The sequence below is a fragment of the Pseudomonas sp. Y5-11 genome (genome assembly GCF_022368695.1).
GTDB lineage: Bacteria > Pseudomonadota > Gammaproteobacteria > Pseudomonadales > Pseudomonadaceae > Aquipseudomonas > Aquipseudomonas parakoreensis.
Window position 1 is genome coordinate 3676421 of record NZ_CP058974.1, and the last position, 113759, is coordinate 3790179.

Genomic DNA, 113759 nt, shown 5'->3' on the forward strand with positions numbered 1-113759 from the left:
CTTGTCTTCGCTGGAAACCAGGATGTGGCGGGCAGTGGCTTTAGCCATGGGGAAAATCTCCAATCTATTTCAGTAAAGTGTGGAGCCTACCGGAATCAGTAAGCGATTTCTCGGCAAAGTTCCGCTCGGTGCGTTGGCGCACGCTTACAGCTGCGCAGCCCGCAGGCGAGCAGCATGCTCGACGTAGAGGGCGATCGGATCCTGGCCGGTTTTTTTCCCTCCGTCGGTGCGACGCAGACTGCCAAGGTGGCTGAAAGGATAGTCGGAGCGGATGACCCGGCCCAGATGGGAACTGTAGCGTCCCACGAAGCCATCGTTCTGTCCGGCCTCAGCGACAAAATGCTCTGATAATCTCCGGCAGACGATATGCACCGGATCAAGTGCCTGCAATAAGTTGTCCTGCAGCGTGCCGCTCCAGGAATAGTAGTGAACGTCATTGACCCGCTCCGCACCCTGGCCGCCCCAGCTGGAAGGCAGACCTTGCGGATACTTTCTGTTGAATTGCCCAACACCTGCGGTCGTCAGGGCATTGAGTGCGGCGACAGCGTTCTGCGGCAGGCCCGGTTGCCCGCTGAGCAGCGAGAGGAAGCGGGCAAACTGTGTTGCAGCGTGCTCCGCCACCTGCTCCGGCAGGCCACCCGGTATCAGGGCCTGGCGTAAGGCGTCAGCCAGTTCCGAACCGTGATTGGGGCCACTTACCGACGTGACCGAGGCGACTTTCTCCGGTGCCAGCGCAGCGGCGTAACGGCACGTCAGCGCGCCCTGGCTATGCCCGATCAGGTTGACCTTGCCGGCTCCTGTTCCTCGCAGAACGCTTTCGATCTGGAACATCAATTGCTGGCCGCGTACTTCGTTGTCATGGGTCGCAGACAGCTGCGGCACAAACACTTGGCCGCCTGCTTCCCTCAGCGCTTGCTTGACATCATGAAAAAGCTCGAAATGGCCGATACGGTCAAACCCGAACAGGCCATGGACCAAAAGGATGGGGTAGCGGGTTGTCGCATTCCGTTGCATGTTTCTGCCTCTTTCTGCAGATGCTTGTCAGTGGTTGGTGCGTGCCACTGTAAAGCAGGCCTGCGGGTCGGCGATGTCTGAAAGCTCCTCGGTACTGAAAGGAAACTGGACTAAAAGCGGTACGAATATTCGCTTCTGCTTGAGGGGGTAGTCGGAACATTTGGCAATCTTTTGAGCGGTATCGCTTGATTCTGCTTCGTATGCCTACGTCATGCGGTGCATTTACCCTGCTGATGGGAGGCATTGTGCTGACTTCTGGCGATTGCTGGATGGTGTTCAATGGCGTTCGTTCGACGCTGCCTTCATGGCGGCGTTTTATCCAAGGAATGGAGCTACGAATGTCTATATACGAAGTCAACGGCGACGCCTCTGTGGCGACCGCGTCAAATACCTCTCCCGTAGCGGATGACTCCGGTGGACGCGGTCTTCTGAGTTTGAAGGTGGACGGCGAGAACTTCGAGTTCTGCTATCGACCTGCGTCTGCACCGGCACCCGCTCCAGTCTCGTGGCTGCCTGCACCGATGCTTGAGGTTATGGAGGGCGGAATGCTTGATCCCTCACTGAACCAGGCATTCGTCAGGGTTGCGCCTTACCCGAACATGGTGTGCGGCGACAAACTTGTGCTGCACTGGCAAGGGCTGGATGACGAAGGCTTGTCCTACATCCACGAAATCACTCGCACGGTCAGTGAAGGCCAGGTGGGGCAGGAACTTGTCTTTGTCGTGAAGGGATTGCACATAGCAGCGCTGGAGCGTGGCTCACTGGAGGTTTTCTGGACGCTGTACAGCGTCGCGCTGCCGGAGCCGCTGTCATCCAGGCGCTTGCAGCTGGATGTGGGCGATCCGGAACCCGATCTGCTGGCGCCGATCCTTGAAGAGACGGTGGGTGGGACGCTTGATCCGGACCGTGTTCCGCAAGGGACTGGCGTGATCGTGCGACCTTACGCCCGGATGGCTGTCGGGGACCGAGTCATCCTGTCCTGGCAAGGTGTCGAAGGACTGCCGGTGATCAATGATGCATTGCTCGTAGAACAGTTTGCAGTGGGCGAAGCGCTGTCTTTCTGGATACCCGCGCATTGCATCGCCCCACATCGCATGCACGAGGTGAGCGTCAGCTACCGGGTGGAGTCAGGCTCGGCTCAGGTAAGGCAGTCTGCAAACCTGCGCGTTCTGATCGCACCCTTGATGCGAGGTGATCTTGCAGCTCCGCAGGTACTGGAGGCGCAAGACGGCGAGCTGGAGGTAGTGGATGCCGAGGATGGCATTACCGTGGTGATCGACAATGCCCAGGCTGAGGAGGGGGAGCTGGTTTACTTGAAATGTGATAGTGAGTATTTCAGTCATCGCGATGATCGGGATATCACCCGGGAAACCGCAGGCCAGCCCGTGGTATTCATCGTGCCTTACCGTTTCTGGCGAGAGCATCGGGAAACTGTGGTGCAGGTGTCGTATTCGGTGGAACGGCTGGATGATGTCAGCCAGGCCTCCGAGGTAACCCGTATTCGGGTGCGGGCATAACCTGTGGTGAAAGCTGAACGATGATTCAGCCTTTGCGGAATTTTGACAAAACCGCAAAGGCTGATCCGATCAACAAGCTCGAAGACGTTCGGCTGCGCTCGACAGCAACAGCTCTGTCGCATTGAACCCAAGGCAACCATCGGTCACCGACACGCCGTAACGCAGGGCGGGGCCTAGAGGCTGGCAGCCTTCGAACAGGTGGGACTCAATCATCATCCCGATCAAGGAACGATCCCCCTGCAGACGCTGTTCGAGCACCGCATTGAACACCTCGGGCTGGCGCAGAGGATCCTTGCCGCTGTTGGCGTGACTGCAGTCAACCATGATCCGCGCCGGAATCTTCAGGCGTTTCAAGTCGGCACGGACCTGGGTAATGCTTTCGTGACCGTAGTTCGGGCCGTGATGGCCACCACGCAGCACCATATGCGTGTCAGGGTTGCCCGGGGTCTGAATGATCGCCGGGTGCCCCTGGCTGTCGACACCAAAGTGTCGATGCGGGTGGGCTGCTGAGCGCATGGCATCGACGGCTACAGCGACGCCGCCGTCAGTGCCGTTCTTGAAGCCGACGGGCATGTTCAGACCACTGGCCATTTCCCGGTGGATCTGCGATTCGGTGGTGCGTGCACCGATGGCAACCCAACTGAGCAGGTCGTCGAAGTAGCCGGCAGCCATGGGCTGCAGGAGTTCGGTAGCGACAGGCAAGCCCAGGCGGATCATCTCGATCATCAATTCGCGCGACAGGGTCAGGCCGGCAGCCATGTCGTCGCTGCCATCCAGATGCGGGTCGTAGGCCAGACCTTTCCAGCCGACGGTGGTGCGTGGTTTTTCGACGTAAGCGCGCATCACCAGCAGCATCTCGTCGCTGACTTGATGTGCGAGGCGGGAAAGCTTTTCGGCGTATTCGAGTGCGGAGCGCGGGTCATGAATCGAGCAAGGGCCGACGACGACCAGCAGGCGATGGTCTTCGCCATTGAGAATCGCGCGGACCGCCTGGCGGTGGGCTGCGACTTGCTGGGCAAGGGCATTGCTCAGGGGCAATTGCTGTTTGAGTTGCAACGCGCTGGGCAGACGCAGGGTCAGCGCTTCGTTGGCAGAATCGAGGGTGGACAGTGGCAGAGCAGAAACAGACGAGTTCATATTCAGGATTCCTGGGCTGGTGGCGGGTGCTTCCCGCTCACTCGGCCCTACTGGGGTGTTCGACAATTGGCCGTATTGGCTGCGTGTGTGTGCTTGCCACCTGTGGGTGACCGATCGGAGGCGGCAGGCTGTCCCGAGCGGAGGCTGCTAAATCGCCAGGCGCTAAAAGTGTCGTAACGGTAATAAGTGGCGTAGTTCATGTCGTAATTCCTCAAAGTGTCTGGTGTGTTGCTGAAAAAGTTGGGGCCTGAAAAAACAAAACCCCCGGTCGGGAGGCCGACCGGGGGTGAGAATTCTCTGGTAGGCGACCCGTTTTCATGGGCGCCGTTTGGGTATCAGGCGCGCCAGTGGCTAAACCAATACCCAAAATAAAAGCTGGCAGGAGCACAAGCGTCATTCACCCGCGCAGCCGCAACCGAGCGCAAGGCGCTGGCGGAACGAAGCTGTGAGAGGGCATTGAGCATGGTTTGTCTCCAATGGATGCGCCGAGCTTACTCGAGGCCCATGCGCCTGAGCAATCAGAAATTGCTATCGCGCCTACATGACATTTCCTATTGCTTGAGTGCCGCAGGCGTTGTGACACACTGCGTATTTGGCACAATCCCAAGGATGAATAATGTCAACGTTCACCATCGCTGCAGCTCAATCGTTCTCCGTTGCCGGTGATCTGGCGGCGAACATCGCCCGTCATTTGCGCTTCATGGCCGTGGCAGCGGAGCAGGGCGTCGAGTTGCTGGTGTTTCCGGAGCTGTCGCTGACAGGTTACGAAGGCCAGATGGCTGCAGACATGGCAATTGATCCGCAGGATTCGGTGCTGCAACCCTTGCGCGATTGCGCGCGCGAGCTGGGTCTCATAGCGGTGGTCGGGATGCCGATTCGCCTGAAGGGTAGCTCCAAGGTATGGATCGGCGCGCTGACGTTAGGCAGGGATGGTTCTCTCGAGGTGTACAGCAAACAACATCTGCACAGTGGCGAAGAGCTGTTCTATGCCACAGGTGCTGGTGGTTCGTCCTTGCGCATAGGCGGCGATACCGTCGCGCTGGCGGTCTGCGCTGATTTTTCCCACGCCAGCCACGCGGCAGCGGCTGCCGTTGCTGGCGCCGACCTGTACGCAGCAGGCGTGCTGATTGGCGAGAAAGGCTATGATCTGGATAGCGCGATATTGCAGGGCTACGCCCATAAGCACTCGATGGCGGTTCTGATGGCCAATCACGCCGGGCTCACGGGTGGATGGCAATCGGCGGGTCGCAGTGCCGTCTGGTCTGAAGACGGCACGCTGGTTGCCGCCGCGCCAGGGTCTGGTGAGCTGTTGGTCGTTGCGCGACGTGATGCCGGCGCATGGCAAGGGCGGGTAGTTCCGGTGGTGGCGGGGCAATGACCTGGCATTTGCGTCGCGCCGAACTGGCTGATCGGGTATTTGCCCGAGAGCTGACGTGCCAGAACATGCTGCGCTATTACATTGGCCACGATCTGCTGTGGCAGGACCAAGCGTTCGAGGTTGCCTGGGATGGACGGGACAATTGGCTGATCATTCTTGGCCAGATTCCTGTGGGATTTTTCAGCCTCAGTCGCGATCGCCGGGCGTTGTATATCCGCGAGCTACAAATAGGCGAGGCATTTCGCAGGCAGGGTGCTGGATCCTGGGCGATTGATCAGGTTATCGCCATGGCCCGCGCTGAAGGACTGCCGGCGCTGCGTCTGACCGTATTCAAAAATAATCCTGCGCAAAGCCTGTATAAGAGAAAAGGCTTGAATGTGTGTGGCGAGGACGAGTGTTTCCTGAGGATGCAGCTTGATTTCGGTACACCTGTGCTCTGAAACCCACGGCTGGCAAGCCTTCAATGATGAATTGAAACTTTTTAAATGACGCTTGCCGCTAGGTCTGTCTGGCACTTTTTGCTAAGGTGTCCGGCATCCCAATAAGACCATATCGCGAGGTGTCTGCTTGATTAGGGTGCTAGTGGTCGACGACCATGATCTCGTTCGTACAGGCATTACACGGATGCTGGCCGATATCGATGGCTTGCAGGTGGTTGGACAGGCCGAGTCCGGGGAAGAGTCCCTGATCAAGGCCCGTGAGTTGAAACCCGATGTGGTCCTGATGGACGTAAAAATGCCCGGTATCGGTGGTTTCGAGGCCACGCGCAAGCTGTTGCGCAGCCATCCGGACATCAAGGTTGTCGCTGTCACGGTGTGTGAGGAGGATCCATTCCCTACACGTCTGTTGCAGGCAGGTGCCGCCGGCTACCTGACCAAGGGCGCGGGTCTGCCGGAAATGGTTCAGGCCATCCGCTTGGTATTTGCCGGCCAGCGTTACATCAGCCCGCAGATTGCCCAGCAACTGGCGATCAAATCGTTCCAGCCGACCAATGACTCACCGTTCGATGCCTTGTCCGAACGGGAAATCCAGATTGCGCTGATGATTGTCGGCTGCCAGAAGGTGCAGATCATCTCCGACAAACTCTGTCTGTCGCCGAAAACCGTGAATACCTATCGCTACCGGATCTTCGAAAAACTGTCGATCAGCAGCGATGTCGAGTTGACGTTGCTGGCTGTGCGCCACGGCATGGTTGACGCCAGCGCCTGATCATGACTGAAATATTCGATTCCGGCGCCTTCCTGGCGACTGTCAGTGGGCGTCCCGGCGTCTATCGCATGTTCGACAACGAGGCACGCCTGCTGTATGTCGGCAAGGCCAAGAACCTCAAGAAGCGACTGGCCAGCTATTTCCGCAAGACCGGACTGGCGCCGAAGACCGCTGCGCTGGTCGGGCGTATCGCACAGGTCGAAACGACCATTACCGCCAATGAAACCGAGGCATTGCTGCTTGAGCAGACGCTGATCAAGGAGTGGCGGCCGCCGTACAACATTCTGTTGCGCGACGATAAGTCCTATCCCTATGTATTTCTGTCTGACGGCCAGTTCCCACGGCTGAGCATCCATCGTGGCGCGAAGAAGGCGAAGGGCAAGTATTTCGGCCCATATCCGAGCGCCGGGGCCATTCGCGAAAGCCTCAGCCTGCTGCAAAAGACCTTTTTCGTCCGGCAGTGTGAGGACAGTTACTACAAGAACCGTACGCGCCCTTGTCTTCAGTATCAGATCAAACGCTGCAAGGCACCTTGTGTCGGTCTGGTTGAGCCGGAAGTTTATGCCGAGGATGTGCGCCACTCGGTGATGTTTCTTGAAGGACGCAGTCACGCGCTGACCAATGAGCTGTCAACGGCGATGGAAGAGGCGGCGATCAATCTCGAGTTCGAACGCGCCGCCGAGTTGCGTGACCAGATTGCCTTGCTGCGTCGGGTCCAGGATCAGCAAAGCATGGAAGGCGGTACGGGCGACATCGATGTCATCGCAGCCTTCGTCAACCCGGGCGGTGCGTGCGTTCATTTGATCAGCGTGCGTGGCGGGCGAGTGCTGGGCAGCAAAAACTTCTTTCCACAGGTGGGTATTGAAGAGGAGGTTGCCGAAGTCATGGCGGCGTTCCTCGGCCAGTACTATATCAGCAGCCCGGAACGCGACTTGCCGAGCGAACTGATCGTCAACGTCGTGCCCGAAGACGCCACGGCCCTGATCGACGCCATCCACGAGTTGCGCGGTCGCGAGCTGAGCATCAGCCACCGGGTGCGTGGCACGCGGGCGCGCTGGCAGCAGTTGGCGGTCACCAATGCCGAGCAAGCGCTGGGTGCGCGCCTGGCCAACCGTCAACACACGGCTGCGCGCTTCGACGCGCTGGCAGAAGTACTGAACCTGGATGAACCACCGCAGCGCCTCGAATGCTATGACATCAGCCACTCCAGTGGCGAGGCGACTGTCGCCTCTTGCGTCGTGTTTGGTCCGGAAGGTGCGATCAAATCCGACTATCGTCGTTACAACATCGAGGGCGTCACAGCGGGCGATGACTATGCGGCCATGCATCAGGCCCTGACCCGGCGCTTCAGCAAGCTGAAGGACGGGGAGGGCAAACTGCCGGATATTCTGCTGGTGGACGGCGGCAAGGGACAATTGTCGATGGCCCGCGACGTGCTCAACGAATTGGCGGTGCCGGACCTGATCCTGCTGGGTGTGGCCAAGGGCGCAACCCGCAAGGCAGGGTTCGAAACTTTGTATCTTAATGATGCCGCCCATGAGTTCACTTTGCGTGGCGACTCACCCGCGTTGCACCTGATCCAGCAGATTCGCGACGAGGCACACCGGTTCGCGATCACTGGCCACCGTGCGCGGCGCGGCAAAACCCGCCGTACGTCGACGCTGGAAGGTGTTGCAGGTGTAGGGCCGACCCGGCGTCGGGACTTGTTGAAACATTTTGGTGGATTGCAGGAGCTGTCTCGTGCAAGCATCGAAGAGATCGCCAAAGCACCGGGGATCAGTAAAAAGCTCGCAGAGTCGATTTATGCAAACCTGCATAGCGAGTAGAATGCCAACTCACCTCGTAGCCAGTTGTGCCGATGAATATCCCGAATCTGATTACCGTTCTACGCGTCCTGCTCATCCCGATCTTCATTTTGCTGTTTTATCTGCCTTATCAGTGGAGTTACATGGCCTCCGCCTCGGTGTTCGCCTTTGCGGCGGCCACTGACTGGCTCGACGGCTATCTGGCTCGTCGCCTGGAACAAAGCACGCCGTTCGGAGCCTTTCTCGATCCGGTTGCCGACAAGCTGATGGTGGCTGTCGCTTTGGTACTGCTGGTTCAGGAACACGGCAATTTGTGGCTGACACTTCCCGCAGCCGTCATCATTGGCCGTGAGATTGTCGTATCGGCCTTGCGTGAATGGATGGCCGAACTGGGTGCCCGCGCGCATGTAGCAGTGTCCAATCTCGGCAAGTGGAAAACCGCAGCGCAGATGCTGGCGCTGGTGATCCTGCTGGCCAATCCAAGAGACTTCAGTTTCTGGGTCTTGCTGGGTTATGCCTTGTTGATGATCTCGGCAGGCCTGACGTTGTGGTCGATGGTTCAATACTTGCGGGCCGCCTGGCCGCATCTGAAAACCGACGTTGAAAAGAAATAAAACTTTTTTGAATCAAAGGGTTGACGGGGCATCTGAAATCTATAGAATGCGCCACACCAAGCGGGAATAGCTCAGTTGGTAGAGCACGACCTTGCCAAGGTCGGGGTCGCGAGTTCGAGTCTCGTTTCCCGCTCCAAGTTTGTACGCGGTTGTTGTGGTGCTACTAAGCAGCGATCGTTTGAGGCCGAGTAGCAAAATGGTTATGCAGCGGATTGCAAATCCGCCTACGCCGGTTCGATTCCGACCTCGGCCTCCACTCTAAACAAGCTCCGTAGATCCATGATTTACGGAGCTTTTTTATTTTCAGTGCGCTGCAAGATTTAGTCTTGAAATCAGCTACTGTGAACTTGCTTCACCGGGACGTCATGTATATATTTCCCGCTCTGCTTTACAAGGCTTAATGCTGTCAGGTTTGCTGATCGACTGCTTTGAGCACTACACCGCGCTACCGCCCGAATGGCGAAACTGGTAGACGCATGGGACTTAAAATCCCCCGCTCGTAAGGGCGTGCCGGTTCGATTCCGGCTTCGGGCACCATCTAAAATCAAGGGTTTGCGGGCGAAAGCTGATGCAAGCCCTTGTTTGTTTTCAGATCGCCATTTTTAAATGGCTTCTCGCCAATTCTTCCGTTTCACTTTTCCTCCTGTGTGCAAAGACCGTTGGTCACTTCTTGATGCAATCAATCCTGCGAGCGTCTACGGTTTTGGCTTGGTCGAAGATATCAACAGTCATTGAGTGAACATTTGAGCTTGACCCGATGGCGTTGATATCAGGATGGATCTTGATCAAGGCGCGGTGCATCGCTCAGGCGATGGGCATTCGGACGGCCTGTCTGTCACGCCAGACCCGCCATTTTTAACGTGTTAAGGAGAACACCGATGGCAATCAATCAAGTGCACGCAGCAACCGATAAAACCGCTCTCGTCGAAGCCGAGGTGTACCGTTGGTACAATCTCTTCTTTCCGTGGTCGCGCGGTATGTCTTCCCGGTCGGAAGGCGCCATCAAACCCCTGTACGACGCGTTGGCGAATGACTTTCGTGTGGTACTCACCGATGGACAGATCATGAGTCGAGCGGATTATTGGGAGCGACTTTGGGGGTTGTACGGCGAGCGTGCTGGAAGCCCTGAATCGCACATCACCAACCTCTCGATCACAGCGCTTCCAGGGGACTGCTTCCTGGCCGTCTTCGATCTAGTCAAAGACGGCATCACCAAAAAGAAAGTCGATTCGGCGCTTATGCGCCTCGACCAGACCTCGCCATCCGGAATTTCATGGGTTTACGTGCATGAAAGCGAGCACGAAAGGGCTCTTGCGTAAGTCACTTGAGTTCTACTCTTGTGGCTGAAAAGCCTGGATGTTTTTAATGTTGGCAAAAAATCAGGCCCAGCCCCGTGCTGGGCTTTTTTGTATCTGCTGTTTGGTCAGAAAACAACAAGCCCAGGCATGCCCGGGCCGGTTTAGGGAATACATTCAGCGCGAATCAACCTCTTTTGCCGCCTGGGCGTTTAATCGTTCCTTGCGCCTGCGCAGCCAACTGAAGAATGCATGAGCCGGGTGTAAAAACGCCGCACCTGCGCACAGCAGCATGATGGTGAAAATGGCAATCAGCGGGAGGCTTTCGTGCGAGAACATGGTGGGGTACTCCTGTAGGCACTATGTTGGAACCCGCAGGCTAGACGCTTCTAGCCATGCTTGCGATGAACGTATGTTCATCCTCGGGCGCTTGAACTGTGCTACGGAGGGCCCACCAAAATGATCAAGTCCAGAGGTGCGCAGGCACCGGCCTCAGCTGAGGCCAGCGCCGTGCGTGGAGTGATTACGCAGATGTGTTTTCAGCTGCGTTTCGGCAGTTTCCAGTTCGGGCGGATGAAATGGCAGGTGTAACCATTCGGTATCCGCTCCAGATAGTCCTGGTGCTCGGGTTCCGCTTCCCAGAAGGGGCCCGCCGGTTCGATTTCAGTGACCACTCGCCCCGGCCACAGCCCGGATGCATCGACGTCGGCAGCGGTGTCTTCAGCAATGTCGCGTTGCTGTTCGTTAAGGTAGTAAATCGCCGAGCGATAACTGGGGCCGAGATCGTTGCCTTGTCGGTTGGGTGTGCTGGGATCATGGATCTGGAAGAAGAACTCAAGGATTTGCCGGTAGCTGATCACCGCCGGGTCGAAAACGATCTCGATGGCCTCGGCGTGGTTGCCGTGGTTGCGATAGGTGGCGTTCGGTACATCGCCGCCGCTGTATCCGACTCGCGTCTGCAGCACCCCGGGATAGCGTCGCAGCAGGTCCTGCATGCCCCAGAAGCAGCCCCCGGCGAGAATCGCGGTTTCGGTTTTTCCGGTCATGATCGTTTTTTCCTCTCGGTGACGGTGGATACGGGTTCTGGTTATGAGGGCGCGTTGGCTATTTGCAAGCTTGACTCAGGGTGAAGGGCTGCTCGAAACGGTGTTTTCAATAAAATGCCCTGACGATAAGGTCAGGGCATTGATGGTTTCGAGCGGTGAACTCGTGGCAATTCGCGCTGAGTGATGGACGAAAACCAAGACATCAAGCGATTACACAAACGCTTGCCCGAAAAAGCCCCGTGGCAGGCGTTGCGGACCCGCCAGAGCGGTCAAGCGTGCGATCCATTCCGAGCGCCAGTTCGATGCACCATGATTAGCCTGTGTGTGGCGCGCTGCGCGCCGAGCAGCATTGCGCTGGGTTTTGCGCGCATTTTTGTAGGCATCGGTATTTCGGCAGCTGCGGCATTTGACGCGATTGAGTTCCTGGCTCGAGGCAAGGTTATTGCCTTTGTGACCACAAGCCAGGTGTCCGTCTACTTTGAAATGGATAACCATGGATCAGTCTCCTGGTGACGTGTACAGGTTATGACCTGCCACGACTGCAGGTGTTCGCCGGATCGGCCAGGCGGTACGCGTTGAGACTGTCGTTATTGCCATCCGGTCATCTGAAACGAGGCAGAGGCCGCTCGACGGGTTGCAACGAAGACAGCGTACTGCGAATCAGCGGCGTGTCTTTTTCGATGTCGTTCAGGCGATCGCGTATGCGCAGGGCGGTCGGATGGCCGCCTTGATGATCGACCCAGTCGGCAATTTCCTTGCAGGCCGCAGCCAGGCGCGCCTGACGGGAGTCGAGCAGGGTGAGGAGGGTGGTGATGGACTCTTTTTCGGACATGGAGCACCTCCGTTCAGACAAACCGTTGAGAGGCAGCAAAAAGCCCGCGGGCTGCGAGCTCTCTGCCGTTGGGGCGCTGGTCCGTCAGCTGCTTTGAGTATAGACCCCGCCTGTCAATTGCATCAGCCGGCCGATTGTCGCGCCGGTCGCGGCGAGCTGGCCGCATTGAGCCTTTGGCATTCGCGCCGGGCATCTTCCTCAAGATCATAGCCGTCACCGATGAAGCCTCCGGTTCGGGTGTCATTGATCCGAAACCAGCTGCTGGATTCGGCAGGTTCATGCTGACTTTCCCCGGCGCGGCGGCCGTGAATGATGATCTTGTTGCAGCGCTTCACGACAAAGATGTCTTCCATGGCGTCACCACAGCAAATAGGTGTCAGATCAACTATAGAAGCCTTGGCCAATCGTGCAAAAAATAGCCAGTCAGTTCGTCGGTTGCAGCCACTCGGTGGCGCGCCAATCCAGGCGATGCGTCGGCTTCAAAGCCTGTAGAAACTCTGGAACCTGGGAAACCGCGATTGATTGCTCGGCTACCAGCGCGATCAAGACGCGTCGATCATTTGCTCGAGAAACATCGCCAGCGCCACTTCCTCAGCGCGCAGGCCTTTGCGCACCCTCGGGCGTGGCAGTTCGGCCAGCGCACCGAGCAGGAAGCGCTCGACCACGGCGGGATGGATGTAGCATTTGCGGCACACCGCCGGGGTGTTGCCCAGCTGTTTGGACACGCTCTTGACCATCTCCACCACGTGCCGTTTCGCCTCGGCTTCCGACTCCCATTGCAGTTCGCGCAATACCGCCAGGGCCAGCGCGCTGCCGGCCCAGGTGCGGTAATCCTTGGCGGTGAAGTCGGCACCGGTGAGGGTTTGCAGGTAGCTGTTGACGTCGTGGGAGCTGACGGTGTGCCGCTCGCCATTTTCATCCAGATACTGAAACAGATTCTGTCCCGGGATTTCCAGGCAGCGCTTGATGATGCGCGCCAGGCGACGATCCTTGACGGTGATCTGGTGTTCAATGCCGCTTTTACCGCGAAACTGGAACAGGATCGCGCTGCCGTTGATCTCGACATGCCGGCTGCGCAGGGTGGTCAGGCCATAGGAGCGGTTGTCCCGCGCGTACTGGGTGTTGCCGACGCGGATCAGTGTGGCGTCGAGCAACGTGATGACCGTGGCCATGACCTTGTCGCGGCTGAAGCCGGGTGCGTCGAGCAGGGTTTCGAGCTGTTTGCGCAACTTCGGCAGCGCCAGGCCGAACTCACGCAAGCGCGAGTACTTGTCGGCGTCGCGCACCTCGCGCCAGCGCGGGTGATAGCGATACTGCTTGCGGCCCCGGGCATCGCGACCAGTGGCCTGCAAATGGCCACGCGGATCGGCGCAGATCCACACGTCGGTGTAGGCCGGCGGCACTGCCAGCGCGTTGATCCGCTTGATCTCATCGGGGTCGTTGATGCGTTGTCCGGCCGGATCGAAGTAGGCGAATTTGCCACGCAGTTTTTTACGGCGGATGCCGGGTTGGGTATCGTCGACGTAATGCAGGTCGGGCGGTAAGACGTCGGCTAGTGCGGTGTCGGGCATGGCGGTGTCCTTGGCGAATCGCTCTGTTACAGCGATTGACCGCAGGCTGTGGCCGTCGTGCCAACCAATTCAGGCCAGCACGGCGACGGCCTTGATCTGCGCCCACAAATGCTGGCCCGGGTGGATGCCGAGCTGATCCCGGGAAAACCGCGTGATCCGTGCCAGCAGCGGTGTGCCGCCGGCATCCAGACGAATCAGCACGTGCGCGGCGTTGTCCGCCGCCAGCTCGCTGACCACGGTCACCGGCAAGCGATTGAGGATGCTGCTGGCTTCGCTGTTGTGCAGGGCCAGACTGATGTCACGGGCGTGCACCTTGCAGCGCAAGGCCTGACCGACCGCCATCGGCGCGTGCGTCACGCGGATGTTCATGGCCGTGGCCGGCAATTGCAGACTCAGCAGCTGGTACTCGGCATCGTAGGCGCTGACCTGGCCTTCGATGATCACCCCGGCGTCATCGCCCAGCGCCATTGGCAGGTCCAGCCGGGCGAGGGTCTCGCCAATCGGGCCGCTGGCCAGGGCCTTGCCGTCGCTGAGCAACACCAGATGATCGGCCAGCCGCGCCACCTCATCCTGTGCGTGGCTGACATAGAGTACCGGGATGTCCAGTTCATCATGCAGGCGTTGCAGGTATGGCAGGATTTCGTTTTTGCGCTGGCTGTCGAGGGCCGCCAACGGCTCATCCATCAGCAGCAGTTTCGGGCTGGTCAACAGCGCGCGGGCGATACCGACACGCTGGCGTTCGCCGCCGGACAGATGCTGCGGATGGCGTTCCAGCAGATGGCCGATGCCCAGTAGCTCGGTGGCTTGTGCCATGTCGACCCGGCGCTGGGCCTTGGCAATGCGTTTGAGGCCAAACTGCAGATTGGCCAGCACCGACAGATGCGGGAACAGACTGGCTTCCTGGAACACGTAACCCAGCGCACGTTTGTGCGGCGGGACAAAAATCCGGCGCTCGCTGTCCTGCCAGACTTCGTCGTTGATCTGTATGAAACCTTGCTCGGCGCGCTCAAGCCCGGCGATACAGCGCAGGCAGGTGGTTTTGCCCGAACCGGAATGACCGTACAGCGCAGTCACGCCACGCCCCGGCAAATGCAGATCAATATCCAGGCTGAAACCCGAATAAGCGATTTTCAGACGTGCATCAATCATCGATCAGCTCCAGCCCGCGCGGGTCTTGCGGCTGGAGTAGAGCGCCAGCAACACCAGAAACGAAAACACCAGCATCGCCCCGGCCAGCCAATGGGCCTGAGCATATTCCATCGCCTCGACATGGTCGTAGATCTGCACCGAGACCACGCGGGTCTTGTCGGGAATGTTGCCGCCGATCATCAGCACCACACCGAATTCACCGACGGTATGCGCGAACCCGAGGATCGCCGCGGTTACGAAACCGGGACGGGCCAAAGGCAGGATCACGCTGAAAAAAGTGTCCCAGGGATTGGCGCGCAAGGTCGCGGCCACTTCCAGTGGGCGGGTGCCGATGGCCGCGAACGCGTTCTGCAACGGTTGCACCACAAACGGCATGGAATAGATCACCGAACCGATCACCAGCCCGGTAAAGCTGAAGGTCAGCGTGCCCAGGCCCAGCCATTGCGTGAAGTGGCCGAGAAAGCCATTGGGCCCCATTGCCAGCAGCAGATAGAAGCCGATCACAGTCGGCGGCAGCACGAGGGGCAGGGCGACGATTGCGCCGATGGGGCCGCGCAGCCAGGAACGACTGCGCGCCAGCCACAGGGCAATCGGAGTGCCGACGACCAGCAGGATCGCGGTGGTCAGGGACGCCAGTTTCAGGGTCAGCCAGATCGCCGCGAAGTCGGCACTCGAGAGCGACATTTAGAGCTGGTAACCGTAAGACTTGATCACCGCAGCGGCTTTCGGGCCTTTGAGGTAGTCAACCAGCGCTTTGGCGGCGGCGCTGTCTTTGCCTTTGTTGAGGATTACCGCGTCCTGTTTGATCGGGTCGTGCATGTTCGCTGGAACGACCCACGCCGAACCGCTGGTGACCTTGCCGTCCTTGTAGATTTGCGACAGTGCTACGAAGCCCAGTTCCGCATTACCGGTGGACACGAACTGGTAAGCCTGGGTGATGTTCTGGCCTTCGACGATTTTGGCTTTGGTCGCTTCCGTCAGCTTGAGTTTTTCCAGCACCTGAGTGGCGGCCAGCCCGTACGGTGCGGCTTTCGGATTGGCGATGGACAGATGCTGGTATTCATTTTTCTTCAGCACTTCGCCTTTGCCATCAACGTAACCTTCTTTCGCCGACCACAGCGCCAGAGTGCCGATGGCGTAGGTGAAGCGCGAGCCCTTGACGGTATCGCCTTCTTTTTCCAGTTTTTCCGGAGTGGTGTCGTCCGCCGAGAGGAACACTTCGAACGGCGCGCCGTTCTTGATCTGGGTGTAGAACTGGCCGGTGGCCCCGTAGGCGGCGACCAGTTTGTGCCCGGTGTCTTTTTCGAAGTCGGCAGCAATGGCCTGGATCGGCGCGGTGAAGTTGGCGGCAACCGCCACCTGCACTTCATCGGCGTGAGCGGCGCCCAAGGCAAAAACCGACAGCAAAGAAGCCAGGCAAGCGGGGGCAAAACGTGAGGCACGAATGGTCATAACAGCTCCGTTATTGGCGAATGCAGAGGGCAGTTATTGTTGGAGGTGGACTGCACCGATGCGAAGGGTGAAACGCTATATAGCGAAATATATAGCGAAATGCCGCTAAACAGGAAGTGCTGTTGTATACAGGATGAGGCTGTGTCGCGCCTCATCCTGGATCGGATCAGTGTCGGACCAGTTTTGTCAGTGCGCCTTGCGCCAGTTCCCGGGTCAGTTCGGCGCTGCTCAGCTCCTTGCCCAACGGAAAAGCCTGCCCGGCCCAGAGGTTGCTGAACTGCGCTTCGCTTTTTGCCCGCAAGGGCATCAGCGCTCCGCCGGCCAGCGGGAAGGCCGGGGCTTTCGCTGACATCGGGCCGATTTCGCGCATCACTCGATTGAGAATGCCGCGAGCCGGGCGGCCGGTGAACAGGTTGGTAATCGCGGTTTCGCTTTCCTTGGCGGTGCGCAGCGCCTGATGATGGGAAGCGCTGACTTTCGCTTCCGGGGTAAACAGATACGCGGTGCCGACCTGCGCTGCCGATGCACCGAGTATCAATGCCGCGGCCACCCCGCGCGCATCGGCAATGGCGCCGGCAGCGATCACCGGTACTTTCACCGCATCGACAATCTGCGGCACCAGGGCAAAGGTACCGACCTGACTGCTCAGGTCATCGCTGAGAAACATCCCGCGATGACCACCTGCCTCGTAGCCCATGGCGATGATCGCGTCGCAACCGTTTTGTTCAAGCCACACTGCTTCATCGACAGTCGTGGCAGACGAGAGGATTTTCGCACCCGTGGCCTTGACCCGATCCAGCAGGGATTTCTCCGGCAGGCCAAAGTGAAAACTCACGACTTCAGGACGAAACTCTTCCAGCACGGCGCACGCTGCCGCATCGAAGGGGGCCCGGTTGGACACCGGCGTCGGTGCATCGAAATCGACACCCAGTTCGCGGTAGTACGGCTCCAGCAGGTTTTTCCAGTCCCGCGCGCGCTGTTCATCGGCAGCCGGTGGCTGATGGCAGAAGAAATTGACGTTGAACGGCTTGCGAGTGTGCTCGCGAATGGTCTGCAGTTCTTCGCGCAGTTGCTCGATACTCAGCATTGCGGCGGGCATCGAACCCAGGCCACCGGCGTTGCACACGGCGATCACCATGGCCGAATTCGTGGCACCGGCCATGGGGCCCTGGATGATCGGCAGCTCGATGCCGAGCAGGTCAAGAATGCGAGTGTCAGGCCATTGGCTCATGGAAGCGGTTCTCCGAACGATGAAACGGGGCAGGGACGGCAGAGCCGGTTTTTTAACAGCAAAAGCGGACTCAGGGCCAGCGCGAATTTTCCGCGCACGGACAGCCATGCGCCGTCAGCGTCGATGAAAACCGCCGCCACCGCCACCAAATGAACGGTTCATGACTTGCGAGGAGTTGTGAAAGTTGTTGGTGCGCTGGTTGCCGAAGTTACGCGCTGCAGATTCACGATTGAGGTTTTGCAGTTGAGCAGTGTTGTTGACCGGTGCCGTGCGGGTCGGGCTGCCCTTGACCATTGATTGCCAACCGTTGTCGGTTTTCTTGTAGATGTTACCGTCGTGCCCGGCATAGACGTTGTCGCCGACCCTTGCAGCGCCGCCGTTGCGTCCCTTGACGCCAGCATATTGCGTGGTCTTGTCGGTGTTGGGGTTGTAGACCGCGCCACGGTTGGCGGTGACTTGCGTGCCGTTGCGTGCGTTGCCCGCCGTCACTCGGCCGCCGGCAATGGCGCCACCGTTCGGCCCGACCACCTCACCGCTGCGTCCGGCCGCGTAGTTGCCGTTGTAGGCATTGTGTACGGCACCGCGCTGGCCCGCCGCGGCAATCCCGGTGCGCGAGTTATAGGACGAGCCGACCTGACCGGCCCAGCGATTGCCGGTCCAGGCGTTGTAGCCGGCGCCGTAACGGCTGACGGTCGCGCGGTCGCCCCACTGACGATAAATGTTGCCGGTGGTGCCGGCCCAGCCACCGGGCCCCCAGGCCACGGCACCGCCGCGATAGCCGTAAGCGGCGCCGCCCCAGGCCAGCGGCGCAGGATACAAGCGCGGCCCCCAGGCATAACCCCAGCCGTAATTGCCCCACCACGGATAAGCACCCCAGCCCCAACCCATTGCCACGGTGTTGCCGCCCCAGCTCCAGCCGAAGCCGAAACCGAAGGTCCAGCCGGTCCAGGGTGTATAGCGAATCGCGACACCGAAACCGTAGGTCACGGGCGGCCCATACCAGACACTGCCAACCCACGGCGTGTACGGATATCCGGTGCCGTAAACCACCACACCCGTGGCCGGATCCAGGTTCGACCCTTGATACCCCGGGGTGTAGCCAACCACCACCGTGTCGCCGCTGGACTCATAGACTTTGACGTAAGTGAGGTAATGCATCGGTGAACTCGGCGGGATGGAATAGATCACCGACGGTACCGAACTGGCGACGACCCACGGTCCGCTGACTGTCGTTGCGGTGAACCAGATGCCGTTCTCCACGGCATACCAGCTGTTGTCGTCGACACGAATGATCGGCGTCGCGCTGTTGACCACATATTGCAGCGACGTGGTGTTGATCGGTTTGAGTTGCGGCTCGCCGTCGAACTGCGGCGCGGTCATTTTCACTGCACTTTTCTTGATCGCCGAGGTTTGCGGGATGGTGGCGGCAATCGCGGCTTCCTTGGCCTGCGGCGTACCGGCGACGGAGGCCTTGACGTTCTCTTTCGGGCTGTCGTCGGGGATGTTGGCGAAGTCGGTAGGCAATTTGTCCGCCGGGGTAAACGTCCACGGCCCGTTCATGTCGGCGGCCCGGAACCAGCGTCCGGAAATCAGCACGTAGCTGTTCTGGTCGCCGATTTCCTTGAAGATGTGTCCGGTGGTGTTGCTCACGTAGAGCAGGCTGGTGCCCTGGATCGGCGACCACTGCGCAGCCCCGTCGGTAACGATCAGCTCGGTGGGGGTGGTGGCGATGAAAATTTTCGGCTGCGGCGGCTTGGCCAGATTTGGCACCTTGTCTTTCGGATCACTCTGCCCGGTCAGTAGATCGACCTGGCGGCTCTGGATCGCCGCCTGTTTGGCCTTCTCCAGATCGGCTGGCGGCGAGGTCAGACGAGTGTATTCGCCGCTGAGGCTGTCAGCGACCATCCAGCCATCGAACACATGCAAGTAGTGTCTGCCCTCGGCGTCCTTGAGCAATAACGGGCGGGTGTTGATCACCCGCTGCAACCCGGTGCCCTCGACCGCGCGATACGCCGCGTCGCCATCAATATAGACAAGCAGGGCGGGGACGTCGGAACTGATGATCGCCGGCGGGGTATTTTCCAGCGGTGCGCTGTCGGCTTTCTGCTCTGCCGACAACACACCGACGGCGGCCTCGAGTTGATCGAGGGAAATGGTCTTCTTGCGGCTCTGGGCATCCTTTTGCAGTGCCGCGAGCCAGACATCCGCCTGACTGGCATCGGCGGGGAAGTCGGCCTTGATGATCTTGTATTGATCCAGTGCGACCCAGCGCGTGGCCTTGTCGACCAGCGTGTGCGCACTGAACTGGACAATGCCGTAAGTGGGTTTGCCGTCGGCGCCGGTGGCTTCGACCGCCGCCCGGGCATTGAGTGTGTAGCCATCCCAGCTGTCGAGTTGCGGCTGGTACACGGTCAGCCTGGCCTTGCCGCTGGTGATCACTTGCGGCCACGTCGGCGCGCTGGGGGCGGCGTCGGCAGCGGCGGGTTTGCTGGCAGTGGCCGGGGCGGCCCACGGGTTGCCGGCGGTCAGCAGGCACAGCATCAGGATTGCAAGCCATGAGCGCGGGTAAGGCATTGTCAGCTCCATCGACAGGGGCCGCTTTCAGCAGGAGGGCAACGAAAGCACGACCGTCGAAAAAGCATAGTCGCCCGCTATGGAATCACTGGGCGGATTTGCGAATTGGCGCAAAGTCGGGTGGGGCAATGTGTTGCTTTGTGTTATTTCAAGGCGCGAGGATTTGAATCCACTGAGTGAGAGGCAGCCATGTTCAACGGCATTTTGATCGACAAAGACGACAGCGGTTACCGCGCCAGCCTGCAGCAGATCGATGAAGCGCAGTTGCCCGAAGGCGACGTAACGGTGCGGGTGGCGTACAGCACGCTGAACTTCAAGGATGGTCTGGCGATTACCGGCAGCAGCCCGGTGGTACGCCAGTTTCCGATGGTGCCTGGGATCGACCTGGCGGGCACGGTCGAGGTCAGCTCGCATCCTGACTACAAGGTTGGTGATCAGGTGCTGCTCAATGGCTGGGGCGTGGGCGAAAGTCACTGGGGTGGCCTGGCACAGAAGGCGCGGCTCCGTGGCGACTGGCTGATTCCCTTGCCCGAGGCCTTCAGCGCCGCGCAAGCGATGGCCATCGGTACCGCCGGCTACACGGCGATGCTGTGCATTCTGGCGCTGGAGCGCAACGGCGTGACGCCGGATCAGGGCGAAGTGCTGGTGACCGGCGCCAACGGAGGGGTGGGCAGTTTCGCCATCGCCTTGCTCAGCAAACTCGGGTATCGCGTGGTGGCATCCACCGGCCGGGTGTCCGAGCACGAGTACCTGAAGCAACTGGGCGCCAGCGAGATCATCGACCGCGCAACCTTGTCGGAACCGGGCAAACCGCTGGCCAGGGAACGCTGGGCCGGCGTGATCGACTCGGTCGGCAGCCACACCTTGGCCAACGCCTGTGCCAGCACCCGCGCCGAAGGCACGGTGGCGGCCTGCGGTCTGGCCCAGGGTATGGATTTTCCTGCGTCGGTGGCGCCGTTCATTCTGCGCGGCGTGACCCTGGCGGGCATCAACAGCGTGACCCAACCCAAGGCCCGTCGGATCGAGGCCTGGAAACGTCTGGCCAAGGATCTGGACTTCGCCTTGTTGCCTTTGATCAGCCACGAAATCGCCCTGAGCGAAGCCATCGACGCGGCACCCAAATTGCTCGCCGGACAGCTGCGCGGCAGGGTTGTGGTCGACGTCAATCGCTGACAGAGTAAGCGCCATTGCGGCCCTGTGTGGCCGCACTTCTATGACAGGGAGCGGCATTTTCGATGGATTTGAAACGACAGCAAATCGACGCCTTCACCGTGGCCGGCCTGCGTGTGCGCACGACCAACGCCGCAGAGCACCAGCCCCAGAGCGCAAAGATCGGCCCGATGTGGGGCCGGTTTTTCAGTGAAGAACAGGCCGAGAGTATTCCCGGCAAGATCCCGGGCTCTGCAATTTATGGTGTGTATTCGGCCTATGAATCCGATGCCTCGGGTGCATTCGATGTCACCGCGGGGGTCGCGGTCAATGCACAACCCAAAGGCTATGAGACCGTACAGATCGAAACCGGCGAATATCTGGTGTTCGAGGCGCAGGGGCCGTTGCCTGACGCGGTCATTGCGACTTGGGGACGGATCTGGACCTTCTTTGGGGAGAACCCTCAGATTCAGCGTCGCTATGCCACCGACTACGAGGCCTATACCGGCCCCGAGTCCGTGGCGGTCTGCATCGGGATTCGCTAAGGCTGGGTTTCGCGATCCAGCAACTGGCGCTTGCGCTCCACACCCCAACGATACCCCGAGAGATTGCCATCGCTGCGCACTACGCGGTGGCAAGGAATTGCCACGGCCAGACGGTTGGCGCCGCAGGCTTGCGCCACCGCGCGCATGGAAGTCGGCGCGCCAATGCGTTGGGCGATTTCGGCGTAACTGGCGGTGCGACCCACCGGGATTTCCCGCAACGCCTGCCAGACGCGCTCCTGAAACGCGGTGCCGCGCACATCCAGTGGCAAGTCGAGGCCCAGTGCCGGGGCTTCGATGAAGCCCACCACTTTGGCAATCAACTGTTCGAACCCGGCGTCGGCGCCAATCAGGTTGGCCTGACGGAACTGATCCTGCAGATCACACACCAGTTGGTGCGGATCGTCGCCCAACAGGATCGCGCACACCCCGCGTTCGCTTTGCGCCACCAGAATCGCCCCGAGCGAACATTGGCCAACGGCAAAGCGTATGTCGTTATTGCGCCCGGCAGCGCGATAGTCACCGGGCTTCATGCCCAGCAGCTTGTCGGCCGATTCGTAAAAGCGGCTGTTGGAATTGAAGCCGGCGTCGTACAGCGCATCGGTCACCGAACCGCCATTCGCGAGCCGTTCCCGCACCCGGCGCGAGCGATGCGCCGCCGCGTAACCCTTTGGCGTCAGACCGGTAGCGGCCTTGAATACGCGATGAAAATGGAAGGGGCTGAGGCCGGCGGTCGCGGCGAGCTGGTTAAGCGCCGGCGCAGTTTCGCAGGTTTCGATCTGCCGGCAAGCCAGCGCCACCGTCGCGGCATGTTGGGCGGCGACGTCGGTCTGATCCTTGCGAGTGCGTTTGCTCGGACGATAACCCGCCGCCTCGGCTGCTTCGGCACTGTCGAAAAACTCGACGTTGTGCGGCTTGGGCAATCGCGAAAGGCTGCTCGGGCGGCAATAGATGCCGGTGGTTTTCACCGCGTAGACAAACTGCCCGTCGGCTCGCGGATCCCGCGCGATCACGGCGGCCCAGCGTGGATCGGTTTCAACATTGATGATCGGCGAAAGCTTTTTCATGACGAGTAGTCCGTTGACCTGTTTGATTCAGGTTAACCAGCAGCAATGTGCGTAGCACTCCGGGCCTTGCGGTCAAACTTTTCAGATCACCCGGCGACCCGGAAGGTCAGATTGATCCGCCGCTCGCCCAGACGCGGATGCTGGCCGGGCTTGATCGGCAGCACACCGTGAAAACGCAGGCGATCGACCCCGCCCCAGACCACCATGTCGCCGTGCAGCAGAGGAATGCGCTGGCTCTTGTCGCTGCGGACAAAACCACCGAACAGGAACATTGCCGGCAACCCCAAGGACAACGAAACGATCGGCGCCGCGTAGGCATGTTCGTCCTTGTCCTGGTGCAAAGACATCTTGGCGCCGGGGACGTATTGGTTGATCAGGCACGAATCGGCGTGAAATCCGGTAAATCCTGCGCGCAGTGCCGCTCTCTGTGCCAGTTCGAACAACACTTGGGGCATTGCCGGCCACGGTCTGCCGCTCAGCGGATCCATGGTGCTGTAGCGATAACCGCTGCGATCGGTGATCCAGCCCAGCGCTCCGCAGCTGCTGGTGCCCACCGACATGCTGAAACCGCCCGGGGTCATCATGTGACGCAATGGCGCTGCGGTGAGAACGCCGTCCAGCGCTGGCAACAGTTGATCGATCATCGGCAGGGCGAAACCGCGCAAAACCCACGATTGTTCACCGATTTGCTCGGCGCGGGGTTGTTGCTCGGGTTCGTGGTCGGCGAACAGGTCGAAGTGGCTCGGTTGCATGCTGCTCATACTGCGTCGTGGAAGATGATGCCCAGAGTATGCCGGTTTCCGCTGTGCAGGCGACTGACGCCATGACGCATGGTCACTCGATAATCGCCACGTGTGCCGCTGACCGGGCGCTGGTTGACCGCGAATATAACCGCGTCACCCTTTTGCAGATCCACGACGTGTGGTCGGGACTGCAGGCGTGGACGCTGCTCGGTCAGGACGAACTCTCCACCGGTAAAATCCTCTCCGGGCTCCGACAGAAGAATCGCCACTTGCAGTGGGAAAACCAGTTCTCCGTACAGATCCTGATGCAGGCAGTTGTAGTCCTGCGGGCCGTATTGCAACAGCAAGGGTGTGGGCCGCAGTTGGCCGGCATCGTGACAGCGCTGCACAAACCCGGCATGGGTTGCGGGAAAGCGTACAGGCACATTCATGCGTTCGTACCAGCGGTTGGCCAGCGGCACCAGGCGCGAGTAAAGCGCAGTGCGCAGACGTTCGATGGTTGTCGGCAGGGGATAGCTGAAGTACTTGTATTCCCCGCGACCGAAACCGTGGCGAACCATGATGACCTGGGAACGAAACGGTTCGGTCTGCGAATACAGGGCGCTCAAGCGCTCACAGGTTTGCGCCGACAGCAGTGAGCGGACGATGGCATAGCCATATTGATCCAGATGCTGTTCGAGGCTCGCCCAATCGAGCGCATCCAGCCGAGACGGGGACATTGACATTCTGACTCCTGAACCCTTTGGTCGAGGCTGTCAGTCTGGGCAAATCCCGGCGGCAGAACACTCTGCCGCTTGCGGTCGAATCCGGGGTGTTGCGTTACAGGGCTTTGCTGACGGCGATATCGCTGATCACATCTTCGGTCTGGCCGTGGATGGCATCCAGTGCAGCCCTGGCTTCTTCCACGGTGCCGTCTTGCAGTTGCGCGAACTCGAAGCGGCGCTCGCCGTTGAGCTTGTATTTGATGACGTATTTGGTCGTTTGGGCCACGGTCATGCTTACCTTGCGTTGGGGCGACTCAGCTCAGTTTGGAGCTGGAGCGGCGGATGATCTTGATCGAGTGGGTCAGGGTCGGTTTGCGCGTGACGCTGATGGCGCGCCGGCTGACGGTGTCGATGGTGATGTTCCAGAAACCGGTGCTCGGCGCGGTGATGCGCGCCGGAAACGTGTCGAAAGCGCCGCCGTGGTAGGTGTGGCGGCCGCCGTTCTTGAACGCGCGGAAGTTGGCGTCGTTCATCAAGCGGATGTTGCAGGTTTGCGAGCATTGGATGACGACAATGTCGTCTTCGTTGAGGTGCTCGCGCTGGTGAATGAATTTCATGGGCGCCTCCAGAAGGGCTTTTTCTACTAAATCAAAACGATAGCATGTGCGATTGGCGCAGTTTATCAGCCCGAACGGGTTATTATCCCGCCGTCGAGCGCTGCTTTGACAATTAAAAACGGTTATTCGCGATTCGCTGCGGGTTTAATGGAGTAAGCCTCGGAGAAAAATGGCATTACTGCTGTCCGAGGGTCTTTATGGGAGGTATTTGTATGAAGTGGGGTGTGGTGTGTCTGCCGTTGATGTTGGTCATGGGTGGTTGCGCGAGTGTTTCCGAAATCAATGAAACCTTGCCCACCATGAGCGTGATTTCCGGCAAGAAACCCCATGAGTATGCGCAGTGCCTGGCGGACAAGCTGGCTAACAGTCGCGGCGCACTGCAGATGCAGCCGCACAAGGATGGCGTGCGGGTGATTGTTCCCGGGAAATTTTCCACTGGCGCGGCAGCGGTGTTTGATATCGACGACCGTTCCGGCGGCAGCAGCATCAAGTTGCATGAACGCATGTCCAATGTGCCGATTCGTCCTCGTGACGTGCAAAACGCCGCCAATGCCTGCATTTCCGGCTGATAGAATAGCGGCCATCAGCACCAGTGCCGCCACAGTCATGCTGTGGCGGCATTTTCATTTCTGGAGTCGCGCATGAAGCGAGAGCAAGTACGGGAACGGCATGCAGAGGGCCTTATCTCTGCCACGCATGTGATTCAGAATCCGGCGAACTCGGGTGAGTGGATCGTGTTTTTCAAGAAGAGCGCCGGTCGCAGCTATTTTCTGGTCGACGATAACGACGAAGTCGAATCCTTCGCCCGGCTCGACGATCTGATTGAGATCGTGCGCGGGCTCGGGATCAAGTTCGCCGAGATCCACATGTAGGGTCTATTTGCAGACCACCACCACGCTGCGGTTTTTATAGTTGCCGACATCGACCCCCAGGGTCTTGTCGCTCTCCTTGGGTGCCGGTGTGCCGTCCGTACCGACAATGCGATAACCGGTGCCCGCGCAGGAAGCATCGGCTTTTTCGTAGCAGGTTGCCCAGGAGTTGGCTTCCCCGGAGCAGTCGATACTCAAACCCTGTTCGCCGTTGTTCAGGTAGGTGGTTTGCGAGGTGGCACAGCCACCCAGGGCCAATACCGCGATCAGCGGCAGCATTTTGTTCATGTTCATAAGTGTGTCGTCTTCAGCGAGGGAGGGCTAAACGCTCTGACAGCGCCGGAGTGAAAAGGTTATAGCGATTGGCCACTTGTTTTCATCGGGTTTGCGAGCGGCCACAAAAAAGCCCTGCGCAAGGGCAGGGCTCGGCGCGTGCCGCAACCGGTCAGTCCTGATCTTTGCCACGGCGTTTGGACGACGCAGGGGTGTCAGTGAACACCGACGCCACATCAGTCGCCAGCTGCTCGCTGTCGAAAGGCCCGGCGATGTGTTCGCCATTGGTCGTGGTCAGGTTCCACTTGCCGTCTTTCTTGTCGATCACATACCCGTTGATGATTTTTACCGCGGCCATCTATCTGTCTCGTTCGCTGGTTCAAAGGCGCCATGATACCGACAAATCCTCACATTGGGGGATGATGAGCGTAGAGTGATGCAGCGCATTTGCGTGTTTGAGCTACTCTGTTTTCGCGGGTCGAAGTTGCCAACGGAACTATCGGCGAGAATATTTCTCTATGTTGGCATCGGTTAGCCAGTGCGGGGCATTGTAAGGTGCACGCCGCCTGATTAGACTGCGCCGAAACTCGTACACACAGCCCTTTCAAGGACTTATATGATCAAGAAATGCTTGTTCCCAGCAGCCGGTTACGGTACTCGCTTCCTGCCAGCGACTAAAGCCATGCCCAAAGAAATGCTGCCGGTGGTAAACAAGCCACTGATCCAGTACGGCGTTGAAGAAGCTCTGGACGCTGGCCTGACTGAAATCTCGATCGTGACCGGTCGTGGCAAGCGCGCTCTGGAAGACCACTTCGACATCAGCTATGAGCTGGAAAACCAGATCAAGGGCACCGACAAGGAAAAATACCTGGTCGGCATCCGCAAGCTGCTCGATGAGTGCTCGTTCTCCTATACCCGTCAGACCGAAATGAAAGGTCTGGGCCACGCGATCCTCACCGGTCGCCCGCTGATCGGTGACGAACCCTTCGCTGTGGTACTGGCGGACGACCTGTGCGTCAACCTCGAAGGCGACGGCGTACTGACCCAGATGGTCAAGCTGTACAAGCAGTTCCGCTGTTCGATCATCGCCATTCAGGAAGTCGACCCGCAGGAAACCAGCAAGTACGGCGTGATCGCCGGCGAGATGATCCGCGACGACATCTACCGCGTACACAGCATGGTCGAGAAGCCAAAGCCGGAAGACGCACCGTCGAACCTGGCGATCATTGGTCGTTACATCCTGACGCCGGACATCTTCGACCTGATCGAGCAGACCGAGCCAGGCAAGGGCGGTGAAATCCAGATCACCGACGCCCTGATGAAGCAAGCCCAGAATGGCTGCGTCATGGCCTACAAGTTCAAGGGCAAGCGTTTTGACTGCGGTGGCGCTGAAGGCTACATCGAAGCGACCAACTTCTGCTTCGAGAACTTCTACAAGACCGGCAAGGCTTACTGATCGCGCCGGATCTGCAACGCGAAGGGTGTGAAAGCACCCAGGCGAATGCACCCACAAACGCCCCGACTTGTTCGGGGCGTTTGTTTTTGTGCTGGAAAAAACCTTGGGCCTGGCGGCGCGATTGGCTGACGCCTTCTGAGCGTGCTGGCTGCTTTTTAACGGGGGAGGGTGCGGGCATGCTTGCTCGCTGCCCCGATTCCCTTCAGGCGGCACTGCAGGGCCCCGGGCAAACGGGCAACCGGTCCGCCCAGAACGAAAAAAGCTCCGTATCTTGCGATACGGAGCTTTTTCTTTATGCGTTACTCCGATTGCGATCTCTCGAAACCGGCGCCTTCCAGGCGGTTACTGCTGCACGACATTCGCTGCGGTGGGTTCGACCTTCTTCGGCTTCATCAGGCTGAAGTCGATCAGGGCGCGCTGCTCGCGTTCGTACGGGTTGCCGATCATCAGCGGACGCGGTTTGAAGCTGTCGCTGACCAGGCTCTTGCTGCGGTCCAGTTCATCGAAACTCAAACCGGCCATGTCTGCCCAAGTGTGGATCAGATGCGAGCTGCTGTACGGCCGGCTCAGGTCGGCGGCAAAGTTCCAGTCATGGTTCTCGCGCCATTTCGGCGATGCCCAGGCCATGAACGGGATGGTGTACATCGGTGCCGTCGGTTTGTTCTCGTTACGGCCGAGGGTGTTGTGGCCGACCGAGTCAAACACATCTTCACCGTGGTCGGAGAGGTACAGCAGGAAACCATTCGGATCGGACTTGGCGTAGTCCTTGATCAGGCTCGATACCACGAAATCGTTGTACAGCACGGCGTTGTCGTAGCTGTTGTAGGTCGGCACCTGATCGTCACGCACACCGGCCGGCACGCCGGTACGGTCCTGGAACTTGTCGAAGGTCGGCGGATAGCGGTACTGATAGCTCATGTGCGTGCCGAGCAGATGCACGACGATCAACTTGCGCTGCGCCGGGTCGCTCAGCGCCTTGTTGAACGGCTCAATCACGTCACCGTCGTACTGCGCGGCGTTCTGGTTGCGGTTGTTGTTCAGGTACACCTGCTCGTCGGCCTGTTCGGAGAAGGTCGTGAGCATGGTGTTGCGCTTGGTCATGGTCTGCTGGTTGGTGATCCAGAAGGTCTTGTAGCCGGCCTGTTTCATCATGCTGACCAGTGACGGCGTGGACAGGTACAAGTCCGGATTTTCTTCGTCGGCGAAGGTCAGCACCTGCTGCAACGCCTCAATGGTATACGGGCGCGGAGTGATGACGTTGTCGAACACCGCGAGCTGATCCTTGAGTTTGTCCAGTTCCGGCGTGGTCTTGCGGCCATAGCCATACAGGCTCATACGCTGGCGGTTGGTCGATTCGCCGATCACCAGCACCAGCGTCGACGGTTTATCCGCGTCGGCAGCCTTGAGGTTATGCAGCGGCGGAACCTTGCTTGCACTGTGCAGCATGTCCTGCATGCCGGCCAGAGTGTCGAGGTATCGGTGGTAAGCCACGGCCATTTGCCAAGGCACCGCCGGCTCGATGCGGTCTTCGAACTTCTCGAAGCCGCCGGCGAAACTGCCGGTGCGCTGGGTCTGCTTGATCAGCGGATAGCCGACCACGGCAATCAGGATTGCCAGCGCCGCAACGTAGGCGCGGCCACGGGGCATGTACACCGGGCGCAGGCGTGTCCAGAGAAAGTAGGCGAAAGCGGTATGCGCGAGGAACGCCGGGATCATCCACCAGGCAAAGTACTGGGTCATGTACTCGCCGGCTTCCGACACGTTCGACTCGAACATGATGAAGATGACGCTTTGCGAGAACTCCTGCTGATAGATGAAGAAGTAGCCCAGACTGGCCATGGAACAGGCCCACAGGACGATACCGATCAGCGCAGCCAGCAGTTTGGTGCGTTTGGGAAACGCCAGCATCGGGGCGAGCCACAGCGCACTCATCACGAAGGCCTGACGGAAACCGCTGAAACCGGAGGTGCCGGTCAGTTGGATCAACAGTTGGGTGATGCCCGAGAAGTACCAGAAAAAAGCAAAGAGCCAGAGAACCCCGGCCCAGTCGAAACCTGTCGCAGTCGTTTTGCTGCGTTTGAACAATGCCATTCAGCACTCCAGCTCATCGTCACTAACCACCGCCGGAACACTACATCAAACCGACGAACGGAAGCCGCGCGCAAACGCACGGCCAGAATGGGCGCGAGTATCACGAACGCAATGTGAAAACTTCGTTAGTTGCTGATTGCTGGCGGGAGCGGATCATGACGGGAACGACAGGCGCCGTTCCCGATGCTGGCGGGGCAGGTCAGGCGTGCGGTTGACGCTGGACAACCGGCAGAGGTTTGGGCTGAGCGCCCTGGGTCAGCGAGCGCAATTGCGCCAGCTCCTGCTTCAACTGGTCGCGCTCGTCCTTCAACTGGCGCAATTCATCGCGACGGATCGTGACATACAGGGTTTGTGGCGGCATTGCTGTGTGTACTGTGCCCATTGCTCACCTCGCAAATGGCGTGTCTCAACTGCAGATTGTCCCGGTGCCGGGCTACAGATCTGCTATCGGCGCCAATTTTGATTTCTTTTGCCCGTGAATGGAACTTTTTTATTTTTCATGGTCGGTGTGTCTTCGGCATGATTCGGGGCGTTATCAGTCTGGATCGGGCACAATGCCCGGAAACTTCGGCCCGACGCTCTGGACTAACCTCCATTAGTCGCGTTGGGCTATAACCAATGACACACATTTTATTTGTAGTAAGGAGCATCAGCACATGCAACTCGGGATTATTGGACTGGGCCGCATGGGCGGCAATATTGCGCGGCGTCTGATGCTCAACGGTCACACCACCGTTGTTTACGACCGCAATACCGCCTTTGTCGACACCCTGGCCGCCGAGGGCGCCACGGGCGTTGCCGATCTGCCTGCGCTGGTCGCTGGCCTGGCCAAGCCACGTGCCGTGTGGGTCATGCTGCCGGCCGGTGCGCCGACCGAAGACACCATCAACACCCTGAGCGATTTGCTGGAAGCCGGCGACACCATCATCGATGGCGGCAACACCAACTATAAGGATGACATTCGCCGGGCCAAGACCCTCGCCGAAAAAGGTCTGCACTACATCGACGTTGGCACCTCCGGCGGCGTCTGGGGCCTGGAGCGCGGTTACTGCATGATGATCGGCGGTGATGCCGAGACCGTGAACCGTCTCGACCCGCTGTTCGCCGCTCTGGCGCCGGGCATGGGCGAGATTCCGCGCACCAAGGACCGCAAGTCCGAGGATCACCGCGCCGAGCACGGCTACATCCACGCCGGTCCCGCCGGTGCCGGGCACTTCGTGAAGATGATTCACAACGGCATCGAGTACGGCATGATGGCTGCCTTCGCCGAGGGCTTCGACATCCTCAAGACCAAATCCAGCGAGCGCCTGCCGGAAGATCAGCGTTTCGACCTGAACGTGGCCGACATCGCTGAAGTCTGGCGTCGTGGCAGCGTCGTATCCTCTTGGCTGCTCGACCTGACCGCCGACGCGCTGGCCAGCGATCCGAAGCTCGACGGATTTTCCGGTTCGGTGGCGGACAGCGGCGAAGGTCAATGGACCATCGAAGCGGCCATGGAGCAAGCGGTGCCGGTTCCGGTGCTGTCGAACTCGCTGTTCTCGCGCTACCGCTCGCGTGGCCAGGGCACCTTTGGCGACAAGATCCTCTCGGCCCAGCGCTTCGGCTTCGGCGGCCACGTGGAGACACCGAAGAAATGACCCAAACGATCCGCAGAAAATCCAAGGCAGAACCCGCACCACCGACCACGCTATTTTTGTTCGGTGCCCACGGCGACCTGGTCAAGCGCTTGCTGATGCCGGCGCTGTACAACCTCAGTCGCGACGGCTTGCTTGACGAGAATCTGCGGATCGTCGGCGTTGACCACAACGCCATTACCGATGAGGCCTTCGCGCAAAAACTCGAAGACTTCATCCGTACCGAAGTGGCGGCGAAGGTCGGCAAGGGCGATCAGATGCTTGATCCGGCCTTGTGGGCCAAGCTCGCCAAAGGTATCAGCTACGTCCAGGGCGATTTCCTGGATGACAGCACCTATTCCGCGCTGGCGGCAAAAATCGCCGACAGTGGCACGGGCAACGCGGTGTTCTACCTGGCCACCGCGCCACGTTTTTTCAGTGAAGTGGTACGCCGCCTCGGCGCCGCCAAACTGCTGGAAGAAACCCCCGAAGCGTTCAGAAGGGTGGTGATCGAGAAACCGTTCGGTTCCGACCTGCACACTGCCGAAGCCTTGAACGCCTGCCTGCTCAAGGTCATGTCCGAGAAACAGATCTATCGGATCGACCATTATCTGGGCAAGGAAACCGTGCAGAACATTCTGGTCAGCCGGTTCTCCAACAGCTTGTTCGAAGCGTTCTGGAACAACCATTACATCGACCACGTGCAAATCACCGCCGCGGAAACCGTCGGCGTTGAAACCCGTGGCAGTTTTTACGAACACACCGGTGCGCTGCGCGACATGGTGCCCAACCATCTGTTCCAGTTGTTGGCGATGGTTGCCATGGAGCCGCCGGCTGCGTTTGGCGCTGACGCCGTGCGCGGTGAAAAGGCCAAAGTGGTCGGCGCGATCCGCCCGTGGAGCGTCGAAGAGGCACGGGCCAATTCGGTACGCGGTCAATACAGCGCCGGCGAAGTCGATGGCAAAGCGTTGAATGGCTATCGCCAGGAAGCCAACGTGTCGCCTGACAGCAACACCGAAACCTACGTCGCGTTGAAAGTCATGATCGACAACTGGCGCTGGGTTGGCGTGCCGTTCTACCTGCGCACCGGCAAACGCATGAGCGTGCGCGACACCGAAATCGTCATCTGCTTCAAACCGGCGCCGTATGCGCAGTTCCGCGACACCGAAGTCGATGAACTGCAGCCGACGTATCTGCGTATCCAGATCCAGCCCAACGAAGGCATGTGGTTCGACCTGCTGGCCAAACGGCCGGGGCCGGCGTTGAACATGGCCAACATCGAGCTGGGGTTCGCGTACAAGGATTTCTTCGAAATGCAGCCATCCACCGGTTACGAAACGCTGATCTACGACTGCCTGACCGGCGACCAGACGCTGTTCCAGCGCGCCGACAACATCGAGAACGGCTGGCGCGCAGTGCAACCGTTCCTTGATGCCTGGCAGCAGGACGCGAGCGTCCAGACATACGCCGCCGGGGAAGACGGTCCACAAGCTGCCAACGATCTGCTGACTCGCGATGGTCGCGTCTGGCATGGCCTGGGATGAGGGAGTCGATCCGTTTTTTATTGAGTGACATGGACGGCACGCTGTTGCTGCCCGATCACAGCCTGAGTCAGCGCACCATTGATGCAGTGCGTTCGCTGCGCGAGGCGGGTGTGTTGTTCAGCCTGGCCACCGGACGCCCACCCAAGGCCATGTTGCAGCAGATCGAAGCCTTGGGGGTCGACCTGCCGACCGCCGCGTTCAATGGCGGCACCATCGTCAATCCGGACGGCAGCGTGTTGGTGGCGCATTACCTGCCGGTGCCGACGGCGTTGATTGCTTTGGCGTTGTTCGCCGACCAGCCGGAAGTGGAAATCTGGGTGTTCAGCGGTGGCGACTGGCTGCTCAAGGATCCGCACGGGCCGATGGTGCCGCGCGAACAGCACGGCCTCGGTTATCCGCCGGTGGTGGTCGAGAGTTTCGAGCCGTATCTGGAGCGCATCGACAAGATCGTCGCGACCAGCAACAACACGGATTTGCTGATTGAACTTGAGGCGCGCCTGCTGCCCAAGGTCAACGGCATGGCTCAGGTCTCGCGTTCGCAACCGGTTTATCTGGACGTGACGGCGCTGGAGGCCAACAAGGGCACCGCGCTGTCGACGATTGCTGCGCATCTGGGCATCCCGCTGGAGCAGACGGCGGCGATTGGCGATGGCGGTAACGACCCGGCGATGTTCCATTGCGCGGGATTGTCGATAGCCATGGGGCAGGCGGAAGAGGCAGTGAAGCGTCAGGCTGATGTGGTGACTGCGCCAAACACCCAAGATGGCGTAGCCCTGGCGATCGAGAAGTACATCCTCAAGTAACATTTGTAGGAGCTGCCGCAGGCAGCGATCTTTTGATCTTGTTTTTTTATGCAGCAAGATCGACAGATCGCAGCCTTCGGCAGCTCCTGCATGAGGTTGTTGTCAGAGCCAGTAGCTGACAGCGTACCAGCCCAGCAAGCCCATCACCACGGTGTATGGCAATGCCATCCACACCATCCGCCCGTACGACAGGCGTACCAGCGGGGCAATCGCCGAGGTCAGCAGGAACAGGAACGCAGCCTGACCGTTTGGCGTCGCCACGCTCGGCAGGTTGGTGCCGGTGTTGATCGCGATGGCCAGCGTCTCGAAATGCTCGCGGCTCATGTGCCCGGACAGGAAAGCCTGTTTCACTTCGGTGATGTAGATCGTGGCGACGAACACGTTATCGCTGATCGCCGAGAGCAGACCGTTGGCAATGAACAGCATGCCCGGCTGTTGCTCCGCCGGCAGTGCCAGCACCCACTGGATCAGCGGCGCGAACAGTTGTTGATCGTGAATCACTGCCACCACGGCAAAAAACACCACCAGCAACGCGGTGAACGGCATGGCGTCCTTGAATGCGTTGCCCAGACGGTGTTCGTCGGTGATGCCGGTAAACGCGGTGATCAACACGATCACCATCAGGCCGATCAAGCCAACCTCGGCAACGTGAAACGCCAGGCAGCCAATCAGAATCAACGCAGCAGTGCCTTGCACCAGCAGCGCGGCACGCTGACGTGGAGTGCGTTCGGCGTCATCTTCGGCGGCGTAATTGGCCAGCACGGCGCGGACGTTGTCCGGCAGCAGGGTGCCATAGCCAAACCAGCGCAGTTTTTCCAGCAGTACGCAGGTCGCCAGCCCGGCCACCAGCACCGGCAACGAGACCGGCGCGACTTTCTGGAAAAATGCCGCGAAGTGCCAACCCATCTCATGGCCGATCAACAGGTTCTGCGGTTCGCCCACCAAGGTGCAGACGCCACCGAGTGCGGTGCCCACAGCGCCATGCATTAGCAGGCTGCGCAGAAACGCCCGAAACTGTTCCAGGTCGTCATGGTGCAGCACCGGCAAGTGTCGGTCGTCGCTGAACTCGCTTTCCTGACGCGGATCGTTGCCCGAGGCCACACGGTGGTAAACCGAATAGAAGCCGACGGCGGCGCTGATGATCACCGCCGTCACAGTCAGGGCATCGAGAAACGCCGACAGAAACGCCGAGAGGAAGCAGAACATCAGCGCCAGAATCGCCTTGGAGCGTACGCCCAGCAGCAGCCGCGAGAACAGAAACAGCAGCAGATCCTTCATGAAGTAAATGCCGGCGACCATGAACATCAGCAACAGGATCACCGGGAAGTTGTGCACCAACTCATCGTATAGCGCCTGCGGCGTGGTCATCTTCAGCAGCAGGGCTTCAATCAACAACAAGCCGCCGGGCATCAACGGATAGCACTTGAGGGCCATGGCCAGTGTGAAAATGAATTCGATCACCAGCAGCCAGCCAGCGGCGACCGGGCCGACGGTAAATAGCACCACGGCATTGAGGATCAGGAAGCCGACGATGCTCGCCTTGTACCAGCGGGGCGAGTGCCCGAGGAAATTATGCGCGAAGGCCTGGGCCAGTGAACCGGACATCGGTTGCTCCTTGTATTAAGAAGCGCGCAAAGTGCCGCAAGTGACTGGCAAGTTCAAGTCTCGGGGGATTATTGATTCAGATAGCGGGCAATCATGGCCCGGTAGTTGCCGTCCAGAGAATAGCCGCCGACCAGGATGTGTCCATCGGCCTGCACCGCCAGTGAGTTGGCGATATCCAGGCTGCGTCCCAGTCGCGTGCGCAACCAGCCGTGGCCGTTACCGAACTCGCAGTCGAGTTGGCCGTCGGGCAGGTAGCGCGCGACGATGAAATCGGCCTCGATACCGCCAATCGTCGCGCCCACCGCAATGATGCGGCCATCGGTCATGCACTGCGCCGCGCTCCACTGGCAGCCACTGGGGCCGATCTCCAGCAGATGCGGGTGGCCGGCATGGTTGCGCAACTCCGGGCGACCGTTGGGGTGCAGGCTCAGCGCCATGCAGCGGATCGGGTCGCGGCTGCTGCCAAAGCAATGCAGATGCTCCATCGAATGCAGCACCTGACTGACCATCGCGCTTTGTCCGTGGGCCTTGAAGGCGAGGAAACCGTCCACCGCAAAGCGCTCATCCAGACGTCCGTCGGGCAGATAACGTGCCACCAGACCTTCCTGAGGAAAGTCGATGGCGCCGGCAACGATGATGCGCCCATCCTCTTGCAGCAGCAGGCAGTTGAGCCAGGTGTTGAGCAGCAGGTGGCGGATCATCACGAATCCACGGCCATTGAAGCCGGGATCGAGGGTGCCGTCTGGAGTCAGACGAATCAGCATGCCGGCATGGTCGGCCAATTCGAAGTGGTGATTGGCAATCAGCAGAATGTGCCCGTCGTCCTGCACCGCGAAGTCGCACGCTTCGGCCCCCGGCACTCCGGGCGGAAGCCAGCTATCCCGAGACCCGACGGACAGGTCGCCCGGCAGGCGCACGACTTGTCGACCATTGTCGCCAAACGATGGGTCAGGCAAGCCGTCAGCCGTGAATCGGGCGCAGGCGGGCAGGGTACGGTGAGCGTTCTCATAATGCAGGCCGGCCAGCAGAATGCGTCCGTCTGGCAACACTTGCACCTTGGCACCCATGGCTTCGAATCCGGGGGCGAATTCGCCGATCACGCTGCCTTGAGCGCCGAAGCCGAGATCGGCAGAACCGTCGGGAAGCATTCGCGCCAACCCGAAACGGCTGCCTGCGGCAGTGCCAATCTTGGCAGCCACCAACACCCGGCCTTGTGGATCGAGGGCCAGGCCTTGAGTCATGCTCGACACGCTGCCGGCGAAATACACTTGGGCAATGCCGGAGTGGGCAAAATCTCTGTCGAGTTGCCCGGCGTGAGTCTTTGACGGCGGGAGCGCAACGGCGTTCTCGGGGGACATGCATGCTTCTCCTTGCAAGTGACCAGGCCCGAATCGGGCGGGTAACTGCATGAGCGAAACATTCAATCCCTGAATACGCCGAAGTACAACTGACATAACTAACAGGTGGAGGGTCGCACTGTGCCAGAACAGTGTCTTTTTGAACCAAATGAAAGCCTGCCAAGCAGTGTCGCCTGACGCTTTAAAGAAAGTTGTACAAACGTACTGGAGATAAACAGCAACAGATAAATAAAAAGAGCAGGGCGGACGACTGGATGTCGTCCGCATTACCTTCTGATCAGTGCGGCATCGACCACGATTGCAACAGGTAACCTTCTTCGCTCAGTTCGGCGCGTGCCTGCTGCAGCAGTTGTTCCAGTTGCGCCGGGTCGGAGTAAGCGCTGCTTGGAATCTGCTTGCGGCCGATATGCGAGTTGGTACGGTCGATGACGGTCAGGTTCAGTTCGCCGTTGCCGTCTTGTGGGGCCCAGGCCACGCACTGGAAAGGTTTAAATGCGTGGTTGGCAATCAAAAGAGCTTCGTTGATACGGAGCGGGGCGGTCATGGGGTCTTCTCTCTGTCGTGCCCAATCAAGTGATGTGCCGTCGGTTGGGCTTACCGTTCGGCTGGTTACTTGTACTGATGCACGCAACCCCGAAGCAGGTCACACACGAAACGGAGAAATTTCAACTTTATTGCTAATGCTCAGGATTTCGACAGTTTTTAAAAGCCTGGCGAAAGAGCGCAACTCGATAGCTAACTAATAACCCGGCTTCTTATAACTCTTTAGCTTGTACGCCTATAAGCAATCGATACAAGCCCCTGTCAATTTCTTGCTAATGTTACAGTCGGGTCTGCCAAATGACTGTTTTTACAATAATTTCCTCAAATTTGGCGCCAAGGAACAGTCATGATCGAAGCGCCAGCGTTACGACGTTTATTGGTAGTCGACCCCTGTGACGACTGTCACCGCCTGTTACCCGGATTGCGCGCGGTGGGCTGGGATGTCGACAGCTGTACCCTGGAAAATGCCGCCGATCGGCCATGCGACGTCGGCCTGCTCAGATTGCAACCCTTTCACCTCGAGCGCCCGGAAGCCGTCAAGGAACTGATCAGCCGCAGCGGCACCGAGTGGATCGCGGTGCTGAATCAGGAGGTCCTGCGGTTGCAGAACGTTGGCGACTTCGTCTGCGAATGGTTTTTCGATTTCCATACATTGCCGTTCGATGTCTCGCGGGTCCAGGTGACCCTTGGGCGCGCGTTCGGCATGGCGCGTTTGCGTGGACAAGGCGCGATTCACGTCGATCAGCCGGAACACGAGTTGCTCGGCGACAGCAAGCCGATCCGCGAGCTGCGAAAACTGTTGAGCAAACTGGCGCCGACCGAGTCCCCGGTATTGATCCGCGGTGAAAGCGGTACCGGCAAAGAACTGGTCGCGCGCACGCTGCACCGCCAGTCCCAGCGCCACAGCAAGCCGTTTGTGGCGATCAATTGCGGGGCGATTCCCGAACACTTGATTCAGTCCGAACTGTTTGGCCACGAAAAAGGTGCCTTTACCGGTGCCCATCAGCGCAAGGTCGGGCGCATCGAAGCGGCCAACGGTGGCACGCTGTTTCTCGATGAAATCGGCGATTTGCCGCTGGAATTGCAGGCCAATCTGCTGCGTTTCCTGCAGGAGAAACACATTGAGCGTGTCGGTGGCAGCCAGCCGATTCCGGTGGATGTGCGCGTCCTCGCGGCCACCCACGTCGACCTGGAAGCCGCCATCGAGAAAAAACGCTTTCGCGAAGACCTGTATTACCGCCTCAATGTGCTGCAAGTGGTAACCGCGCCATTACGCGAGCGACACGGTGATCTGTCGATGCTGGCCAACCACTTTTCTCATTTCTACAGCCATGAAACCGGCCGCCGTCCACGCAGCTTCAGCGAGGATGCGTTGATCGCCATGGGCAAGCACGACTGGCCGGGTAATGTGCGCGAGCTGGCCAACCGCGTGCGACGGGGTCTGGTGCTGGCGGAGGGGCGGCAAATTGAAGCCCGGGATCTGGGGTTGATCAGTCAGCACTCAGTCTCCACGCCGATGGGCACGCTTGAAGACTACAAGACCCGGGCCGAACGCCAGGCCTTGTGCGATGTATTGAACCGGCACAGCGACAACCTCAGCGTCGCAGCGAAAGTGCTTGGGGTCTCCCGGCCAACGTTTTATCGCCTGCTGCACAAACATCAGATTCGCTAGAAACCAAAGATCAAAAGATCGCAGCCTGCGACCACTCCTACAGTTGTAATCCCTGTAGGAGCTGCCGCAGGCTGCGATCTTTCGCTTTAGAAGTAGTACGGGAATTTCAGGCTGAAGGAGAAGTCCGGGGCATCCGGGGTCATGCCGATCGACAGGTTGGGTACGATGGTGAGGTTATCCGTGGCGGCAATGGTCATACCGACGTTGAAGTAACCCGCGTTGGCGTCACTGGACACCACCGATTGCCAATCCCCGCCATCGGGTTTGAGTTTGCTGCGGCGTTGCACCAGATCAGACATCGAAAACGACATACTCATCTTTTCGTTGAGTGCAAACGCGATACCGGCGCCGATCTGGAAGCTGTCGCCAATGCTGACCTTGCCTGGCGTTTTCTGATTGACGGTGGCACTGATGTCGTCAAACGACTCCTCCAGGTTGTGGGTGTAGGACAGGCTGCCGAACAACACCGCCGGGTCGAACGTCTTGACCAGCGAAACCCCGGGAGTGATCGACCAGACGCCGTTACCGGTGGGCAAGGTATCAGGCACGAACAGGTTGGAGTTGGCATCGGTCTGGCGCAATTTGATCCCGAACGGATCCTTGCCGGTTGGCGCCTTGACTCGCAGGGTGACCACGGCGTCCGGGGTGTTGACCGACTCGTCGAGGAACTTGTAGGCGATACCGAAGTTGACGTCGCCGATGGTTGGATCACGCGAAACATCCTGTTCCGTCGTGACGTTCGATGCACCACCGTTGCCGCCGCCGGACTGGTAGGTCGACTCGCGGTAGACCACCGGTACGTTGACGTCGAACTGCCAGCGGTTGTCGAAGTTGTAGCGGCCGGTCAGGTCCAGCGTCCAGGTGTCGGCCTTGATCCGGTCGAGGTTGATGTTGCCCAGGAAGATCGAGTCCAGTGCGAGGAAGCCGTTGAGGATCAGCTGCCGGGTGTCGTAACGCGAGTAGGTCACACCGGTTTCAAAGCTGAATTTGCCGCCGCCGAAGAAGCCGCTGGCCTCGTCGTAGAGGTTGGACACACTCTGTGCCGGTTGCGAATCGTCGGCCAGCGACTGGCCATAAGAAGCCCCACTGCCCCCCGCTGCGCCCCCCGACGCTGCTGCCGCCCCAGTCCCGGGCGCGCCGGTGCTGGTGGCCACTCTTGGATTGCCTTTCATGTCAGACGGCGACTTGGCCAGCCGTTTGGGTTGCGGCGCTGCCGGTTGATCTTCAACCTGACGAACCCGTTGTTCGAGCACCGCCAGGGCCTTTTGTTGTACTTCGTATCGTTGCTTCAGCTCCAGAAGTTCCTGTTTCAGGGTCTCCACATCTGCGTCGGGTGCTGCTTGCAGCATCGCCGCAGGTAGAAGAGTACTCAAACATACAGCGGCACGCAGTGATACTGATCGATACATGAATAAGCCGTCCCTTTAAGCCCAATGATCGAGACTCAGCGTAGTTCAATATCCGATATTGCGTAGTGCCCTGAGTTGAGTCAGGTTGCAGTCCAGTGCGCCGGGGCTGATGCCGTTATTGTTAAGTACAACATTGAGTTGGGTCATGTTGTTGACCACGTTGGCGCTGCCCAGCAGGCGCGTGTTCTGTAGCAGGCCGCCCTGGGCGATCTGTTGCAGGGCGGTGCCCTGATTTCCCGAGGCCTGGATCGCCATTTGCACGCCACTGCTGCTGGCCGAAACGGCAACGTTGCCAGCGGCATTGCTGGCACCGATGGTTTGCCCGGCAATCAGGGCCTGACCTTGTGCGGGGGCCAGTGGAGGAGGGGTGTTGGCCTCTTTTACGTTGATCGCCACATTGTTGTTGGCGGTGTTGCCGTCGCCAGCGGCGCGTACGCTCTGGGTCACGCCCTGGCTGCTGTTGAGTGCCGCACCACCAATGACATTGCCAGTACCCGGCGTCGGGGTGCTGCCGTTGCCCTGTTCCTTGATGGTCGAGACATAAAATTCCGGTTTGATCGTGGCGGCCTGGATTTGCATCGACGTCGCAGCGCCGATCAGATCACCGCTGGCGTTGCGCCAGGTACTGCTCATGACAATGCCGAAGCTGATGATCCGCCCCGGCATGACGTAACGACCCCGAAGCTGTGACAGCTCCTGATCCTGGATTTCGATAGGTTTGAACCCTGCATTGGCGTAGCCTGACGCGCTCGCTGCCAGGCAGGCGGCGGCCAGCCAGTATGAGGTTTTCATCTGCTGCTCCCGGGACATCCAGCCCCATTCTTTATAATCGGCGATTAAAAGAAGTCGCTCTGTATGAACCCGAAGTCCATCAATTCAGCATCTTTGACAGGGTTGAAGTTATCCAGCTTGTTCTTGGCCGTCAGCGGAGTCGGTGGTGTGCGCAATGCATTGGTTTTGTCATAACCGGGGCCGACGATGGCGAAGACGATGCCGTTCCAACCTTTGACAAAGTCATCATGGGCGTAGCGTTTGTGGCCTAAGACGGGATCTCCGATGTAAACCCAATCCTTGTCCGAACGCTGCAGTACCACGAAATGCTTGTAGCCGCGAATTTCCAACAGTACCACCACCGGGATTGTGACTGCGTCGAGCTTCTCCGGTGGAATCTTGTAACCCCTGGCGCGCATGCCGATGCTTTCTACGTAGCGCTTCATGTCCAGCATGGAAAAACCCTGAGTGCGAACAAGGTCCTGGTCGGCATTGACCAGCATGCCTTTGATGATGTGCTCCTCATCGACGTCGAGCCAATAGGCCTGGCGCAATACCGTGGCCAGTGCGGCGGCGCCGCAGCTGAAATCGGTTTTCTGTTCGACAATGTCGGCAAACTTGCGCTCACGGATGCTTTGCACGTTTTTGTAGACGAGTACGCCGCCGGGCAGGGCAGCGACGGGCATCTGGGCAGCCTGGGTCAGGCCGGACAGGCAAAGCAGGGCGATAAAGGCAGTCTTACGCATGATCGATACGCCTTTGCGGACTGAGGAAAAGCCCCGTTTCCGGGGCTTTCGTTTCGATCGCGATTACATGCAGGCTTTGCAACCTGCAGCGATGGACAGCGAGTTGCTTTGTTGGTTGCCCACACCGGCAGCGTTGTTGAAGCCACCGTTACCCGACCAGTTGTTGCCTACGTTGGTCATGCTGGCGTTGTTGGTAACAGGGTTTTTCCAGCCGTCTGGGGTCAGCACTTGTTGAGTGGTCACACCTGCCAGGCCGAAGGCACCCACAGCCTGGAAGGTAGCTTTTTGATCTTTGCTACCGCCATTGCCGCCATGACCTCTGTCGTCATTGCCATAACCGCCACCGCTGTGACCGTGATCGTCATCTTTGATGGTGGCTGTGCCCACTGCGCCGAATACGCCGACGGCGGCGACGGTGCCAGTGAGGGTATCTTTCTTGTAGGTCTGAGTGCCGTTGTTGCCGACTTGCAGACCGGTAGTGCTTTGGTTGGCGGCGGCAGCGGCTTGCGCTACACGACCACCGGACACTGCGATTGCCAGGTTGTTTTTCTGTTGGTTGAAGTTGCCGGCAGCGTTGTTCACGCCGATGTTACCCGAGCCACTGTTGCCGACGTTGTTCATGCCGGCGTTGTTAGTGGTGGAGTAGTTGCCAACGGTGTTGTTGCTGTTGACTTGAGTGGCGCTGGAAGCGGACACCGCAGAGCCGAAGATGAAGCTCTCGTCGGCGGTTGCCAGTGCAGCGGCGTTGTCTTGCTGGTTGCCGTCACCGGCCACGTTGTTTGCGCCGACGTTACCGTTGGCGCCGTTCAGCGAGCCGCTGATGCCGGCGTTGTTTTGAGTGCCCTGGTTCAGGACGGTGTTGTCGGCGTTGTTCTGCACGTCGAGTACTGCAGCACCGGCACCTGCGCCGATTTGCAGCAGTTCTTCCAGGGTAGGGCCTTTTGGTGGAGGAGGGTTGTGACCGTGACCACCATTGTTACCATGATCATTACCGCCTGCTTGAGCCGCCATTGCCATTACTGCTGCAAGAGCGAAAACCAGTGGTTTGAGAGCCATTGTAGTTTTCATGGTGTTTCTCCATCGTGCTTATTAGTTGGTTAAGTGTTGGTACTTTCTAATTGCACTGCTTTTGTTGTTTGGGTCAGTCAGCGACCCGGATGCTCAGGGTGTTAGCCATACGGTTCCCCACCCCGGCACTCTGGTTCACCTGGATTACCCCTCGGCTGCCGGTGAAGGCCTGATCACTTGTCGTGACCTGGCGACTGCCGGGTGAGGTACCAGTTGCTCCTGAGCTCGGTAAAAGCGCCACGTTCTGTTGCGACAGGGCGCTGTCGTCAACGCTTTGCGGGGCAGCACTGATGCTGACGCGCGTCACGTTGGCCATCTGGTTGTTGGCCCCGGCCCCCTGGTTCACGCCCAGGATTCCGTTGCCATTGCTGAAAGAGGTGCCGCCAATGGTGGCGCTGGCGTTCATCGACGGGTTGGCCGGGGTATCCAGCTTTTGCCTGACGATGGTTGTGGCGCTGGCGTTGGTGCCGATGGCGATCGCTTTAGTATTGGTCTGTTGCATCTGGTCGCCAGCGGCCTGGTTGACGTTGAAGTTGCCGCGGTACTGCACACCGGTGTCCTGAATGTCGGCGTTGTTGACTGAACCGGGCTCGGCGGCCATGACGCTGGCGCAGCCGAAGAGAGCAAGCAGCAGCAGGGAACGATTCATCTCATTGACCTCCAGCCATGCGGGTCAGCGGGGCCAGACCGGTACTCAACGAGCGATTGATCGTGTTGGAGATCGCGCCGCCACCACCGCCACCATGGCCGGCACTCATGCCCGGCAGGCCGTTGGGGTTGGTGAGCACGTTCATGCCGGGCATGTCCGAATTCGGCGTGATCATGTTGCTGCGGATCGAAGCGCCACTGGCGACACTGGCGAACTCACCGTCACTGAGTTCGGTGCTGGTCATTGCTTGATGGATTCGATCGGAAGGGTTGGCATTGACCGTGGTTGGATACGGGTCTTTGCCACCGCTGCGTCCGATTGGAATGGGCTGGACATCGCGGTTGAGAACGATCACGCCATTGCCTTCGGCCTGAACGTTGAAACTGATGAATGTGCTGGCGGCTGATCCAATCAGCAGAAGGCAGGTCAGGCCTTTATTGATATTCCCCACGGCGGCAATTCCTTCTTCAGTGGGCTGGCTCTTGTCAGCGTTGGGAAGGAGAGAGCGAAAGCTGTGCCGCTTTTGAGTTGTTGTTGATTTTCAACGGGTTGGCGCTGGGCCGCACAGGGTTGATACAAAAGCTGTTTCAACGCTGAAACAGTCGTGCAGACGCCCACCGGTTCCATGGCGGCGCAAAGCTCTGGGACAAGGGTTTGCCGGGGACTGTTTCACTGGCGAAACAGATGTCCTGACAAAATGATGAAGGCCGTTGAATTGGCCGCTTTGCGCTCAGAGAGGTGTTTCAGGAATGGACACTTTCGCCCTGAACGGAGCTATTCAATGGATCAATCAGCCAATAACCGGGCGACGGCTTCAAAAGCCTGAACGCGACGTTCATCCCAATCGCCCTGGATGATCTGCAACGGCTGCTTGTGCTGTTCCAGCCAGTCATGGGTGGCCTGAAAGAACGCCAGGCGTGCGCTCAGTTGTGGCTGGCAACGTTGGCCGTCATCCGTCCAGTCGATCTGCTCCGGGGACAGCAGCAGGTGCAGGTCGTAATGCCGTGCCAGCAGCTCGGGTTCCAGCCATGTCGGGCAGTCGCCAAACAGGGTCTGGCTCCACAGGATATTACTCAGTAAATGGGTGTCGAGAATCAGCAATCGCGGTTGCTGCGCCCGCGCGTGATCTTCCCATTGCAACTGTCCACGGGCGATGTCGGGAATGTCGTTCAGGCAGGTATCGCGAGGATTCTGCTCCATGAACCAGCGCACGTATTCGTCCACCCGCAGGCCGCCGAAGCGCTCCTGAAGGCCTGCGGCCAGCCAGCTCTTGCCGGTGGATTCCGGGCCGGTGAGGACAACCACCTTCATCGCTGCAACGCCGGATCGGCGCGCCATTCCCGCCAGCCTTGCACCGCAATCAGGGTGAACAGGGCATACAGCGCGGCGGTAAGGTACAAGCCCTTATACAGAAACAGACCGACGAAAATCACATCCAGCACGAACCACAGTGCCCAGCATTGCAGGCGTTTCTGTGCCATCCAGAGTTGTGCGACAAGGCTGAAAGCAGTCAGTGCGGCATCAAGCCACGGTTGTGCGGCGTCGGTCCAGTGCGCCATGGCCGCGCCCAGCAGCAGGCTACCGAATGCGCCCACACTCAGGCCGAGCAGAATAGCGCGCCGATCCAGACGTGTGACGTCGCGTCCGTCATGCATTGTCCCGGCGCGGGTCCATTGCCACCAGCCGTAGACTTGCAGCGCGGCGTAGATCACTTGCAGCAACATGTCCGAGTACAGCTTCACGTCATAGAAAATCCAGCTGTACAGCAACACCATGACCAGCCCGATCGGCCAGCACCATGGATTCTGTTTGACCGTCAGCCACACGGCAATCACACCGAGGGCGGCGGCAAACAGTTCAAGCCCGGACATGGGGGTTCCTTGGGAAAATTGAGGAGGGAGCGGATTGTACCCAAAAACCTGTGGGAGCGAGCCTGCTCGCGAACGCGGTATGTCACCAATGCAGATGTTGATTGACATTACGCCTTCGCGAGCAGGCTCGCTCCCACAAGGGTGAGGGGTCAGACGCGGAACTGGCGCAGAAGCTGATTCAACTGCTCGCTTAGTTGCCCCAGCTTCACGCTCGCCGCACTTGACTGCTCCGCGGCCAGCGCAGTGCTGTGAGACAGGCCGGCCGCCTGCGTGACGTTCTGGTTGATGTCCTCGACCACATGCGCCTGTTGCAGCGTGGCGCTGGCAATCGACGCGTTCAGGCCGTTGAGGTTGCGCAGTGCCTGGCCGATGGCGTTGAGACTGGCGCCGGCAAGGCCAGCCTGTTCAATGGTCAGCTGCGAGGCTTTGCTGCTGTCACCGATGACTTTAACGGCCGCTTCGGAATGGTTCTGCAGGCGCTCGATCATGGTCTGGATTTCCGCCGTCGACTTTTGCGTGCGCTGCGCCAGCAGCCGCACTTCATCGGCCACCACCGCAAAGCCCCGGCCCTGTTCACCGGCACGGGCCGCTTCGATGGCCGCGTTGAGGGCCAGCAAGTTGGTCTGCTCGGCAATCGAGCGGATCACCTCCAGCACACTGCCGATCTGCGTGCTTTCGGCGGCGAGGGTGCGGATCACTTCGACCGCTTGGTCAATGGTGCCGGACAGTCTGTCGATCTGTTGCAGGCTGCCGTCGATGTTGATCTGGCCCTGCTGCGCCTGGGCTTCGGCATCGCGCATTTCAGCGGCAGCATGCTCGGCATTCTTCGCCACATCCTGCACGCCGTAGGTGACTTCGTTGATCGCGGTCGCCACCAGCTCCATCTGCTGCGATTGCTGCTGGCTGCGCTGCTGGGCCTGGGTCGCATCGTTGCCCAGTTCGCTGGACGACTGGCCCAGCGCGCTGGCCGAGATCTGCAGGTCACCGATGACCCGGCGCAACTTGGCGGTGAAGGCGTTGAAGTGATGCGCCAGTTGTGTGACTTCGTCTTGGCCATGGGTATCGAGGCTGCGCGTCAGGTCACTTTCGCCGCTGGCGATATTGGCCATGGCGTTCACGGTTTCCTGCAACGGACGCACGATGCTGCGGGCAATCAAGATCACCAGCAGGGCCATGATCAGTGCAATCGCCAGGCCGATTACCGAAGCCTTGATCACTTGGCCCTGGAACTCGCTCTGCACATCATCGACGTAAACGCCGGAACCAAGGATCCAGCCCCACGGTTCGAACAGTTTTACATAGGATGTTTTCGCGACCGGGTCGCTGGCGCCGGGCTTCGGCCAGCGGTAATCGACCATGCCCGCGCCTTTGCTTTTGGCGATCGCGACCATCTCGTTGAATACCGCAAAACCGTCCGGATCGCGGATCGCCGAGAGGTTCTGGCCTTCGAGTTTGGGGTTGGTCGGGTGCATGACCATCATGGGGGTGAGGTCGTTGATCCAGAAGTAGTCGCTTTGGTCATAGCGCAGGCCGCGAATGGCGGTCAGTGCCTGCTTCTGTGCGGCGTCGCGGGTGAGGGTGCCGGCGGTTTCCTGGTCGTGGTAGTAGCTCAGCAAGCCGCTGGCGGTCTGCACCACGTGCTGGGTTTTCTGCGCCTTGGCGTGGTAGAGGTCATCGTGGATCTGCTTGAGCATCAACACACCCAAGGTCAACAACATGACCACGGCCACAATCAAAATGAGCCACAAGCGTCGGCTGATCGACACACTGCGCAAGCTGTTCATAACGCTGCCACTCCGATTTCTTTTTCTTGTAATAAATCAACGCCAGCATCCAACCACGTTTGAGTGGTCGGGCATACGCGACCCAAGTCGTATAACGCCACGGCACTATTAAGGCTTGTCTGTTAGGATTTCGGCCCCGCGCGCAAAAACCTGAATCCAAGTTGATATTTCACGGAATTTTGACCGTTTCGTGTGGATGCTGTGCGCGCGGAATCGGTACAGCAACAAACAGCTACGCTGATCGCAGTGAACGTAAAAATATTATCGGGGCATGCCGGCGTGCATCGCTCTTTGGGGGACTGATGGATCTTTGGATCGCTTTGCAGGCACTGATTCTTGGAGTTGTAGAGGGGCTGACGGAGTTTTTGCCCATTTCCAGTACCGGACACCAGATCATTGTTGCCGACTTGCTCGACTTCGGCGGCGAACGGGCCATGGCGTTCAACATCATTATTCAGCTCGGCGCGATCCTTGCGGTGGTCTGGGAGTTTCGTCGCAAGATTCTCGATGTGGTAATTGGCTTGCCGACCCAGCCGAGTGCGCGACGTTTTACTGCCAACCTGCTGATCGCATTCCTGCCGGCGGTGGTGTTGGGGGTGATTTTTGCCGACCTGATTCACCAGTACCTGTTCAACCCGATCACCGTCGCGACCGCATTGGTGGTGGGCGGCGTGATCATGTTGTGGGCAGAGCGCCGCCAGCATGAAGTGCACGCCGAAACCGTGGACGAAATCACCTGGAAAGACGCGCTGAAGGTCGGGTTCGCCCAGTGCCTGGCGATGATTCCCGGCACTTCGCGTTCCGGTTCGACGATCATCGGTGGTCTGTTGTTCGGTCTGTCGCGCAAGACCGCGACCGAATTCTCGTTCTTCCTGGCGATGCCGACCATGGTCGGTGCGGCGGTGTACTCCGGTTACAAGTATCGCCACCTGTTCGTGCCGGCGGATTTCCCGGTATTCGCCATCGGCTTCATCACGGCGTTTATCTTCGCCATGATTGCCGTGCGCGGTCTGCTCAAGTTCATCGCCAGCCACAGCTACGCGGCGTTCGCCTGGTACCGGATCGTTTTCGGTCTGGTGATTCTGGCGACCTGGCAGTTCGGCTGGGTGGACTGGTCGGCGGCCAAACCATGAGTGATTCCCGCGCACGCCGCCCGGATGGACGCCCGTCCGGTGGCGGCATTCAGCATCTGAAACTGAAACTGGCGGTGCTGCTGATCGTCTGCGCGTTGCCGCTGTTCGGCTCGCTGTCGATGTGGCTGCGCGGCATCTCGTTGGTGCCGTTGACTGCTTATGGAGTCGTCAGTGTGCTGGCGTTTTTCATGTACTGGGCAGACAAACGCAAGGCCCGCGCCGATGCCTGGCGCACGCCGGAGAACATCCTGCATGCGCTGGAACTGGCCGGCGGCTGGCCCGGGGCGCTGATTGCCCAGCAGGTGTTCCGGCACAAGACGCGCAAGGTGTCGTTTCAGATTCTGTTCTGGGTGATTGTGGCGCTGCATCAGGTGTTCTGGATCGACCAGCTGTTTCTGGGCTCGAACCTGCTGTCACTCTTCTGAATCACCACAAATCCCCCTGTAGGAGCTGCCGCAGGCTGCGATCTTTTGATCTTGCTTTTTCAAAGATCAAAGTCAAAAGATCGCAGCCTGCGGCAGCTCCTACAAGGATCGGGTTTAGAGCAGTAATCCGATTTGAGTTTTTTTGGGCAATTTGCCCACCACCAACTGATGCGAACGCGTCAGCAATCCCTGCAGTTCCTCGGCGCCCAGCGGGTAGGGCGGGTGCATGATGATCCACTGTGCCCGCGCCAGATACGGCGCCGGGTGAATACCCGGGCGGTCGCAATGGCCGAGAAACAGATCCTTGTCGACCTTGAATGCCAGTGAATCCCCGCGCAACCCCTGCAAGGCAAACATCTTGTTGCCGGCAATCGAGAACACCCGCACGCCGCCCCATTTGTAATCCTCCCGCGCGCCCGGCAAGGCCAGGCAGAAGGCGGCGACATCCGCTTCGTTCATCTTTCCCTTGCTCATAACAGCCGCTCCCCACACGCATTGAACGATTCGACCAGATGGTCGATCCACGCCCGCACCGCCGGCATCACCCCGCGTCGATGCGGATACACCGCCTGCAACCAGCCGCCGGGCAACGACCACTCGGGCAACAGTTGCACCAGCGCGCCGCTTTCAAGGTCGGCTTCGCAATACATCATCGGCAACAGGGTAAAGCCCTGGCCGGCGAGTACGCAGGCTTTGCGCACGATAAAGTCATCGATGCCCAGGCGCGCTTCCATATTCAGCTCGACGCTATTGCCTTGCTGATCAAGCAAACGCACGTGAACCATGCGGTCGGCTTCCAGCGCGCCAAGTACCGGCAGGTTTTTCAGATCCTGCGGGTGGGCAATGGTTTTGCCTTCGACAAAGGCCGGGCTGGCCACCACCACCATTTGCGCCTGACGCAGACGGCGGGTGACCAGCAATGGATCTTCATCGCCCAGTTCACGTACGCGCAGCGCCACGTCGAAGCCTTCGGCGACCAGATCCACGCGGCGGTTGAGCAGCACCACCTCCAGTTGCACCTGGGGGAATTTGCCCAGAAATTCGCTGATTACCCATGGCAACATTTCTCGCGCCAGCCCGGTGGGGCACGATACCCGCAAGCGCCCGCGCGGTTCACTGGACATGCTGGCAACGGCTTCGTCGGCCATCTCCGCTTCCAGCAACATCGCCTGACAGTGGCGCAGATAGCGTTCGCCGACAGCGGTCAGATTCAACTGGCGCGTGGTGCGCTGCAGCAGGCGTGCGCCCAGGCGTTCTTCGAGCTCGGCAATGCGCCGCGACAACCGCGACTTGGGAATGCCCAGTAAGCGGCCGGCTGCCGCAAAGCCACCGGCCTCGACCACCTTGGCGAAATAGTACAGATCGTTGAGATCCTGCATGAAAAATCCACCGTTCTATCAGTGGGACGAACTATCGCATTGTCGGCGGCTAATCAGCTATTGGTTTCTTCCGTAGGATTGTCTCCATTCCGTCGCCGCCGGCGATTCTTTCCAGGAGATTCCACATGAAACTGCTGCACATCGATTCGAGCATTCTGGGCGACAACTCCGCTTCCCGTCAGCTGAGCAGCCAGGTCGTCAAAGCCTGGCAAGCCGCAGAACCTGCGGCCGTGGTGACCTACCGCGATCTGGCCGCCGACGCCATCAGCCACTTCTCGTCGACCACTCTGGTGGCTGCCGGTACCACCGCTGAACTGCGCGACGCCGCGCAACAGCACGAAGCCGAATTGAGCGCTTCGACCCTGGCCGAATTCATCGCTGCCGACGCCATCGTCATCGCCGCGCCGATGTACAACTTCACCGTGCCGACCCAGCTCAAGGCCTGGATCGACCGCGTCGCCGTTGCCGGCCAGACGTTCCGTTACACCGAAGCGGGTCCGGAAGGCCTGTGCGGTGGCAAGAAAGTGGTGATCGTCTCCACCGCCGGTGGCATCCATGCCGGCCAGGCGAGCGGCATCGCCCACGAAGAATATCTGAAGCTGGTACTGGGTTTCCTCGGCATCACCGACATTGAAATCGTCCGTGCCGAAGGTCTGGCCTACGGTGATGAAGTGCGCAACAACGCGATGAGCGCCGCTCAGGCGAAGATCAGCGAGCAACTGTTCGCCGCCGCGTAAGCATTGCGTAAAGACCAGCTGCCGTTCAGGTAGCGCCTCAAAAAACTCTGTATTCTGGTTCTGCAAGGGCCAGGTGCGGAGTTTTTTGTTTCAGACTGTTGCATAATCTGGCCCGGGTTATGCAGTCAAACGATCAACGTCTGAGTGCAACGCCACGCCGGATCACCGAACCTCAGGGTTACGGGCGTGTCGGAACACAAAGGATCTTTCGATTGAGTAACACAGGGTGGGCCATCCGATGATGCGTCTTTGTGCAACGTTACTGATTTGCCTGCTTGGCAGCCTCGGTTCAGTGCATGCCGCGCCCGGGCGACACCCTGTCTGGAGTGTCGGTTACCACGAGATGACATTCCTCGATCCGCTGGATCTGCAACCGATGCGCGCCATCGCCTTCTATCCCTCCAGCGACCGCGAGCACAGCAGCCTGCTTGAGGGCTACACCGTCGAGGCGGGCGCCGACACCAAGGTTGCCATCGGTCGTTTCCCGATGTTGATGCTGTCCCACGGCAACACTGGCACGCCGCTGGCGCTGCATGACCTCGCCACCTCGCTGGCACGCAAGGGCTTTGTGGTGGTCGCGGTGATTCATCCCGGCGACAACTCCAAAGACCACAGTCGCCTCGGTACCCTGAGCAATCTGTATGGGCGGCCAATCCAGATTTCCGAAGCGATCACCGCCACCCTTGGCGACCCGATGCTCTCGCCGTTCGTCAACGCCGATCAGGTTGGGGTGATCGGCTATTCGGCCGGTGGCGAAACCGCGTTGATTCTCTCTGGCGCGCAGCCGGATCTGGATCGCCTGCGCCGGTACTGTCAGGAGCGCCCGGACGACCGTGACGCCTGCAACACTCAGGGCGAACTGATCGTCGATCGTGATGACTTGCAACCGGTGGCCGATCCGCGCGTGCATGCGCTGTTGCTGATGGCGCCGCTGAGCCTCAAATTTGGCCGTCACACCCTTGCGGACGTGCATGTGCCGGTGCTGCTGTACAGCGGCGATGGCGACAAACTGGTGGCGTTCGACAAAAACGCCGCGGCGCTGGCGCGCAAACTGCCAACGGCGCCGGACTTCAAATTGCTGGCCGGGGCAGGGCATTTTGTGTTCATGGCGCCGTGCAACGAAGAGCAGATCCGCGCCATGCCGGCGCTGTGCACCGACGCTGACGGCGTGGATCGCGAAGACATCCACCGCAACCTGATTTCCGAAGCCGGACAGTTTTTCTCGCGCACGCTGGGCAGGCCGAGCCGGGCGGGGATGCAGACCGCGGATCAATAAAGATCAAAAGATCGCAGCCTTCGGCAGCTCCTACCGTGGATTTTTGTAGGCGCTGCCGAAGGCTCGGGCCGCGATCGGACGATCTTTTGATTTCGTTTTTCAGCTCATCGCCCGGCGCTTGAGCAACAAGGTCAACCCCAGCCCGAGCACCGACAACAGCGCCGCACTGAAGAAAATCCACGCATACCCCAGGTTCAACGCCACCGCGCCCATCAACGGCCCGGCAATCGCCAGCGCCAGATCAAAGAACACTGCATAAGCCCCCAGCCCCGAGCCACGGCTGGAACTGGGCACCTGCTTGATCGCCTCGACCCCCAGCGCCGGATACACCAGCGATAAGCCAAACCCGGCCAGCCCCGCGCCGATCAAAGCGAACGTGGTCGACGGTGCCAGCCACAGCAGCACCAGGCCGACGGTTTCGATGCTCATGCAGGCAATGGCCGAATTGAACCCGCCAAAACGGCTGATCGCCGAAATGAACAGCAGCCGCGACAGGATGAAGCACACGCCGAATACCGTCAGGCAATACGCGGCACCGCTCCAGCCACGGTTGAGGTAATAAAGGGTGATGAAGGTGGTCAGCGTGCCGTAACCGATCGACGCCAGACTCAAACTGGCCCCATACGGTGCGATGCGCCCGAATACTGCCCAAAAAGACAGCCGTTCGCCGCGCACCACCGGTACCGAGGGTTTATTACGGATGATCACCAGAGCGGCCGCCGCCAGTACCGACAGGGCAATGCCCAGGCTGGTAAAGCCGTAGTCGGCAACCATCACCACGCCCAGCGGCGCGCCAATCGCAATCGCGCCGTAGGAGGCAATGCCGTTCCAGCCGATCGACCTTGCCGTGTGCTCCACGCCGACCTGGCCCATGCACCAGCTGATGGTGCCGACGCCGATCAAACCCTGTGCAACGCCAAGCAGCAGCCGACCGATGATCAGGATAATCAGGCTCGGCACCGGGAAATCTTGCAGCAGCGTCGAAATCAGCGTCAGCAGCCCGCTGAGCACAATCCCCGACAAGCCATACACAATCGCCCGTTTGGTGCCCAGCGTGTCCGACATGCGCCCGGCCATCGGTCGACTGAGCAACGTGGCCAGATATTGCGAGCCGATGACCAGTCCGGCAACGATCGCGCTGAACCCCAGTTGCTCGTGAACATAGCCGGGTAACACTGCAATCGGCAGACCGATGCACAGGAAGGCGACAAAGGTATAGAAAACGATGGAGACGATCTGCAGGGTGATCGCCAGTGAGCTTTGCGAAGGCTGTTGCTGCGCAGACATGTGGACTCGTTCGCGGGCGGCGGTGGGAGAATCGGCATCATGGCTGGGTGCTGAAATAAAAGGAAGCAGGCTAACTAATTTACTTGGAGTCGGTGGTGTTTTTGAGGGCCTCTTCGCGAGCAGGCTCGCTCCCACATTTGGAACGCGATTCCCGTGGGAGCGAGCCTGCTCGCGAAGGGCTTCGCAGCACAAAATCACGATCCCTTGAAATGCAAAAAGCCCTGTCACACCGACAGGGCTTTCGCTTGAAGCTTGGAGCAAGAAGCTCGCAGCTATCTTTAGAACACCACACCCTGACTACGCAGGTAGTCATCGTAAGTGCCGCTGAAGTCAGTCACGCCGTTCGGGCTCAGCTCGATGATGCGCGTGGCCAGAGACGATACGAACTCACGGTCGTGGCTGACGAAGATCAGCGTACCCGGGTAGTTTTCCAGCGCCAGGTTCAGCGCCTCGATCGATTCCATGTCCAGGTGGTTGGTCGGTTCGTCCATCACCAGCACGTTCGGCTTTTGCAGGATCAACTTGCCGAACAGCATACGACCTTGCTCACCGCCGGAGATGACCTTGACCGACTTGAGGATCTCGTCGTTGGAGAACAGCATGCGACCCAGGGTGCCACGAATCACTTGCTCGCCCTGCGTCCATTGACCCATCCAGTCGAACAGGCTGACATCGTCTTCGAAGTCGTGGGCGTGATCCTGAGCGTAGTAGCCCAGCTCCGCGCTCTCGGTCCATTTCACAGATCCGGCGTCGGGCGTCAGCTCGCCCATCAGGGTGCGCAACAGCGTGGTCTTGCCGATACCGTTCGGGCCGATGATCGCCACGCGCTCGCCGGCTTCAACGGTGAAGCTGAAGTTCTTGAACAGGGTCTTGCCGTCGAAGCCCTTGGACATCTGCTCGATGGTCACGGCCTGGCGGTGCAGCTTTTTGGTCTGTTCGAAACGGATGAACGGGCTGACACGGCTCGATGGCTTGACCTCGGCCAGCTGGATCTTGTCGATCTGCTTGGCGCGGGAAGTGGCCTGTTTGGCTTTCGAGGCGTTGGCCGAGAAGCGGCTGACGAACGTCTGCAGTTCGGCAATCTGGGCTTTCTTCTTGGCGTTGTCCGACAGCAGTTGCTCGCGGGACTGGGTCGCGGCCGTCATGTACTCGTCATAGTTGCCCGGGAACAGACGCAGTTCGCCGTAGTCCAGGTCAGCCATGTGCGTGCACACGCTGTTAAGGAAGTGACGGTCGTGGGAAATGATGATCATGGTGCTGTTACGCACGGTGAGAATCGATTCCAGCCAGCGAATGGTGTTGATGTCCAGGTGGTTGGTCGGTTCGTCGAGCAACAGCACTTCCGGATCGGAGAACAGGGCCTGAGCCAGCAAGACCCGCAGCTTCCAGCCTGGCGCCACTTCAGACATCGGGCCGAAATGCTGTTCCAGTGGAATGCCCAGACCCAGCAGCAGTTCACCGGCACGGGATTCGGCGGTGTAGCCGTCCATTTCGGCGAACTCGGTTTCCAGCTCGGCCACGGCCATGCCGTCTTCTTCGCTCATTTCCGGCAGCGAGTAGATACGATCGCGCTCGGCCTTGACCTTCCACAACTCTTCGTGACCCATGATCACGGTGTCGATCACGGTGAATTCTTCGTAGGCAAACTGATCCTGACGCAATTTACCCAGGCGCACGTTCGGCTCGAGCATGACCTGACCGCCGGACGGTTCGAGATCGCCACCGAGGATTTTCATGAAGGTCGACTTGCCGCAACCGTTGGCGCCGATCAGACCGTAGCGGTTGCCGCCGTTGAATTTGACCGAAACGTTTTCGAAGAGCGGCTTGGCGCCGAACTGCATCGTGATGTTAGCTGTGGAGATCAATTGCTTTACCTATCAATGGGTTGCGAGCCGCACATTTGGCGCTTGGGCCATTTCTGGGGCATTTTGGAGCGTTTTCTTCCCTACCCGGTCAGTGTTGGCGGTAGCCAGCAGGCGAGGGGTGAGAGCAGCAACCGGACACGGCGTCCAGGCTGTTGGGCATTAAAGGCGGGATTCATGCCAGACATTGCGCGCATTGTCGCATAAGTCATGCGGCAGTTGTATGGCGGACGCTGTCGAACCGGCAGGCTGCCTGCTTCGGGGAGCGTGAAATGCGCGTTCACGCAGCGGTCTATCGAATTCATGAGTGTCGATGCGGGCTTCCAACAATCATGGGAGGAACTACAACGCCTGATGTCGTCTACATTTCATCAAGGAATTTCCGATGAGAGGACGGTCATGTTTAAAAAACGCTTACTGGTTGCGTCTGTTACTTGTCTGGCCTTGGCGGTGAGTTCTGTAACGGCTTTGGCCGATCCCGGAAATGGCAACGGCAAAGGGAACGGCAAGGGCGGCCCGCAGAACAGTCAGGGACATGGCAACCAAGGGGGCAAAAACAAAGGATCCAGTTCGGGCAACTGGGACCATGCACCCGTGGTCGATCGAAGCGGTGTGCTGAGCGTACTCAACGGTTACAGAGACTACTGGAGCCCGGGTCCGGCGCTGCCTCCCGGTATTCAAAAGAATCTGGCACGCGGCAAACCGCTGCCGCCGGGCATCGCCAAGAAACTGGATGGACGATTGGCTGGGCGACTGCCTCATTACGACGGATATGAGTGGCAGCAGGTGGGCACCGATTTGATTCTGGTGGCGATTGCGAGCGGGCTTATCTACGAAGTGCTGAATGGCGCCTTCGATTAGTCTGATGGCAGGTCAATGAACCTGATTTTTTGAATCTGTTTACCTAAGGTAAAAGCAATACATTCTCACCCACTTTATATATATGGCGATTGGCTTCCGCTGGTCGCTTGTGGGTGAACCAGATCTAATTGAATGCATCTCAGATGACAGTAAAACCAACCCCTGTGGATGCCGTCATGCGTTTTAAAAAGAAAAATCTGGTTGCCGTCATGTCCTGCATAATGATGTTTGCGGCTGCGCCATTACTGCCTGCTCAACTGTCCATCATGGCCTCTGCCCACGCCAAGGATGGTGGTGGTGGTGGTGGTGGTGGTGGTGGTGGTCACGGTGGTCACGGTGGTGGCGCCGGTGGTGCTGGCGGTGGAGGCAGTCACGGCGGCGGTGCCGGCAGCGCTGGCCACAGCGGCGACAGTGCCGGGCATTCGGGCAGCGTCTCCAGCAATGGCCGCGCTGAAGGCCAGGAAACGGATCATGACGGCAGGGCCGTACGGGATCATGGCGTCAGCGGTCAACATATTGGACGCGACCACAATAACGACCGTGGGCACGGCGTGGCCACTTCAGGTGTAGCGCATTCGAAGGACACCAAGGGGTTGTCGAAAGCCACGGCGATCTCCGCCACGACGCCAGGCGATCACAATACCAAGGGATTGAGCAAGGCGAGCCTTTCCACCGATAAATAAGCCCTTACTCGTAACCCGCCAGGCCGCATGCTCGGTTGAGCTCCAAACCTGGCGGGTTTGGCTTCACCCTTTCAAACTCATTTCTCATGGCCCGCGGACCCTTTTCAAGTCAGGTGCGAATTGCATCGTGCTCGGTACGCAGCGGCTGAAGCGTACACGTCAAAGCTCAGCGCAACCGCTGCGGCGCTTCCCGGAATAACCTCTGTTTTGCTCTGCGTCAGCACTCATGCGCCTGCACGAGCGTACTGTCGCGCCTGCCGTTTGGCAGATTCAGCCGACAGTTTTTCACAGATCAGGTTCACCCTTGGTTACAAAGTATGGCTAAAATGCCATCCGATTACCCAATAGCCGCTCACGGCACGGGCTCAAGGAAGTGCCACCGGGACAGTATTTGTATTCATGCCACTGCATCAGACCCTGGGCCTTTGGCCGGCAGGCGCGCAGTTTGTTCACTTTTGACGTGTGACGATTTCCGTGAAACTCATCATTGCCGCTATTTATGTCATTTCCATTGCATACGTTCACCTTCGTGGTCGTGTGCGTCACAAACTGGGCCGTCAGTTGAGCGACCACTCAACGTTTCTGGCGCCGATCAACTGCTTTCTGTACCTGTTTTCAAAGAAACCAAACAAGCCCTATCTCGATCCGTCCGAGTTTCCGGACCTGAGCCCGTTGCAGGCGCATTGGGAAGAAATTCGCCAGGAAGGGCAGGATTTGCTGCGCGCCGGTGAGATCAAGCGCTCGAATCAGTACGACGATGTGGGTTTCAACTCGTTCTTCAAAAGCGGCTGGAAGCGTTTCTACCTCAAGTGGTACGGCGAGAGTCATCCGTCGGCGATGAAGCTGTGCCCGCGCACCACAGAACTGGTGCAGAGCATCGGTTCGATCAAGGCCGCGATGTTTGCCGAACTGCCACCGGGTTCGAAACTGGTTCGTCACCGTGACCCGTATGCGGGCTCCTATCGCTACCACTTGGGCCTGGATACGCCGAACGATGCGGGTTGCTACATCAACGTCGACGGTGAAAGCTACCACTGGCGCGACGGTGAAGCGGTGATGTTCGATGAGACTTACATCCACTACGCCGAAAACACCACCGACAAAAACCGCATCATCCTGTTCTGCGACATCGAGCGTCCGATGAAATATCGCTGGGCGGCCGCGTTCAACAGATGGTTCAGTCGCACCGTGATGTCCGCTGCTGGTGCGCCGAACGATGCCGGCGACCGCACTGGCGGGATCAACCGTCTGTTTACCAAGATCTACAAAGTGCGACTGCGTGGCAAAGAGCTGAAAAAGCGCAATCGCGCGCGTTACTACATGGAAAAATGGGCGATCTTTGGCGGTTTGCTGGCGATCTTCATTCTGATCTGACTGGTGTGTCGCACCTGTTTGTCATTGCCGAAGACTGGTGTCCACAGGGGCATTGCAAACCGTGGGCGCCAGCCTGCTGGCAATGACTGTCTCAAAAGCAACCTGTCAGTTACCTGACAGGCGTTGAATATTCATTCCCCAGAGGCTTTTTTGGTTTTCCTTGCCGGCGTGGATTTCGTGGGTTTCTCCGGTTTAGCCTTGGACTTGGCCGGCGCTTTCCCACCCAGACTGCGTTTAAGCAGTTCGGTCAAGTCGATCACATCCGCAGACTTGCGCTCCTCTTCGCCACCTACGGTCTCGACATCCTCGATCTTGCCTTCGTGGGCCTTTTTCTCGACCAGGGCCATGATCTTGTCCTCAAACTCGTCCTTGTAGTCCTCCGGGCTCCAGTCGCCGCTCATGTCCTGCACCAGACGTTTAGCCATGTCCAGTTCGCCCTTGGCCAGTTGCGGCTTGGTCACCTCGCTGCCCAGTTCCAGTTCGTCGAGGCCGCGCACCTCCTGCGGCCAGCGCAGTTTCACCAGCACCAGCGCCGATTCCAGCGGCATCAGCGCCGCCAGATATTGGCGAGTGTGCAGGACGACGCGGGCGAGGGCGACCTTGTTGGTTTTGCTCAATGTTTCGCGCAGCAGGGCGTAGACCTTGCCGCCGCGTTTGTCTGGGGCCAGGTAATAAGGCGTGTCGATGTTCTGCAGTGGAATCTGCTCGGCATCGACGAAGGAGAAAATGTCGATGGTCTGCGTGGACACCGGGTGCGCCGAGCGGATTTCTTCCTCGCTGAGCACCACATAGCGGCCCTTCTCATAGGCCACACCTTTGACGATGTGCTCTTTGGTGACTTCCTTGCCGGTGACTTTGTTTACCCGTTTATAACCCACCGGATCCATGCTGCGGCTGTCGAGCCAGTCAAAGTCGACGCCGTGAGAAGACGTTGCCGACACCAGCGCAACGGGGATATGCACCAGTCCGAAACTGATTGCGCCTTTCCAGATTGCCCGAGCCATGGTGAGTCCTCCGCGAATGATGTTCAGGTGACCTGCAGCCGGCGGCGAAAGTTTCCAGCGTTTGCCGGAGACAGCAGTGCTGTCGGTCAAGCCGTGTTACATCTTGTTTAAGGGCGATGGGTTAACAAATCCGAACCCGGGGCGTAGCGTGGACTCGAAGGCTCTATCACCTGTACATCGAGAGGCCATCCCATGAACCGAATATTGCCCGGCATCATCGTTCTGCTCCTTGGGGCAGGTCTTGCACATGCCGAGGTCACGGCACCGTCCGCGCCGCTGTTGCTGGCACAAAGTCCCACCGGCAACAGCAACAATCCCTACAACAGCCCGATTCGCCGCGCCAATCCCAACAGCATGCAGGGCACCCAGCCCAGTACGCCGGTGATTCGCGGGCCGAATACAGTGCCGGTGCCCAGTACGCCCACCGTTGGCAATGGCGGCATCGGCAATGGTCAGCAGCAACGCTCGGTACCGGGTACGCCACCCAGATTCATTCCCAACCCACCGCCGCGTGATGGAGACAGCAACCGTTGAACATCAGGCCTGAGCGCCTGTCAGCCTTCGAAACGAACAAAAGGAATCGTGCATGTTGCGTAAAACCTTTCTAGCCACGCTGTGCGCCGGCGCGCTGATCAGCGCTTCAGCTTTCGCCGCTGCCCCCCAAGAGCTGCAAAGCGAGCAGGGCACCCTTGAAGTCACCACGATTACTCAAGGCCTGGAGCATCCGTGGGCGCTGGCGTTTCTGCCGGATCGTCAGGGCATGCTGGTGACCGAGCGTCCGGGCAACCTGCGGGTGATTACCGCTGATGGCAAGCGTTCCGAGCCCGTCAGCGGCGTGCCCAAGGTCTGGGCAAAGGGCCAAGGCGGTTTGCTCGACGTGGTGCTGTCGCCGGACTTCCGGCAGGATCGACTGGTCTACCTGTCCTACGCCGAGGGCGGTGGCGCCGGGGATAAGGCCGGGACGGCGGTGGGGCGAGGCCGGCTGTCGGACGATTTGAAGACGATCAGCGATTTCAAGGTGGTTTTCCGTCAGGAACCGAAGCTCTCGACCGGTAACCATTTCGGTTCACGTCTGGTGTTCGACCGCGATGGCTATCTGTTCATCACCCTCGGCGAAAACAATGATCGGCCGACCGCGCAGGATCTCGACAAACTGCAGGGCAAGGTCGTGCGGATTTTCCCCGATGGCAAGGTGCCGGACGACAATCCGTTCGTGGGCCAGTCCGGCGTGCGTCCGGAAATCTGGTCCTACGGCCACCGCAACCCGCAGGGCGCGGCGCTCAATCCGTGGAACGGCACACTCTGGGAGAACGAACACGGACCCCGAGGCGGCGATGAGGTGAACATCATCGAGCGCGGCAAAAACTACGGCTGGCCGCTGGCGACCCACGGTATCAACTATTCTCTGCAACCGATTCCCGAAGCCAAGGGCAAAAGTGTCGAAGGTGCGGTTGACCCACACCATGTCTGGGAGAAATCACCGGGTGTTTCCGGCATGGCGTTCTATGACGCTGATCGTTTCAAGCCGTGGCAGCAGAATTTGTTCATCGGCGCGCTGGTCAGTCAGGAGCTGATCCGCTTGCAGTTCGATGGGGACAAGGTGGTGCACGAGGAACGGCTATTGGGCGAGCTTAAACAGCGGATTCGTGATGTGCGGCAGGGGCCGGATGGCTATCTGTACGTGCTGACGGATGAGCAGGACGGTGCGCTGTACAAGATTGGCCTGAAGTGACCTCACTTCAATTTTTCACGGATGTCCTGTGGCGAGGGCGCTTGCTCCCGCTGGGTTGCGCAGCAGCCCCAAGACCTTGTGAGCGCTACGCACTCATGCGGGAGCAAGCTCCCTCGCCACAAAAAAAACCTCTAGGGCCTGACAATAGTTGGCACAGCGCGGGCATACACAACCACCGCCGCCCGTAATTTCCCACGCCCAAAGCGACTCATCTTCTCAAACTCGCCATGGCTGACCGGCACATGCTGGCAGTCCATCGGTTGACGATGCTGGCTGTGGTCGACATCCGGATCGTGCAGGTACACAAAGTCTTCATCGCAATCGGTGACCACCACCCAATGTGGGGACTTGGAACGGGTCAGGCGATAGCTGCTGATCAGCACCAGAGGCTGTCCGCCAGCCTGCAGCAGGCGCGGCAAATCCAGATGGGGTTCGATCTTGTGTTCAATGTCGGTGTCTTGCATTTGCGTGGTGAATTCATGGTGCACCAGGCGCATGACGTCTTTTTTATGCTCATCGCGCACACCATCGAGAAACAATGGCCCGGCCATGCTGAGCTGCAAACGCACTTGGAAACCTCGACGCCAAGCGGCCAGTGCCAGGCCTTGAGGACTGCAGCCACCATGGCCGGAGGTCATGAACACCGTGGTCGCCTCACGCCAGATCTGCAATTCTTCGCGCCGCTCCAGTGAGCGCGCCGACTGCAATGCGCCCATGGCCATCAATAGACAGGCCGGGCCACAAGTGAAATCGGTGGTTTGCGGGTAATAGGGCACCTTGATGTTGCGCGAATCACGGTGCTGAACAATGCGCTTTTCCAGGCGCAGCGCATCGGCATGGTCTTCGTAGTAATCGTGAATCAGCGCAAAGCGCCGATAGCCGTTGCGCTCGTAAAGCGCGATGGCGCCGGGGTTGTCGATTCGCACCTCAAGACGCAGGTACGCGCAGTCATGCTCGACGGCACAGGCCTCGATACGTTGCAGCAATTGTTTTCCCAGCCCAGTACCGCGCGCTTCGCCGGCAATGGCGATGGAATACAGGCGCGCCAGTGATGTGCCGCGATGAAACAGCACCAGGGCGTAGCCGAGCAATTGACCGTCAAGTTCGGCGACCAGCAGTTGCGCATGGGCGCGGGTGATCATCCATTGAAAGCTGCGGCTGGTGAGCCGGTCGCTGGTGAAACATTGCATTTCCAGAGCCAGCAGCGCTGGCAGATCTTCAACTACCGCCAAACGGAAAACAGCATTCATATGACCACCGTAAAAGTTGCGTAACGAAACGGGACTTTCGAAAAACTTCGTGCTTAATAGAAATGGTCTTGTTCTCCAACGGATCAATCTCTATGTCAGCGGTACAGGGTCATTGGCGCGAAGTATCCGAGCAAAGTTTGCCGGCGGCAACTTTTTTAAATCCAGTCATCAGAACTTCCAGTCAAGTGTTGATCATCGTCGAACGCAAGGAAGATTGGGCCTCGTACTTCCCCAGCGAGGACATCGTCACCGCTCAGGAATACCTCGAGCAAACCCGTGACAACGAGCCGGGCAAGCGGGTGCAGGTGATCAATCTGTGCCGCAGCTACAAGTACCTGGGCCACGGTTACTACTGCTCACTGCTGGCAGAAGCCCGCGGCCACAAGGTGATTCCATCGGTGCGCACCATCAGTGAACTGACGAAAAAGTCGCTTTACGGTCTGGCACTGGACGACCTCGACAAAACTCTGGAAAAAGCCCTTAGTCATCATCTGTACAGCGATACCGAAGGTTTCACCCTGACGCTTTACTTCGGCAAAACGCATATCGAGCCGCTGCAGGATCTGGCTCAACAATTGTTTGAAGTGTTTCCGTGCCCGATTCTGTTAGTTGAGTTTCGGCGAACTAACGGTTGGCACATCGAAGGCATTAAGTCCGGTGCCCTGCACAAGTTGCGCGACGATCAGGAAGATCAGTTCGCCAATGCGCTGGACGGTTTCAGTCGTAAAGTCTGGCGGGCGCCACGCTCGCCGCAAGTGGCGCGTTACGACCTGGCGATCCTCCACGATCCGCAGGAGGCCTTGCCGCCATCCAACGCCAAGGCACTGGAGAATTTCGTCCGGGTCGGCAAGCGCATGGGCATCGACGTCGAGCTGATCGAGCGCAAGGACTATGCGCGGATCGCTGAGTACGACGGCTTGTTGATTCGCGAGACCACCAGCGTCGACAACCACACCTATCGCTTTGCCAAGAAGGCTGAAAGCGAAGGCCTGGTGGTGATGGACGACCCCACGTCGATCCTGCGCTGTACCAACAAGGTCTACCTGACCGACCTGCTCAACAGCCATCAATTGGGCATGCCCGCCACGGAAATTCTCTACAAGGAACGACCGGAAGATTTCGAACGGGTCGGTGAACGCCTCGGTTTTCCGCTGGTGTTGAAGATCCCCGACGGCTGTTTTTCTCGCGGAGTGATCAAGGTCGAAAGCCAGCAGGCGCTGCTGGAGGCCACCGCCGAACTGTTCGAACACTCGGTATTGCTGCTGGCTCAGGAGTTTTTCTACACCGAGTACGACTGGCGCATCGGCGTGCTCAACCGCAAACCGATCTTCGCCTGCCAGTACTTCATGTCCAAGGGCCACTGGCAAATCTACAACCACAAAGCCAAGGGCCAGGACGTCAACGGCGAGTGTCGCACCCTGGCCGTTCACGAGGCGCCGCGAGCGGTGGTGGAACTGGCGGTGAAGACCGCCAACCTGATCGGCGATGGCCTCTACGGCGTGGACCTGAAACAGGCCGGCGACAAAGTGGTGGTGATCGAGGTCAACGACAACCCGAACCTCGACGCCGGTATCGAAGACGCTTACTTGCAGGACGATCTGTATTCACTGGTGCTGGAGGAGTTTGTGCGACGGCTGGAACTCAAACGTCGCGGCCAGGCCTGGTGACGCGCCGATGATCAGCAGCTTCGCACTGACTCATGGCGCGTTGCAGCGGGTCGAGCGGCTGGACGCCGAGGTGATGCTGTTCAGCAATCCCGATGCGGCCGAGCGTGACTTGCTCCACAGCCACTACAAGGTCGACGAACACGCGTTGGCCTCGGCGCTGGACCCGGACGAAGTCTCGCGAATCGAGTTTCACCCCGACCACTTGTTCCTGATCTGGAAACGCCCGGAAAACTATTCCGGCGGTGGCAGCCTGGCGTTTGAGGTGTCGTCCTGCGGCCTGCTTTTTGCGCCCGGTCAGTTGCTGGTGATCGCCACCGATGACACGCCGCTGCACGGCATCGGCACGCGCCAGCCGCTCAATGCGCCGCTGGATGTGTTGCTCGATCTGCTGTTCAACAACATCCACCATTACCTCGGCCATCTGAAGGTAATCAAACTGGTCGCCCGCGAGCTGCAGCAGAAGTTCAACGCCTCGATGCAGAACCAGCATCTGGTGCAGATGTTCAACCTCAGCGAAAGCCTGATCTATTACATCAACGCCCTGCACAGCAACGGCGCGGTGTTGACGCGGCTGCGCAATCATGCGGAAAAACAGCACTTTGGCAGCGAGGCGATCGGATTAATCGACGACCTGATCATCGAAAACAACCAATGCTACAAACAGGCGGAAATCTACTCCACGGTGTTCTCCGGGTTGATCGATGCGCGTGGCAACCTGATGAACAACAGCATGAACAATCTGCTGCGCAAACTGACGTTGATCAACGTGGTGTTTCTGCCGTTGAACCTGATTGCGAGCATTGGCGGGATGTCGGAATTCAGCATGATGACGGCGGGCACGCCGTGGTGGATTTCCTACCCGGCGTTTCTGCTGGTGATGTTGTTGGGGGCCGGGGGGATGTTGTTCGGGTTGCGGCGGTTGGCCAAGTGATCCGTGGTGACTTGGCCGACGCCAGCCTATAGCGTCAGCGTCAAATAAACCATTGACTCGCCGGTCGCCGCCGGGCTAATTTCAGGCCCATGACTTCCACCGTATTGCGCTGCCAGCCAAGCATTATTACCGCCATTCCTCATTTGGCGGGCTAGCTCACGACTGCAGCACCCAACCCGCCCTAGAGGCGGGTTTTCATTTTCTGTCTCCGGGGTTTTACCAACGAAGGCTCCCTGTAGGAGCTGCCGAAGGCTGCGATCTTTTGATCTTGCTTTTGATTTGAGAAAAACAAAGTCAAAAGATCGCAGCCTCCGGCAGCTCCTGCACACAGCGCCCGGAGATGACGATGAAATACAGCCCCGACCAGCAAACCCTGCTTGAGCAGTACGTGAAAAAGATCCTCGCCGCGCCGGTCTACGACATCGCCGTGCGTACGCCATTGCAGGCGGCACCGGCGCTGTCCGAGGCGCTGGGCAACCGGATCCTGCTCAAGCGCGAGGACCTGCAACCAACGTTCTCCTTCAAGATCCGTGGCGCTTACAACAAGCTGGTGCATTTGAGCGATGCGCAGAAAGCACGCGGGGTGATCACCGCTTCGGCGGGCAACCATGCGCAGGGCGTAGCGCTGGCGGCGCGGGAACTGGGAATCGCGGCGACCATCGTAATGCCCTCGACCACGCCTGAACTCAAGGTGCTCGGCGTGCGAAGTCGTGGCGCCGAGGCGCTGCTGCATGGCGAGAGTTTTCCGTTTGCCCTGGCCCATGCGCTGCAACTGGCCGAGCAGACCGGGCGCACCTTCGTCTCGCCGTTTGACGACCCGGAGGTGATCGCCGGCCAGGGCACGGTGGCCATGGAAATCCTCCGTCAGCATCAGGGGCCGCTGGATGCGATCTTCGTCCCTGTGGGCGGTGGCGGCCTGATCGCCGGCATCGCGGCGTACGTCAAATACCTGCGGCCGGAGGTACGGATCATCGGTGTCGAATCGGAGCATTCGGCCTGCCTGAAGGCGGCGCTGCAAGCGGATGCGCGCGTTGTGTTGCCCAGTGTCGGAACGTTCGCCGATGGCGTGGCGGTGGCGCAGATCGGCGCTTATGGTTTTGAGGTGTGCCGGTTTTGCGTGGACGAGGTGGTCACCGTCAGCAATGACGAGCTGTGCGCAGCGATCAAGAATATCTACGACGATACCCGCTCGATCACCGAGCCTTCCGGAGCATTGGCGGTGGCCGGCATCAAGCAATACGTGGCGCGCAGCGGTGTTCGCGAGCAGACCTTCGTCGCGGTCGACTCCGGCGCCAACATCAACTTCGACAGCCTGCGCCACGTCGCCGAGCGCGCCGCGATGTGCGGCGTCCCGGCGTGATTACACTCAGGGCAGCAACGGGCGCAGGAAACTGCGCTCGTAGCTGACGATGAATTTCTTCTGCACCAGCGATTCCACCAGCGCCGTGCTTTCCGGGTCGGTCAGCGCGATGTGCCGGTAGCTTTCGTAATCGGCCAGCGAAGGAAAGCTGAACAGGCAATAAGCTATATTGCTCGCGCCCTCGGAGGGCAGGAAATAACCGTGATGAGTGCCGCCCAAGCGCTCGACGATGCCCAGCCAGGCCTTGGCATAGGCTTCGAACTCGGTCAGTTGGTACGGATCGATCACGTATCGCACATGGCAAGTAATCAAGGTTGGTGCTCCCTGTTCAGGTCATTCCGCAATGGCGGTGCCGACCTTGTCCGAAGCCGACCAGATGCGATAGCGCACCTCGACATCTTTCGGGGCGTAGATCACCAGTGGCAGCTTGCTGTTGTAGCGCAGCATGAAGCCGTCACCGACAACCGGGACAAACGCGCGTTTCTTCGCGGTGCCGGGTGGGCAGGCCATCATGGTACTCATCGGGCCGATGACTTTTTCCAGCCGGTAGAACGGGTAGCCCCAACCTTCGAGGTTTTTCTCGTCCAGTACACCACCCAGACGTTGACGATTGCAGTCGACTTCCAGGGTTTTGCCGGCGAGCACTTCAACCTGGAAATTCTCTTCCTGATCCTGTTTGGGCAGGTAGATGACTTGGCGGGTGAAGCCGTTTTCCGCCTTGGGATAGGGTGCAACGTCTTCGAGCTTGGCCGCGTGGGCGAGGGTGGACAGGCCGGCAACGAGCAGACCGATTGTCGCGCGAGCGCGTAAAGAACCCATGAAAGCCTCCTGGCGGGTGTAGGGTGGATGTCGGGCATTCTCACTGTCATCAGCGATGAATGCAAACCGGCGGCGACTTGCAAATTGCAGTGCCCAGGAGGATCGATCTTGCATTTTGCAACTGGCCAACTGCTGGCCACCGCGCCAAGTGCTTGATTTCATGAGGGTCGAAATGACCCGATGAAAGGCACGTTTTATGCGTCGCTTTGGTGCAGCGCACCGGCTTCGGGCGCCTACACTCCAATGGGCATTTCGCCGTACAACCGTTTGCCGCACCAGGGAATCAGCGGGGACACACCCGTGCAGGGGCAGCAAAAGCGGTCAACGTGAAGAGTTGATTGGCAGTTTCATCAATAAGGAGAGGTACACCATGTTTCTGTCTGCCTTGGAACTACGCAATATCATTGAAAGCAGTTTTCTGCCTAAACGCTGCCAGTGCACGCTGTCGCCCGACCTGTCGATGACCGTCAAGGTCTTCGGCGACCACCAGACTGACCAGGTTGATCTGCACGTCACGGGTATCGATGCCAGCCATCTGAATGGCTGCCGCGAGATCAACGACCTGATCGCCGGCCTGCGTTCGGATCTGGCGCAACAGACCACGCAGTCGCATTACAGCCCACGATCCAGAGCCGTTTAACTCACGGTTTCACCCAGTTCGACCGTCACGCGCCGGGCCTGCACAAAGCCGAGGCCCAGCGCGAACTCGACCAGCACCGCGAGCAAAATCCCGGGGCCGGCATGGCCGTTCAGCCATTCGCCAAACCCTAGCACCGCCAGACCAAAACAACCGACGATAAACCCGTTGCTCAGGGCATTGCGACCCAGCGACGGCGGCGCGCTGCGCACCAGATAAAACATCACCCCCAACGCCGCAAACAGCACCGCACTGCGCCGCGCGACAAAACCTACCGAGCTCGAATACTCAATGCTCCAGATCGCCAGCAACACCTCCGGGAAAAAGCCCCAGGCCAGCGCCAGTACAGAACACAACGAAGCGGTGATGATCGACAATGTGCGAAACGACAACTGCATGGCGAGTCCTTGCGGCAGTAAGAAGGGATCCCGAGCATAACCCGCGATGCCTTCATCGCCTACCGCAAAGCCGCAAATCAGAGCCTTCTGTCAGTTCTGGAAGTTGCAAGCGTCAGACATTTTCCGATAGGTGATTTCCGCCGGCTTGCCGGCATTGTCGATGTACTTCATGTCAGCGGTGATGACCTTGCACTGCTGAGTCTGTGGCTCGGTCAGCGAGATCACTTTGTTCACATGCAACGGCATGCCGTACTGGTAGGGAACGGGCTTGGTCGTAGCGGTGGTGTCATTGGCCTGAGCCAGCCCGGCGAACGCGCTGCAGGCGAGGGCGGAGGTGAGCAATAGCGTGCGAATGTTCATGAATCAGACTCCCGTGCGACGGAATAAACGTTCGGCGCCATACGGCCGAACCTGCCGCACTTGGCGCCAGCCAGGGGCTGAGGTGTGCGGTTCAGTAAAGTCTTGGACTGCGGCGTTAAGCGATGGTTAACCGGGCTGAACGCCGGCTGTCTGGCAGAGGGATGATTTCTCGGGGATGCGGTGCCGATTCCTACAAGGGGTGATGCCTTGTCTGCTTTCGGCGGCGGGAGCGGGGCGGTTATGGTTTGGCGTCGCTGCAAAATCAGCGATTCGGGTTTGGTCACCTGAGAATAATCGATTGCATATGTGCCATTATTTGCACCGCGGAGTTCTTTGACCGTGTAGTGCATTGCTGTGGTGGCCGTGTGCAGGACGCCTTCGGGCGAGCTGAGTTGATTGTTCTCGGTTGACCAAGCCTGTACACGGTCCGCCTCCCATCGTTTGGTCACGGTGCTGGCGGGTTACTTTCGAAACAATCGAGTAATCAATATGCTTACACCAAATCCGCTCCCAAGCCGTTATCACCCGCTCAACAGCGGCGTCACCGACAGCGCGCCAATGGTCATCGACACCCAAGCCAACCCCCAAGACATCCTCGAGTCCGCCGTCCAGCGCATCCGCGCCTGCAGCGACCTGCTCGAAACCCTGCACTGCATGTGCTTCCGGCATGGCGATGTTCAGGACATTCCACACATTACCCATGCACTGTACCTGCTGGCGCAGGACGGCAATGATTTGCTGCAGGTGGCGCAGCAGCAGATGCTGGATTGGAAGGCGCCGGTTTGATGAGGTAAATATAGACACGGGTAGGGAGTGAGACTCGGCCCGTGTGTTAACGCATCAAAGCTTCCGTTCGGAGAGGTAGCGTATCCAGCATTTTGGCTGCCCACACCAACTCAATCCGATTGTTCGGCAGGAAGTAGACATGCAACGTGTCATCTCCCGGGCTTCGTTCAGGCAAAGCCACTTGAGTTTCGTGCCTTTCAATTTTCATTCCCTGATTTTCTTGAGCTTGAGACATGCTCAGAATCCAGACAACTTTTGCAGATTCACCGCTTATGCTCCAGCAGCAAGTTACACCTCCGTTACCACCCCATTGGTCGTTAACCCAATAACTCCCGATAGGTCGTTCCGTGTAGTTGTGAGAGGTGAGGGCTGCACCTGGCGTACGGACTCGATCATGAATAAGGGGGATCGAAAAGGCCGCCAGCAGCATCCCCACGCTGACCAATATTTTTGTACGACGCCACTGTCTGGGGCTCGCTAAGTCACGAACTCTCATTGCGCCCCTATGCTTCCAGCATTTTTATTGGATGGTCGCGTTTCAAATGGGCTAAAAAGATCCGGACTCCAGCCCAGACGTACCTTATTGCCAGGATCGAACCGAACGTGCAGATACTGGTCTTCTGACTGACGTTTTGGTAACGGAAGCTCAATTTCATGACGCTCTTCTATGGCACCTTGTAATTGCTGTTGCCGAGTCATGTCCAAGATCCAGATGATTTTGGCTGTCTCACCTCCGAAGCGAGTGCAGCACATGATTCCTCCGCCACTCATGGCGTATAAATTCCCACCCCAAAAATCGTTGACCCAGAAGCTAAATATCGGGCGCTCCATATAGTTTTCCGAGGTCATCATTGCACCTGGAGTTCGAAGCAGGCCGAGTATTTTCGGGGCGGCGTAGCAAAGCAGTAAGGCCAACACAGCTAGAGCTATTCGTCTCCGTCGGTATGTTCGTTTTCGGCGTGCGTCCGTAGCAATATCAATCAATTGCAAAAATCCAAAGGCTAAAATTATATTCCTGCGTCTGCAACGCATTTCTCCATCAATTATGAACACTAATGAATCAATGGCCCGTTTCATCTAAAGCAGCATCAAATGGGTTGTCCAGATTTGGACTCCATTTCAACTCAACAACATTGCCGGGTATAAAACGCACATGCAGATACCGATCGGTGCGTTTTTGTTGAGGTAGAGGCAATATCGCCTCATGCTCTTCTTGCCTCAGTCCCTGCTCGAACTGTTCGCCCGTAATGCTAAGGATCCATTTGACCCGAACCGTTTTTCCCTCAATTCTTTGGCAGCACGTAATTCCACCGCCGCCCATTGCGGACAAATTGCCACCCCAAAAATCATTGACCCAAAAACTGAAAATCGGTCGATCCGTGTAGTTCTCCGATGTCAGCATGGCGCCGGGTGTCCGAAGTAACCCCAGAATTTTCGGGGCGGCGTAGATGAATATCAAAGCCACCAAAGCCAGGACTATCTGTCTTCGTCGCCAGGCTCTGCGCCGGCGTGCGTCCGCAGCAATATCTATCAAGCGAATGAAGTCCCAACCAAGAGAGCGATGCCCAGACTTTGAGCCCGCGATGAGTTTTGCCTTGCTTTAGGTCGATGCACCTGAAGACTCCGCTGAAGGTTTGCGCATCATCTGCTCCAGATAGTCAGGGGCCATCCCCTTGGTTTTATTCAGGCTCGGCATGTCGAATTCCCGAACGCGGAAATACTTCGGTATTGGAGCACCCGTGCCTTTAGGTATCTGTTGGATCATGTATTGATCGTTTACGTAAAATTCGAGCAGATCTTCCACGTCGAAGCTGAGACCTTTTGGGACGGGAGCGAACCACTCGTCCAACAGCGCTTTTACTGGGGCGGAAGGGAAGCTGGTTTTCAATCTCCAGGCTTCCCGATCTACGTCTTCAAGCCAGCTGAGTTCGGCACGAAGGGCGGCCTTACCTTGTTGCGTTTGCTTGAGCGCTTGATCGCGTTTTGCTGCTTGCGCCTCGCTTTCGCTGCTCATCCCGAACGCACGGGCGATTGATCCTTGCTTGCCCAGAATGGGGCGTTGAAGGCGCTCTTCCTCGTCGTCGTAAGCTTTGTGCTGGCCCCGATACAATTCCCACAGGCCCCGCAACCTTTGAATGTATAAACGTCGGTGAGCCAAAAAGCTTTCAGCGGAGACTTTCTTGTTACCTGCATTGCTCATGTAATTTTTGCTTGCACCAATAGCGCTGGTGCCATTGATATGATCATTGAGAACAAAATATTCTGCCGCGTCCGCATCAGCTTCATGCAGTTCATTTAGAGAAAGAAATGGCACTCCGGCGCGATAAGCAGCTTGGTACATCTCGTGTAGGCTCACCAATTGAAGCTCGGTGCTATGAGGGACTTCTCGTTTTTTTAACCCGCCTCCAACGTCATAACTTGTGCCTGGTACCAACCGTTCTTCCCATTTCGGGGTCGAAGTGCCGGTTCCGATCAGTCTAGAGCGTCGGGAGTCTTGACATTCGTGTGCAGCCACGAGGTGGAGGGCAGACTTAACTGGGCCTGCCAGACATTCTCCATCATCGACAGTATTTACGAATGGGACCAAGTATTCCAGGACGATGGAGCTTTCGCCGCTTCGATCCACAGAGTCGAACAAGCCGGCAAAAATAACTTCAAGTTTGACACCTTTAAGAGTGGTCGTGCCAGGATCGCACTCTTCAAACAGCTTATGAATAAATGCACGGGACAAGCTTGCGCCGAAATCAAACCCAAAAACTGAAATTGCCACACGCTTAACAGGGACGCCCGTCTTGGCTTTTGTTGACTCGAGGGTATCTTCAACAACTTTAAATGCAGCTTCAAGCCGTGTGTCAACACCTGTTTTCAGGTAAGTCGCTGTTATTTCGTTATCGCGCGTAATTGCGAAAATATCAAACGCTGCTGGTGCGGCAGCTTTGATCGCGCCTGTAATGATGTTGCCGACCTTGAGGTTGTTAAGTAAGGCTTCCCACCATTTTTTACCTGTCAGAACATCTTTGACAGCATCTAATGGGCTGTTCTTTGCTGTGTCTTCAGGCGATTTGACTGCGCTATCCATAGCTTTGCTCAAAGCGCCATCCAGCCCTGCGCCGCTCAATTCGGCACCACCGCCAAGCGTGGAGTCAAACTCCGTGGCCAAGCCGGATATGTAAAACCTTCTAATTACTTCAGCCGTTTCGGTTTTTTTCTTCTTGTCATCGGGATGAGCGATGAATAAGCGGGCTACGTTGCTCAGGCAGTTTTCCTTGAGGTCACTAATTAAATTTCGACCGAACCCATCAAAGAAAAAGCTTAAATGTAATGTTGTTTCGCAAGGCAAAACTGATTTTTTTTGACCCGCTTCGCAGGCACTTGCCTTTGTACTTATTGACTGCGCGCGATCCAGGTTATCGGTGCCACTCATTTTCTGCCTCCTTGCGCTGTATTGCTTTCCAAATCAGGGACTTCGTCGAATGGACTGATAAGGTTGGGGCTCCACTTTAGTTCCACGATGTTGCCAGGAAGAAAGCGGACATGAAGATAGACGTCATTTCGCTTGCGCTCAGGAAGAGGTAATGTTCGCTGATGCTCTTCTTTTTTTACTCCCTGACGGAGTTGCTCTCCGGTACGGCTGAGAATCCAGGTGACTTTAACAGTAGGACCCTCGATCCTCTGACAGCACATTACTCCGCCGCCACCCATTGCAAATAAATTGCCTCCCCAGAAGTCGTTTATCCAAAAGCTGAGAATGGGGCGATCCATATAGTTTTCAGACGTCAACATCGCGCCCGGTGTACGAAACTGGTTATAAAGATACGAACCTATAAAAGGCATCAGTAATACGAATATCCCGATGGCAAGATTGCGGCGTCGCCAGATTTTTTGCCGCTTGGTATTCATGGCCATGGTCATTTACGAAAATCCTTCATCCAGCAATGCATCTTGAATATTCAAAAAGTGTGGGACAAACAGAATGACTGATTTGCAGGTTCATCACCCAACTCACTCCGACAACTCTCTCAACACCACCCCAAGCGGCAGCTTCTCTCCAACCGCTCGCGCTTTGGCCTTTTCCCACATCGGCCAGTTTCCTGGGAATTCGCGATCCATCAGTTGCAGGCTGGCAAACAGGCTGACGTCTTCGGGGTCGGTCAAACCTTCTCCGCGGCCCGCGTCCAACGCTTCTTTGACCTGTTTCAGCCGTGCACCGTGGCAGGTGCTGCTGAATACTTCCGGCGCTTCTTTTTCCAGTTCGGTGGTGAGGCTGTAGGGCAGGGGATCAATCTCCATGTCCGTCCACAGCTTGCCATCCAGAAAGATCGGGTCGTATTTGCCGGGTTGTTCGAGGTTGAGTCCTTTCAGACACTCCCATTGATCCTCTTCTGCGGGCACCCACCATTCTTGAAGTGGGCCAAAGAGCCACGCATGCCACGAAAGATCGTCACGGGCGTACAGCATCGGCAGCACTTCCGGTGCGTAACTGCGGATCATCAGCACTTCGCCCGCCTCATTTTTTGCCAATAACGCATCACTCAGATGAGCGGCGAGCTTGTCGGCGGAACACTCGGTGCGAATCCAACTGGCCATGGCGGTACAGCCAGTAAAGTATTCGTGAGCGAGAAAAGCCTCGAATTCCATATGACTGACGTCGACCAGCCACGGGCCGTAGTTGCGCAGTTCGGCGAACTCCGGTTGCACCATCAAGGGTCGGCGTGACGGGTCAGCATTGAGAAACTGCAACCGGGCGGGTTCTGCCAGCAGACCGATTTCAACGATGGCGAATAGCGACTGAGCGTTCTTTTGCGCTTCGCTCCAAGCGTTCGCGGCATCACTCTTCGTCATCAATTGGCCCCCGACTGCAGCGCCAGTTTTTCTCGCATGGCTTTCTTCAAGCATTCAATGCAGATGCCTTTAGGTGCCTGGAGCTTAGGCGTTGTCGCCAACGATTCAGCCTGCATCATTTGATTGATGCGGGTTTGCATCAGACGTCCGGCGTTATCGATGGCCGCGAGGCCAGGAATGAACGGTGCGAGGATCTGGATGCCGGTCCCCGTGCCAGGCGCACCACCGGTATTCACCTTCACCTCAGCCCCGCTGATGGTCACTCCACCGGCATCGACCTTCACAAAGCTCCCGCCCGCCTTGGCCGTGAGTTCCATACCTCCCTCAACCACCACCTTGTCACCCGCGTGATAGTGAATCTCGGTCCCAGCCTCGACAAACTGCGCCGTACCGACTTTCACATGCTGCGTCACGCCCACCGTCAGGTGATCGTCCGCGCGCATTTCACTGATGCGATCCAGATGGGTAATCCGGTGTTCCTCAACCTTGAATTCGCTCAGGGTGTTGGCCTCAACCGTGTCATGCCGCTCATTGCCCACACGAATCTTCTGGTCGTGCTCGATGTTCTCATCCCAATCGCGCTGGGCATGGATGTAGATCTGCTCCACCCCCTTTTTGTCTTCAATCCGAAACTCGTTGTAGCCCTTGCCGCCCGGGGAGCTGAGGGTTTTGAAGGTGCTGCGGGTCTTGTTTGCCGGCAGGTCGTAGGGGACGACGTTTTCCTTGTGGTACAGGCAGCCGGTGACGAGTGGCTGGTCGGGGTCGCCTTCGAGGAAGGTGACGAGGACTTCCATGCCGATGCGCGGGATGGCGATGCCACCGTAGGCCGCGCCGGCCCAGCCGCTGGCGACGCGTAGCCAGCAGGTGGTTTTGTCGTCGGACTGGCCGTCGCGGTCCCAGTGGAACTGGACTTTGATGCGGCCGTACGGGTCGCAGTGGATCTCTTCGCCGGCCGGGCCGGTGACCACCGCGGTCTGGCTGCCGAGGACTTTGGGTTTCGGGTGTTCGAGGGCTGGGCGGTAGTGCGCGTCCCACGGGGTGGCGAGGAAGCTGTTGCGGTAGCCCTGGTGAAAATCGCTTTTGTTGTCGGTGACATCGCTGGTGACGTTTTCACCGAGCACTTGCGGTTGTTTGCCTTCGTGGAAGACTTCCAGCAGCAGCCACAAGTCGTTCCATTCAGCGCGCGGGTGTTCGGCCAGGGTCAGGAAGTGGCCGCTGGTCAGGGTCGGTTCGTCACCCTTGCCTTCGGCGAGTTTGTAGTCGCTGCGATGGCGTTCCAGGGCGCGGGTCGAGAGGAATTTGCCGCGCTCGCGGGTGGTGAAGCGCCCGGGGTAATCGTAGTCCTCAAGGTCCGGGGCGAACTCGGATTTGACCGCGCCTTCGGGCAGGATCTTCGGTTTTTCGAAGTCGTAGTCGCGGCGGCTGACGCGGGTGGTGCGGGTTTCCAGGCGCAGGTTGAAGCGTTTGATCACCGGTTTGTCGGCGCTCATGCCGGAGTCTTGCTGGTAGCTCACGGCCTTGAGTTTGCGGAACACCGTCTGGTCGTCGCCGAACACCAGTTTGTGCCCGCTGCTGCTGTGCTGGAAGTGGAAGTGAATGCCTTCCTCTTCGCACAGGCGCTGGATGAAATGCAGGTCGGACTCGTCGTACTGCACGCAGTAATCGCGCGGCGGGTACTCGGCGTTGAGCTGGAAGCTGTAGGCGTCGGCCAGGATGCCGCGATCTTCGAGGACCTGGGCAATGATCTTCGGCACCGTGAGGTTCTGGAAAATCTGCTGGTCATGGTTGTGCCGCAGATAGGCCAGTTGCGGCACCAGGCTGATGCTGTAGCGGGTCAGGGTCTTGCCGGAATCGCCTTGTTCGATGCGATACACCAGGCCGTGGATCTTGCCTTCGCCGGTGGCGCCGAAGGTCAGGACGCCGGGCTTGTGCAGCAGCTCTTCGAGTTTCAGGTCGGGGCGGGCGCTGACCAGTTCGAGGTCGAAACGGAAAGGCTCGTTGAGGGCTTCGCGACCGGTGAAGCTGAGCACTTGCAGGTCGGCGGAGGCGCCTTCGAGGGTAAGGGTAATGTGGGTAGCGTTGGCGTCCAGCATGCCTTGAATTCCGTCCATTGAATAAGCAGGTGACGGATGATGGAGGATTAGACCGCCTCGTTCAAGGCGCAAATGCCGTAGGCGCCGGAGCTGCGACGTATAGGGAGAACCCTTAGATCGGTGTTTCGAGCCAATGAAAACGCGGGTTGCGCCGTTCTGAAGGAGCCGGCAATGCGTGGTTCAGAGCGGTCTAGTGCTTGAGAATCGCCAGTCAGTTTCAGACTAAAGTCGCCTTCAGGCCGTCAAAGCCATCTGCCATCATTGTCGCTCACCCCTGCGTGTCCACTTCTTCCCGGCGGTTTCTGACCCGGGACGGGAGCTATTTTTCTGGCTGACTGCGCCCTGGCGCAAACGCTGTACTGTTGGAGTTTTTCATGCGTCCCCCATTCCCTCTCATCACCCCGCGCCAGTCGTTTGGCTTCGGCGCCGCTGTGCTGTGCGCCGGTTTTGCCGCGCAGGTTCAGGCCAGCGGTTTTCTCGAAGACACCAAGGCGAAAATCGAATCGCGCACGGTGTATTTCAACCGCGATTTCCGTGATGGGCACACTTCCAGCGACCAGGGCGCTTCCAAGCGTGAAGAGTCGGCGCAAGGCTTTATTCTCAATCTGCAATCGGGTTACACCGAGGGCACGGTCGGCTTCGGTATTGATGCGTTGGGCATGCTCGGTTTTCAGCTCGATTCCAGCCCTGATCGCAGCAACAGCGGCTTGCTGCCGTCCAGCGGCGAGAACCCGCGCGGCTCGAAGGGCCAGTACGCGAAGATGGGCCTGACCGCCAAGGTCAAGGTCTCGGACACGGTGTTGAAGTACGGCGCGCTGCTGCCGGATCTGCCGCTGCTCAAGTACAACGACGGTCGTCTGCTGCCGACCATGTTCAACGGCGCCATGCTGACCTCTAAGGAAGTGAAGGATCTGACCTTCATGGCCGCGCGTCTGGACAAGTACACCGCGCGCGATTCCACTGATTCGCAAGACATCCGCGTGCACTGCAAGAACAAGCGCTACGCCTGTAACACCACCGCCGACCATTTCGACATGTACGGCATCGATTACAAGATCAACGATCGCCTGACCGCGCAGTATCACTACGCGGAACTGGAAGACATCTATCGCCAGCACTTTGTGGGGATGTTGGCTAACCAGCCGCTGGGTGACGGTGTGCTGAAGGCCGATGTGCGTTTGCTGAAAAGCGCCGACAGCGGTGATGCCAAGGCCGGCTCCATCGACAACCGCGCGTTGAGCGGCATGCTCTCGTACGGCATCAGCGGCCACACGTTCAGCGCCGGCTGGCAGCGCATGAACGGCGACAACTCGATGCCGTACCTCGATGGCAGCAATCCGTATCTGGTCAACTACGTGCAGGTCAACGACTTCGCCGCGGCGCAGGAACGCTCCTGGCAGCTGCGTTATGACTATGACTTCAAAGCCATCGGCATCAACGGCCTGAGTTTCCTGACCCGTTATGTCAACGGTGACCACATCAAAGTCCCGAGCAGCGATCAGGAAGGCAAAGAGTGGGAACGCGACAGCGAGCTGAAGTACGTGGTCCAGACGGGCACGTTCAAGGATGTCAGCCTGCGTCTGCGCAATGCGACTTACCGCACCAACTATGAGAAATTTGCGCGGGATGTGGATGAGACCCGGTTGATTGTGAGCTACAACTTCTCCGTCCTGTAAACCTCGCCCCCTGTAGGAGCTGCCGAAGGCTGCGATCTTTTGATTTTGTTTTTTACAATCAAAATCAAAAGATCGCAGCCTGCGGCAGCTCCTACAGGGATCTTCGGCGGCCTACAGCCAATGCCAGAACCGGCTCCAGAAGCCGCGATTCAGATCTTCCTTGCACCCGGCATACTGCCGCGCATACACGTCGGAACGCGCCTGCACCTTGCGCGCAGTCGGCATCAGCCAGGCCTTGCTGGCGTAGGTCTTGTTGCGGAAACCGCCCCAGCCTTCGTGGTAATTCAGGTACTGGTTGTAGGCGTCGTATTTGTACACGCCGTTGATTGAGGTGGTCTTGTCCATGTACCAGCCGACGAAGTCGATGGCGTCGTCGAAGTCTTCGCGGTCGGCCCAGTTGCGTCCGGTACTCTTCTGGTAGTCGGCCCAGACTTCATCCTTGGCCTGGGCATAGCCGGCGGCCGTCGACACCCGGCCCCACGGAATCACCCACAACAGGTATTTGCGCGGCGTCTTGGCGTCGTAGCGGTAGCCGGACTCCTGATACATGATCGCGAAGGGCACCTGGATCGGCACGCCCCAGCGCTTTTGCGTGACTTGCGCGGCGTCGTACCAGTCGCTTTTTTCGCGGAAGATTTCGCAGATGTCTTCCGGCGAACGCGGTGGCGAGGTGCCGCAGCCGCTGAGTAATCCCGCCAGTATCAAAAGTCCCGCCGTCCGCCCCGACATCAAACCGTCATCCCCATGCGCGCAAAAGGGCGACAGTCTACGCGCTCAGCTCAACTGGTGACGATAGGGCAAATCCGGACCGGTCTTGCTGCACGTCAGGGCGGCCGCCTGTACGGCGAACCTGAGCATCGCGTCGATCTGCTCGCGATCGAGTTCCCGAACCCCTTCGACCGAGTCCAGCCCCTGCTCGGTCAGCCATGTGATCAGCGCCGCCTGGAAGGTATCGCCGGCGCCAACGGTATCGGCGATCTTCACCGAGCACGCCCGTACTGACCACGAACCATGAACGCGGCTGAACACCGTTGCGCCTTCGCCGCCACGGGTCAGGAACACCAACTGGCAGCGATGCTGCAGCCAGCCTTCGATCACGCGTTGTGGATCCTTTTCGGGATACAACAGGCTCAGGTCTTCGTCGCTGACCTTGATCATGTCGGCCAGTTGCACCAGCGTCGCCACGCGCTCGCGCCACAGGTCGATGTTCGGTTCCGGGTTGAGGCGCACGTTGGGGTCGAGGGTGATTAACCGCTTGCCGCTTTCACGCTGCACCAGCGTCAGCAAAGTGTCGGCGATCGGCTGCACCACCAGCGAGAACGAGCCGATGTGCAGGCCGCGTACTTCGGTGCTCAACTGCGGCAGATGGGCGAGGCTCAACTGGCGATCAGCACAGCCCTCGCCACGAAAACTGTAGTGCGGCGACCCGTTGGCACCGACCGCGACCATCGCCAGCGTGGTTGGCGCAGCGAAGTCGACCAGGTAGTCCGCCCGCACACCTTCATCCCGCAGCACTTGCTGCAAACGTCGACCGAGGTAGTCGGTGGACAGCCCGGCAAACAACGCCGAGTCCACCCCCAAACGGCGCAAGCCGACCGCGACGTTGAACGGCGAGCCGCCGGCAATCGCCTTGAAATTCACTTTCGAGGCCAGACCGCTGGCATCGTCTTCGCTGAAAAAATCGAACAGGGCTTCGCCACACACCAAATACATGATTGTTTGCTCTTTATAGGGTTGCGACATGCTGTTGATAGCGTTCATAGGCCTGCTGGAACGCCGCGACATGGGCGGCAACCGGCAGGGTTTCACTGTGCAGATCGAGCTTTACGCAGCGCTGGCACAGATCGGCCAGCGTGTCTTCGTGGCCGTTCAACCAGGACTTGCACCACGCCGCCTGAATCGCCGCGCCGAGGGCTGCGGCTTCACTGTGTTCGGTGCAGATCACCGGGGTGTTCATGATGTCGGCGACGATCTGCCGCCACACCGCACTTTTCGAGCCGCCGCCGATCAGGCAAATGCTGCGGCTTTGTAAACCATTGTGGCGCAACAGATCCAGTCCATAACGCAAACCGAAGGTCGTACCCTCGACCACGGCGCGACACAGATTGGCCTGGGTCAGGTTGCTCAGGGTCAGGCCGTGCAGGCTGCCGGTGGCATGGGGCAGGGCGGGAACGCGTTCGCCGTTGAGGAACGGCAGCATGCTCACGCCTTCCGCGCCTATGGGCGCCTGGGCCACGAGTTGATTGAACTGCTCCAGGTCGAGGTTGAACAGTTCGCGGATTGCGCCGGTGGCGTTGGTCAGGTTCATGGTGCAGATCAGCGGCAACCAGCCGCCGCTGGATGAGCAGAACGTCGCGACCGAAGCATCCGCGCTGACCTGCGGCGCCTCGGCGTAGGCGTACACAGTGCCGGAGGAACCGAGGCTCATGGTGATCGCTCCCGGCTGAATATTGCCGGTGCCGATGGCGCCCATCATGTTGTCGCCACCGCCGCTGGCGACCACTGCGTTCGGGTTGAGGCCCAACTGCTCGGCAATCGCTGGCAGCAGCGTGCCTACCGCCTGATGCGCGTCGATCAGCTCCGGCAATGCCGCTTGCAGGCGACCGGTGGGGTCAATGTCACGCAGCAACTGCAAGTCCCACTGGCGGCTGCGCACGTTGAAATAGCCGGTGCCGGAAGCGTCGCCGTACTCGCTGCAGGCGCGCCCGGTGAGCCAGAAATTCAGGTAATCGTGGGGCAGCAGAATCCGCGCAATACGTGAGAACACCTCCGGGTGTTGTTCTTTGGTCCACAGCAGTTTCGACACGGTGTAGCCCGGCGCGATGACCACGCCGAGGCGCTCCAGCGCGCCTTGTTCACCGCCGAGGTGTTTGAGCAGGCGCTCGTTTTCTTCCGTGGTTTCGGTGTCGCACCACAGCTTGGCCGGGCGCAGCACCTGGCCCTGATCGTCGAGCAGCACCAGGCCGTGTTGCTGGCCGGAGACACCGATGCCGAGGATCGCCTGCCCGTCGACATTGGCCGCGAGCAAGGCGCGGCGGGTGGCGAGGGCGAAGGCGTCGAGCCACTGTCGGGTGTCCTGCTCGCGCCGGCCGTTGGCGCCGCTGATCATCGTGTGCGTGGCGGCGCCTTCGCCGAGTACCTGACCGCTGGCCGCATCGAGGATGATCGCCTTGGTGCCCTGGGTGCCGCAGTCGATGCCGAGGAAGAGTTGTCGGGTGGTCACAGTGAGGTCCTCAGGGTGTCAGGTGAGTCAAGGTGAAGCCAATCGCTGGCAAGCCAGCTCCCACAGGTTCTCGTTTGTACGCAAAATTCATCAACGATTGAAAACCCTGTGGGAGCTGGCTTGCCAGCGATGGCGTCGGTGGTTTCACCGCATCACTCAGCCAGCACCCGCTCCAGCGTGCGCGTCACACCCACCTCACGCAAGCTGTTGCAGCACCACTCAAACGCCGCCACAAATGCCGCCGAACGTGGAATCGCCGTGCCGAAAATCTCCTCGACCGCCAACAACCGCTGAGTGATCAACGCATCATCCGCTACCAGCCCCTGACAAAATTCCGCCCGTGGATCCGGAATCGTATAGGTGTCGCCATTTTCATCGACGCCCTTCAGATACAACGCCCAGGCTGCCACCACCAACGCTGCGCGCCTGGTTTCCTGGCCATCGGCAATCAAGCGATTGATCGTCGGAATGGTGAATTTCGGAAACTTCGATGAACCGTCCGAACACACCCGCTCCAGTTGATCGGCAATCGCCTGATTGGAGAAGCGCGCCACCAGCGTGTCCTTGTAGTCGGTCAGGTCGATGCCCGGCACCGGCGCCAGTTGCGGGGTGACGTCAAGGTCCATGTAGGCGCGCATGTAGCGTACGAACAGTGGGTCATTCATGGTCTCGTGGACGAAGCGATAGCCCTTCAAAAAACCCAGGTAAGTCAGGGCCAGGTGGCTGCCGTTAAGCAGTTTGATCTTCATCTCTTCGTAGGGCGAAACGTCATCGGTGAACTGCACGCCAACCTGTTCCCAGGCCGGGCGACCGTTGACGAACTTGTCTTCCAGCACCCACTGCACAAACGGCTCGCAGACCACCGGCCAGGCATCGTCGACGCCGTGTTTGTCGGCCAGTTGCAGGCGGTGCGCGGTGCTGGTCATCGGTGTGATGCGATCGACCATGGCGTTGGGAAAACTGACGTTCTGCGCGATCCAGTCACGCAGCTCCGGGTCACGCAGGGTGGCGAAGGCCAGCAACGCCTTGCGGGTCACCGCGCCGTTGTGCGGCAGGTTATCGCAGGACATGATCGTGAACGCTGGTGTGCCCGTGTCACGGCGTTTTTCCAGCGCCGCACAGAGGAAACCGAACACGGTTTTTGGCGCCAGCGGATGGGCCAGATCGTGCTGAATCTGCGGCAGGTGCGCCATGAACTCGCCGTTGCTGTCGTCGATGCAGTAACCGCCCTCGGTGATGGTCAGCGAGACAATGCGGATCTGCGGATCGGCGAGTTTGTCGATCAGCACCTGCGCGCCGTCTTCGGCCAGAAGCATGTCGCGAATCGCACCGATCACCCGCACTTCGGTGTCGTCGCTGTCGCCGAGTTCGAACAGGGTGAACAGGTAATCCTGCTCTTTGAGATCGTCGCGGGCACGGCGGTCCTCAGTGCGCAGGCCAACGCCGCAGATTGCCCAGTCCAGCGCCTGACCGGTATTCATCAGTGCATCGGTGTAATACGCCTGATGCGCGCGATGGAAGCCGCCGACGCCAATGTGCGCGATGCCCTGGCGGGTGTCGCTGAGGCTGTAGGCCGGCAGTTGCACCTCGGGGGCGAGGCGCTGCAGATTTTGCTTATTGAGTTTCATCGGACAAGTCTCGAAATTCAGGCCGCGGCGCGCAGTGGGCGGGTCAGCGCCACGCCATTGACGTCGAACAGGTGGCAATGGCTGGCGTCCAGGTGCAGGTTCAGTTGCTCGCCGTAGCGGCTCGCCAAGTCACCGCGCACACGCATGGTCAGGGCTTCGCCGGCGTTGCTGGTGACGTGGCAGAAGGTGTCGCTGCCCAGGCGTTCGCTGACGTCGGCGGTGACTTGCAGGGTGCAGTCGCCCGGTTGCGCCAGCTCCAGATGCTCCGGGCGAATGCCCAGGGTCACCGCGCTGCCCACGCTTAGATTGGCGGCATTGAACGGCAGGGTGATGCGTGTACCGGCGTCCAGCGAGACTTCGCAGCTCTGGCCGTCGATGCGGGCGATCTTGCCCTTGAGGAAGCCCATTTTCGGCGTGCCGAGGAACCCGGCGACGAACAGGTTGGCCGGGTTGTGATAGAGGTCCAGCGGCGAGCCGACCTGCTCGATCTTGCCGCCATTGAGCACCACCACCTTGTCAGCCATGGTCATCGCTTCGACCTGGTCGTGGGTCACGTAGATCATCGTGGCTTGCAGGTCCTTGTGCAGGCGCAGCAGTTCCAGACGCATTTGCACGCGCAGGGCGGCGTCGAGGTTGGACAGCGGCTCGTCAAACAGGAAGATTTTCGGATTGCGCACGATGGCGCGGCCGATGGCAACCCGTTGCCGTTGGCCGCCGGACAGCTGTTTCGGCTTGCGTTCAAGCATCGGCCCCAGTTCGAGAATCCGCGCCGCTTCGCCGACCTTTTTCTCGACTTCGGCTTTTGGCACGCCGGCCAGATCAAGGGCGAACGACATGTTCTTTTTCACGGTCATGTGCGGGTACAGCGCGTAGGTCTGGAACACCATCGCCAGATCGCGCTTGGCCGGACTGACTTCGGTGATGTCGCGGCCATCGAGTTCGATGGTGCCGCCGCTGACTTCTTCCAGACCGGCGATCAGCCGCAGCAAGGTGGATTTGCCGCAGCCGGACGGGCCGACGAAAACTACGAATTCCTTGTCGTTCACCTCAAGGTCAATGCCCTTGATGATGGAGAAGCCTTCGAAGCCTTTTTGCAGATTTTTGATTTTCAGGTTGGCCATGGTGATGGGCCTCCGCATTGTTGTTTTTTTAAGATCAAAAGATCGCAGCCTGCGGCAGCTCCTACAGCGGGATGGCTGGTACTGTGTAGGAGCTGCCGAAGGCTGCGATCTTTTGCTTTTGATTCATTTCACGGCGCCAAATGAAAGGCCGCGCACCAATTGTTTCTGGCTGATCCAGCCGAAGATCAGGATCGGCGCACAGGCCAGGGTCGAGACCGCTGACAACTTGGCCCAGAACAGACCTTCGGGGCTGGAGTACGAGGCGATCAACGCGGTCAGTGGCGCGGCTTTCGACGACGTCAGGTTCAGCGACCAGAACGCCTCGTTCCAGCACAGGATCAGCGACAGCAGCACGGTCGAGGCCAGGCCGCCCTTGGCGATCGGCAGCAGCACGCGGAGCATTTCCTGGGCGAGGGTGGCGCCGTCGAGGCGGGCGGCTTCAAGGATGTCCTTGGGAATGTCCTTGAAGTAGGTGTAAACCATCCAGACCACGATCGGCAGGTTGATCAGCGTGTAGATCACGATCAGCGCGATACGTGTATCGAGCAGGCCGAAACTCTTGGCCAGCAGGTAGATCGGCATCAGCACACCTACCGGCGGCAGCATCTTGGTCGAGAGCATCCACAGCAGCGTGCCCTTGGTGCGCTGGGTTTCGTAGAACGCCATCGAGTAGGCCGCCGGCACCGCGATCAGCAGGCACAGCGCCGTGGCACTGAACGAGATCACCACCGAGTTCCAGGCAAAACTGAAGTAGTCGCTGCGCTCGTTGATGTGCAGGTAGTTCTCCAGCGTCGGCGTGAAGATGAACTGCGGCGGCGTGGCGAACGCGTCGATTTCGGTTTTGAAACTGGTCATCACCATCCAGAAGATCGGGAAGAAAATCACGATCGCGATGGCCCAGGCCAGGGTGCCGAGCAGCAGGCTTTGCAGCCGGCGGGATTGTTGAAGGGTCATGGCAGGCCTCAGGCTTTGTCAGTCAGGTTTTTGCCGATCATCCGCACCAGAATGATCGCGGCGATGTTGGCGATGACCACGGCAATCAAGCCGCCGGCCGAGGCCATGCCGACGTCGAACTGCACCAGCGCCTGGTTGTAGATCAGGTAGGCGAGGTTGGTCGAGGCGTAGCCGGGGCCGCCGTTGGTGGTGGTGAAAATCTCGGCGAACACCGACAGCAGGAAGATCGTTTCGATCATCACCACCACGGCAATCGGCCGCGCCAGGTGCGGCAGGGTCAGGTGCCAGAAGATCGCGACGGGGCCGGCGCCATCCAGACGCGCGGCCTCCTTCTGTTCCTGGTCGAGGGACTGCATGGCGGTCATCAGGATCAGGATCGCGAAGGGCAGCCATTGCCACGAAACAATGATGATGATCGACAGCAGCGGGTAGTGCGCCAGCCAGTCCACCGGCTCGGCGCCGAACAGCCGCCAGACGTAGGCGAGAATCCCCGAGACTGGATGGAAAATCAGGTTCTTCCAGATCAGCGCGCCGACCGTGGGCATGATGAAGAACGGCGAGATCAGCATCACCCGCACGATGCCGCGACCGAGAAACTCGCTGGCCTCGAGCAACGCGCTGATCAACACACCGAACACCACGCTGATCAGCAGCACGCTGCCCACCAGCAACAGGGTGTTGGTGGCGCCGGGCAAGAAGCCTGAGTCGGTGAGGAAATAGCTGAAGTTCTCCAGCCCGACGAACTCATTCACCCCCGGATCGAGCAGGTTGTAGCGAATCATCGAGAAGTAAATAGTCATGCCCAGCGGCACGATCATCCACAGCAGCAACAGGGCCACCGAAGGGCTGACCAGAAACCAGCCGGGATTGCGTACGCGGACTTTGCGCTGGGGTTGCGCCAGGTCGAGGTGGGCTTTGGCAGTTGAAGTATTCATGGTGATCACAACCGAGTCATACAGACCTATGGAGATCCCATGTGGGAGCGAGCCTGCTCGCGAAAGCGCGGGATCAGTGCCATGTGTATTGGCTGGCACGACGCCTTCGCGAGCAGGCTCGCTCCCACAGGAGGCAGGAGCAAGTCGTTCAGTGGTTACTTGGGATAACCCGCGCGCTTCATCTCCCGTTCGGTGGTTTGCTGCGCGGCGGCCAAGGCTTGATCCACCGTGGTCTGGCCGATCAGCGCCGCCGAGAACAGCTTGCCGACCTGGGTGCCCACGCCCTGGAATTCAGGAATGGTCACCAGTTGAATGCCGATGTACGGCACCGGTTTCAGCGTCGGTTTGCTCGGATCTGCCGCTTTCAACGATTCCAGCGTGACCTTGGCGAACGGCGCCGCGCTCATGTAAGCATCGCTGTAGGTCGAGGCGCGGGTGCCCGGCGGCACGTTGGCAATGCCGTCGGTCTTGGCCACCAGCTCGCCGTATTCCTTGGAGGTCGCCCAGGCACTGAAGGCCTTGGCGGCGTCCTTGGCCTTGGAGCTGGTCGGAATCGCCAGTGCCCACGAGTACAACCATGCCGAGCCCTTGTCGGTGACCTGATGCGGGGCGAAGGTGAAGCCGACGTGATCGGCGACCTTGCTCTGGGTCTTGTCGGTGACGAACGAACCGGCGACAGACGCATCCACCCACATCGCGCACTTGCCACTGTTGAACAGCGCGAGGTTCTCGTTGAAACCGTTGCTGGAAGCGCCCGGCGGGCCGGATTTCTTCATGGTGTCGACGTAGAAGTTCAGCGCGTTTTTCCACTCCGGGCCATTGAATTCCGGCTGCCATTTCTCATCGAACCAGCGCGCGCCGTAGGCATTGGCGACGGTGGTGATCAGCGCCATGTTCTCGCCCCAGCCGGCCTTGCCGCGCAAGCAGATGCCGTACTGCTCTTTGTCCTTGTTGGTGAGTTTTTCGGCGAAGCCGGCGATCTGTTCCCAGGTCGGACGCTCGGGCATGGTCAGGCCGGCGTCCTTGAACAGGTCGGTGCGGTAATAGGTGATCGAGCTTTCGGCGTAGAACGGCAAAGCGTACAGCGAGCCCTTGACCGAGAGCCCTTCGCGCACTGACGGGAACACGTCGTCGAGGGCGTAACTGGCCGGCAGGTCCTTCATCGGTTCCAGCCAGCCTTTGGCGCCCCAGAGTGCGGCTTCGTACATGCCAATGGTCAACACATCGAACTGCCCGCCCTGGGTGGCGATGTCGGTGGTCAGGCGTTGGCGCAACACGTTTTCTTCCAGCACCACCCAATTGAGCTTGATCTCCGGATGCTCGGCCTCGAAGGTTTTCGAGAGTTTTTGCATGCGGATCATGTCGCTGTTGTTGACGGTGGCGATGGTCAGGGTCTGGGCGCCAAGGCTGACGCTGCTGAGGGTCATGCAAGTGAGGGCAAGCAGAGCTTTTGCAGTGGGTTGCATCGTGCACTCCTTTTCTGCGTCCGTTGGGAAGCAGAAGGACAGTTATTGTTTTTGTGTCTTCCTGTGCAGGAAGAATGTGTGCTGATTACAGCCCTCAATCGACAGGCTGACAAATCATCCATCGCACTTGAACCGATACTTTTTTGCACTGGCAAAAAAGATCGCAGCTTGCGACAGCTCCTACAGGGATCGGTGTAGGAGCTGCCGCAGGCTGCGATCTTTTGATACGGCTATCAAGCGTGATTCTGTTCGGTCAGGCGCTGCACCGCGAGGCGTCGATAGTGTGAAGGCGTCATGCCCTTGAGTTGCTGGAAGCGCCGATTGAAGTTGGAAATATTGTTGAACCCCGACTCGAAACACACCTCGGTCACTGGCTTGTCGCCGTCGGCCAGCAGTTCGCAGGATTTGCTGATGCGCAGGCGATTGACGAACTCGATGAAGTTGCGCCCGGTGGCCTGTTTGAATACGCGACTGAAGTAGGTCGGCTTCATCCCCAGATGCTCGGCGACCTCTTCCAGCGTCAGCTCACGGGCGTAATGGTCGAAGATGAAATCGACGGCGCGGTTGGTGCGGTCGATGTTGTGCTCGTCGGCCAGTTGCGTGTTGGTGGCGCCGGACAGCAACTGATAGTCGTCTGTCGCCGCCAGCAACTCCATCAGAATGAAAAAATGCCCTAGACGAGTGATACCGCGTGTATCGGCAATTCGCTGCATCAGCGTCATGGCCTGGCGGATCGTGTCTTTGTCACGAAACTCGATGCCGTATTGCGCGCGCTCCAGCAGCGGCGCCAGGGTCTTGAGTTCGGCAAACACCTGGTGCCCGCTGTCGAACAACTCATCGGTGAAGTTCACCAGCATATCGCGCTTTTCCACCACTTCGTCTTCGGCCACCTGGCTGATCCAGTTGTGCGGCAGATTGGGCCCGGTGAGGAACAGCGTTTGCGGATAAAAGTTGCCGATGTAGTCGCCGATGAAGACCTTGCCGGAACTGGCGACGATCAGGTGCAGTTCGTATTCCTTGTGAAAATGCCAGCGCACTAACGGGCAGGGAAAACCATGCTGACGGTAGATGATGGACAACCCGTTATGATCGTCCATCAGCTCGTAGGAGGGATCAGTGATTCTGGTAGCCCGAGTCATGTCCGATACGTTCTGTTGTTATGTCCGGATGCTCATCATGCACGCGCGTCACGGACAGTTCCAGCACCTCAACCCCGGGCCTTGACCAGACCTTTGGCGTGGTTGATCTGCTGGCAATATTCCGCCAGCCGAGTGGCACCGACGAAATCGGCATTGATAATGCTGCACTTTGGCGCCCAGCCCGAGTCCGGGCCAAACCATTGATTGAGTTCGTGGGTGATCCGCTTTACGCCGGCCAGTTCGCCATAGCTGGTGGCCGATAACGACCAGAGGCTGCCGGATGGCGGCGGATTGGCCAGTGTTCGTGTGATGTGTTGCTTGAGTTGCTCGGCAGAGGTGATATCTGAACCGCTCCACTCATGACGGATTTTCGGCCAGTACAGAGGCGACCTGAAGTCGGGGTGCGAGTCGCTTGCCAGCACCACTCGTTGTACCGGACTGATCCTTTTAAGTTGTTCAATGGTCAGCTGGCTGTTGTTTCTGGGAATAAGCCGCGAAGCCAGTTCCGTGCTGATGACTTCGTGCAAGCCCTTGTAATCGAATAGTTGATTATTGATGCCCTTGAGTTCATGTATGTCCAATACGATGAACTCGTTCGGGTTATCACTGAGGAAGACGTTGAGACTTTTGACAAGTTCGCTCAAGGCACGCCCACGGAACAGTTTCAAGCCATGAAACGTATGGAACTTCTTGATACCCAGCCAGTGTTCATCCGCATGCAGGCGCACGTCGAAAGCGCGCACGCCTTCGTTAAGTTGCTGAATGAACGGGCCATCCTGGCAAACAAACCAGTTTTTTGCCGGCTGCAGATACGCCGGATACGAAAAGTCGTAATCCAGCCCGGCGTTATGGGCTCCGGGCCAGACCACTTCGCCCAAGGTCAGTTGGTCGATACCGGGTGCCGACGCCATCCAGTTTTTTAAAGGGTAGTTGCTCATGATGCATTCCGTTGCAGATAAAGTTTTATTCCGACCAGTCACATTGTTTGGTCAGTTCGGAAGTTATTCTTTGATGCAAGCGGACAAAGTACAAGTCAGCACTCTTTGCAAAGTGTTGGTGCTGCGCTTTCTCAGTTTTGGTTTTATCAACTTTTCTGGTTTTTGGCTTCGATCCACTGCGCCATGTATTGGGTACTTTTGTGCAGGTGGTGACGCAACATGCTGCCAGTAAAGTTGGCGCGCCGTAATGCTGACAAGTTATCGCGACAATCTTGCAGGCGAGCGATCAGCGCCGGGCCGTGATCAGCCTGCCGATAGCGCGCGTTCAACAATGTGACGCCGGCCTTTTGTGCGGCGGTCCAGCGCTGTTGGTCTTCGTGCAGGGCGACCGCGGCATCGGCCAGGGCCTGGGCCGACAGCGCCACTTCACCCGGCCATGACAGCGCACCGCACATGCCTTCGGCACCGATGGGCGTGGTGACATTGGGTGTACCGCAGAGCATCGCATCGACGAGCTTGCCCTTGATTCCCGCACCAAAACGCAAAGGCGCCAGGCAAACCCGGGCTTGCGACATCACTTGCAGCGCATCTTCTGCCCAGTTCATCACATGAAACCCCTGCGCCGCGTTGTGCAGGGCTGTGGCTTTGGGCGGCGTATAGGCACCGTAGATATGCAGTTGAGCGCCGGGCAATTGCTGGCGGATCAGCGGCCAGACGGCGGTCTTCATCCACAGCACGGCGTCCCAGTTGGGCGCGTGACGGAAGTTGCCAATACTCAGAAAGTGCGCGCGCTCTTCAAAGGGAATGAACGAACCGCGCGGGGGTTCAAGCATCAGCGGGCACCAGTGCAGCAGTTCGCCAGGGACTTGAAACTGTTCGACCAGCAACTGGATTTCCACTTCGGAAATCAGCAGATTCAGATCGCAGCGGTACAACGCGGCGATTTCCCGTTTGGCCAGATCGGTATCGGCCATCAACTCGAACTCTTCGCGCAGCGCCGGCGCGAACAGTGCGCTGAAGTCCTGATTGTCCGGGTCGTCTTTCAAACGTTCCTTGAGCCGTTGGTGGCGGGCGTGGCGCAGGCTCTGCAGGTCGGAAGTCTCCAGCACCCGCAAGGCATCCGGGCATTGCTTCTCGACGCGCCAGCCAAATTGCTCTTCCATCATGAACTGGTCGAACAGCACGATATCCGGCGCCAGTTCACGGATGAAAACATCGAAGCTGCTGTTGTTGAGTTCGATCGGCACCTCACGGATGCCCAGCGCGGTCAGGTCAGCCTTGTGCTCGCCCGGGCCGGCCGGGCTGCTGAAGGTGATGTCCCAGCCTTGCTGCAGGAATGTCTCGAGGATCTGCATCACGTGCCCGCTGGCGGCCGAAGAGCGCGGTTCGGGCCAGACGTAACCGATGACCAGAACTTTGGTGGCAGGGGATGCAGTCATTGACAGGTGTTCCTTGCAGGCAGGCGGCTAAAAATGGCGCGCAATTAGAGCACATCTGCAGCCGCTGCCGGATCAAGGCCAATCACTGGCCCAGGATGCCCTTGACCTTGTCACGCAATTGATCGATGGAGAACGGTTTGCCGATCACGTGCATGCCGGCAGGTACGTCGATGTTTTCGGCGTAACCGCTGGCGAACAGGACGGGCAGGGTGGCGCGGAGTTCACGTGCCTTGCCGGCCAGTTCACTGCCTGTCATGCCCGGCAGGCCGTAATCGGTCATCATCAAGTCGATACCCTTGCTCTGATCCCCGAGAATATTCAGCGCAGACTCACCGTCGTCCGCCTCCAGCACACTGAACTCCAGTTCCTCCAGCACATCGACGATGAGCATGCGTACGATGTCGTCGTCTTCTACTACAAGGATGGTGGGCGCTGGGGTGGACATATGGGTGCTCTCAAAAAAAGGAAATCGGAATGGCGACCGGTCGAAAATGCCGGGCTCTTGCATGAGTAAGTGGCGCATGGCCACAAGTTCCCGATTCAACGGAAAAAAGACTAGCTGCTCTTCGCGGCGCAAGGATAACGGTTGGTGCTCGGTAAGCGCAGGAAAATGTAGGAAATTGCTGCCAAAGCAGTCAGAAAAATGGATCCATACGACCGTTTTGGGGCAAACTCCCGGGTTTCGACAGTTCGACAAGGCCGCCCCATGCCCACTCCGTCTTCGATTGATGAAACACGGTTTCGCAAACTCCTGACGCGCAACATCGGATTGCCGCTGGGCGTTGGCGCACTCAGCGCCGTGTTCTTTGTATCCCTGATTACTTATCTGCTGTCGGTGATCCAGTGGGTGGAGCACACCGATCGCGTCATCAATAACGCCAACGAAGCGGTGAAACTCACGGTTGATCTGGAAACCGGCATGCGCGGCTTCCTGCTCAGTGGCGATGAGCATTTCCTCGACCCGTACGAGACCGCCAAGCCGCGGATCAATGTGGCCCTCAATACCTTGCTCGAGCTGACCGCCGACAATCCGGTGCAGACCGATCGTCTGCGTCGTTTGCAGGCGTTGCAGATCGAGTGGGCCAACTACGCACAATCGATGATCGATCTGCAGCGCACCAGCGGTGATTACCGGGGTGCGGTCAAGGCCGGGCGCGGCAAGCGCTTGACCGACGAGATCCGCAAGCAATTCGAAGACGTGATCGACATGGAGCAGCAGTTGCGCACCACGCGCAACGAAGAGGTGCGCCGCACCACAATCTGGAGCATCACCCTGTACCTGCTGTTTATCGCCGGGATCAGCGGTTTGCTGGCGTATGTCGGTCGCCGTGATCTGGTTCGTCTGTCTGACAGCTACAGCGCCACTCTCGCCGCGCAACAGGCCAGCGCCGAGCGGCTGGAACGCCAGGCATGGATGCGCAGCGGCCAGACCGAGCTGGCGGAGCAGGTGCTGGGGCAACTGACGCTGAACCTGCTGGGGCGCAATATTCTGCAGTTCTGCGCGCAATACCTCGGCACGGCGGTGGCGGCGCTGTACGTGCGTGAAGAACACGGCGGCCTCAAGCGCGTCGCGTCCTACGGGTTCTCCCGCGAGCAGGAAGAAAAGGATCAGCAGATCTACAGCGGCGAAGGCATCGTCGGCCAGGTGGCCCAGCAGGGGCAACTGATTCGGCTGGATTCGGTTCCGGCCGACTACTTCAAGGTCAGCTCCGGCCTGGGCGCGGGCCTGCCGCGCAGTGTGCTGGTGGTGCCGACCAGTGATGACGACCGGGTCAACGGCGTGATCGAGCTGGGCTTCCTGCGTCCGCTCACCGACCGCGATATCGATTTGCTGGAACTGATTGCCGGCAACATCGGCACCTCGATCGAAGCGGCGCGTTATCGCCAGCGTCTGCAGGAAGTGCTGGCCGAAACCCAGCAGCTCAACGAAGAGTTGCAGGTGCAGCAGGAAGAGCTGAAAACCGCCAACGAAGAGCTCGAAGAACAGTCGCGGATTCTCAAGGAATCCCAGGCGCATCTGGAAACCCAGCAAGTCGAGCTGGAACAGACCAACGAGCAGTTGGCCGAACAGGCGCAAACCCTGGCCGAGCAGCGCGACGCCATGGACCAGAAGAACACCGAGCTCAATCAGGCTCAGGTGCAGCTTGAAGAGCGCGCCGAGGAGCTACAGCGCTCGAGCAAGTACAAGTCCGAATTCCTCGCCAACATGTCCCACGAACTGCGCACGCCGCTGAACAGTTCACTGATCCTCGCCAAGCTGCTCGCCGAGAACCCGCAGGACAACCTGACGGCCGAGCAGGTCAAGTTCGCCGAGTCGATCTATTCCGCCGGCAACGACTTGCTGAACCTGATCAACGACATTCTCGACATTTCCAAGGTCGAGGCCGGCAAGCTGGAAGTGATCCCGGAAAACACCAGTGTCGCGCGGCTGGCCGACGGCCTGCGCAGCGTGTTCGAGCCGCTGGCGGCGGACAAGCAATTGACCTTCAGCGTCGAGTTGCAGCCGGATGCGCCGATCATGTTGTACACCGACCGCCAGCGCCTGGAGCAGGTGATCAAGAACTTGCTGTCCAACGCCGTGAAGTTCACCGAGCACGGCGCGGTCAGCCTGACCATCGCCGGCCAGCCAGACGAGCGCATTGCCTTCATCGTGCGCGATTCGGGGATCGGTATCGCTGCGGATCAGCAGGAAAGCATCTTCGAAGCGTTCCGCCAGGCTGACGGCACCACCAACCGCAAGTACGGTGGCACTGGCCTTGGTCTGTCGATTTCGCGGGATCTGGCGGCCTTGCTCGGCGGCTCGATCAGCGTCAGCAGCGCGCCGGGGCAGGGCAGCGTGTTCACCCTGGTGTTGCCACAGCAATACAGCGAGCCGGGCGACACACCGTCCGCGCCGTTGTCCTTTACGCCGCCGGTATCGAGCCCGGCCCCGGTGGCGCCGCCGTCGATTGCGCTGTCGCCCATGGCCCCGGTGCACATCCCGCGCTTTGCCGACGACCGTGGCAAGGCACCGTTCGCCACGCGCTGCATTCTGGTGGTGGAGGACGAGCCGAATTTCGCCCACATTCTTTACGATCTGGCCCACGAACTGGGTTACCAGTGCCTGGTAGCTCACGGTGCCGACGAAGGTTACGACCTGGCTCGCGAATTCGTACCGGATGCGATCCTGCTCGACATGCGTCTGCCGGACCATTCCGGGCTGACCGTGCTGCAACGCCTGAAAGAACATGCCGAAACCCGGCACATCCCGGTGCATGTGATCTCGGTCGAGGACCGCGTTGAAGCGGCGATGCACATGGGCGCGATCGGTTATGCGGTCAAGCCGACCACCCGTGAAGAGCTCAAGGACGTGTTCGCCCGTCTCGAAGCCAAGCTGACCCAGAAAGTCAAACGCGTGCTGCTGGTCGAAGATGACGATCTGCAGCGCGAAAGCATTGCCCGCCTGATCGGTGACGATGACATCGAGATCACGGCCGTCGGTCTGGCGCAGGATGCGCTGGAGAAACTGCGTACCACGATCTACGACTGCATGGTGATCGACCTGAAGTTGCCGGACATGCTCGGCAACGATCTGCTCAAGCGCATGTCCACCGAGGACATCTGCTCGTTCCCGCCAGTAATCGTCTACACCGGGCGCAATCTGACCCGCGATGAAGAAGCCGAGCTGCGCAAGTATTCGCGTTCGATCATCATCAAGGGCGCGCGCTCGCCGGAACGCCTGCTGGATGAGGTCACACTCTTTCTGCACAAAGTCGAATCGCAGTTGTCCCATGAACGGCAGAAGATGCTCAAGACCGCCCGCAGTCGCGACAAGGTCTTCGAAGGCCGCAAGGTGTTGCTGGTGGACGACGACGTACGCAACATCTTCGCCCTGACCAGTGCGCTGGAACACAAAGGTGCAGTCGTGGTGATCGGCCGTAATGGTCGCGAAGCGATTGATAAGTTGAATGAAGTCGAGGACATCGATCTGGTGTTGATGGACGTGATGATGCCGGAGATGGATGGCTTTGAAGCCACTATTGAGATCCGCAAGGATCCGCGCTGGCGCAAGCTGCCGATCATTGCGGTGACGGCCAAGGCCATGAAGGACGATCAGGAGCGCTGCCTGCAGGCGGGCGCCAACGATTACCTGGCCAAGCCCATCGACCTGGATCGCCTGTTCTCGTTGATTCGCGTGTGGTTACCGAAGATGGAACGCATTTAGTGGACAGCAGTCACTCCGTGGAGCGCAACAGCGAAATCGAATTACGCTTGTTGATTGAGGCGATCTACCTCAAGTACAGCTACGATTTTCGTGATTACTCGGGCGCTTCGATCAAGCGCCGGGTGCAGCACGCCTTGAGCCAGTTCGAGTGCGCGACGATCTCGGCGTTGCAGGAGAAAGTGCTGCACGATCCGACTGCGTTCATGCAGCTGCTGCAACTGCTGACGATCCCGGTCAGCGAGATGTTTCGCGATCCGTCGCACTTTCTGGCGATCCGCCAGGAAGTGGTGCCGCTGCTGCGGACCTATCCGTCGCTGAAGATCTGGATCGCCGGCTGCAGCACCGGTGAGGAGGTCTATTCGATGGCGATTCTGCTGCGCGAGGAAGGCCTGCTCGAGCGTACGATCATCTACGCCACCGACATCAACCCGCGCTCGCTGGACAAGGCCAAGCAGGGGATTTTCTCGATGGAGAACGTGCGCGCCTACACCGCCAATTATCAGCAGGCCGGCGGCCAGCGCTCCTTCGCCGATTACTACACCGCAGCCTATGGCTATGCGATTTTCGACAAGAGCCTGTGCGAGAACGTGACCTTTGCCGATCACAGCCTGGCGACCGACAGTGTGTTCTCCGAAACTCAATTGATTTCCTGCCGCAACGTACTGATTTACTTCAACAAGAAACTTCAGGACCGTGCCTTCGGTCTGTTTCATGAATCGCTGTGCCACCGTGGCTTTCTGGTGCTGGGCAGCAAGGAAACGCTGGATTTTTCCGGCTACTCGAATCAGTTCGAGCCGCTGGTCAAACAAGAACGGATCTACCGCAAATTATGAACGATGCCTTGGATTTGCCTCGTGTCGAGGCCATCGTGGTCGGCGCTTCGGCGGGTGGGGTCGAGGCCCTGCTGACCCTGCTCGCGCCGCTGCGCCAAGGCTATGTGCTGCCAATCATTGTCGTGTTGCACCTGCCGGAAGAGCGCCGCAGCCAGTTGGCCGAAGTATTCGCCCGACGGTTGATGCTGCCGGTGGAAGAGGCGACCGACAAACAGGACATCGCTCCCGGTACGGTTTACTTCGCGACACCCGGTTACCACCTGTCGGTTGAGCAGGATCGCAGTCTGTCGCTGAGTCTTGAAGACCGCGTGCACCATTCCCGGCCAGCCATTGATTACCTGTTTGAATCCGCCGCTGATGCTTACGGCGCAACCTTGGCTGCCGTGTTGCTGACCGGTGCCAATCACGATGGTGCCCGCGGTCTGGCGCAAGTCAAACGGCGCGGCGGACTGACCATTGTTCAAGACCCGCAGGACGCGCAGGTCGCCACCATGCCTCTGGCTGCGCTGAAGATTCAGCAGCCTGACCATGTCCTACCCATTCACGGCATCGGCCGTCTGCTTGTCGAGCTGGAACGAATCGCATGCTGAGTAATATCCAGGCCAAATTGCTGATCGTCGACGATCTGCCGGAGAACCTGCTGGCCCTCGAAGCGCTGATCAAGCGCGAGGACCGCACGGTGTACAAGGCGCTGTCGGCGGACGAAGCACTTTCGCTGCTGCTGCAACACGAGTTCGCCATGGCCATCCTCGATGTACAGATGCCGGGCATGAACGGCTTTGAACTCGCCGAGTTGATGCGCGGCACCGAGAAAACCAAAAACATCCCGATCATTTTCGTCAGCGCCGCCGGCCGCGAACTCAATTACGCGTTCAAGGGCTACGAGAGCGGGGCGGTGGACTTCCTGCACAAGCCGCTGGACATTCACGCGGTGAAGAGCAAGGTCAACGTGTTCGTCGACCTGTACCGCCAGAGCAAGGCCATGAAGCAACAGGTCGAAGCCCTGGAGCAGGCCCGCCGCGAGCAGGAAGCGCTGCTGCAACAGCTGCAGAGCACTCAGTTGGAACTGGAGCAGGCGGTGCGTATGCGCGATGACTTCATGTCAATCGTCGCCCACGAAGTCCGCACGCCGCTCAATGGCCTGATACTCGAAACCCAATTGCGCAAGATGCACCTGGCCCGGGACAACGCTGCAGCGTTCACCCTCGACAAGATGCACGCGATGGTCGATCGCGACGAGCGCCAGATCAAAAGCCTGATCCGCCTGATCGAAGACATGCTCGACGTCTCGCGGATTCGTACCGGCAAGTTGTCGATCCGTCCGGAGCGGTTCGATCTGGTGCAACTGGTGAGCAACCTGCTGCAGAATTTCGCCCAGCAGATAGAGGCCGCCGAGACCGAAGTGTCGTTCACTGCGTCCGGGCCGGTGGAAGGTTATTGGGACGAGTTCCGCATTGAGCAGGTGGTGTCCAACCTGCTGACCAATGCTCTGCGCTACGGCGGTCGCAGCCCTATCCAGGTGCGGGTGTACCGTGAAGGTGATGAGGCGCGGGTCGAGGTTCAGGACCGCGGCATCGGCATCAGTGAAGAGAATCAGAAGCGTATTTTTCAACAGTTCGAACGGGTTTCCGCCAAGACGGTAGTGGCTGGTCTCGGGCTGGGTCTGTTCATTTCCGAGCAGATCGTCGCCGCCCATGGCGGTTCCATCGTCGTCGAGAGTCAAATCAACGAAGGCGCCCTGTTTCGCGTTTGTCTGCCAATCCAGGAAAACGGCATATCCGACGCAACCTCTGAGTGACCGCACGGTCGTATCAGCAGCTATTGACCGAACAAAGGCTTCCCATGAGCGTAGATGCACAAGATGTAGTACTCGTCGTCGAGGACGAACCGGTTATCTTGATGGTGCTGACAGACTATCTGTCGGGGCAGGGTTACCGCGTGTTGCAGGCCGAAAACGGCGAGCAGGCGTTCGAGATTCTCGCGAGCAAACCGCATCTGGACATGCTGATCACTGACTTCCGCCTGCCGGGCGGGATCTCCGGCGTGCAGATCGCCGAGCCGGCAGTCAAGCTGCGTCCGGACCTGAAAGTAATCTTCATCAGCGGCTACCCGCAGGAAATCCGCGAGACCGGCAGCCCGATCACCAGCAAGGCGCCGATCCTGGAAAAACCGTTCGATCTGGACGTGTTGCAGGAAAAGATTCAGGAATTGCTGGCCTGATCAAAAACACTGAAATGCCCCTGTAGGAGCTGCCGCAGGCTGCGATCTTTTGATTTTAAAAAACAAGATCAAAAGATCGCAGCCTGCGGCAGCTCCTACAGGCGTTTTTGGGGGTCAGTTCTTGATCATCTCGCGGACCTTGGCGGTCAGCAGATCAAAGGTGAACGGCTTGGTGATCATCTGCATGCCCGGGTCGAGGAACCCGCCGCGCACAGCGGCGTGCTCGGCATAACCGGTAATGAACAGCACCTTCAGCCCCGGCCGGTACTGCCGACCGATTTCCGCCAGTTGCCGGCCGTTCATGCCCGGCAGGCCGACGTCACTGATCAACAGATCAATGCGCTGCGTCGAGTTGAGGATCGGTAAGGCGCCATCGGCATCGCCGGCTTCGACAAATGCATAACCCAACTCACTGAGCACTGCACTGACCAGCACGCGCACGGCAGGGTCGTCTTCGACGATCAACACCGTCTCGCCGTCCATCGCCTCCGGGGCCTGTTGAACAGCGGACACCGGATGCTCCAGTTCCTCGCCGCGGAAGCGCGGCAGGTACAGTTTGACCGTGGTGCCCTGATCGATTTCGCTGTCGATCGAGACGTGACCACGGGACTGTTTGCTGAAACCATAGATCATCGACAGGCCTAAACCGGTACCCTGGCCGATCGGTTTGGTGGTGAAGAATGGATCGAACGCGCGGTTGATCACGCTCTGTGGCATGCCGCTGCCGTTGTCGGTGACGCTGAGCATGACGTACTCGCCAGGTTCGAGGTTGGTGTAGGCCTCGGTGAACTCCTGTTTAAGGACCTGATTGCTGGTTTCGACCACCAGTTTGCCACCCTCGGGCATCGCATCCCGGGCGTTGAGCACCAGGTTGAGCAGGGCACTTTCCAGTTGATTGGGGTCGGCTTCAGCGACCCACAAATCGTCGTTCAGGCGCATGTCGAGCTGAATGCTTTCGTTGAGGCTGCGTTGCAGCAACTCGCCCATCGACAGCACCAGGGTATTCATCTGCACGGCTTTGGAGTCCAGCGATTGCCGGCGGGAAAATGCCAGCAAACGGTGGGTCAGGCCGGCGGCGCGGTTGGCTGAGGTGACGCCCAGATCGATCAGGCTGTCGAGGTCATCAAGGCGCCCGCGAGCCAGTCGCCGGCGCAGTAATTCAAGGCTGCCGATGATCCCGGTGAGCATGTTGTTGAAGTCGTGAGCAATACCGCCGGTGAGTTGACCGACCGCTTCCATTTTCTGCGACTGACGCAAGGCTTCTTCGTTGTGGCGAAGCTGGGCGGTGCGTTCCTCGACTTGCTGCTCGAGGGTTTCAAGGGTTGATTGCAGGCGCCGTTCACTTTCACTCAGATCGATCAGGCGATCACGGGCTTCGTACTGTCGTCGTCGCCCGCGCAGGGCGGTGGACACCAGACTGACCAGGGTCGCCGGATGAAACGGACGCTCGAGAAAGGTCACGTTGCCCAATAATTCACTCAGGCGTGAGGAGGGGCCTTGTTCGGGGCCGCCGTGGTGCGTCAGCAAGACGATCGGCAGATCCGACCAGGCCGGTTGCTGCTCCAGAAAATGCAGAAGCGTTTCCAGTTCCGGGCCGCGCAACGCTTCGGCGGCAATCAACAAGAGCCCGGCGCCAGGTTCCAGTTCAGCGCACAATGCGCCCAGATCCGGGGTGATGACCCCGCCGTAACCCGCCTCATTGAGGATCATCAGCGCCACTTGGCTGTCGCGGCCCATGGGCGCGAGAATCAGCGCCCGTTCCGGCAGTGAAACGGAGGCTGTCACAAGGCTTCTTCCCGCAACAGCGGATTGCTGGCGCCAAGGTAAGTCGGTACGCCCCGCAACACACCCTGGAACGCTTCCAGCGGTTCGCCAATGGTCATGCCCTGGCCCGAAATGCGGAATTCACGGATGGTCGACTCGTGGTTGCCGGTGCGTTTCTTGATAATGGAAATGGCTCGGCGGACTTTGCCGATGGCTTCGAAGTAGCGCAGCAGGATCACCGTGTCGGCCAGGTAAGTGATATCGACTGGCGCCTGCATGTCGCCGACCAGACCATGCTGGGCAACCGTCATGAATGTCGCCGCACCTTTGCGGTTCAGATACAGCAGCAACTCATGCATGTGCAGCACCAGCGCGTTTTCTTCCGGCATCGCGGCCTGATAGCCGTTGATACTGTCGATCACGACGGTCTTGATGTTGCCCTCATCGACGCAGCGACGCACCCGGTGCGAGAACTCGCCGGGGGACAGTTCGGCGGCGTCCACCTGATCGATCAGCAGGTTGCCGGTCGCTTGCAGGGCCTTGAGGTCGATGCCGATATTTTTCATCCGCTCGAAGAGTAGACCCAGCTCTTCATCAAAGATGAACAGCGCTGCCTTTTCACCGCGTGCTACGGCAGCGGCAGCAAAGATCATTGAAATCAGCGATTTGCCGGTACCGGCCGGGCCCAGGATCAATGTGCTGGAACCGGTCTCGATGCCACCACCGAGCAGGGCGTCCATTTCCTTGATGCCGCTGGTCAATTGCAGGCGTGGATAGTCGCCACGGTGTTCGGCAGCGACCAGGCGCGGAAATACATGGACCCCGTCGCCCATGATGGTGAAGTCATGGTAACCGCCACGGTACTTCTGCCCGCGGTACTTGATGATGCGTACGCGGCGGCGCTCGGCACCGTAATTGGGGGTCAGCTCTTCGAGGCGGATGACGCCGTGGGCGACGCTGTGCACGGTCTTGTCGAGGGACTCGGTGGTCAGGTCGTCAAGCAGCAGGACCGTGGCGTCGTAACGCACGAAGTAATGTTTGATCGCCAGAATCTGCCGGCGGTAACGCAGCGAGCTTTGCGCCAGCAGGCGGATCTCCGACAGGCTGTCGAGCACTACACGGGTCGGTTTGAAGCGCTCGACCACCTCGAAAATCTGCTTGGTGGCTTCACCGAGCTCAAGGTCGGAGGAGTACAGCAGGCTTTGCTGATGTTCGGCGTTGAGCAGGCTTTCCGGCGGTGTCAGTTCGAAAATCTCGATGTTCTCGTTCAGTTCCCAGCCGTGAGAGGCTGCGCCCTGGCGCAATTCACGCTCGGTTTCCGACAGTGTGATGTACAGACAGCGTTCGCCGGCACGGGCGCCCGCCAACAGGAAATGCAACGCGACGGTGGTTTTGCCTGTACCGGGTTCACCCTCGAGCAAAAACACATGCCCTCGGGACAGACCACCGGCGAGGATGTCATCCAGGCCAATGATGCCGGTGGCGGCTTTTGCACTGATCAACTCGTTGGACGTAGACAAAGAATGCCCTCTCATGACTAGGGGAATCGAGGCAGCAGGCTGTACCAGCCGTTGTGCTCTACCTGATTACTTGACCGCTACCGCTCATGACGGTTCCGAGGTTTCGATAGCAAAGTGTCATTGAATCAGCTGCCAACGGCTCAAAGTCCCTGCTGCAGGGCCGGGTCGTCGGGGTTCATCTGCTCCAGTTGCGCCAGCAGAATCTGCACGTTCTGCAACTGTCCGCTTTCCTTCCAGTAATTGATCAACAGCACCCGTGCCTTACGGTCGGCGGGGTGGCGCTGCACGACTTCCTGCAGTTGTTTTTGCGCTGCTTCCAGTTCTTCGGCGGCATGCAGGGTGGTGGCGAGGTCGTAGCGGTAATCCTTGTTGTCCGGTTCCAGTTCGACGGCTTTGGACAAGCCGAGCAGGGCGAACTCACGCTGGCCGTGGTGCAACAGCCACAGGCCCAAGGCGTGTTGCAGATAGGCGGAATCCGGCTGCGCCTGCAGTTGTTTGGCGAGCAACTGGCGCGCGGCGTCGCTCTGACCCTGGCGATCGAGCACATCGATTTGCATCACCAGCGCCGGCAGGTTGCCCGGTTCCAGACGCAGCGTGTTGTCCAGCGCTTGCTGCGCCTGTTTGAGCTCGGCGTTGTGCAGATACAGGCGCGCCAGCTGCGCAAAGGTGGCGGCGCTTTCCGGTTGGCCCTTGAGCACTTGTTCCCAGCCATCGATGGCTTGCTGCAACGGGGCGAAATACAGACCCAGCTCATCTGGCGTCAGACCGAGGAGGGCGTTGATCGCGGCAAAACGCACGGTTTGATCTTCATCGTCGAGCATCGGCCCGAGCAGCAGGCTGCGTTGCCCGCCAGGCACCAGCCCGACCACACTTTGAATCGCTGCCAGCCGGACTTCCGGGGCTTCGTTCTGCAGATGGGCATCGGCCAGTTTCAGCGCTTGTGGGCTTGGATAGTTGGGCAGTTCGGCCAGCAGCCAGACGCTGCGCTTGGCCGACAAGTCCGGGCGCCCCAATTGCTGGTACAACTGCCGTGCCGCCCCGGGCTGCCCGGAGCGGGCCGCCGTCAGGGCTTCGCTGTAGCCGCGCTTGATCGCCTCGGGCACTACCGGGGCGGTGGAGCGCAGAGATAACCAGGCAACGACGATGATCAGCACGAGGCCAAGGCTGATGAGCAGGTAGCGGCGGGACTGAGGCATGCGATTTCCGTGAACGGGTGTTCTTTAGCAGAGGGGCAAGCTTCGGTCAGAGAAGGCCATGAGTCAAACCCGTGCTTGCGAATTCACCTGTAGGAGCTGCCGCAGGCTGCGATCTTTTGACTTTGATGTTCAAGATCAAAAGATCGCAGCCTGCGGCAGCTCCTACAGGGGCGGGCACAAAAAAGCCCCGCGACCGAATGATACGCGGGGCAAAAAATTGGTTGGTTGCGGCCAACCAAAGGAGCGCTTTGAAAACCTTTACTTGCTGGCGACGGTTTCTGGCTGCCAGCCACCACCCAGCGCCTTGTAAATCGCCACGATGCCGCGATACAGATCAACCTCGGCCTGGGCCTGACTGTCTTCGGCGTTCAGCCGTTCACGCTGGGCGTCGAGCAGCACGAGGAAGTCGGTGGTGCCTTCGCGGTAGCGGATTTCAGCCAGGTCGGCAGCCTTGCGGCTCGATTCACTCTGACGAATCAGCGAGATCAACCGTTGCTGACGCTTGCCGTAATCGCTGAAGGCGTTTTCCGATTCTTCCAGCGCCAGCAACACTTGCTGCTCGTAGGTGGCGAGTGCGCCTTCGGCATCGGCATCGGCGCCACGCAAGCGGGCGCGCACGCTACCCAGATCGAACGCCGCCCAAGTAATGCTCGGGCCGAGTGCCCAGGCGTTGGCCGCCGAGGAGCCGATCTGCGAACCACGCCCGGCCGTCCAGCCCAGGAACCCGCTGAGGCTGACCCGTGGAAACAGGTCGGCTTTCGCTACGCCGATCCGCGCGGTGGCCGAGGCCAGTTTGCGTTCGGCGCTGAGGATGTCCGGACGGCGTTGCAGCAGCTCACCCGGATCGCCGATCGGCAAAGCCTTGGCAATTGCCGGCAAGTCTTTCGGGCTCAAGTCCACGGTCATTTTGTCCGGACGCTCACCCAAAAGGGTGGCGATGCGGTTTTTCTGCCGAACCTGTTCCGCCTGCAGTTGCGGCACGCTGGCTTCGACCGAGGCCAGACGCGCATCGGCACGTTCGACGTCGAGCTGATCACCGACGCCGGCGTCACGCAGGCTGATGGTGATCTTGCGCGACTCCTGCTGGTTTTCCAGGTTGGCCACGGCGATTTTCTCGCGCAGTTGCGCACCGCGCAGTTGACCGTAGGCGTCGACCAGTTCGGCAATCATCGTGACTTGCAACTGGTACAGATCGGCTTCGGCCGCCTGCTGGTCGGCGTCGCTGGCTTCCAGATTGCGCTGGATCCGGCCGAACAGGTCCAGCTCCCAGGCCATGTCCAGGCCCAGATCGTAGCGCTCGCTGTTGACCCGCTTGGTGGTCTGGCCGGGAATTTGTCCCTTGGCCAGATCACTGCTGGCGCGGCTGGTGATGGTCGGCATCGCATCGTTGCTGACGTCGTCGCGGATCGCCCGGGCGGCTTTCCAGCGGGCGAACGCCACGCGCAGTTGACGGTTGCCTTGCAGCGATTGCGTCACCAACTGGTTGAGGGTCGGATCGTCGAATTGCTGCCACCAGATGCCTTCGAATTTCGAACGGTCAAAGTTCTTTTGCCCGGCGGCGCCATCGGTGGCGGCCGTGATATTGGCCGCCTCCGTGGCTGGGGTCTTGTAGTCGGGGCCGACGGCGCAGGCGCTCAGCGCCAGCACCAGAAGACTCGGCAGGAAGACTTTCAGACTCATTATTGCGCCTCCAGTGGCTTTTGAAGAGCGTGCGCTCTGGCCGCTTTGCGGGCTTCCCCGCGTTCGACAAAGTTACGGATCAACACGTAGAACACGGGTGTCAGCAACAGACCGAAGAAGGTCACCCCGAGCATCCCGGAGAAAACGGCCACACCCATGGCGTGACGCATTTCGGCACCGGCACCGCTGGAGAACACCAGTGGCACTACACCCATGATGAACGCGAACGAAGTCATCAGGATCGGCCGCAGACGCAGACGGCAGGCTTCCAGTACCGCAGCCAGCGGGTCGAGGCCTTCCAGCTGTTTGTCCTTGGCGAATTCGACGATCAGAATCGCGTTCTTACAGGCCAGGCCCACCAGTACGATCAAGCCGATCTGGGTAAAGATGTTGTTGTCGCCGCCGGAGACAATCACCCCGGTGATGGCCGACAGCAGGGTCATCGGTACGATCAGGATCACCGCCAGTGGCAGGCTCCAGCTTTCGTATTGAGCGGCGAGCACGAGGAACGCCAGCAATACGCAGAGCGGGAACACGAACAGCGCGGTGTTGCCGGACAGAATCTGCTGATAGGTCAGGTCGGTCCACTCGTAGGTCATGCCGTTTGGCAGTTCATCCTTGAGCAGTTTTTCGATGGCTTTTTCGGCCTGGCCGGAGCTGTAGCCAGGGGCTGCCGCACCGTTGATTTCAGCGGTGATAAAGCCGTTGTAGTGCATCACGCGATCCGGGCCCGAGGTGTCGCTGACCTTGATGAAGGTCGCCAGCGGGATCATTTCGCCCTTGTTGTTACGCACTTTCAGCTGACCGATCTGATCGGATTCGAGGCGGAACTGCTGTTCAGCCTGAACGTTGACCTGATAGGTGCGCCCGAAGCGGTTGAAGTCGTTGGCATACAGCGAACCCAGGTAGATCTGCAGGGTGTCGAAGATGTCGCTGACGGCCACGCCGTGGGTCTTGGCCTTTTCGCGGTCGATGGCGGCATCGACTTGCGGCACGTTCACGGTGTAGCTGGTGAACAGTCCGGCCAGTTCCGGCACGTTGTGGCTCTTGGCGATGATGTTCATGGTTTCCTTGTACAGCTCGTCGTAGCCCAGGTTGCCCCGGTCTTCGATTTGCAGGCGGAAACCACCAATGGTGCCCAGGCCTTGTACCGGCGGTGGCGGGAAGATCGCCATGTACGCTTCCTGGATGTTCGCGTATTGACCGTTCAAGGCCCCGGCGATGGCACCGGCGGACATGCTCGGGTCTTTACGTTCGTCGAACGGTTTCAGGGTCACGAACACGATGCCGGCGTTCGGGCTGTTGGTGAAACCATTGATCGACAGGCCCGGGAACGCTACGGCGCTTTCCACGCCAGGTTGTTTCAGCGCCAGGTCGGACATGCGCTTGATCACGTCTTCGGTACGATCCAGGCTCGCAGCGTCCGGCAGTTGCGCGAAGGCCACCAGGTATTGCTTGTCCTGGCCGGGTACGAAACCGGTTGGTGTGCTGGAGAAACCGAAGAACGTCAGCACCATCAGGCCTGCATACAGCAGCAGAGCGATGCCGCTGCTGCGGATCACGCGGCGCACCGTGCCGACATAGCCATGGCTGGCCTTGTCAAAGAAACGGTTGAACGGGCGGAACAACCAGCCACCGAAGATCCTGTCGAGAATCCTGGAGAAGCGGTCTTTCGGCGCGTCATGCCCTTTGAGCAACACGGCGGCCAGCGCTGGCGACAGCGTCAGCGAGTTGAACGCCGAGATCACGGTCGAGATCGCAATGGTCAGCGCGAACTGCTTGTAGAACTGCCCGGTGAGGCCGGAGATGAATGCCGCCGGAACGAACACTGCACACAGCACCAGTGCGGTCGCGATGATCGGGCCGGTCACTTCGCCCATGGCCTTTTTGGTCGCATCGAACGGGTTGAGCCCCAGTTCAATGTTGCGCTCGACGTTCTCCACCACGACGATGGCGTCGTCCACCACGATACCGATCGCCAGCACCAGGCCGAACAGCGACAGGGCGTTGAGCGAGAAGCCGAACAGGTGCATGACCGCAAACGTACCGATCAACGACACCGGCACCGCCACCAATGGAATGATCGAGGCGCGCCAGGTCTGCAGGAACAGGATCACGACCAGCACCACGAGGATCAGCGCTTCGAAGAGGGTGTGAACCACCGCCTCGATCGAGCCGCGCACGAAGATCGTCGGGTCATAGACGATGCTGTAGTCCATGCCTTGCGGGAAGCCTTTCTTCAGATCTTCCATCTTGCCGCGAACTTCGTTCGAAATATCGATGGCGTTGGAGCCTGGACGCTGGAAGATCGGGATCGCTACCGCTGGCTGGTTATTCAGCAACGAACGCAGGGCGTACTGACTGGAACCCAGCTCGACACGGGCGATGTCCTTGAGGCGAGTGATCTCACCGTTGTCGCCGGAGCGAATGATGATGTTCTCGAACTCTTCCTCGGACACCAGACGGCCCTGGGTGTTGACCGACAACTGGAAGCTCTGGGCATTCGGGGCAGGGGGCGCACCGAGCTGACCGGCAGCAACCTGACGGTTCTGCTCACGAATCGCCGTCACCACGTCAGTGGCAGTCAGATTGCGCGAAGCGGTCTTGTTCGGATCGAGCCAGACCCGCAGCGAGTAATCGCCCATGCCGAACAGTTGCACGTCACCGACACCGCCCAGACGCGCCAGCTCATCCTTGATGTTGAGGATCGCGTAGTTGGACAGGTAGAGCATATCGTAGCGTTTGTCCGGCGAGGTCAAGTGCACAACCATGGTCAGGTCGGGCGAGGCCTTGTCGACGGTGATACCGATGCGCGTCACTTCCTCGGGAAGTTTCGGCTCGGTACGGGTCACCCGGTTCTGCACCTGCACCTGCGCGTTGTCCAGGTCGGTACCCAGGGCGAAGGTGATGGTCAGGGTGATCTTGCCGTCAGCGGTGGATTGCGAGGACATGTACAGCATGTTCTCGACGCCGGTGATGGCCTGCTCCAGCGGAGCGGCCACGGTTTCACCGATGACTTTGGGGTTGGCACCCGGGAAGTTGGCGCGTACCACCACGGTCGGTGGCACGACTTCCGGGTATTCGCTGATCGGTAGCTGGAACAGCGAGATCGCACCGGCGATCAGGATCAACAGCGAGAGCACCGCTGCGAAGATCGGCCGTGAAATGAAGAATTGGGAAAAATTCATCGGAGTTGTCGTCCCTTAACCGCGTGGGGTCGTAGCGGCCAGCTTCACAGCCGTACCCTGTGCACCTTTGGCAGGTGCGACTTTGGGCAGGTTGCTGGCTTCCAGCGCTTGACGTTGTTGAGCCAGAGCGGCAAGGGTCTGCTCGCTGGCCATCGGGATCACTTCAGGCGTCACCGGCGAACCCGGACGTACCCGCTGCAGGCCCTTGACGATAATCGTGTCGTCCTTGTTCAGACCGGTGCGCACGATGCGCAGGCCTTCGATCTTCGGCCCCAGTTCAACGGCGCGATAAGCGGTTTTGTTGTCCGCATCCATCACCAGCACGAACTTCTTGCCGAGGTCGGTACCGACCGCTTCGTCGTTGATCAGCATGGCGTTATAGGTACCGCTGCCGACCAGTTTCAGCCGTGCGTACAGGCCCGGGGTGTAGGTGCCGTCGCTGTTGTCGAACACCGCGCGACCACGGATGGTGCCGGTTTTCGGATTGACCTGGTTGTCGACGAAGTTCATCTGACCGAGGTGCGGGTTGCCGTCTTCGTTGGACAGGCCCATGTACACCGGCGTGGTGGCGCCACGTTGGCCGTTGCGGGCGAGTTGGGTGTATTTGAGGAACACACGCTCGTCAGCGTCGAAGTAGGCGTAGACCTTGTCAGTGGAAACCACGCTGGTCAGCGGTGTGGTGTCGGCGGTCACCAGGTTGCCGGCGGTGATCTCGGCACGGCTGACGCGGCCGCTGATTGGCGCGGTGACGCGGGTGAAACTCAGGTTCAGTTTGGCCAGATCCAGTTGCGCTTGCAGGGCGCCGACGGCGGCGCGGGCCTCTTGTGCGGCACTGGTGCGAGAGTCGGCCAGTTCAGCAGAGATCGCGTTGCTGGCGCGCAGACGTTCGCCGCGACCGGCTTCGTTTTCACTGCGGGTGGCATTGGCGCGTGCCTGGGCTACCAACGCTTCGAGACGGCGAACTTCTGCCTGGAAAGGACGCGGATCGATCTGGAACAGCAGGTCACCTTTCTTGACCAGCGCGCCTTCGGTGAACGCCACCTCGTCGATCTGGCCGGAGACCCGCGGACGGATTTCAACGGTTTCCGGCGCTTCGAGGCGCCCGGTGAATTCGTCCCACTCGTTGACCGGTTGTTCCAGCACCTTGGCCACGCTGACTTTGGCAGCGGGCATGGTGGCGGCAGTCTCCGGAGTCTTGCCGCAAGCGCTCATCACCAGCACGGCCAGCATGGCCAAGGGGAAGCGCAAATGTTTGAGTGACTGTTCCATGGAATCATCCGCCAATGTATTGAAGATGGGCGGATGATGCTCGGCGGGCTGTGATGGCACGAATCGAATGAAGCAAAGGTAACTATCATTCGGAATGATATAAGAGCGATTCGAGCCCTCTAGCATGCACCTTTCGTTAGGGTGCTATCAATTGGTTTGATGACAAATGTGTGTTGCGGATCGGGCAAGAATCCACAGACATTGAAATTGCTCGCGCGCAGAAGCAGATTCACCGCACCATTACTTGCTTCCTATCGACCCTGAGCGGCCAATAAATGACCGAACAGCGCGGGTTCTTGTGGCTTGTTCAGTGTACCCGGCGTCCCCTGAACGCATTCGGCAATCGGTGTACGAGTCACCGACAGATGGGCACAGATCGCTTGCGCACAGCTCGCGCGCGATCATCGACGAGTAATAAGACGTTCAATGAGTGATTCTACGGCGACAAACACCGGCAACTGGTACGCAGTCATTGCCCTGGCATTGGCCGCGTTTGTGTTCAACACCACCGAGTTTGTGCCGGTCGGGCTGTTGAGCTCGATCGGCAGCAGCTTCGCCATGTCGACGGCGCAGGTCGGTCTGATGCTGACCATTTACGCGTGGGTGGTGTCTCTGACGTCGCTGCCGATCATGCTGCTGACGCGCAACGTCGAGCGACGCAAACTGTTGCTCGTGCTGTTCGCAATGTTTATCGCCAGCCACATTCTGTCGGGTCTGGCGACCAGCTTCGGGGTGCTGCTGGTGAGCCGGATCGGCGTGGCGCTATCGCATGCGCTGTTCTGGTCGATCACCGCTTCTCTGGCCGTGCGCCTGGCTCCGCCGGGCAAGCAGGTTCAGGCGCTGGGCTTGCTCGCAACCGGTACTTCGCTGGCGATGGTGCTGGGCATTCCCCTCGGCCGCTTGCTGGGGGAGGCCATGGGCTGGCGCACCACGTTCATCGTGATCGCGGGCTTCGCGGCAGCACTGGTGTTCTGTCTGGCGAAGGTGCTGCCGTTGCTGCCCAGCCAGAACTCGGGCTCGCTCAAGAGCCTGCCTATATTGCTGAAGCGACCTGCGCTGGTATCCGTTTATGTCCTGACAGCTCTGGTGGTGACTGCCCAGTTCACCGCCTACAGCTACATCGAGCCGTTCGTACTGACCGTGGCCAACATGAGCGGTGAGGTGGTGACGCTGCTGCTGTTGTTATTCGGCGGCGCCGGCATTTTCGGCTCGCTGCTGTTCAGCTATTTGCACAGCTATAACCCGCAACGTTTTCTGATCATCTGCGTATCGGTGCTCGCCTTGTGCCTGGCGTTGCTGTTGCCGTTCAGCGGCAACGTCTCATACCTCGGCGTGCTGAGTGTGTTCTGGGGCATGGCGATCATGGGCTTCGGGCTGGCGCTGCAGTCGAAAGTCCTGGTGCTGGCGCCGGACGCCACCGACGTGGCGATGGCGCTGTTTTCCGGGATCTACAACATCGGCATCGGCGGCGGGGCACTGGTGGGCAGTTGGGTCGGCAGCCAGTTCGGCTTTGCTTACGTCGGGCTTGTCGGCGGGATGCTGGCGGCGTTGGCGTTGGCGTCTTACTGCGTGTCGATCTATCGCATCAGCCGGCCGAGGACTTGAGCCTTTGGCTGCCTGCTTAATGTGCGGGCAGCTCAAGGCTGTCAGGATCCCCGAAAAACATCTGAATCCGCGACCGCAACCAGCGCTCCCCTGGATCGTTGTCCTGCGATCCACGCCAGGCCATGTGCAGCTCAAACGTGCGCGTCGGCAACGGTGGATCTTCTGCGCGCACACCGCCCGCCGCCGTCAGCGCATCCGCCGTGTAATCCGGCACCGTCGCAACGATGTCGGTACCGGCCAGCAACGTGCTCAAGCCGTTGAACTGCGGCACGGCCAGCACCACGTGGCGCTTGCGCCCGAGTTTCTCCAGCTCTTCATCGATGAAGCCACTCAGGTCGCCGGCGAACGACACCAGCGCATGCGGACGCGCGCAGTAGTCATCCAGGCTGAGCGGGCCGGGCACGGTGTCGGCGCGCAGCAGCTTCGGCTGGCTGCGACGCAGCACCTTGCGTTTGGCGTTGGCCGGCAGGTCGGTGGTGTAGCTGACGCCGATGGAAATTTCGCCGGAGGCCAGCAGGCTTGGCATCAATATGTAGTTGACCCGGCGCACGACGAGGACGATCCCCGGTGCTTCGGCGCGCAGGCGTTTGAGCAGCATCGGTAGCAGGGCGAATTCGACGTCGTCGGACAGGCCGATGCGAAATACCGAAGTGCTGGTGGCCGGATCGAAGTCCGCCGCTCGGCTGACGGCGGTGGAAATCGAGTCGAGTGCCGGGGAGAGCAGGGCGAAGATTTCCACGGCGCGAGCGGACGGTTCCATGCTGCGTCCGGTGCGCACGAACAACGGGTCATCGAACAGGCTGCGCAGGCGCGAGAGCGCTGCACTGATCGCCGGCTGGCCGAGAAACAGCTTCTCGGCGGCACGGGTCACGCTGCGTTCGTGCATCAACGTTTCGAATACGATCAACAGGTTCAGGTCGACACGACGCAGGTCATTACGATTCATCTGGAGTCCTGGCAGAGTCATCAAGCTTGACGAGAGCGACCATATGAGAACAATGGCCGGCATGAATATTACGGGGAAAGGCTGGTACTCTGCACCGCTAAATTCAGCTTTACCGAGCCGGTTGCGGCATTTTTTTCATCGATTTTGCCAATGCCGTTCATACTGCGGAATCAATGACAGGCATGTCGACTATTAATAGCCACTGATAGTCTTGGGTCAAAAGCCCAGATAGAGTTCAGGGCATTAGAGGTTACTTTGACGAGGTTTGCGATGTCCCGCACGATCCGTTTTCACAAGTTTGGTCCGGCCGAGGTGCTCAAATGCGAAGAGCATGCGGCCGCTCAGCCAGGTCCTGGCGAAGTGCAGGTGCGTGTCGAAGCGATCGGCATCAGCTGGTATGACATTCTCTGGCGTCAGAACCTGGCCTCGTCCCAGGCACGCTTGCCGTCCGGTCTCGGCCATGAAATGGCCGGCGTGGTCACGGCGGTCGGTGACGGTGTCGACGACCTGTCGGTTGGCGACAAGGTGGCCAGTTTTCCCGCCGAAAGCCCGAACGACTACCCGGTCTACGGCGAGCAGATCGTATTGCCACGAACCGCGCTGACTCGCTATCCGGACGTGCTCAGCCCGATCGAAGCCAGCGTGCATTACACGCCGCTGTTGATCGCCTATTTCGCCTATGCCGATCTGGCGCGGGTCAAACCCGGGCAGTTTGCCCTGGTCACTGACGCCAGCCATTGCGCCGGTCCGTCCTTTGTCCAGTTGGGCAAAGCCATGGGGGTGCGGGTGATTGCCGCGACGAAAACCGCAGATGAGCGTGAATACCTGTTGTCGCTGGGTGCCGAGAAAGTCATCGTCACCGAGGAAGAAGATCTGTTGATGCGAATCAACAAGATCACCGACAACCGTGGTGTCGATGTGGTCTTTGACGGTCTTGGCGGCCCGCAGATGTCGTTGCTCGGTGATGTGCTTGCGCCGCGTGGCAGCCTGGTCCTGTATGGCCTGCAAGGCGGTAATCAGACACCATTCCCGGCCTGTGCGGCCTTTCAGAAGAACATCCAGTTCTTTGTGCACTGCATTGGCAATTTCACCGGCAAACCCGAGCTCGGTATCACTCAGGATCACGTCGCCTTGCAGCGGGCCCTGCGTGACATCAACCAGCTCACCGCCGACCGCGTATTGCTGCCGCTCAAGACTCGGGTCTTCCCGTTCAACGAGTTCGTTGAAGCGCATCGTTACATGGACGAATGCCCATGCCGCGAGCGGGTCGCCCTGCAGGTCGAACCCGCGTAACCCCCCCTCCGATCAGAGTCCGTGGCCCCACGGACTCCAGCGTGTTGCGCCCTTGCCATCACAACAGTTGCCGGATTCAGTGCCTGGCTGTCTGTGCATCTGAACCGGTTTTTGCTCGCGACCTGTATCTTTTAATCGCCCTCCAAGCCCTGATAATTGAATGATTACTTTCATCTCAAGGAATGAGCCATGTCTGTGCGTTCTGTTATTTATCCCGTGTTTAATTTTATCTCGCGAACGATGCGTCGGTTTCTGTTTAATCGGTGTAGGGTCTTTCCTATCGTCGTTCTGCTTTTCTTGTACTCAAAGTTCGTGGGACGTTGTAAGAAGTTTCCTCAGATATTTTTCTATCAGATAAAACCCAATGTAAACAATGGCTTGCGTCACTTTTGATGGTGTCTCTGCCAGCATCTTGGGTACATGTGTTTCAAATAACTTCAAAATCATAAGTGTTAGTATTTGATCGTCTATTACTTATTGATGAATTTATCGCGCCAGTGTCTTCATTGATGCGCGATATGAATTTTTTACGCCGGGTAAAGTACTGATGAGCACGATCCATGATCAGGCAATGAACTATGTCTACCAGCAAGTACTGCAACGTTTGCTGAGTTTCTTTTCCAGAGCCGAACGGACTGCACTGCAGCTCCTGATCCAGCGGCTGATGGTCGCCGCCGGCGGAGCGGAACGCATGGGTGACTACAAGGTTCTGGTGACCCCCTCCGGTACTCGCGACAGCTGCTATACCCTGGCGTTGCTGCGTGCCGCTCAACTGAGTATCGCCGGCCGCGCCCCGGCCACTTTCAAGTTGCGTGTCGCCATCCTGCGCAGCGGCGGCATGGGCGGTGCCCCACTCGACAATCTGCATCGCAGCTTTGCTGCACTGTTTCTTTACGATGACCCGCGGGTCGAATTGCTGATGGTGGATCACCGTCAAGTACTGCCGTTCAATCACCTGAAATCACCTGACAAGGAGAGTGCGGACGCCAATCGCATCAATCTATTGATGATGGGGCACCGCCGGGCGAGGGACGAGCAGCTTGAATTGTGGGACGACGTTTGCCTGGCGCGGGCCGAGTTTTGCGGCCAGATTGCCCGCTGGAACAATGGAGTTGACGCCTGGGTTGCCAGTGAGTCGCCGCGGCGCCAGAAGCAATTCATCAATGATCTCGCGCGAGCGGTGCAGAAAGCCGGCCTGGAGGCTCCGCCATCCAATGCCGTCTCATTCGATGATTTGTTCGCGATTCTCGACGGCCTGGGGGGGGATCTGTATCGCGGTCTTTACGCCGAATCCGAACTATTGCGCTGGCGTCCCGAAGACGGATTCGAGTCGTGCCGTCGCACTACATTCCTCGATATTCACGACATGGCAGTGGGCAAGCTGGAGGAGCGCTGGCCGTTGCTTAGCGAGTTTCTCGGGTTTCAGGCGGAGGAATGGGTGTTTCATCAGGGCGAAGGTGAATACGCCGATCCTTTGATTGAGGCTCATCTTCGCGGTCTTGAGGCCGAGTATATTGACGGAAGCGGTTATGAATGCGGTTTTGCGGAACATGTTCAGCGCATGCTGGTAAGAATGCAGCAAATGCAGGTGCCGGATCCGGTTTGTGAACAGATGATCGCGAGGCTAGGGTTACAGCAGACTGAGAAGTTGCGTGAAGAGGCGGCAACAGCTCTGCACCAGACCTACGGTCTTAACGAAGCGCAATGGGTGTGTTTGCTGTTCACGCCGTTCATCGAACGGGGGGCCGGGCTTGAGCGGTTTCTGCGCAGTTGTCATCCCGGCATGTTGGTGGCATTGCCCGATTTGCACCGGGCAATGCAAGGGCTGCACGGCCCCGAGCAAGTGTTGCAATGG

General features: G+C 59.1%; 109 protein-coding genes, 3 tRNA genes and 1 pseudogene (2 of these 113 running past the window's edge). 42 read left to right on the top strand and 71 right to left on the bottom strand.

The window, feature by feature from the left end:
• Together HXW87_RS16150 and HXW87_RS16155 are read right to left on the bottom strand one after the other, a co-directional pair.
• Positions 1 to 48: the beginning of a peptidylprolyl isomerase gene (locus tag HXW87_RS16150; RefSeq protein WP_007912303.1), read on the bottom strand. Its footprint begins 234 nt before the window's first position; 48 of the gene's 282 nt are visible here — the first part of the coding sequence; the start codon lies at positions 46 to 48; its stop codon lies off the left edge, out of view.
• 96 nt (positions 49 to 144) lie between these two features.
• Positions 145 to 1014, bottom strand: coding sequence for a triacylglycerol lipase (locus HXW87_RS16155; protein ID WP_239776592.1), 870 nt, complete (start codon positions 1012 to 1014; stop codon positions 145 to 147).
• A 338-nt stretch (positions 1015 to 1352) separates the two neighbouring features.
• Here HXW87_RS16155 and HXW87_RS16160 point away from each other — a divergent pair, with 338 nt between their 5' ends.
• A complete protein-coding gene (locus HXW87_RS16160) occupies positions 1353 to 2531 on the top strand; it encodes a hypothetical protein (protein WP_239776602.1) in 1179 nt (392 codons plus the stop codon).
• 69 nt (positions 2532 to 2600) lie between these two features.
• On the opposite strand, the gene HXW87_RS16165 is transcribed toward HXW87_RS16160, so the two are convergent.
• Positions 2601 to 3668, bottom strand: a complete 1068-nt coding sequence (locus tag HXW87_RS16165; RefSeq protein WP_239776612.1) for a 3-deoxy-7-phosphoheptulonate synthase — start codon at positions 3666 to 3668, stop codon at positions 2601 to 2603.
• A gap of 616 nt (positions 3669 to 4284) precedes the next feature.
• Here HXW87_RS16165 and HXW87_RS16170 point away from each other — a divergent pair.
• From HXW87_RS16170 to HXW87_RS16210, 9 genes are all read left to right on the top strand, one after another.
• Complete coding sequence (locus HXW87_RS16170; RefSeq protein ID WP_239776614.1) at positions 4285 to 5046, top strand: carbon-nitrogen hydrolase family protein; 762 nt, start codon at positions 4285 to 4287, stop codon at positions 5044 to 5046.
• Complete coding sequence (locus HXW87_RS16175; protein ID WP_239776616.1) at positions 5043 to 5486, top strand: GNAT family N-acetyltransferase; 444 nt, start codon at positions 5043 to 5045, stop codon at positions 5484 to 5486. Before HXW87_RS16170 ends, HXW87_RS16175 begins: the two co-directional genes overlap by 4 nt.
• 127 nt (positions 5487 to 5613) lie before the next feature.
• Positions 5614 to 6255, top strand: coding sequence for a UvrY/SirA/GacA family response regulator transcription factor (gene uvrY, locus HXW87_RS16180; protein ID WP_239776627.1), 642 nt, complete (start codon positions 5614 to 5616; stop codon positions 6253 to 6255).
• Positions 6256 to 6257: 2 nt separating this feature from the next.
• A complete protein-coding gene (gene uvrC, locus HXW87_RS16185; protein WP_041064521.1) occupies positions 6258 to 8081 on the top strand; it encodes an excinuclease ABC subunit UvrC in 1824 nt (607 codons plus the stop codon).
• 32 nt (positions 8082 to 8113) lie between these two features.
• Positions 8114 to 8674, top strand: coding sequence for a CDP-diacylglycerol--glycerol-3-phosphate 3-phosphatidyltransferase (pgsA, locus tag HXW87_RS16190; protein ID WP_003225417.1), 561 nt, complete (start codon positions 8114 to 8116; stop codon positions 8672 to 8674).
• A gap of 60 nt (positions 8675 to 8734) precedes the next feature.
• Positions 8735 to 8810, top strand: a tRNA-Gly gene (locus HXW87_RS16195).
• A 46-nt stretch (positions 8811 to 8856) separates the two neighbouring features.
• Positions 8857 to 8930: transfer RNA gene (locus HXW87_RS16200), tRNA-Cys, on the top strand.
• Between the two features lie 194 nt (positions 8931 to 9124).
• Positions 9125 to 9211 (top strand) — tRNA-Leu (locus HXW87_RS16205).
• 341 nt (positions 9212 to 9552) lie between these two features.
• The gene (locus tag HXW87_RS16210) at positions 9553 to 9993 is read left to right on the top strand and encodes a hypothetical protein (protein WP_047294767.1); all 441 of its coding nucleotides are present in this window, start codon (positions 9553 to 9555) and stop codon (positions 9991 to 9993) included.
• A 153-nt stretch (positions 9994 to 10146) separates the two neighbouring features.
• On the opposite strand, the gene HXW87_RS16215 is transcribed toward HXW87_RS16210, so the two are convergent.
• The 11 genes from HXW87_RS16215 to HXW87_RS16265 all read right to left on the bottom strand — a co-directional run bounded on the left by HXW87_RS16215 (position 10147) and on the right by HXW87_RS16265 (position 19824).
• Complete coding sequence (locus HXW87_RS16215; protein WP_239776629.1) at positions 10147 to 10308, bottom strand: hypothetical protein; 162 nt, start codon at positions 10306 to 10308, stop codon at positions 10147 to 10149.
• Positions 10309 to 10508: 200 nt separating this feature from the next.
• Positions 10509 to 11015: a peptide-methionine (S)-S-oxide reductase MsrA gene (msrA, locus tag HXW87_RS16220; protein WP_041064515.1), complete on the bottom strand. Its 507-nt coding sequence runs from the start codon at positions 11013 to 11015 to the stop codon at positions 10509 to 10511.
• 210 nt (positions 11016 to 11225) lie between these two features.
• The gene (locus tag HXW87_RS16225) at positions 11226 to 11510 is read right to left on the bottom strand and encodes a hypothetical protein (RefSeq protein WP_239776631.1); all 285 of its coding nucleotides are present in this window, start codon (positions 11508 to 11510) and stop codon (positions 11226 to 11228) included.
• 106 nt (positions 11511 to 11616) lie between these two features.
• Positions 11617 to 11847, bottom strand: a complete 231-nt coding sequence (locus HXW87_RS16230; protein ID WP_007964939.1) for a hypothetical protein — start codon at positions 11845 to 11847, stop codon at positions 11617 to 11619.
• A gap of 122 nt (positions 11848 to 11969) precedes the next feature.
• Complete coding sequence (locus tag HXW87_RS16235; RefSeq protein ID WP_041064505.1) at positions 11970 to 12200, bottom strand: hypothetical protein; 231 nt, start codon at positions 12198 to 12200, stop codon at positions 11970 to 11972.
• Between the two features lie 189 nt (positions 12201 to 12389).
• On the bottom strand, positions 12390 to 13418 hold the full coding sequence (locus HXW87_RS16240; RefSeq protein WP_239776633.1) for a DNA topoisomerase IB: 1029 nt from the start codon (positions 13416 to 13418) through the stop codon (positions 12390 to 12392).
• Between the two features lie 69 nt (positions 13419 to 13487).
• The gene (gene modC, locus HXW87_RS16245; protein WP_121185750.1) at positions 13488 to 14567 is read right to left on the bottom strand and encodes a molybdenum ABC transporter ATP-binding protein; all 1080 of its coding nucleotides are present in this window, start codon (positions 14565 to 14567) and stop codon (positions 13488 to 13490) included.
• Between the two features lie 3 nt (positions 14568 to 14570).
• Positions 14571 to 15251, bottom strand: a complete 681-nt coding sequence (gene modB, locus HXW87_RS16250; protein ID WP_041064496.1) for a molybdate ABC transporter permease subunit — start codon at positions 15249 to 15251, stop codon at positions 14571 to 14573.
• Positions 15252 to 16019: a molybdate ABC transporter substrate-binding protein gene (modA, locus tag HXW87_RS16255; RefSeq protein WP_047294759.1), complete on the bottom strand. Its 768-nt coding sequence runs from the start codon at positions 16017 to 16019 to the stop codon at positions 15252 to 15254.
• Between the two features lie 166 nt (positions 16020 to 16185).
• Positions 16186 to 17250, bottom strand: a complete 1065-nt coding sequence (locus HXW87_RS16260) for a nitronate monooxygenase (protein ID WP_182401365.1) — start codon at positions 17248 to 17250, stop codon at positions 16186 to 16188.
• A 114-nt stretch (positions 17251 to 17364) separates the two neighbouring features.
• Positions 17365 to 19824 (bottom strand): autotransporter, encoded by a 2460-nt coding sequence (locus tag HXW87_RS16265; protein WP_239776635.1) that lies wholly within the window; start codon positions 19822 to 19824, stop codon positions 17365 to 17367.
• Between the two features lie 189 nt (positions 19825 to 20013).
• On the opposite strand from HXW87_RS16265, the gene HXW87_RS16270 reads away from it, so the two are divergent.
• Entirely contained in the window at positions 20014 to 20997 is a 984-nt protein-coding gene (locus HXW87_RS16270) for an MDR family oxidoreductase (RefSeq protein WP_095669066.1), read from the top strand.
• Between the two features lie 62 nt (positions 20998 to 21059).
• Positions 21060 to 21518 (top strand): GyrI-like domain-containing protein, encoded by a 459-nt coding sequence (locus HXW87_RS16275; RefSeq protein ID WP_239776636.1) that lies wholly within the window; start codon positions 21060 to 21062, stop codon positions 21516 to 21518.
• Here the strand turns inward: HXW87_RS16275 and ada are convergent.
• The 5 genes from ada to HXW87_RS16300 form a co-directional block, all read right to left on the bottom strand.
• Positions 21515 to 22582 carry a bifunctional DNA-binding transcriptional regulator/O6-methylguanine-DNA methyltransferase Ada gene (gene ada, locus HXW87_RS16280; protein WP_047294749.1) on the bottom strand — a complete coding sequence of 356 codons (1068 nt, stop codon included), beginning with the start codon at positions 22580 to 22582 and terminating at the stop codon, positions 21515 to 21517. The genes HXW87_RS16275 and ada overlap by 4 nt on opposite strands.
• Positions 22583 to 22668: 86 nt before the next feature.
• A complete protein-coding gene (alkB, locus tag HXW87_RS16285; protein ID WP_182401363.1) occupies positions 22669 to 23334 on the bottom strand; it encodes a DNA oxidative demethylase AlkB in 666 nt (221 codons plus the stop codon).
• Positions 23335 to 23339: 5 nt separating this feature from the next.
• Positions 23340 to 24050 (bottom strand): 2OG-Fe(II) oxygenase, encoded by a 711-nt coding sequence (locus HXW87_RS16290; RefSeq protein WP_239776638.1) that lies wholly within the window; start codon positions 24048 to 24050, stop codon positions 23340 to 23342.
• A 94-nt stretch (positions 24051 to 24144) separates the two neighbouring features.
• Positions 24145 to 24321: a hypothetical protein gene (locus HXW87_RS16295; RefSeq protein WP_239776639.1), complete on the bottom strand. Its 177-nt coding sequence runs from the start codon at positions 24319 to 24321 to the stop codon at positions 24145 to 24147.
• Between the two features lie 22 nt (positions 24322 to 24343).
• Positions 24344 to 24646, bottom strand: a complete 303-nt coding sequence (locus tag HXW87_RS16300; protein WP_041064472.1) for a DUF1883 domain-containing protein — start codon at positions 24644 to 24646, stop codon at positions 24344 to 24346.
• A gap of 212 nt (positions 24647 to 24858) precedes the next feature.
• On the opposite strand from HXW87_RS16300, the gene HXW87_RS16305 reads away from it, so the two are divergent.
• Positions 24859 to 25215, top strand: a complete 357-nt coding sequence (locus HXW87_RS16305) for a hypothetical protein (protein ID WP_003225393.1) — start codon at positions 24859 to 24861, stop codon at positions 25213 to 25215.
• 72 nt (positions 25216 to 25287) lie between these two features.
• Complete coding sequence (locus HXW87_RS16310; protein WP_027612691.1) at positions 25288 to 25518, top strand: hypothetical protein; 231 nt, start codon at positions 25288 to 25290, stop codon at positions 25516 to 25518.
• 3 nt (positions 25519 to 25521) lie between these two features.
• On the opposite strand, the gene HXW87_RS16315 is transcribed toward HXW87_RS16310, so the two are convergent.
• Both HXW87_RS16315 and HXW87_RS16320 read right to left on the bottom strand, forming a co-directional pair.
• Complete coding sequence (locus tag HXW87_RS16315) at positions 25522 to 25809, bottom strand: hypothetical protein (protein ID WP_131671764.1); 288 nt, start codon at positions 25807 to 25809, stop codon at positions 25522 to 25524.
• Between the two features lie 151 nt (positions 25810 to 25960).
• Positions 25961 to 26146 (bottom strand): hypothetical protein, encoded by a 186-nt coding sequence (locus tag HXW87_RS16320; protein ID WP_007964653.1) that lies wholly within the window; start codon positions 26144 to 26146, stop codon positions 25961 to 25963.
• A gap of 258 nt (positions 26147 to 26404) precedes the next feature.
• On the opposite strand from HXW87_RS16320, the gene galU reads away from it, so the two are divergent.
• Positions 26405 to 27244 carry a UTP--glucose-1-phosphate uridylyltransferase GalU gene (galU, locus tag HXW87_RS16325; protein ID WP_007912230.1) on the top strand — a complete coding sequence of 280 codons (840 nt, stop codon included), beginning with the start codon at positions 26405 to 26407 and terminating at the stop codon, positions 27242 to 27244.
• Positions 27245 to 27586: 342 nt separating this feature from the next.
• On the opposite strand, the gene HXW87_RS16330 is transcribed toward galU, so the two are convergent.
• Together HXW87_RS16330 and HXW87_RS16335 are read right to left on the bottom strand one after the other, a co-directional pair.
• Entirely contained in the window at positions 27587 to 29335 is a 1749-nt protein-coding gene (locus HXW87_RS16330; RefSeq protein WP_182401352.1) for a phosphoethanolamine transferase CptA, read from the bottom strand.
• Positions 29336 to 29534: 199 nt separating this feature from the next.
• Entirely contained in the window at positions 29535 to 29717 is a 183-nt protein-coding gene (locus tag HXW87_RS16335; protein WP_041064455.1) for a DUF6026 family protein, read from the bottom strand.
• 274 nt (positions 29718 to 29991) lie between these two features.
• Between HXW87_RS16335 and gnd the strand changes: the two genes are divergently transcribed.
• Genes gnd through HXW87_RS16350 form a run of 3 tightly spaced genes read left to right on the top strand, consistent with a single transcriptional unit; the run spans position 29992 to position 33295 of the window.
• Positions 29992 to 30972, top strand: a complete 981-nt coding sequence (gnd, locus tag HXW87_RS16340) for a phosphogluconate dehydrogenase (NAD(+)-dependent, decarboxylating) (RefSeq protein WP_041064453.1) — start codon at positions 29992 to 29994, stop codon at positions 30970 to 30972.
• Complete coding sequence (gene zwf, locus HXW87_RS16345) at positions 30969 to 32492, top strand: glucose-6-phosphate dehydrogenase (protein WP_182401349.1); 1524 nt, start codon at positions 30969 to 30971, stop codon at positions 32490 to 32492. Before gnd ends, zwf begins: the two co-directional genes overlap by 4 nt.
• Positions 32489 to 33295, top strand: a complete 807-nt coding sequence (locus HXW87_RS16350) for an HAD family hydrolase (protein WP_239776641.1) — start codon at positions 32489 to 32491, stop codon at positions 33293 to 33295. Before zwf ends, HXW87_RS16350 begins: the two co-directional genes overlap by 4 nt.
• Positions 33296 to 33397: 102 nt before the next feature.
• Here the strand turns inward: HXW87_RS16350 and nhaB are convergent, their stop codons facing one another.
• The 3 genes from nhaB to HXW87_RS16365 all read right to left on the bottom strand — a co-directional run bounded on the left by nhaB (position 33398) and on the right by HXW87_RS16365 (position 36802).
• Positions 33398 to 34900: a sodium/proton antiporter NhaB gene (nhaB, locus tag HXW87_RS16355; protein WP_047294739.1), complete on the bottom strand. Its 1503-nt coding sequence runs from the start codon at positions 34898 to 34900 to the stop codon at positions 33398 to 33400.
• A 68-nt stretch (positions 34901 to 34968) separates the two neighbouring features.
• On the bottom strand, positions 34969 to 36258 hold the full coding sequence (locus HXW87_RS16360) for a hypothetical protein (RefSeq protein ID WP_239776643.1): 1290 nt from the start codon (positions 36256 to 36258) through the stop codon (positions 34969 to 34971).
• Positions 36259 to 36535: 277 nt separating this feature from the next.
• Positions 36536 to 36802 (bottom strand): hypothetical protein, encoded by a 267-nt coding sequence (locus tag HXW87_RS16365; RefSeq protein ID WP_041064446.1) that lies wholly within the window; start codon positions 36800 to 36802, stop codon positions 36536 to 36538.
• Between the two features lie 345 nt (positions 36803 to 37147).
• Between HXW87_RS16365 and HXW87_RS16370 the strand changes: the two genes are divergently transcribed.
• Positions 37148 to 38473 (top strand): sigma-54 dependent transcriptional regulator, encoded by a 1326-nt coding sequence (locus HXW87_RS16370; protein ID WP_239776644.1) that lies wholly within the window; start codon positions 37148 to 37150, stop codon positions 38471 to 38473.
• Between the two features lie 86 nt (positions 38474 to 38559).
• On the opposite strand, the gene HXW87_RS16375 is transcribed toward HXW87_RS16370, so the two are convergent.
• From HXW87_RS16375 to HXW87_RS16415, 9 genes are all read right to left on the bottom strand, one after another.
• Complete coding sequence (locus HXW87_RS16375; protein WP_041064443.1) at positions 38560 to 39882, bottom strand: hypothetical protein; 1323 nt, start codon at positions 39880 to 39882, stop codon at positions 38560 to 38562.
• 45 nt (positions 39883 to 39927) lie between these two features.
• Entirely contained in the window at positions 39928 to 40674 is a 747-nt protein-coding gene (locus tag HXW87_RS16380; protein WP_041064441.1) for a hypothetical protein, read from the bottom strand.
• A 44-nt stretch (positions 40675 to 40718) separates the two neighbouring features.
• The gene (locus tag HXW87_RS16385) at positions 40719 to 41399 is read right to left on the bottom strand and encodes a C39 family peptidase (RefSeq protein ID WP_182401341.1); all 681 of its coding nucleotides are present in this window, start codon (positions 41397 to 41399) and stop codon (positions 40719 to 40721) included.
• A 63-nt stretch (positions 41400 to 41462) separates the two neighbouring features.
• Complete coding sequence (locus HXW87_RS16390) at positions 41463 to 42467, bottom strand: heme utilization protein (protein ID WP_182401339.1); 1005 nt, start codon at positions 42465 to 42467, stop codon at positions 41463 to 41465.
• 73 nt (positions 42468 to 42540) lie between these two features.
• Positions 42541 to 43116, bottom strand: a complete 576-nt coding sequence (locus HXW87_RS16395; protein ID WP_182401337.1) for an adhesin — start codon at positions 43114 to 43116, stop codon at positions 42541 to 42543.
• A gap of 1 nt (position 43117) precedes the next feature.
• Positions 43118 to 43567 (bottom strand): hypothetical protein, encoded by a 450-nt coding sequence (locus tag HXW87_RS16400; RefSeq protein WP_182401335.1) that lies wholly within the window; start codon positions 43565 to 43567, stop codon positions 43118 to 43120.
• Positions 43568 to 43902: 335 nt separating this feature from the next.
• Positions 43903 to 44427, bottom strand: a complete 525-nt coding sequence (locus HXW87_RS16405; RefSeq protein ID WP_239779161.1) for an AAA family ATPase — start codon at positions 44425 to 44427, stop codon at positions 43903 to 43905.
• Positions 44424 to 44987 carry a nicotinamide riboside transporter PnuC gene (gene pnuC / locus HXW87_RS16410; protein ID WP_095669076.1) on the bottom strand — a complete coding sequence of 188 codons (564 nt, stop codon included), beginning with the start codon at positions 44985 to 44987 and terminating at the stop codon, positions 44424 to 44426. Before pnuC ends, HXW87_RS16405 begins: the two co-directional genes overlap by 4 nt.
• A 149-nt stretch (positions 44988 to 45136) precedes the next feature.
• Positions 45137 to 46771, bottom strand: coding sequence for a methyl-accepting chemotaxis protein (locus tag HXW87_RS16415; protein WP_239776646.1), 1635 nt, complete (start codon positions 46769 to 46771; stop codon positions 45137 to 45139).
• 302 nt (positions 46772 to 47073) lie between these two features.
• Here HXW87_RS16415 and HXW87_RS16420 point away from each other — a divergent pair, with 302 nt between their 5' ends.
• The gene (locus tag HXW87_RS16420) at positions 47074 to 47904 is read left to right on the top strand and encodes an undecaprenyl-diphosphate phosphatase (protein WP_047294722.1); all 831 of its coding nucleotides are present in this window, start codon (positions 47074 to 47076) and stop codon (positions 47902 to 47904) included.
• Positions 47901 to 48329 (top strand): DUF1294 domain-containing protein, encoded by a 429-nt coding sequence (locus HXW87_RS16425; protein ID WP_041064418.1) that lies wholly within the window; start codon positions 47901 to 47903, stop codon positions 48327 to 48329. Before HXW87_RS16420 ends, HXW87_RS16425 begins: the two co-directional genes overlap by 4 nt.
• Positions 48330 to 48443: 114 nt before the next feature.
• Here HXW87_RS16425 and HXW87_RS16430 read toward each other — a convergent pair whose 3' ends face one another.
• Both HXW87_RS16430 and HXW87_RS16435 read right to left on the bottom strand, forming a co-directional pair.
• A complete protein-coding gene (locus HXW87_RS16430) occupies positions 48444 to 48803 on the bottom strand; it encodes an MmcQ/YjbR family DNA-binding protein (protein ID WP_041064415.1) in 360 nt (119 codons plus the stop codon).
• On the bottom strand, positions 48800 to 49708 hold the full coding sequence (locus HXW87_RS16435) for a LysR substrate-binding domain-containing protein (RefSeq protein WP_047294719.1): 909 nt from the start codon (positions 49706 to 49708) through the stop codon (positions 48800 to 48802). The genes HXW87_RS16430 and HXW87_RS16435 overlap by 4 nt, the downstream gene beginning before the upstream one ends.
• Before the next feature lie 125 nt (positions 49709 to 49833).
• Between HXW87_RS16435 and HXW87_RS16440 the strand changes: the two genes are divergently transcribed.
• Together HXW87_RS16440 and HXW87_RS16445 are read left to right on the top strand one after the other, a co-directional pair.
• On the top strand, positions 49834 to 50445 hold the full coding sequence (locus HXW87_RS16440; protein ID WP_121185717.1) for an FMN-dependent NADH-azoreductase: 612 nt from the start codon (positions 49834 to 49836) through the stop codon (positions 50443 to 50445).
• Between the two features lie 238 nt (positions 50446 to 50683).
• Positions 50684 to 51721 carry a dienelactone hydrolase gene (locus HXW87_RS16445; protein ID WP_041064406.1) on the top strand — a complete coding sequence of 346 codons (1038 nt, stop codon included), beginning with the start codon at positions 50684 to 50686 and terminating at the stop codon, positions 51719 to 51721.
• A 99-nt stretch (positions 51722 to 51820) separates the two neighbouring features.
• On the opposite strand, the gene HXW87_RS16450 is transcribed toward HXW87_RS16445, so the two are convergent.
• Both HXW87_RS16450 and HXW87_RS16455 read right to left on the bottom strand, forming a co-directional pair.
• The gene (locus HXW87_RS16450; protein WP_131671775.1) at positions 51821 to 53008 is read right to left on the bottom strand and encodes an MFS transporter; all 1188 of its coding nucleotides are present in this window, start codon (positions 53006 to 53008) and stop codon (positions 51821 to 51823) included.
• 278 nt (positions 53009 to 53286) lie between these two features.
• The gene (locus tag HXW87_RS16455; RefSeq protein ID WP_041064399.1) at positions 53287 to 54873 is read right to left on the bottom strand and encodes an ABC-F family ATPase; all 1587 of its coding nucleotides are present in this window, start codon (positions 54871 to 54873) and stop codon (positions 53287 to 53289) included.
• A 396-nt stretch (positions 54874 to 55269) separates the two neighbouring features.
• Between HXW87_RS16455 and HXW87_RS16465 the strand changes: the two genes are divergently transcribed.
• The 3 genes from HXW87_RS16465 to lpxO all read left to right on the top strand — a co-directional run bounded on the left by HXW87_RS16465 (position 55270) and on the right by lpxO (position 57788).
• The gene (locus tag HXW87_RS16465) at positions 55270 to 55731 is read left to right on the top strand and encodes an anti-virulence regulator CigR family protein (protein ID WP_182401327.1); all 462 of its coding nucleotides are present in this window, start codon (positions 55270 to 55272) and stop codon (positions 55729 to 55731) included.
• Between the two features lie 176 nt (positions 55732 to 55907).
• On the top strand, positions 55908 to 56414 hold the full coding sequence (locus HXW87_RS16470; protein WP_239776648.1) for a hypothetical protein: 507 nt from the start codon (positions 55908 to 55910) through the stop codon (positions 56412 to 56414).
• Positions 56415 to 56888: 474 nt separating this feature from the next.
• Positions 56889 to 57788 carry a lipid A hydroxylase LpxO gene (gene lpxO, locus HXW87_RS16475; RefSeq protein ID WP_007964602.1) on the top strand — a complete coding sequence of 300 codons (900 nt, stop codon included), beginning with the start codon at positions 56889 to 56891 and terminating at the stop codon, positions 57786 to 57788.
• Between the two features lie 131 nt (positions 57789 to 57919).
• Here lpxO and HXW87_RS16480 read toward each other — a convergent pair whose 3' ends face one another.
• Complete coding sequence (locus HXW87_RS16480) at positions 57920 to 58792, bottom strand: Ku protein (RefSeq protein WP_047294709.1); 873 nt, start codon at positions 58790 to 58792, stop codon at positions 57920 to 57922.
• 192 nt (positions 58793 to 58984) lie between these two features.
• Between HXW87_RS16480 and HXW87_RS16485 the strand changes: the two genes are divergently transcribed.
• The gene (locus HXW87_RS16485; RefSeq protein ID WP_239776649.1) at positions 58985 to 59326 is read left to right on the top strand and encodes a hypothetical protein; all 342 of its coding nucleotides are present in this window, start codon (positions 58985 to 58987) and stop codon (positions 59324 to 59326) included.
• 52 nt (positions 59327 to 59378) lie between these two features.
• Positions 59379 to 60524 (top strand): PQQ-dependent sugar dehydrogenase, encoded by a 1146-nt coding sequence (locus HXW87_RS16490; protein ID WP_239776651.1) that lies wholly within the window; start codon positions 59379 to 59381, stop codon positions 60522 to 60524.
• 131 nt (positions 60525 to 60655) lie between these two features.
• Here HXW87_RS16490 and HXW87_RS16495 read toward each other — a convergent pair whose 3' ends face one another.
• On the bottom strand, positions 60656 to 61774 hold the full coding sequence (locus tag HXW87_RS16495) for a peptidase C39 family protein (protein ID WP_239776653.1): 1119 nt from the start codon (positions 61772 to 61774) through the stop codon (positions 60656 to 60658).
• 92 nt (positions 61775 to 61866) lie between these two features.
• Here HXW87_RS16495 and HXW87_RS16500 point away from each other — a divergent pair, with 92 nt between their 5' ends.
• The 3 genes and pseudogenes from HXW87_RS16500 to ilvA all read left to right on the top strand — a co-directional run.
• Positions 61867 to 63441 carry a RimK family protein gene (locus tag HXW87_RS16500; RefSeq protein ID WP_239776662.1) on the top strand — a complete coding sequence of 525 codons (1575 nt, stop codon included), beginning with the start codon at positions 61867 to 61869 and terminating at the stop codon, positions 63439 to 63441.
• Between the two features lie 7 nt (positions 63442 to 63448).
• On the top strand, positions 63449 to 64372 hold the full coding sequence (locus tag HXW87_RS16505; protein ID WP_182401319.1) for a magnesium transporter CorA family protein: 924 nt from the start codon (positions 63449 to 63451) through the stop codon (positions 64370 to 64372).
• A 340-nt stretch (positions 64373 to 64712) separates the two neighbouring features.
• Positions 64713 to 65708: pseudogene (gene ilvA / locus HXW87_RS16510) on the top strand (threonine ammonia-lyase, biosynthetic); the annotation flags it as partial.
• Between the two features lie 30 nt (positions 65709 to 65738).
• Here ilvA and HXW87_RS16515 read toward each other — a convergent pair.
• Both HXW87_RS16515 and eco read right to left on the bottom strand, forming a co-directional pair.
• Positions 65739 to 66044 carry an NIPSNAP family protein gene (locus HXW87_RS16515; protein ID WP_003225174.1) on the bottom strand — a complete coding sequence of 102 codons (306 nt, stop codon included), beginning with the start codon at positions 66042 to 66044 and terminating at the stop codon, positions 65739 to 65741.
• A gap of 21 nt (positions 66045 to 66065) precedes the next feature.
• Positions 66066 to 66551 carry a serine protease inhibitor ecotin gene (gene eco / locus HXW87_RS16520; RefSeq protein WP_047294643.1) on the bottom strand — a complete coding sequence of 162 codons (486 nt, stop codon included), beginning with the start codon at positions 66549 to 66551 and terminating at the stop codon, positions 66066 to 66068.
• Positions 66552 to 66921: 370 nt separating this feature from the next.
• On the opposite strand from eco, the gene HXW87_RS16525 reads away from it, so the two are divergent.
• Complete coding sequence (locus HXW87_RS16525; protein ID WP_047294641.1) at positions 66922 to 67191, top strand: DUF1652 domain-containing protein; 270 nt, start codon at positions 66922 to 66924, stop codon at positions 67189 to 67191.
• Here the strand turns inward: HXW87_RS16525 and HXW87_RS16530 are convergent.
• Both HXW87_RS16530 and HXW87_RS16535 read right to left on the bottom strand, forming a co-directional pair.
• The gene (locus HXW87_RS16530) at positions 67188 to 67586 is read right to left on the bottom strand and encodes a hypothetical protein (RefSeq protein WP_047294639.1); all 399 of its coding nucleotides are present in this window, start codon (positions 67584 to 67586) and stop codon (positions 67188 to 67190) included. The two genes, HXW87_RS16525 and HXW87_RS16530, sit on opposite strands and share 4 nt — an antisense overlap.
• A 90-nt stretch (positions 67587 to 67676) precedes the next feature.
• Positions 67677 to 67946 carry a DUF2790 domain-containing protein gene (locus tag HXW87_RS16535; protein WP_182401309.1) on the bottom strand — a complete coding sequence of 90 codons (270 nt, stop codon included), beginning with the start codon at positions 67944 to 67946 and terminating at the stop codon, positions 67677 to 67679.
• 489 nt (positions 67947 to 68435) lie between these two features.
• Between HXW87_RS16535 and HXW87_RS16540 the strand changes: the two genes are divergently transcribed.
• Entirely contained in the window at positions 68436 to 68732 is a 297-nt protein-coding gene (locus tag HXW87_RS16540) for a hypothetical protein (protein ID WP_166495844.1), read from the top strand.
• A 46-nt stretch (positions 68733 to 68778) separates the two neighbouring features.
• On the opposite strand, the gene HXW87_RS16545 is transcribed toward HXW87_RS16540, so the two are convergent.
• The 7 genes from HXW87_RS16545 to HXW87_RS16575 all read right to left on the bottom strand — a co-directional run bounded on the left by HXW87_RS16545 (position 68779) and on the right by HXW87_RS16575 (position 75667).
• The gene (locus tag HXW87_RS16545) at positions 68779 to 69228 is read right to left on the bottom strand and encodes a DUF3304 domain-containing protein (protein WP_182401307.1); all 450 of its coding nucleotides are present in this window, start codon (positions 69226 to 69228) and stop codon (positions 68779 to 68781) included.
• On the bottom strand, positions 69225 to 69581 hold the full coding sequence (locus HXW87_RS16550) for a DUF3304 domain-containing protein (protein ID WP_239776664.1): 357 nt from the start codon (positions 69579 to 69581) through the stop codon (positions 69225 to 69227). Before HXW87_RS16550 ends, HXW87_RS16545 begins: the two co-directional genes overlap by 4 nt.
• Before the next feature lie 211 nt (positions 69582 to 69792).
• Positions 69793 to 70197 carry a DUF3304 domain-containing protein gene (locus HXW87_RS16555; protein ID WP_239776666.1) on the bottom strand — a complete coding sequence of 135 codons (405 nt, stop codon included), beginning with the start codon at positions 70195 to 70197 and terminating at the stop codon, positions 69793 to 69795.
• Positions 70198 to 70332: 135 nt separating this feature from the next.
• Complete coding sequence (locus tag HXW87_RS16560) at positions 70333 to 72156, bottom strand: DUF2235 domain-containing protein (protein ID WP_182401305.1); 1824 nt, start codon at positions 72154 to 72156, stop codon at positions 70333 to 70335.
• Positions 72153 to 72644, bottom strand: coding sequence for a DUF3304 domain-containing protein (locus HXW87_RS16565; protein ID WP_239776668.1), 492 nt, complete (start codon positions 72642 to 72644; stop codon positions 72153 to 72155). The genes HXW87_RS16560 and HXW87_RS16565 overlap by 4 nt, the downstream gene beginning before the upstream one ends.
• 90 nt (positions 72645 to 72734) lie before the next feature.
• Complete coding sequence (locus HXW87_RS16570; RefSeq protein ID WP_182401303.1) at positions 72735 to 73628, bottom strand: DUF4123 domain-containing protein; 894 nt, start codon at positions 73626 to 73628, stop codon at positions 72735 to 72737.
• Complete coding sequence (locus tag HXW87_RS16575) at positions 73574 to 75667, bottom strand: type VI secretion system tip protein VgrG (protein WP_239776670.1); 2094 nt, start codon at positions 75665 to 75667, stop codon at positions 73574 to 73576. The genes HXW87_RS16570 and HXW87_RS16575 overlap by 55 nt, the downstream gene beginning before the upstream one ends.
• A 374-nt stretch (positions 75668 to 76041) precedes the next feature.
• On the opposite strand from HXW87_RS16575, the gene HXW87_RS16580 reads away from it, so the two are divergent.
• Complete coding sequence (locus HXW87_RS16580; protein WP_239776672.1) at positions 76042 to 77343, top strand: OprD family porin; 1302 nt, start codon at positions 76042 to 76044, stop codon at positions 77341 to 77343.
• A 111-nt stretch (positions 77344 to 77454) separates the two neighbouring features.
• On the opposite strand, the gene HXW87_RS16585 is transcribed toward HXW87_RS16580, so the two are convergent.
• The 12 genes from HXW87_RS16585 to HXW87_RS16640 form a co-directional block, all read right to left on the bottom strand.
• Positions 77455 to 78075: a lipoprotein gene (locus HXW87_RS16585; protein WP_041064347.1), complete on the bottom strand. Its 621-nt coding sequence runs from the start codon at positions 78073 to 78075 to the stop codon at positions 77455 to 77457.
• Positions 78076 to 78117: 42 nt separating this feature from the next.
• Entirely contained in the window at positions 78118 to 79056 is a 939-nt protein-coding gene (locus HXW87_RS16590) for a carbohydrate kinase (protein ID WP_239776674.1), read from the bottom strand.
• Between the two features lie 13 nt (positions 79057 to 79069).
• On the bottom strand, positions 79070 to 80566 hold the full coding sequence (xylB, locus tag HXW87_RS16595; RefSeq protein WP_239776675.1) for a xylulokinase: 1497 nt from the start codon (positions 80564 to 80566) through the stop codon (positions 79070 to 79072).
• A 152-nt stretch (positions 80567 to 80718) separates the two neighbouring features.
• Positions 80719 to 82194, bottom strand: a complete 1476-nt coding sequence (locus HXW87_RS16600) for a mannitol dehydrogenase family protein (protein WP_239776677.1) — start codon at positions 82192 to 82194, stop codon at positions 80719 to 80721.
• 17 nt (positions 82195 to 82211) lie between these two features.
• A complete protein-coding gene (ugpC, locus tag HXW87_RS16605) occupies positions 82212 to 83315 on the bottom strand; it encodes a sn-glycerol-3-phosphate ABC transporter ATP-binding protein UgpC (protein WP_239776678.1) in 1104 nt (367 codons plus the stop codon).
• A 123-nt stretch (positions 83316 to 83438) separates the two neighbouring features.
• Positions 83439 to 84269 carry a carbohydrate ABC transporter permease gene (locus HXW87_RS16610; protein ID WP_047294621.1) on the bottom strand — a complete coding sequence of 277 codons (831 nt, stop codon included), beginning with the start codon at positions 84267 to 84269 and terminating at the stop codon, positions 83439 to 83441.
• A gap of 8 nt (positions 84270 to 84277) precedes the next feature.
• On the bottom strand, positions 84278 to 85204 hold the full coding sequence (locus HXW87_RS16615) for a sugar ABC transporter permease (protein ID WP_047294620.1): 927 nt from the start codon (positions 85202 to 85204) through the stop codon (positions 84278 to 84280).
• Between the two features lie 155 nt (positions 85205 to 85359).
• Entirely contained in the window at positions 85360 to 86670 is a 1311-nt protein-coding gene (locus tag HXW87_RS16620) for a sugar ABC transporter substrate-binding protein (protein ID WP_041064323.1), read from the bottom strand.
• Between the two features lie 233 nt (positions 86671 to 86903).
• On the bottom strand, positions 86904 to 87809 hold the full coding sequence (locus tag HXW87_RS16625) for an AraC family transcriptional regulator (protein ID WP_041064319.1): 906 nt from the start codon (positions 87807 to 87809) through the stop codon (positions 86904 to 86906).
• A gap of 68 nt (positions 87810 to 87877) precedes the next feature.
• Positions 87878 to 88747, bottom strand: a complete 870-nt coding sequence (locus HXW87_RS16630) for a phospholipase (RefSeq protein ID WP_182401294.1) — start codon at positions 88745 to 88747, stop codon at positions 87878 to 87880.
• Between the two features lie 146 nt (positions 88748 to 88893).
• Positions 88894 to 90186, bottom strand: coding sequence for a glycosyltransferase (locus HXW87_RS16635; protein WP_239776680.1), 1293 nt, complete (start codon positions 90184 to 90186; stop codon positions 88894 to 88896).
• A gap of 82 nt (positions 90187 to 90268) precedes the next feature.
• Entirely contained in the window at positions 90269 to 90631 is a 363-nt protein-coding gene (locus tag HXW87_RS16640; RefSeq protein ID WP_041064307.1) for a response regulator, read from the bottom strand.
• 261 nt (positions 90632 to 90892) lie between these two features.
• Here HXW87_RS16640 and HXW87_RS16645 point away from each other — a divergent pair, with 261 nt between their 5' ends.
• The 5 genes from HXW87_RS16645 to HXW87_RS16665 are packed head-to-tail and all read left to right on the top strand — an operon-like array spanning position 90893 to position 97443.
• Positions 90893 to 94390 (top strand): response regulator, encoded by a 3498-nt coding sequence (locus tag HXW87_RS16645; protein WP_239776689.1) that lies wholly within the window; start codon positions 90893 to 90895, stop codon positions 94388 to 94390.
• Positions 94390 to 95223 (top strand): protein-glutamate O-methyltransferase CheR, encoded by an 834-nt coding sequence (locus tag HXW87_RS16650; RefSeq protein WP_041064296.1) that lies wholly within the window; start codon positions 94390 to 94392, stop codon positions 95221 to 95223. Before HXW87_RS16645 ends, HXW87_RS16650 begins: the two co-directional genes overlap by 1 nt.
• Entirely contained in the window at positions 95220 to 95813 is a 594-nt protein-coding gene (locus HXW87_RS16655) for a chemotaxis protein CheB (RefSeq protein ID WP_047294607.1), read from the top strand. Before HXW87_RS16650 ends, HXW87_RS16655 begins: the two co-directional genes overlap by 4 nt.
• A complete protein-coding gene (locus HXW87_RS16660) occupies positions 95807 to 97021 on the top strand; it encodes a hybrid sensor histidine kinase/response regulator (protein ID WP_041064291.1) in 1215 nt (404 codons plus the stop codon). The genes HXW87_RS16655 and HXW87_RS16660 overlap by 7 nt, the downstream gene beginning before the upstream one ends.
• Positions 97022 to 97065: 44 nt before the next feature.
• A complete protein-coding gene (locus HXW87_RS16665) occupies positions 97066 to 97443 on the top strand; it encodes a response regulator (protein WP_016774860.1) in 378 nt (125 codons plus the stop codon).
• Between the two features lie 114 nt (positions 97444 to 97557).
• On the opposite strand, the gene HXW87_RS16670 is transcribed toward HXW87_RS16665, so the two are convergent.
• From HXW87_RS16670 to mexE, 6 genes are all read right to left on the bottom strand, one after another.
• On the bottom strand, positions 97558 to 99228 hold the full coding sequence (locus HXW87_RS16670) for an ATP-binding protein (protein ID WP_047294605.1): 1671 nt from the start codon (positions 99226 to 99228) through the stop codon (positions 97558 to 97560).
• Positions 99225 to 100727, bottom strand: a complete 1503-nt coding sequence (locus HXW87_RS16675) for an ATPase domain-containing protein (protein WP_047294604.1) — start codon at positions 100725 to 100727, stop codon at positions 99225 to 99227. The genes HXW87_RS16670 and HXW87_RS16675 overlap by 4 nt, the downstream gene beginning before the upstream one ends.
• Positions 100728 to 100867: 140 nt before the next feature.
• Complete coding sequence (locus HXW87_RS16680) at positions 100868 to 101923, bottom strand: tetratricopeptide repeat protein (RefSeq protein WP_121185581.1); 1056 nt, start codon at positions 101921 to 101923, stop codon at positions 100868 to 100870.
• 258 nt (positions 101924 to 102181) lie between these two features.
• Positions 102182 to 103603: a TolC family protein gene (locus HXW87_RS16685; RefSeq protein ID WP_041064275.1), complete on the bottom strand. Its 1422-nt coding sequence runs from the start codon at positions 103601 to 103603 to the stop codon at positions 102182 to 102184.
• Positions 103603 to 106791, bottom strand: a complete 3189-nt coding sequence (locus tag HXW87_RS16690; RefSeq protein WP_239776699.1) for an efflux RND transporter permease subunit — start codon at positions 106789 to 106791, stop codon at positions 103603 to 103605. The genes HXW87_RS16685 and HXW87_RS16690 overlap by 1 nt, the downstream gene beginning before the upstream one ends.
• Before the next feature lie 15 nt (positions 106792 to 106806).
• Positions 106807 to 108060 carry a multidrug efflux RND transporter periplasmic adaptor subunit MexE gene (mexE, locus tag HXW87_RS16695; RefSeq protein WP_047294597.1) on the bottom strand — a complete coding sequence of 418 codons (1254 nt, stop codon included), beginning with the start codon at positions 108058 to 108060 and terminating at the stop codon, positions 106807 to 106809.
• A 426-nt stretch (positions 108061 to 108486) separates the two neighbouring features.
• Between mexE and HXW87_RS16700 the strand changes: the two genes are divergently transcribed.
• Positions 108487 to 109665, top strand: a complete 1179-nt coding sequence (locus HXW87_RS16700) for a sugar transporter (protein ID WP_182401284.1) — start codon at positions 108487 to 108489, stop codon at positions 109663 to 109665.
• 16 nt (positions 109666 to 109681) lie between these two features.
• Here the strand turns inward: HXW87_RS16700 and HXW87_RS16705 are convergent, their stop codons facing one another.
• Positions 109682 to 110611 carry a LysR family transcriptional regulator gene (locus HXW87_RS16705; protein ID WP_095669104.1) on the bottom strand — a complete coding sequence of 310 codons (930 nt, stop codon included), beginning with the start codon at positions 110609 to 110611 and terminating at the stop codon, positions 109682 to 109684.
• A gap of 270 nt (positions 110612 to 110881) precedes the next feature.
• Here HXW87_RS16705 and HXW87_RS16710 point away from each other — a divergent pair, with 270 nt between their 5' ends.
• Positions 110882 to 111904 (top strand): zinc-dependent alcohol dehydrogenase family protein, encoded by a 1023-nt coding sequence (locus tag HXW87_RS16710; protein ID WP_047294577.1) that lies wholly within the window; start codon positions 110882 to 110884, stop codon positions 111902 to 111904.
• 547 nt (positions 111905 to 112451) lie between these two features.
• A protein-coding gene (locus HXW87_RS16715) for a hypothetical protein (protein ID WP_239776708.1) crosses the window boundary here: on the top strand, positions 112452 to 113759 show its 5' portion. It continues 153 nt past the right edge of the window; only the first 1308 of its 1461 coding nucleotides appear in the window; the start codon lies at positions 112452 to 112454; its stop codon lies off the right edge, out of view.

Coding starts and splice junctions, on each gene's coding strand:
- HXW87_RS16175 (WP_239776616.1), top strand. CDS start 5,043: ATGACCTGGCATTTGCGTCGCGCCGAACTGGCTGATCGGGTATTTGCC.
- HXW87_RS16600 (WP_239776677.1), bottom strand. CDS start 82,194: ATGAAACTCAATAAGCAAAATCTGCAGCGCCTCGCCCCCGAGGTGCAA.
- HXW87_RS16665 (WP_016774860.1), top strand. CDS start 97,066: ATGAGCGTAGATGCACAAGATGTAGTACTCGTCGTCGAGGACGAACCG.
- HXW87_RS16480 (WP_047294709.1), bottom strand. CDS start 58,792: ATGGCTCGGGCAATCTGGAAAGGCGCAATCAGTTTCGGACTGGTGCAT.
- HXW87_RS16690 (WP_239776699.1), bottom strand. CDS start 106,791: ATGAATTTTTCCCAATTCTTCATTTCACGGCCGATCTTCGCAGCGGTG.
- HXW87_RS16395 (WP_182401337.1), bottom strand. CDS start 43,116: ATGAATCGTTCCCTGCTGCTGCTTGCTCTCTTCGGCTGCGCCAGCGTC.
- galU (WP_007912230.1), top strand. CDS start 26,405: ATGATCAAGAAATGCTTGTTCCCAGCAGCCGGTTACGGTACTCGCTTC.
- alkB (WP_182401363.1), bottom strand. CDS start 23,334: ATGCAACCGAGCCACTTCGACCTGTTCGCCGACCACGAACCCGAGCAA.
- HXW87_RS16425 (WP_041064418.1), top strand. CDS start 47,901: ATGAGTGATTCCCGCGCACGCCGCCCGGATGGACGCCCGTCCGGTGGC.
- HXW87_RS16315 (WP_131671764.1), bottom strand. CDS start 25,809: ATGAACATGAACAAAATGCTGCCGCTGATCGCGGTATTGGCCCTGGGT.
- eco (WP_047294643.1), bottom strand. CDS start 66,551: ATGGGTTCTTTACGCGCTCGCGCGACAATCGGTCTGCTCGTTGCCGGC.
- HXW87_RS16525 (WP_047294641.1), top strand. CDS start 66,922: ATGTTTCTGTCTGCCTTGGAACTACGCAATATCATTGAAAGCAGTTTT.
- HXW87_RS16540 (WP_166495844.1), top strand. CDS start 68,436: ATGCTTACACCAAATCCGCTCCCAAGCCGTTATCACCCGCTCAACAGC.
- HXW87_RS16505 (WP_182401319.1), top strand. CDS start 63,449: ATGATCAGCAGCTTCGCACTGACTCATGGCGCGTTGCAGCGGGTCGAG.
- HXW87_RS16490 (WP_239776651.1), top strand. CDS start 59,379: ATGTTGCGTAAAACCTTTCTAGCCACGCTGTGCGCCGGCGCGCTGATC.
- HXW87_RS16530 (WP_047294639.1), bottom strand. CDS start 67,586: ATGCAGTTGTCGTTTCGCACATTGTCGATCATCACCGCTTCGTTGTGT.
- HXW87_RS16590 (WP_239776674.1), bottom strand. CDS start 79,056: ATGTATTTGGTGTGTGGCGAAGCCCTGTTCGATTTTTTCAGCGAAGAC.
- HXW87_RS16235 (WP_041064505.1), bottom strand. CDS start 12,200: ATGGAAGACATCTTTGTCGTGAAGCGCTGCAACAAGATCATCATTCAC.
- HXW87_RS16450 (WP_131671775.1), bottom strand. CDS start 53,008: ATGTCTGCGCAGCAACAGCCTTCGCAAAGCTCACTGGCGATCACCCTG.
- HXW87_RS16160 (WP_239776602.1), top strand. CDS start 1,353: ATGTCTATATACGAAGTCAACGGCGACGCCTCTGTGGCGACCGCGTCA.
- HXW87_RS16335 (WP_041064455.1), bottom strand. CDS start 29,717: ATGGGCACAGTACACACAGCAATGCCGCCACAAACCCTGTATGTCACG.
- HXW87_RS16370 (WP_239776644.1), top strand. CDS start 37,148: ATGATCGAAGCGCCAGCGTTACGACGTTTATTGGTAGTCGACCCCTGT.
- HXW87_RS16685 (WP_041064275.1), bottom strand. CDS start 103,603: ATGAGTCTGAAAGTCTTCCTGCCGAGTCTTCTGGTGCTGGCGCTGAGC.
- HXW87_RS16415 (WP_239776646.1), bottom strand. CDS start 46,771: ATGAACAGCTTGCGCAGTGTGTCGATCAGCCGACGCTTGTGGCTCATT.
- HXW87_RS16485 (WP_239776649.1), top strand. CDS start 58,985: ATGAACCGAATATTGCCCGGCATCATCGTTCTGCTCCTTGGGGCAGGT.
- nhaB (WP_047294739.1), bottom strand. CDS start 34,900: ATGTCCGGTTCACTGGCCCAGGCCTTCGCGCATAATTTCCTCGGGCAC.
- HXW87_RS16240 (WP_239776633.1), bottom strand. CDS start 13,418: ATGCCCGACACCGCACTAGCCGACGTCTTACCGCCCGACCTGCATTAC.
- pgsA (WP_003225417.1), top strand. CDS start 8,114: ATGAATATCCCGAATCTGATTACCGTTCTACGCGTCCTGCTCATCCCG.
- HXW87_RS16320 (WP_007964653.1), bottom strand. CDS start 26,146: ATGGCCGCGGTAAAAATCATCAACGGGTATGTGATCGACAAGAAAGAC.
- HXW87_RS16390 (WP_182401339.1), bottom strand. CDS start 42,467: ATGAAAACTACAATGGCTCTCAAACCACTGGTTTTCGCTCTTGCAGCA.
- HXW87_RS16445 (WP_041064406.1), top strand. CDS start 50,684: ATGATGCGTCTTTGTGCAACGTTACTGATTTGCCTGCTTGGCAGCCTC.
- HXW87_RS16640 (WP_041064307.1), bottom strand. CDS start 90,631: ATGTCCACCCCAGCGCCCACCATCCTTGTAGTAGAAGACGACGACATC.
- HXW87_RS16615 (WP_047294620.1), bottom strand. CDS start 85,204: ATGAATACTTCAACTGCCAAAGCCCACCTCGACCTGGCGCAACCCCAG.
- HXW87_RS16500 (WP_239776662.1), top strand. CDS start 61,867: ATGTCAGCGGTACAGGGTCATTGGCGCGAAGTATCCGAGCAAAGTTTG.
- HXW87_RS16260 (WP_182401365.1), bottom strand. CDS start 17,250: ATGAGCCAATGGCCTGACACTCGCATTCTTGACCTGCTCGGCATCGAG.
- HXW87_RS16680 (WP_121185581.1), bottom strand. CDS start 101,923: ATGCCTCAGTCCCGCCGCTACCTGCTCATCAGCCTTGGCCTCGTGCTG.
- HXW87_RS16385 (WP_182401341.1), bottom strand. CDS start 41,399: ATGCGTAAGACTGCCTTTATCGCCCTGCTTTGCCTGTCCGGCCTGACC.
- HXW87_RS16165 (WP_239776612.1), bottom strand. CDS start 3,668: ATGAACTCGTCTGTTTCTGCTCTGCCACTGTCCACCCTCGATTCTGCC.
- HXW87_RS16470 (WP_239776648.1), top strand. CDS start 55,908: ATGCGTTTTAAAAAGAAAAATCTGGTTGCCGTCATGTCCTGCATAATG.
- modA (WP_047294759.1), bottom strand. CDS start 16,019: ATGACCATTCGTGCCTCACGTTTTGCCCCCGCTTGCCTGGCTTCTTTG.
- HXW87_RS16350 (WP_239776641.1), top strand. CDS start 32,489: ATGAGGGAGTCGATCCGTTTTTTATTGAGTGACATGGACGGCACGCTG.
- HXW87_RS16575 (WP_239776670.1), bottom strand. CDS start 75,667: ATGCTGGACGCCAACGCTACCCACATTACCCTTACCCTCGAAGGCGCC.
- HXW87_RS16620 (WP_041064323.1), bottom strand. CDS start 86,670: ATGCAACCCACTGCAAAAGCTCTGCTTGCCCTCACTTGCATGACCCTC.
- HXW87_RS16300 (WP_041064472.1), bottom strand. CDS start 24,646: ATGAAATTCATTCACCAGCGCGAGCACCTCAACGAAGACGACATTGTC.
- pnuC (WP_095669076.1), bottom strand. CDS start 44,987: ATGTCCGGGCTTGAACTGTTTGCCGCCGCCCTCGGTGTGATTGCCGTG.
- HXW87_RS16310 (WP_027612691.1), top strand. CDS start 25,288: ATGAAGCGAGAGCAAGTACGGGAACGGCATGCAGAGGGCCTTATCTCT.
- HXW87_RS16210 (WP_047294767.1), top strand. CDS start 9,553: ATGGCAATCAATCAAGTGCACGCAGCAACCGATAAAACCGCTCTCGTC.
- HXW87_RS16330 (WP_182401352.1), bottom strand. CDS start 29,335: ATGGCATTGTTCAAACGCAGCAAAACGACTGCGACAGGTTTCGACTGG.
- HXW87_RS16380 (WP_041064441.1), bottom strand. CDS start 40,674: ATGAAAACCTCATACTGGCTGGCCGCCGCCTGCCTGGCAGCGAGCGCG.
- HXW87_RS16645 (WP_239776689.1), top strand. CDS start 90,893: ATGCCCACTCCGTCTTCGATTGATGAAACACGGTTTCGCAAACTCCTG.
- HXW87_RS16610 (WP_047294621.1), bottom strand. CDS start 84,269: ATGACCCTTCAACAATCCCGCCGGCTGCAAAGCCTGCTGCTCGGCACC.
- HXW87_RS16465 (WP_182401327.1), top strand. CDS start 55,270: ATGTTTAAAAAACGCTTACTGGTTGCGTCTGTTACTTGTCTGGCCTTG.
- HXW87_RS16420 (WP_047294722.1), top strand. CDS start 47,074: ATGGATCTTTGGATCGCTTTGCAGGCACTGATTCTTGGAGTTGTAGAG.
- HXW87_RS16565 (WP_239776668.1), bottom strand. CDS start 72,644: ATGACCATGGCCATGAATACCAAGCGGCAAAAAATCTGGCGACGCCGC.
- zwf (WP_182401349.1), top strand. CDS start 30,969: ATGACCCAAACGATCCGCAGAAAATCCAAGGCAGAACCCGCACCACCG.
- modB (WP_041064496.1), bottom strand. CDS start 15,251: ATGTCGCTCTCGAGTGCCGACTTCGCGGCGATCTGGCTGACCCTGAAA.
- HXW87_RS16440 (WP_121185717.1), top strand. CDS start 49,834: ATGAAACTGCTGCACATCGATTCGAGCATTCTGGGCGACAACTCCGCT.
- HXW87_RS16170 (WP_239776614.1), top strand. CDS start 4,285: ATGTCAACGTTCACCATCGCTGCAGCTCAATCGTTCTCCGTTGCCGGT.
- HXW87_RS16230 (WP_007964939.1), bottom strand. CDS start 11,847: ATGTCCGAAAAAGAGTCCATCACCACCCTCCTCACCCTGCTCGACTCC.
- HXW87_RS16270 (WP_095669066.1), top strand. CDS start 20,014: ATGTTCAACGGCATTTTGATCGACAAAGACGACAGCGGTTACCGCGCC.
- HXW87_RS16435 (WP_047294719.1), bottom strand. CDS start 49,708: ATGCAGGATCTCAACGATCTGTACTATTTCGCCAAGGTGGTCGAGGCC.
- HXW87_RS16550 (WP_239776664.1), bottom strand. CDS start 69,581: ATGACCTCGGAAAACTATATGGAGCGCCCGATATTTAGCTTCTGGGTC.
- HXW87_RS16580 (WP_239776672.1), top strand. CDS start 76,042: ATGCGTCCCCCATTCCCTCTCATCACCCCGCGCCAGTCGTTTGGCTTC.
- HXW87_RS16225 (WP_239776631.1), bottom strand. CDS start 11,510: ATGGTTATCCATTTCAAAGTAGACGGACACCTGGCTTGTGGTCACAAA.
- HXW87_RS16705 (WP_095669104.1), bottom strand. CDS start 110,611: ATGAATCGTAATGACCTGCGTCGTGTCGACCTGAACCTGTTGATCGTA.
- HXW87_RS16560 (WP_182401305.1), bottom strand. CDS start 72,156: ATGAGTGGCACCGATAACCTGGATCGCGCGCAGTCAATAAGTACAAAG.
- HXW87_RS16700 (WP_182401284.1), top strand. CDS start 108,487: ATGAGTGATTCTACGGCGACAAACACCGGCAACTGGTACGCAGTCATT.
- HXW87_RS16635 (WP_239776680.1), bottom strand. CDS start 90,186: ATGACTGCATCCCCTGCCACCAAAGTTCTGGTCATCGGTTACGTCTGG.
- HXW87_RS16655 (WP_047294607.1), top strand. CDS start 95,220: ATGAACGATGCCTTGGATTTGCCTCGTGTCGAGGCCATCGTGGTCGGC.
- HXW87_RS16630 (WP_182401294.1), bottom strand. CDS start 88,747: ATGAGCAACTACCCTTTAAAAAACTGGATGGCGTCGGCACCCGGTATC.
- HXW87_RS16305 (WP_003225393.1), top strand. CDS start 24,859: ATGAAGTGGGGTGTGGTGTGTCTGCCGTTGATGTTGGTCATGGGTGGT.
- HXW87_RS16570 (WP_182401303.1), bottom strand. CDS start 73,628: ATGCTTGAAGAAAGCCATGCGAGAAAAACTGGCGCTGCAGTCGGGGGC.
- HXW87_RS16215 (WP_239776629.1), bottom strand. CDS start 10,308: ATGTTCTCGCACGAAAGCCTCCCGCTGATTGCCATTTTCACCATCATG.
- gnd (WP_041064453.1), top strand. CDS start 29,992: ATGCAACTCGGGATTATTGGACTGGGCCGCATGGGCGGCAATATTGCG.
- modC (WP_121185750.1), bottom strand. CDS start 14,567: ATGATTGATGCACGTCTGAAAATCGCTTATTCGGGTTTCAGCCTGGAT.
- HXW87_RS16625 (WP_041064319.1), bottom strand. CDS start 87,809: ATGACTCGGGCTACCAGAATCACTGATCCCTCCTACGAGCTGATGGAC.
- mexE (WP_047294597.1), bottom strand. CDS start 108,060: ATGGAACAGTCACTCAAACATTTGCGCTTCCCCTTGGCCATGCTGGCC.
- HXW87_RS16660 (WP_041064291.1), top strand. CDS start 95,807: ATGCTGAGTAATATCCAGGCCAAATTGCTGATCGTCGACGATCTGCCG.
- ugpC (WP_239776678.1), bottom strand. CDS start 83,315: ATGGCCAACCTGAAAATCAAAAATCTGCAAAAAGGCTTCGAAGGCTTC.
- HXW87_RS16295 (WP_239776639.1), bottom strand. CDS start 24,321: ATGACCGTGGCCCAAACGACCAAATACGTCATCAAATACAAGCTCAAC.
- HXW87_RS16155 (WP_239776592.1), bottom strand. CDS start 1,014: ATGCAACGGAATGCGACAACCCGCTACCCCATCCTTTTGGTCCATGGC.
- HXW87_RS16495 (WP_239776653.1), bottom strand. CDS start 61,774: ATGAATGCTGTTTTCCGTTTGGCGGTAGTTGAAGATCTGCCAGCGCTG.
- HXW87_RS16535 (WP_182401309.1), bottom strand. CDS start 67,946: ATGAACATTCGCACGCTATTGCTCACCTCCGCCCTCGCCTGCAGCGCG.
- HXW87_RS16710 (WP_047294577.1), top strand. CDS start 110,882: ATGTCCCGCACGATCCGTTTTCACAAGTTTGGTCCGGCCGAGGTGCTC.
- HXW87_RS16290 (WP_239776638.1), bottom strand. CDS start 24,050: ATGTCAATGTCCCCGTCTCGGCTGGATGCGCTCGATTGGGCGAGCCTC.
- msrA (WP_041064515.1), bottom strand. CDS start 11,015: ATGACCGGAAAAACCGAAACCGCGATTCTCGCCGGGGGCTGCTTCTGG.
- HXW87_RS16360 (WP_239776643.1), bottom strand. CDS start 36,258: ATGTCCCCCGAGAACGCCGTTGCGCTCCCGCCGTCAAAGACTCACGCC.
- ada (WP_047294749.1), bottom strand. CDS start 22,582: ATGAAAAAGCTTTCGCCGATCATCAATGTTGAAACCGATCCACGCTGG.
- uvrC (WP_041064521.1), top strand. CDS start 6,258: ATGACTGAAATATTCGATTCCGGCGCCTTCCTGGCGACTGTCAGTGGG.
- HXW87_RS16265 (WP_239776635.1), bottom strand. CDS start 19,824: ATGCCTTACCCGCGCTCATGGCTTGCAATCCTGATGCTGTGCCTGCTG.
- HXW87_RS16275 (WP_239776636.1), top strand. CDS start 21,060: ATGGATTTGAAACGACAGCAAATCGACGCCTTCACCGTGGCCGGCCTG.
- HXW87_RS16405 (WP_239779161.1), bottom strand. CDS start 44,427: ATGAAGGTGGTTGTCCTCACCGGCCCGGAATCCACCGGCAAGAGCTGG.
- HXW87_RS16545 (WP_182401307.1), bottom strand. CDS start 69,228: ATGAGAGTTCGTGACTTAGCGAGCCCCAGACAGTGGCGTCGTACAAAA.
- HXW87_RS16365 (WP_041064446.1), bottom strand. CDS start 36,802: ATGACCGCCCCGCTCCGTATCAACGAAGCTCTTTTGATTGCCAACCAC.
- HXW87_RS16375 (WP_041064443.1), bottom strand. CDS start 39,882: ATGTATCGATCAGTATCACTGCGTGCCGCTGTATGTTTGAGTACTCTT.
- HXW87_RS16430 (WP_041064415.1), bottom strand. CDS start 48,803: ATGAGCAAGGGAAAGATGAACGAAGCGGATGTCGCCGCCTTCTGCCTG.